The following is a 114,851-nucleotide window of genomic DNA, read 5'->3' as shown; positions in this document are numbered from 1 at the left end:
GACTGGGCGAGGCCGCACAGCAGCGACCCCAGGGTGAACCCGGCCGCGCCGATGACGAACATCCGCCTGCGGCCGAAGATGTCACCGAGTCTGCCGCCGGTGATCAGGCCGACCGCCATCGAGAGGGTGTAGGCGGCGCCGAGCCACTGGATGACGGAGGCCGAACCACCGAGCTCGTTCCTGATGGTCGGCCCGGCGATGTTGGTGACCATGGCGTCGAGGAGGTCCATCACCTCGCCGAGCAGGATGACGGCGAGCGCGACCCAGCGCCACCGGTGGAGGGGCGGCTCGGCCGCCTTCCGAAGTGGTTCTGACACGTCTGTGGTCATGGGGGGACTCCCAGCGGTTGGAGGGATTGAGATGAACAGCGTTCACCATACACGAGCATCGTTCTCTTAAAGAACGGCGTTCGCCGCTCAGTGCGGTGTTCTTAAGATATGTCGCATCGATGCCGAAGACAAGATATGTCGTGAAAACGAGCGGCGTTCGATGTGATGAGCAGTGTTCACCCTGGCGTTACACTGGCGTCATGAGTGACGAGCTGCCCGCACTGCCGTGGGATCGGGCACGCAGAAGGACGGGTCCGGCCCGCATCCCGCTCACCCGTGACCGGATCATCGAGGCCGCCTACACGGTGATCGACCGCGTGGGCTACGAGAAGCTCAGCATGCGCCAGGTCGCGGCCGAGCTGAACGTCGCGGTCTCCGCCCTCTACGCCCACGTCAGCGGCAAGGACGAGCTGCTCGAACTGATGTACCTGCGGATGTTCCGCGACTGGGAGCTGCCCGCCCCCGACCCGGAGAACTGGCAGGAGCAGATCAGGCAGTACGCTCGCACCGGGCGGACCAAGCTGCACGAGCACCGCGACATGGCCAGGATCGCCATGACCGGCTTCCCCTTCAGCGCCGAGGCGCTCCCCCACCTTGAGCAGCTCCTGGCCGTCTTCCGCGCGGGCGGCCTCCCCGACCACCTCGCGGGCGCGGCGGGCGACATGATCTCCACCTTCATGAACGGCTTCGCCTTCGAGGAGAGCGTCTGGGACGACCGGCGCCAGGAGGCCGAGGAGGACGGGGAACGGCCGGCGGTCGAGAGGTCCTGGGCGGAGATCAGGCAGACGCTCGAACGCTACTTCAGGGAGCTGCCGCCCGACCGCTTCCCGAACATGGTCGAGCTCGCCGACGTCATGCTCCAGCGGACGAACGACGAACGGTTCGACCTCGGCATAGAGATCATCATCCGGGGGCTGGCGTCCTACGCCGCCGACCACCCGCGTCCCTCCGGGTGACCGGGTTACCATGACCGGGTGCAGGCGACGGTACGGATCTTCGACACGACGACCAGGTCGGGCTCTGTCTACTCCGACGACGGGACGGAGATCCCGTTCGACACCGCGGCCTTCGACGCCGGACCGCTGCGGCTTCTACGGGCGGGACAACGGGTGAACGTCGTCCTCGACGGCGACCGGATCACCTACGTCACACTGTCCACGTTCCCGGTTCCTCCCACCGCCCCCATGTGACGGGCCCATGCGACGGGACCGTACGGCCGTCGCGTGAAAGGCGGGGCGCCGGGCCCCCGCGACGGGAGTCCCGGCGCCCGGGCGAGTCCTACCTTTTCTTCGCGGCCTTCTTTCCCTCCACGTTGACGAGCTCCTTGAAGTCGGAGCCCGGCCGGAACTTGGGACCCCAGCTCTCGGCGACCTTGATCTCCGCGCCGGTCGAAGGGTTCCTCGCGGAACGGGCGGGCTTGTGCACCATCTCGAAGGCGCCGAATCCGGTGATGGAGACCTTGTCGCCGCTGGCGACGGCCCGCTGAATGGTGTCGAGCACCGCGTTGACGGCCTCGGTCGCGGTCTTTCTGTCACCGACGCGATCCGCGATCGCCTCGACGAGTTCCTTCTTGTTCATAAAGGTTGCTCCCCCTGCTACCGATGTCTGGGAGTGGGTCGTGGGGCAGGTAGCCCGTCTCACCCGGTTGTCACGGCCCGAGGTCTCAACAGAGCGAGAAACCCCTTGCCCGCTTGAAATTAGGGGACGGAGCCCTACGACTCAATCACCTTCCGCAATGTTTCCAGCACTTGGCGTATCTGAAACCAGAGCATCAAGGTCGAGAAGGAATAAATCAAGACGCCCCGCTGCACGGTGGAGATCGTGCTTTGCGAGGTCACAGATCGACAGCAGGCGTCTGGCGAGACGCTCCCGCCGCTCCGGAGAAAGGGTCAACAAACGAACCCGGCGGTGCGCGTCGCGCAGCCGCCGGGCCAGGTCGTCTTCTGAACGTGTCAGACGGTCGTCGGCAGCCATGGCTGCCGACCATTCTCGTATGTCGCGATGTCGTCGGCGTTGCGCAGGGTCAGCCCGATGTCGTCGAGCCCCTCCATCAGACGCCAGCGGGTGTAGTCGTCGATCTCGAAACCGGCCGTCTCCCCCGCCCAGCGCACCTGGCGTTCGGCCAGGTCGACGGTGACCTCAAGGGTCGGGTCCGCCTCGGCCGCCGCCTGCAGGGCCTCGACCTCCGCGGCCGAGAGCACCACCGGGAGCAGCCCCATCTTGGTGGAGTTATTACGGAAGATGTCGGCGAAACGCGGTGCGATCACCGCGCGGAAGCCGTACTGCTGCAGGGCCCAGACGGCGTGCTCACGTGAGGAGCCGGTGCCGAAGTCGGGACCGGCGACGAGGACCGAGGCCCCCTGGTAGGCCGGGTCGTTCAGGACGAATCCGGGGTCCTCACGCCAGGCGGAGAACAGGCCCTTCTCGAACCCGGTCCTGCTGACCTGCTTGAGCCAGACCGCGGGGATGATCTGGTCGGTGTCGACGTTGCTGCGGCGCAGCGGTACGGCCCGGCCGGTGTGGACGGTGAAGGCTTCCATTGCGAGTTTCTCCTAGACCAGGTCGGCGGGCGCGGTCAGTTTTCCGGTGACGGCGGTCGCGGCGGCGACCTGCGGGGAGACCAGGTGGGTACGGCCACCCTTGCCCTGACGCCCCTCGAAGTTGCGGTTGGAGGTCGAGGCGCTGCGCTCGCCGGGGGCGAGGGTGTCGGGGTTCATGCCCAGGCACATCGAGCAGCCCGCCTCGCGCCACTCGGCGCCCGCGGCCTTGAACACCTCGTGCAGCCCCTCCTGCTCGGCCTGGAGCTTGACCAGCATCGAGCCGGGGACGATCAGCGTGCGGGTGACGACCTGGCGCCCGCGCAGCACCTCGGCCGCGGCGCGCAGGTCCTCGATCCGGCCGTTGGTGCAGGAGCCGACGAAGACCGTGTCCACCGCGACCTCGCGCAGCGGGGTCCCCGCGGTCAGGCCCATGTACTCGAGCGCGCGGGCGGCCGCGCCCGGGTCGCCGGTGTCCTCGGGAGCCGGGATCGCGCTGCCCAGCGGAGCGCCCTGGCCCGGGTTCGTGCCCCAGGTGACGAACGGGGTCAGCGTCGAGGCGTCGATCTCGACGACCGTGTCGAATACGGCGTCCTCGTCGGTCGACAGCGACCGCCAGTACTCGACGGCGGCGTCCCAGTTCTCGCCGGTGGGGGCGTGGGGCCTGCCCTTGAGGTACTCGAAGGTCGTCTCGTCGGGGGCGATCATGCCCGCCCTGGCGCCCGCCTCGATCGACATGTTGCAGACGGTCATCCGGCCCTCCATGGAGAGCTTGCGGATGGCCTCGCCCCGGTACTCGACGATGTAGCCCTGGCCGCCGCCGGTACCGATCTTGGCGATGATCGCCAGGATCAGGTCCTTGGCGGTGACCCCGACGGGCAGTTCGCCCGAGACCTCGATGGCCATCGTCTTCGGCCGGTAGGCGGGCAGCGTCTGGGTGGCCAGCACGTGCTCGACCTCGGAGGTGCCGATGCCGAAGGCGATGCCGCCGAAGGCGCCGTGGGTCGAGGTGTGAGAATCACCACAGACGATGGTCATGCCCGGCTGGGTCAGGCCGAACTGCGGGCCGATGATGTGCACGACACCCTGACCCGCGTCGCCCATCGGGTGCAGCCTGACGCCGAACTCCGCGCAGTTCTTGCGCAGCGTCTCGACCTGGGTGCGCGAGACGGGGTCGGCGATCGGGCCGAGCACCGTCGGGACGTTGTGGTCCTCGGTGGCGATCGTGAGCTCCGGCCTCCGCACGGGACGCCCCGCCATGCGCAGGCCGTCGAACGCCTGCGGGCTGGTCACCTCGTGAATGAGGTGCAGGTCGATATAGAGCAGGTCGGGTTCTCCCTCCGCACGTCGCACCACGTGCTGCTCCCAGACCTTCTCCGCCAGCGTGCGCCCCATGTCGCCTCCTTGCGATCGCTTTCCGCACCCCACTTGCTTTCTCATATGTCGAGACGGCAGTATCGGTGTATGGACAACTCTAGCGGAGTCGGCGTACTCGACAAGGCCGTTCTCGTGCTCAACGCCCTTGAAGCCGGCCCGGCGTCCCTCGCGCAGCTCGTCCAGGCCACCGGCCTGGCCCGGCCCACGGCCCACCGGCTCGCCGTCGCCCTCGAACACCACCGCATCGTCTCCCGTGACACACAGGGGCGTTTCGTCCTCGGCCCCCGGCTGTCCGAGTTGTCCACCGCGGCCGGTGAGGACAGGCTGCTGGCGGTCGCCGTACCGGTGCTGACCCAGCTGCGTGACCTGACGGGCGAGAGCGCCCAGCTGTACCGGCGCCAGGGTGACGAGCGGGTGTGCGTCGCCGCCGCCGAGCGCGCCAGCGGGCTGCGCGACACCGTCCCCGTCGGCTCCGCCCTGCCGATGCTCGCCGGATCCGCCGCGCAGATCCTGCTCGCCTGGGAGGAGCCCGACCGCCTGCACCGCGGCCTGCGCGGGGCCAAGTTCACCGCGGCGACCCTGGCCAGCGTCCGCCGCAGGGGCTGGGCGCACAGCGTCGGCGAGCGCGAGCAGGGAGTGGCCAGCGTCTCGGCGCCGATCAGGGGCACGGGAGGCAAGGTCATCGCCGCGGTCTCCGTCTCCGGCCCGATAGAGCGGCTGACCCGCACCCCCGGACGGCTGCACGCCGCCCCCGTGGTCTCCGCCGCCGAGCGGATCACCGAGTCGATGCGACGGGCCAACTGAGCCGTACGATATGAGGAGGCGAGCACCCTTCCGGCCCCCTAGGCTGGGTAGGTGACAGATCGCATTGAGGCAGCCGCCGCTGAACTGCGTCCCCTGCTCCAAGACTTCATCCTCTGGGCGCGTGAGAACGCGCCCGGCAGCGATTCCAACTTGGTGGGCTCCGTCGCCCTCTGGCACCGGCTGATCGCCTCGACGGACGTCGGCCGGTGGAAGCGGGCCGACCTGCGCGCCGTTCTGCTGGACCGGATGCCCCAGGTCGTCGAGGACCCGGACGCGGCCGCCGACGGCATGGTGCCCGCGGTCCGCGCCTACCTGACCTTCCTGTCCGAGACCGGGAAGCTGAGCGCGGGATCCTCCTCGCTCAAGGAACTGCTCGCCGAACTCGACCGCATCGAGGACGACTTCGTCGACGCGATGGAGGACCTCGCCGCCGAACAGGACGACGAGTACGACGACGAGGACGAAGAGGACGAGATCGACGGACTTGGAGACTTCGAGCCGTTCGCGGACGAGCTCGCGGAGCTGGACACGATCCGGCTCCGTCCCGACAGCGAGCTGGCCTCGGCCGCCCGGGAGGTCAGGCTGATCGTCAAGGCCCGCGATCTGGCGGTGTGGGTCGGTTCCGAACGCCAGGTCGGCGAGACGAGCCTGCTCACCGACGCGGAGATCGTCGAGGCCCTCGGCGCCCTCGGCCTTCCCGTCCCCGAGACGGACGGCGCCTCACTGGCCGACTCGGTGCCCGCGCTCTGGAACATCTGGAACCTCGCGATCGACCTCGACTTCCTCCAGCCGGAGGGCGAGGACACCGTCAGCGCCGACCCCGACACCGCCGAATGGCCGTTCGAGGAGGACGACGACGTCCTGGACGCCTGGCTGGCCGGTCTGCACTCGATCGACTACGGCGACCCCGAGCTCGACGACGAGGACGCCACGATCGCCCTGTCCGGCCTGACCAGGGCGCTGCTGGTCAGGGTGCTGCTGGCGACCGGCTCAAAGGGCCTGGCCGAACTGCGTGCCGAGCTTGAGGAGGCCGTCGCCGAGTACGACGACCAGGGCGCGCAGGCCTGGGCCGCGGCGGTCGCGCAGTACGGCGACCCGCTCGCCCCCGTGCTCGACTGGCTCGCCGGCTACGGCATGGTCGAGGTCGAGCACGACCAGGTACGGCTGACGCCGCTCGGCATGGAGGGCGTCGTCCACCTGGCCGACGACGCCGACATCGAACTGGACGCCCGCCCCGCCATCGACGCGATGACGGCCCTCGACCTGCTGTCCTTCAGCGCGGAGCTGCCCGAGGAGGAGGCCGACGCCGAGTTCGCCGCCTGGATGGAGCTCCGCGAGCCCGGCAAGGCCGCCAGGGAGCTGCTGGAGGCCGCCGCGGAGGACGACGCGGACGCCCTCGTCAGGGTCCAGGCGGCCAGCATGGTCGGCTCGCTGGGCGAGATCGCGGTGCCCGCCTGGCAGGAGGCCCTCGACGAACCCTCCCTGCGCCCCTACGCGGCCACCCACCTGGCGCAGCTCGGCGTCGAGGACGCCCCGCCGCCCACCCAGGCCGACACCCACTGGCTCATCCTCGACATGCTGACCATCTCGGCGGGCCTCGGCCGCCCCGAGTTCGTCAGCAGCCTCGACGACATCGGCAACGTGCCGAACCTCGTCAACCTGCTCGACGTGATCTGGAAGGTGCCGCACCCCCATCTGGAGGAGCTCCTGGAGGCGATCGGCAAGGCCCACCCCGACCGCCAGGTCGGCAAGGCGGCCAAACGGGCCCTGTTCAAGGCCCGTTCAAGCCACAACTGACGCCCTCGCGGTGCGCCCCGTCTCGGGGCCCACCGCGGTCTTTTTTCCACGCGAAGACGATTCTCCCGGTGGGAACGATCACCCGTGGACGCGTATTTCCGCGGACCGCTTTTCCTGAAAAGCAGAAAACCCCCGGAAGCCTGCGCTTCCGAGGGTTCACCTGGGTAGCCCCGACCGGATTCGAACCGGCGCTACCGCCTTGAGAGGGCGGCGTCCTAGGCCACTAGACGACGGAGCCTTGCGATGCTGACAGTGGTAGTCCCGACCGGATTCGAACCGGCGTTACCGCCTTGAGAGGGCGGCGTCCTAGGCCACTAGACGACGGGACCGTGACACTGTCGTCGGATCCCATTGAGACGGAATCCGCGGCGTCTCCTGAAGGGAGACGCAGCTGGGGTACCAGGACTCGAACCTAGAATAACTGAACCAGAATCAGTCGTGTTGCCAATTACACCATACCCCACCGCCCTTGACCCCCTTGCGGGGCTCGCTGGCGACTCCGAAAGAATAGCCCAGGTTGGGGGTCAAGGCCAAAACGATTGGCCGCCCCGGTCGCGGGAGGCCTCCCCGGTGCCTGCGCTGTCCCCGGGCAGGGGGCTGTGCGACGCTGCTGCAGACGATCCGATCCGGTCCGATCCGGTCTCACGTGAGGAGCCCTTACCTTGGCTGAGAACCCCTTCTTCGCTCCCAGCGCGCTGCCGTACCGGCTGCCGGACTTCGCGCGGATCCGGGAGGAGCACTACCTGCCCGCCTTCGAGCACGGCATGGCGGAGCAGCTCCGGGAGGTCGAGGCGATCACCGCCAACCCCGAGCCCGCCACGTTCGCCAACACCGTCGAGGCCCTCGAACGCTCCGGGCAGATCCTGTACAGGACGACGATCGTCTTCTCCAGCGTCGCCGCCTCGGACGCCACCGACCGCATCCGGGAGATCGAGACCGAGATCTTCCCCAAGCTGACCAAGCACGACGACGCCATCCGGCTGAACCGCGCCCTCTACGCGCGGATCAAGCAGGTCACCACCGACGACCCCCAGGAGGCGTGGCTGCTGGAGAAGTACCGGGTGGACTTCGTCAGGGCGGGCGCAGACCTGTCCGAGCCCGAGCAGCTGCGGCTGCGTGAGCTCAACGAGGAACTGACCCGGCTCGCCACCTCCTTCTCCCAGAACCTGCTCAAGGCCTCGACCGCCTCCGCCCTCGTCGTCGGCGACCCCGCCGAACTCGACGGGCTCTCCGAGAGCGCGATCAAGGCGATCGAGAAGGACGGCGAGTACGTCCTGCCGCTGCTCAACTTCACCAACCAGCCCGCCCTGGCCGAACTGACCGACCGGAACACCCGCAGAAGGCTCTACGAGCTCTCGGTGAACCGGGCGCCGGAGAACTTCGGCCTGGCCGTACGGCTGGCCACCCTGCGCGCGGAACGCGCCGCCCTGCTCGGCTACTCCGACCACGCCGCCTACTCCGTGGCCGACCAGACGGCCAAGACCACCGAGGCCGTCGAGGAGATGCTCGGCAAGCTCGTCGGCCCCGCGGTGGCCAACGCCCGCCGGGAGGCCGAGGCGCTGGCGCAGGAGGCCGGATTCCCCATCGAGCCGTGGGACTGGTCGTTCTACGCGGAGAAGGTACGCAAGTCGCGCTACGACTTCGACGGCGCCGAACTGCGCCCCTACTTCGAACTGGACCGGGTGCTTCGCGACGGCGTCTTCCACGCCGCCGGCGAGCTGTACGGGATCACCTTCACCGAGCGGGACGACCTCGCCGGATACCACCCGGACGTGCGGACCTTCGAGGTGTTCGACACCGACGGCTCACCGCTCGGCCTGTTCCTCTTCGACCCGTACGCGCGGCCGACCAAGCGGGGCGGCGCGTGGATGAACAACCTCGTCGACCAGTCGCACCTGTTCGGCCACCTGCCGGTGGTGATGAACAACCTCAACATCACCAAGCCGACGCAGGGCCCGACGCTGCTGACCTTCGACGAGGTCACCACCGCCTTCCACGAGTTCGGCCACGCCCTGCACGGACTGTTCTCCGACGTCCGCTTCCCCCGGGTCTCCGGCACCGAGGTGCCCAGGGACTTCGTCGAGTACCCCTCCCAGGTGAACGAGATGTGGGCGACCTGGCCCTCCGTCCTCGCCAACTTCGCCAGGCACCACGAGACCGGCGAACCGGTGCCCGCCGAACTGCTGGAGAAGATGAAGGCCGCGGAGAGGTTCAACCAGGGCTTCGCGACCGTGGAGTATCTCGCCGCCGCGCTGCTCGACTGGGCCTGGCACAAGCTGGCGCCCGGCCAGACCGTCGAGGACCCCGAGGCCTTCGAGGCGCATGCCCTGCAAAGCGCTGGAATCGCCTTCGAGCTCGTCCGCCCCCGCTACCGGACCAACTACTTCGCGCACATCTTCTCCAGCGGTGTGGGCGGCTACAGCGCCGGCTACTACTCCTACATCTGGAGCGAGGTGCTGGACGCCGAGAGCGTCGAGTGGTTCAAGGAGAACGACGGCCTCAGGCGCGAGAACGGCGACCACTTCAGGACGGCCCTGCTGTCCGTCGGCGGCTCCATGGACGTCATGGACGCCTTCCGGGCCTTCCGGGGACACGACCCACGGATCGAGCCGCTGCTGGAGCGTCGCGGACTGCGTTAACCTTTGCGCCGCCTGCGGCGGCGCGGGTTGTGTCTCTTTGCGACGCCTTCGGCGCCGCGGGCTTGGGCGCTTTCGAGTCGGTGTCTTCCCTCGTCACTCATCCGCTTCGCTCCTTCGCTCCTCAGTCCAAGCACCGACGCGCCCAAGCCATATCTCTTTGCTCCGCCTGCGGCGGCGCGGGCTTGGGCGCCTCGGGTCGGTGCTTTCCCTCGTCACTCATCCGCTTCGCTCCTTCGCTCCTCAGTCCAAGCACCGACGCGCCCAAGCCGGACACTCCTCACACGCGGCACCGGGGAAGCACAAGACGAACCCCTCACATGCGACGTGGGGGGTTGGATCGAGTCTGGGCCGGGTCTCTCGATCCGGCTCGGACGGGCGCCTCTGCCGCGTGTGGCTTCGGGGTACGGGGTCAGCCCCTTCTTCCCCATCACCGTTCCGGACCGCACGCCCCGCTGACCGACCGGACGTCAGGGCCGCTCCAGGCCCGCCAGGGTCTCTCTCAGCCACTGTCGTTCGGCGGCGGAGGTGGCCCTGGCGACCAGCAGCATGCCCCGCCTGAAGGGGTCGGCGACCTCCTCGGCGCGTAGGGGCCTACCGTCCCGGTAGAAGAACCCGGCCGGGGTCTCCAGGAAGTCGAGACGGCGGCGCAACACCCTCGCCTGGGCTGCGGGGTCGGGGAGCTGGGCCAGGAAGGCCAGCAGCCCGAAGAAGCGGGTCTGGTCGCTGATGTCGAGATCGGCGGGCTCGGCGAGCCTGCGCCACAGCTCCGCCCGGCCCTCCTCGGTCAGGGTGAGGACCTGCCTGCGGGCCGCCGCCGTCCCCTCCTCCTCGTGTCGTGCCACGAGCCCGGCCCTCTCCAGGCGGGCGATCGCCGGATAGAGGGCTCCGTCGCTGACGGGCCGCAGGTGACCGCTCATCTCCAGGATGCGGCCCTTGAGCTCGTAGCCGTGCATCGGCCCCTCCCCCAGGAGGCCGAGGATCGACAGGGACAGATCACCGTTTGCCATGGGTGCATCGTATCGCTATACCTCTAAACGATATAGCTCGAAAAGAGGTAAAGTGATGTCATTGATCCGTCTGGCCCTGCCCGTCTACGTGGAGTTGCTGACCGCCGTGGTCGCGGTCGGCCTGATCGACCTGTTCTGGGTCTCGGGCCTCGGCGGCCCGGCCGTGGCCGCGGTGACGATCGCGACCACCGTGGAGCACCTCGCCCTGGGCGTCGTCCTGGCGGTCGGGACCGGGACGACCATCGTGGTCGGCAGGCGCGACGGCGACGAGCCGCTCACACCGGCGATCCGTACGGCGTGGCTGCTGTGGGCGGTCGTCAGCCTGGCGGTCACGGTGCCCGGGGTCCTGGCGCGGGAGCCGCTGGCGGCGCTCTTCACCGACGATCCGGCGACGGCCGCGCTGACCGCCGAATTCTTCCTGGTCTCGCTGGCCGGGATTCCCGTCTTCTACGCCCAGTCGCTCACAGACGGAATCTTCAAGGGGCGGGGCGACACGACCACCCCCATGCGTGTCGCGTTGCTGTGCAACGTTCTGGTGATCGCCCTCGACCCGCTGTTCATCTACTCGTTCGGCCTGGGTGTCCAGGGGGCCGCCTGGGCGACGGTGCTGGCCCGCGCGGTGACGCTCGCGCTCTCCCTGACCCTCCTCCTACGACGCACGCCCCGCGACGCGCGGCAGGGCCCGAACCGCCGCGACGCCGTCGAGATCCTCCGGGCCGGGCTTCCCCTGTCGGGGGACTTCCTGGCCAGGTCACTCGTCGGCATGACCATGGTCGGGGTGGTCGGCGGCTTCGGGGTGGCCGTTCTGGCGGGCTACGGCATCGGCCTGAAGATCATGTTGGCCGGGGTGATGGCGTTCTACGCGCTCCGCCAGGCGAGCACCATCCAGACGGCCCGCTCGGGCGAGGCGGGCCCCGCCCTGCCGTACGGACTGCTGACGGGTCTGGTCGTCGGCGTCGTGCTGGCTCTCTCCGCGCGGGGTGTGACCGGTCTGTTCACCGATGATCCCGACGTTACCGACGCGGCCATCGGCTTCCTGCGCTGGATGCCGCTGTATCTCGTCCCGTTCGGCGGCCTGATCGCCGTCGGCGGGGCGTTCCAGGCGAGCGGGCGAGGCGGCAGGCTGCTGGCCGCGACCCTCACGGGTTTCGCGGCCCAGCTCTCCTGCGCCTACTTCCTGGGGCCCCTGCTGGGGGTGACCGGGGTCTGGCTGGCGATGGCGGCGGGTGCCGCCATCGCCCTCACGCTCGTCCTCGTCCCGGTCTCCTCTTCGAGCCTCAGGCTTCGAGCCTGGCGAGCGCGGCGCGGATCCGGGCCGCGGACCGCTCCCGGCCGAGGGCCTCGATCGACTCGAACAACGGCAGTCCGACGGTCCTGCCGGTGATCGCCACCCGGACCGGGGCCTGGGCCTTGCCCAGCTTGAGGCCGTGCTCCGTGCCGACCTCCTCAAGCGCGGTCTTGAGCGAGTCGGGGTCCATCGCGACCGTCTCCAGGCGGGCGAGGTAGCCGGTGAGGATCTCCTTGGCGGAGGTCTTCATGGCCTTGTCCCACGAGGCCTGGTCGAAGACGGGCTCGTCCAGGAAGAGGAAGTCGACGTTGTCCCTGATCTCCGACAGGACCGAGATGCGGGTCTGGGCCAGTTCGGCGATCTTGGCGAAGGTCTCGCGGTCCCAGCCGGGTTCGAGCCACGGCTCGCAGCGGGCGACGAACTCCTCAGGGGACAGCGCCCTGATGTACTCGCCGTTGAAGGCCCGCAGCTTCTTCTCGTCGAAGAAGGCCGAGGACGGGTTGACGTCCTCCAGCCTGAACCTCGGCACCATCTCCGACCAGGGCATGATCTCCCGGTCCTCGCCGGTCCCCCAGCCGAGCAGCATCAGGTAGTTGACCATCGCCTCCGGCAGGTAGCCCTCGTCGCGGTAGGACTCCAGGGCCACCTTGTCGCGGCGCTTGGACAGCTTCTGGCGCTTCTCGTTGACGATGACCGGCACGTGCGCCCACACGGGCGGGGTGAGGCCGAGCGCCTGCCAGAGCAGCTGCTGCTTGGGGGTGTTGGACAGGTGCTCCTCGGCGCGGACCACGTGACTGATGCGCATCTCGACGTCGTCGACCACGTTGGCCAGGACGAACAGCGGAGAGCCGTCACCGCGCGCGATGACGAAGTCCTCCATCGCGTTGTTGGGGAACTCGACCGTGCCGCGGACGAGGTCCTCGACCACGGTGACGCCCTCGTCGGGGGTGCGGAACCGTACGGCGCCCTCGGTCAGGCCGCGGTCGCGGCAGAAGCCGTCGTAGCCCTGGTGCTCGGAGCCGGTGCGGGCCTTGACGTCCTCGCGGGTGCAGGTGCAGTAGTAGGCGCGGCCGTCGGCGGCCAGCTTGGCCACGGCCTCCTTGTGCTGCTCGGCGTAGGACGACTGGAAGTAGGGCCCCTCGAAGAGGGGACTCTCCTCGTTGATGCCGATCCAGGCCAGCGCGGAGATGATGCCCTCGGTCCACTCGGGGCGGTTGCGGGCCGCGTCGGTGTCCTCGATGCGCAGCACGAACCTGCCGCCCGACTGCTCGGCCAGCGCCCAGTTGAACAGCGCGGAACGCGCGCCGCCGACGTGGAACATGCCGGTGGGGGACGGGGCGAAACGAACCCTAATCACGGGAGACCACCCGGTTGGTGAGAGTGCCGATTCCTTCGATGGCGACGCTGACCTCGTCGCCGACGTCGAGCGGGCCGACCCCTTCCGGTGTCCCGGTCAGGATCACGTCGCCGGGGATGAGGGTCATGACCGCGCTGACGTGGGCGATCAGCGTGGGGATGTCATAGATGAGCTTGGAGGTGCGAGAGCTCTGCCTGACCTGGCCGTTCACCGTCGTCGTGATGCCGACGTCGGTCACGTCGAGTTCGGTCTGGATCCACGGGCCGAGCGGGCAGAAGGTGTCGAACCCCTTGGCCCGGGTGAACTGCACGTCCTTCTTCTGCAGGTCACGGGCGGTGACGTCGTTGGCGCACGTGTAGCCGAAGATCACCTCATGGGCGCGCTCCGCGGGGACCTCACGGCAGAGCCTGCCGATGACCACCGCGAGCTCGCCCTCGTAGTCGACCCTGCTGCTCAGCCCGGTCGGGTAGGAGATGGACTCTCCCGGCCCGATCACCGAGGTCGAGGGCTTGAGGAAGACCAGCGGCTCGTCGGGGACCTCGCCACCCATCTCCTTGGCGTGGTCGGCGTAGTTCTTGCCGATCGCGACGACCTTGCTGGGCAGCATCGGCGCGACCAGCCTGACCCGCGAGAGCGAGTGACGCTCACCGGTGAACTGGATCGGGCCGAACGGGTGCCCGGAGATCGCGGAGATGAACTCCTCGCCTGGCCCGCCCTCGACCACGCCGAACCCGACACCCTCACCTGTGGAGAACCTCGCTATACGCACACGACAAGGCTAGTCGGACCCCGCGTCCCGCCGGACCGTCCGTACCTCTCTTCACCTCCATCACTCCCCCAAAGCACGCATAAAGCACTCGATTCCAAAAAGATCAACAAAAACCCTAAATGCTCATATAAAGGATTTTTCTAAGAAGAAGTATGTGCTGGTTAGTGCCCATGTGGGGGGTATGAGAGGCATAGGTAACTTCCGGGGAAGCCGAGCGTCTTCCCCTCGGGGGAGGGAATCGACGTGACCGAAGCCAACACGGTGAACAGGCCGAGGGGCGAGGGCAACCCCGCGCCGCAGGCTCGGACCGACGTCGCCGCGAGCCAGGGAGGCCTGGTGACCCCCAAGGGGACCACCAGCATCGACAGCGGGGTCGTCGCGAAGATCGCGGGCCTGTCGGCCAGAGAGGTGAACGGCGTCTACAACATGGGCGCCGGAACGGCACGGGCGCTGGGCGCCGTACGCGGCATCGTCGGCGGTGACAAGAGCACCGCCACCCAGGGTGTGTCCGTCGAGGTGGGCGAACGGCAGGCGGCGGTCGATCTCGACCTGGTCGTCGAGTACGGCGTGGCCATCCCCGACCTGGCGGCCTCCGTGCGCCGCAACGTGATCACCGGCGTCGAACGCATGACCGGGCTTGAGGTGACCGAGGTCAACATCAAGGTCGACGACGTCCACCTGCCCGGCGACAAGGACGGGGAGAAGGCCGACCAGCCCGATCAGGAACCCCGCGTCCAGTGACCGAACTCGCGCGTGAGATAGCCGACGCCGTACGGCACTGCCCCGACGTGGCGGACCTGTCCGGCGGCCCCTTCGGGACCGTGGCGACCTACCTGCCGGGGGAGCGCGTCTCCGGCGTCGCCCTTCGTGAGGACGAGGTCGAGGTCTCCATAGTCGCCCGGACGACACGGCCGCTGCCGGAGATCGCCGACGAGGTACGGCTCGCGCTCGCGCCCCTGGTCGGCGACCGCGCCGTGAACGTGCATATCGGAGGTGTTCAATGAACCAGTTCCCAATCTGGTCGGTGGCCGGGCTGACCACCGGCATCGCCCTGGGTTTCGCGGCGGCGTTCGGCGGCCTCGGCGCCTTCCTGCTCGTGCTCGTGCTCGGCGCCGTCGGATTCCTCATCGGCCGCATCGTCGAGGGCGGCGAGATCGACGTGTCCCGGCTGTCGGCGAGACGGCGATGACCGCTCCGGCCGCCGCACAGCCCGCCGCACGGCCCGCCGTACCGGCGGAGCTGCGCGGCAGGACGGAGATCCCGGAGCGGGTCGTCACCCGCATCGCGGTCTGCGCGGCCAAGGAGGTGGAACGGGTGCGGGAGGTTCGCGAGCGGGGGCCGCTGACCTTCGGGAGACACACCCACTCCACCGTCGACGGAGGGCTCGCCCTGCTGGAGCTTGAGGTCTCCGTCGACTATCCGGCCCCGCTGCTGGAGACGGCCGAGGAGATCCGGCGGCACGTCGGCGAACGCGTCCACACGCTGACCGGGCTGTCCGTCGGCCAGATCGACCTCGACGTGACCGGGGTGGTCCCCTCTCCCGAGGAGCAGGGCCCGCCCCGGCAGACCGTGTGGGAGGAGGAAGGATGACCGTCCCTCCCTCGGACCCTTCGTCGGGCTCCTCCTGGAGTCCCTCCCGGGAGGCGGAGGACGACACCGTCCCCATTCCCGGGTCACAGGTCCCCACCTCGGGGGAAAGGCCCGTCCCGGTTCCTGTCCCCGGGACGGGTCCCGCCCCCGGGGCATCCACCGCACCCGGCGCGGAGGTCACGGAGGAGACCGCTCCGCCCGCGCGGGTTCCGAGGAACCACGCCGCGGACAGGGCGGCCGTCAGGGCCTTCCGTCCGCGCCGGGTGGTCCCCGCCGTCATCACCGCCGTGCTGATGACGGCGCTGGGCGTCGTCGTGGCCGCGGAGGTGATCTCCGCGTTGCTCGGCCGCCCGCTGCGCTGGACACCGTACGACCGGATGCTCTCCTGGGCGTCCACGACCAGGTGGGACGACTCCAGGGTGCTGTTCGGCGCCGGGGTGGTCGCCCTGCTCGGCCTGCTGCTGGTGCTGCTGGCCCTCATACCGGGACGGCCCAGGCTCATCCCGGTCAGGACGGGCGACCCCGAACTGATCATCGGCATGCAGCCAAGGGGTTTCACCCGCGCGCTGACCCACGCCGCGGAACAGGTGCCCGGGATCGACCGTGCCCGCGTCAGGCTGCGGGGCAGGACCGCCGAGGTGACGGCCCACAGCCCGCTGCGCGAGCCTGCCGGGCTCGCCGAGGCCGTACAGCGGGCCGTGACCACACGGATCGCCGCCCTCGGCCCGCTGAAGGACTACCCGGTGCGTGTACGCCTACGAGGAGAGTGAGCGTCGTGAACAGGAAGACCGGGCGGGGCAACAGGGTCGGCCTGTTGATCATGGGGGTGCTGCTGTTGCTTCTCGGTGGCTACACGCTGGCCCGGGGCGCGCACACCTTGCCCAGGGCGGTGGCGCCCGGGGACGAACCGCTGGTCAACGACCCGGTACGGGCCACCTTCGCCACGCACTCACCGTGGCTGTGGTGGGTGATCGCCCTGGCGGCGGTCGTGCTGGCCCTGTTCGGGCTGCGCTGGCTCCTCGTGCAGGGACGGCGTGACCGGCTGGGCGACTTCCGCCTGCAGAGCGGTTCCGGCGGGACCACCGACGTGCGCGGCTCGACCGTCGCCGACGCGGTCGCCGACGAGGTCGGCGCCCACCCGGCGGTCCTGAGCGCCAGCGCCGCGATGGTCGGCACGAAGGCCCATCCCGCCGTACGGCTGCGCGTCGTCGCCGACGAGGACGCGCCGATGAGCGCGCTGCGCGAGCAGCTCGGCCGCCGCGCCATCCCCCACATGCGCCAGGCTCTGGAACTGGCGCACGTACCGGCCGTCACCAGGGTGAACCTGGAGAGGCGCTAGTCGCACGAACCGGCGTTGACCTCGTGGGGCAGGATGGGTTCATGAGCGTTGTGAAGATCAATGTGCTGACCGTTCCCGCCGAGCGGCGCGAGGAGCTGGAACAGCGTTTCTCCGGACGGGCCGGGATGGTCGAGTCCTCCGACGGCTTCGAGTGGTTCGAGCTGCTCCGCCCGCTGGAGGGCACCGACCAGTACCTCGTCTACACCCGCTGGAGGTCCGAGGAGGACTTCGAACGCTGGACGCAGAGCCAGGCCTTCCAGCGAGGCCACGCCCAGGCCTCGGCCGAGGCCGCGGCACAGGGTCAGCAGGGTCACGGCCATGCGGCGGCCCCCCATCAGGGACCCGGCCAGGGACCCGGCCAGGGACACGGTCATGGCCACGGCGGGCCCGCCGCGACCGGTTCCACCCTGTGGTCCTTCGAGGTCGTCCAGAGCACCGGCCCCAGGAACGGTTCCTGACCGCCGCCTCGTGAGCGCGGCGGAGCACGGCCCTTCGCGGGCACCGTGGGCGCCGCCGCGCGTCAGCGGTCCAGGACGTTCGACGCGACCCGGGCGGCGAAGCCGTTGCGGACGAAGTGGCCGGCCAGGCTGGTGGGTTTGCGCTTCGCCTGGTCCTCGAAGCACGCGGCGAACTCCCCGGCGATCCCGAGGCGGGGGTGACGTTCGAGGATCTCGGCCCTCAGCTCCTCGGGGAAGGCCTCCGACCGTCTTCCCGAGATGTCCAGGCCGGTGGACAGTTCGAGCAGGTGGCCCTCCGGGTCCTTCTCGACGTCCACCTCGGCCCACATGTGGCGCACGATCACCTCGCAGGCGCGCACCCGCCGTTCCACCGGCCATCCGGCCGCCGCGCAGAAGACCCACGCGAGGTGACCCCCCGCCTCCTCGAACGGCACCGTGTGGCTGTCGAACTCCCTGACCAGCCCGATGTCGTGGAGCATCGAGGAGACGTAGAGCAGTTCGGCGTCGAAGGCGATGTCGTTCATCGCGGCGTACGCCGCGGCCCACAGGTAGGCCCGCACGGAGTGGTTCAGCAGCGCGGGCGAACAGTAGGCGGTCGCCACCTCGATGGCCGCGCGGGTGGCCGGGGTCTCGGGGACCACGATTTCGGCGTATTTCATGCGATTCAGCCTGCCCTGACCGCCGATGACCTGCGAGTGGCCGGAGAGACAACCATCGATAGGATTCCGCCATGGGGTTCAGGACGATCGCCGTGGTGATGTTCGACGAGATCCCGCTCTTCGAGGCCTCCGTGCCCATCGCGGTCTTCGGCGAACGACGTACCGGCTCACCGGAGTTCGACGTGCGGGCGGTCTCCGCCGAGGGCGGCCCGGTGCGGACGGACGCGGGCATCGCGTTGTCGGCTCCGTACGGCTTGGACGCCGTGGACGAGGCCGACCTGGTGATCGTGCCGACCTGGCGGCACCCGCTCGACCGGCCGCCCGCCGCCGAGTCCCTTGAGGCGCTGCGTACGGCCCACCGCAGGGGCGCGACCGTCGTCGGACTGTGCCTGGGCACGTTCGTGCTGGCCGCGGCCGGCCTGCTGGACGGACGGCCCGCCGCGACCCACTGGCGTTACGCCCCGCTGCTCGCCTCCAGGTATCCGAGCATCGAGGTCAAGCCCGACGTGCTGTACGTGGACGAGGGTGACCTGCTGACCTCGGCGGGAAGCGCGGGCGGCATCGACCTGTGTCTCCATCTCGTCCGCAGGGCCTACGGTCACCAGGTGGCCAACGACATCGCCAGGTCCATGGTGATGCCGCCGCACAGGGCCGGTGGGCAGGCGCAGTACATCGACCATCCCGTTCCGGTTCCCGAGACCGGCGACCCGCTGGGCGAGACCCTGGAGTGGGCTCTGCGCAACCTCGACCAGGAGCTGACCGTGGACGCCCTGTCCTCCCGGGCCATGATGAGCCGCCGCACCTTCGACCGGCGCTTCCGCCAGGCCACCGGAACCACCCCCACCCAGTGGCTGCTCCACCAGCGGGTCCTGCACGCGCAACGCCTGCTCGAAACCACCGGCGAACCGGTCGAACGGGTGGCCCGCAGATCCGGCTTCGCCTCCGCGGTGGCCCTACGCCCCCACTTCCGCCGCCAGGTAGGCGTCTCCCCCACCACCTACCGCCAAGCCTTCGGCCCCCCAGCCTGACCCAAGGACTCCCCTTGAGGCCCCTGGCTTGGGCCTTACCGGCGCCGTCCGTGAGGGTATGGCTTTTGTGCCTTACCGGTGCCGTGCATGAAGAGTGTCCGGCTTGGGCGCGTCGGTGCTTGGACTGAGGAGCGAAGGAGCGAAGCGGATGAGCGACGAGGGAAAGCACCGACTCGGAGGCGCCCAAGCCCCGCGCCGCCGCCAGGCGGCGCAAAAAGGCACTACCCGCGCCGCCGCCAGGCGGAGCAAAGAGACCCGGCTTGGGCGCGCCGACGCTTGGACTGAGGAGCGAAGGAGCGAAGCGGATGAGCGACGAGGGAAAGCGTTGGCTCGAAGCGCCCAAGCCTGCGGCGCCGCAGGCGCCGCGAATAGGCAGGGCCGGATTTTTGTGGTCGATGGCTGAGAGAACTATCACGCGGCCACCGTCCGCCCCGTCAAGCTGGAGTCATGAAGCGAGCACTAGTCGTCATCGACGTCCAGAACGAGTACTTCACCGGCAATCTACCGATCGCCTTCCCCCCTCGGCAGGAGAGTCTCGCCAACATCGTGGCCACCATGGACGTGGCGCGCGAGCACGGTGTCCCCGTGGTGATCGTCAGGCACACCGCTCCGGCCGAGTCCCCGCTGTTCGCGAAGGGCAGCCCCTCCTGGGAGCTGCGCGAGGAGGTCGGGAGCAGGCCGTACGACCACCTGGTGGACAAGACGCTGGCGTCGTCCTTCGCCGGGACGGATCTGGCCGGGTGGCTGGCCGCTCAGGAGATCGACACGGTGACCATCACCGGCTACATGACCCAGAACTGCGACGAGTCGACCGCCCGGGACGCCGCCCACCTGGGCCTGAAGGTGGAGTTCCTGTCCGACGCGACCGGCGCCCTCCCGCTGTCCAACAACGCGGGCACCGCGACGGCCGAGGAGCTGCACAACCACGTGCTGGTGGTGATGGCCTCCAACTTCGCCGCCGTGGCGACCACTGCGGAGTGGATCGACGCGGTCAGGGCCGGTGAGCCCCTCCCCCACTCGAACATCTGGGTGAGCACCGAGATCGCCCGCGCCACCCCCTGACCGGCACGAGAACGGCTCCGCCGGGGGCGCCTCAGGCGCCCCTCACCCCCAAAAGGTCACAGAAGCCACAAAGAAACCAGAGGGCCCGCTTTTCCCCGATGACTCACCGCTAAACTGACCCGACCTGGACACCCCCGCGGACAGAGCCGTCCAGCGCCCCCTTCTCTGGTGAACGGCGTGGCCTGGGCGCCGTCCGTGCTTGGAGTGAGGAGCCGACCTTGGCCCCCTCATCGCCGGGGTCGAGAGTTCTGGTTCGAGCGCCGTCGGTTAGGGGTGAGGGTTTTGGTTTGGGCGCCGTCGGTGCTTGGACTGAGGAACGCGGGAGCACGACGACGGAGAGATGAGGAAAAGCTCCGGCTCGAAGGCTCCCGAACCTCGCGACGCCGCCGGACGGCGCAGAGGAGCACAGCGCTGGCCGTCTCGTTCGTCCTGGCCCTGGCCTGCGGCGTGACGAACGGTACGGCGCAGGCCGCCGAAACGGTCAAGCGGACGGCCGAGTGCCAGGGAGACTGGCTGCCGGCGACGCCGACCTCGGCGGACATCATGGCGGGCAAGGTCGAGTTCGTCGGGCTGCCGCCGGTGAAGGTGGGCAAGGACGTCAACTGGCGTACCGACCCGTACCGCAACCGGTCCTGGAGCATGGTCTTCCACTCGCTGCGCTGGATGGGCCGCCTGGTCGCCGACTACGAGACGACCGGGGAGAAGGCCTATCTGGCCCGGGCCACCGAGATCGCCAAGGACTGGGTGGCGGACAACCCCAGGGGCGGGGGGCCGAAGGCCAGCCCGTACGCCTGGCAGGAGCACCCGATCGCCCTGCGCGCCCCGGCCCTGACGTGCCTCAGCAGGCACGTCAACGAGTCCTGGCTGTCGAAGAGCCTGGCCGAGCACGCCAAGATGCTCTCCAACCCGGCCCTGTACGAGAAGGGGCACAACCATGGGATGGACCAGGACATCGCGCTGTTCGGCATCGGCTGCCGCTTCAAGAACACGACGTGGTCGAACCTGGCGCTCAGGCGGCTGACCACGACCGTCAAGCTCGACATCGACTCCCAGGGGGTGCTGCGTGAGCAGGCCCCCCGGTACGCGATCTACGTCTACGACCGGCTCAAGCTCGCGATGGAGCGCATCGAGGAGTGCGGCAGGAAGGTTCCCGGCGAGATCCGCTCCCGGTGGGAGTCTCTTGAGGACTTCATCGCCCACTCGACGCAGCCGAACGGGTTCATGGTCCCGATCGGCGACGGTGGCGCAGACGTACAGCCCTCGGGTTACGACCACCCCAAGAAGACGGTCCGGGTCTTCGGCAACGGCTATGTCTACGGGCGCACCGCCTGGGGCAAGCCGGAGTCGGCGTTCTACTCGATCCGGTTCGGCCCGGCCCTGAGGTTCCACGGCCATGAGGACCACCTGGGTGTGACCTACTACGCGCAGGGCCGTGACGTCCTGGTCGACGTGGGCTTCGACTCCTACGAGAAGACCCCCTACCGGCGTTGGACGATGTCGCCGGAGGCGCACAACACCCCCGCCGTGGTCGGTGCCCGGTTCCGTCCCAAGACGGCCAGCGCCCTGAGCAAGTCCTCGGTCGGGCAGGACAGGCAGAGTTACCGGCTGACCGACAGGGCCTACGGCGTGCCGAGGACCCGGTCGGTGCTGGTCAACCACGGCGATGACGTGATGGCGGTGCTGGACACCGTGCCCCGGGGCTCCAAGGTGAGCAACGTCTGGCACTTCGCCCGTGAAATGTCCCTGGTCTCCAACGGCGGCGGCCGGGTCGTGGTCAAGGACAAGTCCGGCTGGAAGGCGACGCTGGTCCAGCTGTCCATGCCCTCCTGCAAGCCGGTCGGCGGGCAGCGGGTGGTCTCCGGCCAGCAGAACCCCTTCCAGGGCTGGGTCTCTCCCACCTATCTGAACAAGCAGGCCGCTCCCGCGGTCCTGTCCCCCGCCACGGAGGGCGCGCTGCTCACCGTCGTGGTGCCGGGAACCGCCTCCCCCGAGGTCTCCTGCTCGGCCGGCAGGGTGCGGCTGCAGACCTCCGAGGGTCGGGTCAGCTTCAAGGTCTCGGGCGCCAACCTGTCCTGACCTCGCTCTCCGCCCGTCCGGCGAGGGGTACGGCCCAGGCCGTACCCCTCGGTTGTGAGGTCAGTCGGCGATGTGGCCCGCCCTGAGCAGGCCGTAGGTGACCGCCTGCTCAAGGGCCTGCCAGGAGGCCTCGATGATGTTCTCGTCGACGCCGACGGTCGCCCACTCACCGGTCTCGTCGCTCGACGTGATGAGGACCCTGGTCACGGCGTCCGTGCCGTGGGTGCCCTCAAGGATGCGCACCTTGAAGTCGATCAGCTCGACGGCCGCGAGCTCGGGGTAGAGCTTCTCCAGGCCGAGCCGTACGGCCTTGTCCAGGGCGTTGACCGGGCCGTTGCCCTCACCGGTCGAGACGATCCGCTCGCCCTTGGCGTGCAGCTTGACCGTGGCCTCGCTGACCAGTTCGCCGTCGCGGGTCCGCTCGACGATCACCCGCCACGACTCGACCTCGAAGTGGCGCCGCTTGCGGTCACCGGCGACGGTGTCGCGCAGCAGCAGCTCGAAGGAGGCGTCGGCCGCCTCGAAGGTGTAGCCCTTCGACTCAAGCTCCTTGACCCGTTCGACGAGGACGCGCGAGGTGTCCGGCGACAGGTCGTAGCCGAGTTCGCGCCCCTTGAGCTCGACGGAGGCGCGGCCCGCCATGTCGGAGACGAGCATGCGCATGTCGTTGCCGACCAGGGAGGGGTCGATGTGCTGGTAGAGGTTGGGGTCGACCTTGATGGCGCTGGCGTGCAGCCCGGCCTTGTGAGCGAAGGCGGAGACACCCACGTAGGGGGCGTGGGAGTTCGGGGTGACGTTGGTGACCTCGGTGATGGCGTGCGCGACGCGGGTCATGTCGGCCAGCGCCTCCTTCGGGACGAGGTCGAAGCCCCGCTTGAGCTGGAGGTTGGCGACCACGGTGAACAGGTTGGCGTTGCCCGAGCGCTCACCGTAGCCGTTGGCGCAGCCCTGTACGTGGGTGGCGCCCGCCTTCACCGCGGCCAGGGTGTTGGCCACCGCGCAGCCGGTGTCGTCGTGGCAGTGGATGCCGATCCTGGCCGTGGTCGCGACGGCGGCGGCGACGACCTCGGCGAGTTCGTCGGGGAGCATGCCGCCGTTGGTGTCGCACAGGGCGATGACCGAGGCCCCCGCCTCGGCGGCGGTGCGCAGGACTTCGAGCGCGTAGGCTGGGTTGGACTTGTAGCCGTCGAAGAAGTGCTCGGCGTCGAGGAAGACTCGCTGGCCCTCCGCACGAAGGTGAGAGACCGTGTCGCGGATCATCGCGAGGTTCTCCTGGAGAGTCGTGCGAAGGGCCAGCTCCACGTGCCGGTCGTGACTCTTGGCGACAAGGGTCACGACCGGCGCGCCGGATTCGCGCAGCGCGGCGACCAACGGGTCGTCGGCGGCCTTGACACCTGCTCGGCGGGTCGCGCCGAACGCGGCTAGCTGCGCGTGCTTCAGATCGAGCTCTGTTCGAGCCCGTCTGAAGAACTCTGTGTCCTTGGGGTTGGCTCCCGGCCAACCGCCTTCGATGAAGCCGACGCCCAGGCTGTCCAGGTGGCGGGCGATGGCCAGCTTGTCCACGACCGTGAGGTTGAGGCCCTCCTGCTGGGCACCGTCACGGAGTGTCGTGTCGTACACGTGGAAGCGGTCGTCGGCCATATCAGTCTCCTTCGCGGGGTTTCGATGTGATTCGCCGCGCGCTCTCTCGGCTCCGAGAAACAAAAAAACCCCTCACGGACGTGAGAGGTCTGCGCGCTGGCGGTGTCCTTTTTCAGCCAGCGCGCCTGCCGATAATGAGCAGACCGTAGAACATGGTGTCTTGGAGTCTGCCACACCCAACCACCACTTGACACATTGATCTCAGGATCTGGAACGCCCGTCCCGCCGGCGCGCCCGGAAACCGTTCGCGGAGACAGCTCTGACCAGCGGGAACGGCCACCCGAAGGCGACTTTCCCGGATCCGGCCGTGGGGCGGTGCCCACGCGCGCACGCCACATGGCCCGACGGCGCGCCCGCGGGCGCGGCCGGGGGAGTTCATGGGTTCAGGCCGCCGGCGGCCGGGTGGCGTCGCTGACGCTCCCGGTCGCCGGCGGCCTCGGGTCCGCGAGATCAGCAGATCTTGTGCACCCAGCCGTGGGTGTCGGGGCGGGAGCCGTACTGGATGCCGACCAGGGCTTCGCGGACCTTGGCGGTGACCGGGCCCTGGGTGCCGTCGCCGACGGTCCAGGCGCGGTCGGCGCCCTTGACCGAGCCGACCGGGCTCACCACGGCGGCGGTGCCGCAGGCGAAGACCTCGGTGAGGTCGCCGGACTCGCAGCCCGCCTGCCACTCCTCGATCGACAGGCGGCCCTCCTCGGCGGTCAGGCCGAGTTCGGCGGCCAGGGAGAGGATCGAGTCACGGGTGATGCCGGGCAGGAGGGTGCCGGTCAGGGCGGGGGTGAGCAGCCGGTCGCCGTAGACGAAGAACAGGTTCATCCCGCCCATCTCCTCGACGTAGCGGTGCTCGTTGGCGTCGAGCCAGACGACCTGGTCACAGCCCTGCTCGACGGCCTGGCGCTGCGCGACGAAGGCCGCGGCGTAGTTGCCGCCGCACTTGGCGAAGCCGGTGCCGCCGGGGGCCGCGCGGGTGTACTCGGTGGACAGCCAGACCGAGACGGCCTTGGCCGCGCCGAAGTAGGCCGCCGCGGGAGAGGCGATCACCATGTAGCGGTAGGTCCGCGAGGGGTAGTTGACGCCGAGCGCGGGCTGGGTGGCGATCATGAAGGGGCGCAGGTAGAGGCTGTGGCCCTGGGTGGTCGGCACCCATTCGCGGTCGGTCTGCACGAGCAGTTCGATCGACTCGACGAAGGCCTCCTGCGGCAGTTCGGGCATGGCCATGCGCAGCGCCGACTGGTTGAAGCGGGCGGCGTTGGCGTACGGCCTGAAGCAGGCGATCGAGCCGTTCTCCTGCCGGTAGGCCTTCAGCCCCTCGAAGAGCTCCTGGGCGTAGTGGAAGACCGACGTCGCCGGGTCGAGGCTGAGCGGGCCGTACGGCGTGAGCCGCGCGTCGTGCCAGCCCTCCCCCTCGGTGTAGTCGATGGAGATCATGTGGTCGGTGAAGGTCTGACCGAATCCGGGATTCGCCAGTACCTGCTCGCGCTCGGCCGTGGAACGAGCGTGGTCGGAGAGCTGCACGTCGAAGGTCAGCTTCTGAGCGGTGGTCATGGCGGCGGTCCTTCTCTTCGTGGCGGAGTGCACCTACGGTCCATTCTGGGACGGAGCAGGCACCGGAAAACTACTGCATATATGCCAAAATCCGGCAGCCTGCTCGGTGAGACGAACAAAAAAGACGCGCCCGGCGGCTCTGCTGAGCCACCGGGCGCGTCTGGGGTCGTGCGGGCGGCTTGTCAGCCGGCTACTCGGGCGGTGATGTCGTCGCCGATCTCGTGGGTGGTACGGCTCGCCCACCCGGTCTGGCGCTCGACCAGGTCCTCGGCCACGGCCTGCTCGACCTTGGCCGCCTCCTCGGTCAGGCCGAGGTGGTCCAGGAGCATGGCGACCGACAGGATCGTGGCGGTCGGGTCGGCCTTGCCCTGGCCCGCGATGTCCGGGGCGCTGCCGTGGACCGGCTCGAACATGCTGGGCGCGGTGCGGTCGGGGTTGACATTCCCGCTGGCCGCGAGGCCGATGCCACCGGCGACGGCGGCGCCGAGGTCGGTGATGATGTCGCCGAAGAGGTTGTCGGTGACGATCACGTCGAACCGCTCCGGCTGGGTGACGAAGAACATCGAGGCCGCGTCGACGTGGTAGTAGTCGGTGGCGACGTCGGGGTACTCAAGGCTGACCCGGTCGACGGTGCGGGACCACAGGTCACCGGCGAAGGTGAGGACGTTGGTCTTGTGGATCAGCGACAGCTTCTTGCGCGGCCTGCTGAGCGCCTTCTCGAAGGCGTAGCGGACGACGCGCTCGACACCGTAGGCGGTGTTCAGCGACTCCTGCGTGGCGATCTCGTACGGCGTGCCGCGGCGCAGCACACCACCGGCGCCCGCGTAGAGGCCCTCGGTGCCCTCGCGGATGACGACCATGTCGATGTCCTCGGGGCGGGAGCCGCCCAGCGGGGTCGCGACGCCGGGGAAGAGCTTGACCGGACGCAGGTTGACGTAGTGGTCGAGCTCGAAGCGGAGCTTGAGCAGCAACTCGCGCTCCAGGATGCCCGGCGGCACACTGGGGTCGCCGACCGCGCCGAGCAGGATCGCGTCGTAGCCGCGCAGTTCGTCGAGGACCGCCTCGGGAAGGACCTCACCGGTTCTGTGGTACCGGCCGGCACCCAGGTCGTAGGTGGTGGTCTCCACCTTCGTTCCGACGGCTTCGAGGACCTTCAGGCCCTCGGTGACGACCTCGGTCCCGATCCCGTCTCCAGGGATGACGGCCAGACGAACATTGCGCGAATCCATAACGGGCACCCTATCTGCTCTGTCTCGACAATCGAACCACCGATCTCACCCCTCGGACACTTCTCGCCCCGGAAGGCCCTGAAAAGTTTGTCCTGTTTGCGATCTTTTGACCGTTTCGTTAAGGTCCTGGCCATTCGTATCGTCGCCTAATTCGCGCAGGCCATCCCCCTCTTTCGGTCCGCGCGGAGCCGGGGAACCACTTCCGGGGTCCACGGGGCGTCCGAGCCGCACTCCGTCTGGCGGAGCACGTTTCCGGCGTTTTCCACGAGGCCCCTCGGGGCGAGTCGGCGCCACCACGCGCCGTAGGGCGACCTCCACGCCCGAGCCCGACAGCTCACCCGGCCGGCCCTATGGAAGGAACGGTCCTGAACGGCAAGACCTACCCCCGTGTCCTGACCCTGATCGTCACCGGCTCGACCATCCTCGCGACACCCGCCGTCGCACTGGCGGACTCCTCCCTCACCACCTCCTCCCCCACTCCTCTCCTCGCGCTCGCCGCCGCCGGATTCGCCCTCGCGCACCCGGCCCCCACCGCGGAGAGCTCCCGGACCCCGCTCACCGCTCCCGCCGTCGAACCCGCCCCGGCCGGCTTCTCCGGGACCGCGCGGAAGGTCCCGGCCTGGAAGAAGGCGCTGAACTGGGCGATGTCCAAGCGCGGCACACCGTACGTCTGGGGCGGCACGGGCAGGGGCGGCTTCGACTGCTCGGGCCTGATGCTCCGCGCGTACGGCGCCGCGGGCATCCGGCTGCCCCGCACGACGACCCAGCAGTACTCCGCGTTCGCCAGGAAGATCTCCTGGAAGAACCTCAAACCCGGTGACCTGGTCTTCTTCCACAACCTCGGTCACGTCGGCATGATCACCAAGCCCGGTTACATGGTCCACGCCCCGCGCAGCGGCGACGTGGTCAAGGTGGAGAAGCTGCAGGCCTGGCGCCGCGCCAGCTTCGCGGGAGCCGTACGGCCGGACCCCAAGGGGGTCGAACTCGCCGACGAGCGGGCCGAGCTGGACACGGCGATCAGGCAGTCGACCCAGGCCGGTACGGCCCTCGCCCGCTGACCCACGCCTCTCCCGGTCCCGGGCGCCGCACCGCCCGTGGCCTCGGAGGGACCCGGCTCAGGAGGAGTGCGGGGGCACTCCGCCGTTGTCGCGGCGGTCCAGCGCGGTCTGCAGGGCCTGGGCGGCCTCGTTCTCGTTGTCCTCGGGACGGTTCCAGGGATACATGTCGTACATGACGCTTCTCGTCTCGTTCGCACGGAGCTGGCTGAAGGAGGAAGGGGAGCCTGGACCCTGGTCACGGGCCCTCATCGGATCGCGGATCCGGATCACGGATCGACGGGAAACCGGGGCCGACGAACGCCATCACACCGCGGCGAGTTGCCGGCCCGCCCCTGTGTCAGGCCTCGCCGCGGCAGGTAATAAGTACGAGAACCTGGCGCATTACCAGCCATAATAACCGGCCCTCCGCAATCTGTCTCACCCCTCGTGCAGGCTTCTCATATATTGAGACGAGGCTCGGCCGGAAAAGCAGACGGCCGCCGCCCCGCGAACGGGGACGGCGGCCGTGGGAGCCGTGCTCCGGGATCAGTCGGCCAGGTCGACCGAGCGGCCGCTGTCGGCGCCGATCTCGCCGCCGATCTGGTCGATCACCTCGGCCGGGATGGCGGAGTCGACGGTCAGCGCGATGAGGGCCTTGCCGCCCTTGGCGTCCCTGGCGACCTGCATGGAGGCGATGTTGATGCCGTGGTCGCCGAGGATGCGGCCGACGACGCCGACGACGCCGGGGCGGTCGTCGTAGGTGAAGAACGACAGGTGGTCGGTCGGCTCGATCTCCATCTGGTAGCCGTTGACCTCGACGATCTTCGTGACCTGCCGCGGGCCGGAGAGCGTGCCGGAGACCGAGACGGCGCGGCCGTCGGCCAGGACACCGCGGACGGTCACCACGTTGCGCCAGTCGGGGCTCTCCGCGCTGGTCACCAGCTCGACGGTGACGCCGCGGTCCTTGGCCAGGAGCGGGGCGTTGACGTAGGTGACGGAGTCCTCGATCACGTCGGTGAAGACGCCCTTGAGGGCGGCCAGCTCCAGCACGCGGACGTCCTGGGAGGCGATCTCACCGCGCACCTCGACGTCGAGCCTGGTGGCGACCTCACCGGCGAGGGCGGTGAAGACGCGGCCGAGCTTCTCCGCCAGTGGCAGACCCGGCTTGACGTCCTCGGCGACGGCGCCGCCCTGGACGTTGACGGCGTCCGGCACGAACTCGCCGGCCAGGGCCAGCTTCACGCTGCGCGCGACCTGGGTGCCGGCCTTCTCCTGGGCCTCGTGGGTCGAGGCGCCCAGGTGCGGGGTGACGACGACCTGGTCCAGCTCGAACAGCGGGCTGTCGGTGACGGGCTCCTTGGGGAACACGTCGATGCCCGCGCCCGCGACGCGGCCTTCCTTGATCGCGGAGTAGAGGGCGCCCTCGTCGATGATGCCGCCACGCGCGACGTTGATCAGGCGAACCGACGGCTTGACCTGGTGCAGCTCACGGTCACCGATGAGCCCGACGGTCTCCTTGGACTTGGGCAGGTGCACGGTGATGAAGTCGGACTCGCGCAGGACCTCTTCGAGGGAGGCCAGCCTGACGCCCATCTGCGCGGCGCGGGCGGGCTGCAGGTAGGGGTCGTAGGCGATCAGCTCGACGCCGAACGGCTGCAGGCGCTGGGCGACCAGCTGGCCGATCTTGCCGAGACCGAGGATGCCGACGACCTTCTCGTCCAGCTCGACGCCGGTGTACTTCGAACGCTTCCACTCGCCGCCCTTGAGCGCGGCGTGGGCCTGGGCGACGTTGCGGGCCGAGGCGAGGATCAGCGCGACGGTGTGCTCGGCGGCGCTGGTGATGTTGGAGGTGGGGGCGTTGACGACCATGACGCCTGCCTTGGTCGCGGCCTCAACGTCGACGTTGTCGAGTCCGACGCCCGCGCGGGCGACGACGCGGAGCTTGGGCGCGGCGGCGATCGCCTCCGCGTCCACCTGGGTGGCGCTGCGCACGATGAGCGCGTCCACGTCGGCGAGGGCGGGCAGGAACTTGGCGCGGTCGGCGCCGTCGGTGTGGCGGACCTCGAAGTCGGCTCCCAGGACGGCGAGACCTGCCTCGGAGAGTTCCTCTGCGACCAGTACGACGGGCTTGTTCACGGGCTGGATCCTTTGGAGACGTGGAGGCTGCGGACGGACCTCACGTAGTCTATCGAGGCTTGTGAACGCGTTCACGAGTGTCCCGCGATCCGAGACGGTTACCCACTTCGTACACCTTCTATGCCTACAAAATTCATCTTGGTCTTGATCTAGATAAAACTTCGCGATTACCCTGATAAGCCGTGGTTCTCTACCTAAGGTTCCGTGTATGAGCATCGGGAACCCCGCTCTCGGCGACGTACTCTCGCAACACGGCAGCCCGCACCGGCTGCTGACGGCGCTGGCCGAATACGGGCTCCTCGTGGCCGTGCGCCCTGATCGCTCCGTCGTGCTCGGCACGACCCAGACCGGCGAACGGGTCCTGCTCGGCTACACCTCGCAGAGCACCTACGCGCGCCACCGCGGCAACCACGCCCTGTCGGCGTGCGACGCCGACACCATCCTCGACATCCAGCGTGCCACCGGCGTGCGCGAGATCGTGATCGACGCCGCCGGTCCGGCGGCGGCGGCCGTACCGATCGAGGATCTCCAGCGCCACCTGCTCTCCACCCGCACCGGCCCGACGCCCGCGCTGTCGAGCACGGCCCCGACGGCCTACGCGACCGGAGCGATGGCCACGGTCCCGCGTGCCTCCGTGCCTCCGGTCGTCCCCGTGGCTCCGGCGACCCCGGTGGCTCCCACAGTCGCTCCCGCAGTGACTCCCTCGGCGGGCCGGCGCACCGGCCCGGCCCCCGTGCCGCCCGCGCCCGCCGCCCAGCCGTGGATCCCCGCGCCGCGTCCCCACCTGTCGGGCCCGATGCAGATGGTCGATCCCGGCTACGGGCGCTGCACGCACCCGATCCTGCCCGCGCTGCGCTTCGCGATCTCCTACGTGCTCGCCGACTACCCGCTCGTGCACCACGTGTGGATCTCCGAGGCCAAGACCTCCTCGGGGGCCCCCGGGATCATGCTGCACGTCAAGGTGCACATGTCGGCGGCCGAGGACGTGGTCAGGGACATCCACCGCGGGGTGCGCGCCCGGCTGCCGCAGCTGGCCGCCAGCGAGGCGCCGATCCTGATGGCCAGGGTCGCCGACGCCCGCAGCGAGCAGCGGATGATCGAGATCGGCGCCCACGTGGTCTGCGCGGGCACCACCGACTGAACCGGACAGGTGGCGGCCCGTTCAGGGGCGGGCCGCCACCTGTCCGCCTGACTAACCCAGCCGCCGGGTCAGCGTGACCCCGGTCCTGGCGAAGGCCAGGGCGATCAGTCCCGCCAGCAGCGGCAGCCCGACCCCGACGGCGACGAGGGAAGGCCACGGAACGCTGAGGACCATCTCAAGCTTGGGGTAGGCGACCCCGTTGAACCCGACCTCCCGGTAGTCGTTGCGCTGCACGACCGACTGGCTCGCCATGGCGAACCCGGGCAGCAGGCCGACCAGCAGACCGAGGGGCACCCCGAGGCCCGCGACGAACACCGCCTGCCCCGCCGCGACCGCCCGGCGGGTGCGGGGCCGGGCCCCGACCGCCGAGAGCATGTCCAGGTCGGGCCGTGCGTCGGCGGCGGCGAGGCCCGAGGCGGCGAGCGTACCGCCGAGCACCACGAGCGAGGCCAGCGCCCCCATGACCCACAGGGTGGGATCGATCCTGCCGGAGTCCACGCTCCCCGCCGTCGTGACCGTGACGTCGGGGGTGATCACGCGTATCGCCTCGCTGAGCCGCCGCTCCCGCTCCGGGTCGGGACGGCCGCCCTCCGGGCGAACGATGAACCCGATGAGGCCGGGGACGTAGCCCGCCCTGGTCACCGCCGCCTCCGGCGCCACCCCGAGCACCAGCGCGGGCCCCTGGACGGTGGCGCCGACCGCAGGCATGGTGACCGCGGGCTTCTCGCCCCCCACCGGGAGCCTCCGGACGGCCAACCGGACCTCCCCGTTCCTGACCACGGCCGGATCGAAGATCACCACCTTGCCCTCGGCCAGCGCGACCTCCGCCGCCCGGTCGGTACGGCCCAGCAGGAGGCGCAGCAGGTCTGGGCCGCCCACTGGCAGAGTGCCCAGCGGCCCCCACAAGGTGAAGCATTTCCGACAGGAACGGCGCTCCAGCGCGAAGTCCAGCGCCCCGCCCTCCCCGTCGAGTGCCTGGTACGTCGCGAGCGGCGTCGTCCTCGGGAACACCTCGGCGACGAGCGGCCTGATCCGCTCCCAGGTCTCCTTGGGGACGTCGTCCCCGTAGATAACGGTCGTGCCCTGGGGGTAGCCGGTCCGGTAGTGCCGTTCCCCCGTCGCGACGCTGCTGGTGGCGCCGACGGCGACCGTGCTGAACGCCGCGGCGGCGGCCAGCACCGCCACCACGGCGGGAGCCGTACGGCCCCGGTTGCGGGAGGCGTCCCTGACGGCCAGCCGAAGGGGAAGCGGGAGCCCTCCGGCCAGCCCGCCGATCCACCTGACCAGCCAGGGCGTCACCATGACCAGGCCGAGCAGGCCCAGCGCCCCACCGAGATAGATCCACGCCTCGATGCTCACCGTCCCGTAGAGCATCGCCGCGGTTCCCGCCGTGAGCAGGACCAGGCCGGCCAGTGGACGGCCCGCCCGGTCACGCGCCGTGGGACGCCTGCCCGCGAGCACCGTGACCGCGTCCGTCCTGGCCGCCTGCACCGCGGGCACCACAGCCGCCGCGACCCCGCTGACCAGGCCGAGCACGGCGACCGGCACGATCTGCCCGACAGGCACCTCGAACGGCCCCAGCTCACCGGCGGGCCAGATCCCCATGACGACCGCGATCACCCTGGCGGCGCCGACGCCGAGGACCGGGCCGAGCACGGCGGCGACCAGTCCCAGGGTCAGCCCGTCGGCCAGCACGACCAGTTTGAGGTGCCGGGCCGAGGCGCCCTGGGCGGACAGGAGCGCGAGTTCCCTGCGGCGACGGCGGATGCCCACCGCGAAGGCGGGGCCCGCGAGCAGCACGACCTCGATCACGGCCAGCACGATCCCCGAGACGGCCGAGACCATCCCCGAGGTGGTCCATGCCGTTCCTCCCCAATGGAAGGCGAGGGCCTGTCCCGGGCCCTTCCCCACCGAGGGCGGGTCGGCGAGCACCGCCGACGACATCGCGGCGATCCCGGCCTGGTTGAGGCGGAGCGTCCCCGCCCAGGTGAGCGGGGCGGGCAGGTCGGCCAGCCAGGCGTCGTCCGTGCCGGACCCGCCGGACGAGGCCGGCAACAGCGAGCCGGGGAGTCCGATGAGCGAGCCGCCGTACTCGGTCCGCTGTTCGACCACCCTGCCCACCACGTGTTTCGTCACGCCGCGGCGGGTGTAGCGGATCGTCGCCCCGACGGGGACATTCCTGGAGGCGGTGGCCACGACCTCGTCGGCGCTCCGCGGGTAGCGTCCCTGGATCAGGGGGAACATGCCCTTCGTCATCGGGTCCCGCAGGTCCAGCTCGACGACGCCGATGGGGGTGTACCTGCCGCCCGTCGAGTACTCCTCGTCGGCCGAACGTACCGGGATGACTCGCGCCCCCTGGCCGAGCAGGGCCTGGATCCGCTCCTGGGATCTCGGCTCCGCCCGCCGCTCGCCGTACGGTTCCCAGCTTTCGCCGAGCACATCCTGCCGGATCGGTCGGCTCTCCCCCGTGTCGACCAGCCGGGCGTCGGCCGCGCCGAGGAGCATGGGGACCTGCTCCTCGGGCGTCAGCTCACGGGTGGCGAAGATGGTGAGGGCCGCGGTGACGGCCAGGACCGGGAGGCCGATCATGACCACGATGAGCGCGCTGCGCGCCTTGGCGCGCCAGATGTCCCTGCGGGAGATCCGCAGCGCGGCGAACAGGGCGCTCATCGGGCGCTCTCCATGGGGGCGGAGGTCATGTCGGCGATCTCCCCGTCGCGCAGGAAGACCACCCGGTCGGCCCAGGCCGCGTAGCGGGGCTCGTGGGTGACGAGGAGGACCGCCGCTCCCGCGTCGCAGCGGGTGCGCAGGAGCTGGAGGACCTCGTCGCCGGTCGGGGTGTCTAGGGCGCCGGTCGGCTCGTCGGCCAGGATCAGCCTCCGTTGGCCGGCCAGCGCGCGGGCGATGGCGACCCGCTGGCGCTGGCCGCCGGAGATCTCGTCGGGGAAGCGGTCGGCGACGTCGGCGAGGCCGACCTCGGCCAGTACCTCCCTCGCCTCCCGCCGGGCCTGGGCCGCCCTGACGCCGTCCAGCTCACGCGGGAGCATGACGTTCTCCACGGCGGTCAGCGAGGGGATCAGGTTCAGGTCCTGGAAGACGTAGCCGACGTGGCGGCGGCGGAGCCCGGCGAGGTCCGCGGCCCGCATGCCCGTCAGCGACGTGCCCTCGACGGCCACCTCGCCCGAGGTCGGGGTGTCGAGGCCGCCCGCGAGGTTGAGCAGCGTGGACTTGCCCGACCCCGAATTATCGCACTTCTTTTTCGTAGAATGAAGAGGAAAGGCAGGCCGGAGAGGAAGGGAACGATATAGCGATGGCGACCAAGACCAAGGCCCCCACCAAAGCCAAGGTTGAGCAACAAGCGCGTATTACCGTTATCAAAGAGGCGATGCTGAACGGTGGCCCCATGTCGATTGACGGGGTTGACGGGCATTGGAACGCCGCAGGTGACGTGTGGACCGCTAATGACCCCACGGTGGGTAAGACCCTGATTTTGGTGCGGATCTCCGACGCCGAGGAAGAGGAGATCAACGGTGTAGCGCGTCAGATCGAGGACACGTGCAACCTGACCGCCCGCCGTGGCTCAAAGGTCGGCATGATCCTTGTTGAGAATGACACCAGCGCATTCAAGCGACGCAAGATCAAGCTTCCCAACGGGGAAAGCCAGCTCCGGACCGTTCGCCCCAAATTCAGGTTCGCCCTCAGGATCCTTAGCGAGGGCAGATACCGCCGCTTCACGACCTACCACCTTGACCGCACCGTGCGTGACCCAAGGGACCTAGAAGACCTCATTGACGTAGTCGAGGCTTCACGCCCGCGCATCATCGCCGACTCATTCACCGGCAGTCTCAGACTGGCTAACGACAGCGACATCACCTCAGCGCGAATTCACTGTGCCATCGCCAACGGGGCATCCCGCGACACCGTGCGCAGGGTAAGCCGTGCCCGCAAGGAGCAGGCCCAAGAGGGACGATTCGGCGGAGGCCGACGCCGCTACGGGTTCGAGCCCGATGGGATCACGCACCGCAAGCACGAAGCCGACGCCATCGCCAAGTATCACGACATCGCGCTCACAGGCATCGCCGTCAAAGAGCTTGCACGCGACATGAACGCAGCCGGTTTGCGGACGACCACAGGAAAGCCGTGGAGCGCACCACTAGCGCGCGAAATGCTGCTACGCCCCTGCAACGCAGGACTTTGTGTGTTTCGGCCAGTAACTCCCTTGAACCCGTTCCAAGGAGCAGAAGACGAAGAGGACTACGACGAGGAGATTCCCGACCTGCCAACGCATTACACGCCTGATGAGGTTGTGGGGACTCTGCCGGGTGATCCGATCGTCAAGCCGGAGAACTATTGGCGCCTGGTGAACATGTGGACTGACCCTGACCGCCGCACCAGCCCAGGAAACACACCCGTATCACTTGGCTCATGCATCTACCTGTGTCCGTGTGGGGAGGTGATGACCCCACAGAACAAGAAGTGGAAGCGCAAGGACCGCAAGACCGGCGAGGTCATCCGCATTGATGAAGAGAAGACATACCGCTGCCAGGGGCTCGGGAAAGGACACGCCGGTCAGAGGCCCAGGAAAGGACACGTCGTGTGTCAGCGTGAGGAACTTGACGCATTGGTGGTCGCCACGCTCAAAGAGCTGATCCGCATCTCCGACCCCGCCGACATCATCGGCCACCCCGCCACCCCAGCAGCCGATATCCCCACTCTCCGCGCGGAAATGGCAACACACCAGGCGCGGCTACGGGAGATCAGCGCCGACCGCGAAGCCGACCTCATCAGCCGGGCGCAGATGCTTGAGATGACCGCCAAGCGCCGCAAGAAGATGGAAACGACGAAGGCCAGGCTTGACCAGGCGCTTGCCGATGTCCACCCCGCCTCGAAGCTCATCGGCGCAGAGGATATCGATGGCGCATGGGAAGACCTCGATCTCGGTGAACAGCGCGAGATCTGCCGTCGCATGCTGGTAGTGACCGTTCTGCCTGTCGGGCGGGGAAAGCGATTGCCCATCCGAGAGCGAGTCACCATCACCAAGCGTCCCCGCGACGTGCAAGACGCCGCCTAACCCGGAAATGACTACTGCCCCGGTCAATCCCGACCGGGGCAGTAGTCACTTGAACTAGCGATGATTCTTGAAGACCAGCGCGAGATAATCCCGATCTTCGTCGGCCAGTGGCCCTAGCTCTGCCACTGTCCGCCTAACCCACTCTTGATCATCATCCGTCAGCCGATAGCCAGACGATGATCCACTGACTACCTGCGCCCCCGAGCCGCCCCCGACAACTTCACGGGCGCCAGCCGATCGACGCGACCGCTTGCCCGCCCCACGTTCCGCCCCACGATCACCAACTGAGAGCAACCCCTCAGCGCCCGTCCCGCTCCCCTTCCCAGCCGCCTACACAACGTAACAATTACCGCCCCCGTGACCACGCACAGTAGCCACGGGGCTTCCGTGCTGCCCCCCGCCCGTACCCCACCCACCCGCCCAACCCCGCGACCGCCACCCGCCGCGCGCCCCTTCCCCTCACCCCAAACGCCGAATGGTGCTTCGCACGCCCTTCTCAACCAGCGCCACCCCGCACCGCACCCACGCCGATCACCTCACGGCCTGTCCTTCTCCCACTTGTCATCCTCACGCCGAGACAAGCCCCGCACTATGGCCAGCACGATCATCACGAAGACCGCAATCCCGCCGAACAGCAGCGCGATCTTCACCAGCATCCCGATAAAGATCGCGATCACGAACCACCACTCAGGAGCCATGACGCCCACCCTCTCGACCGTTACCGCCACCGTCTCGGCGCTTGGCCACCACCGCCAGCACCACCGCCACACCCACCGCGTTCACCACCGCCGCCATGACCACCATGGTCTTCACCAACCCCACCCCCGCCGTCACCACCACCCCCAACCCCAACGCCAGCACCATCACCAGCACCCCCAACCTCGAATCCACCTCAGACACCCGACCCGTCCTGTTCCGCCGGACACCGGCGCCGCGACACCTCCACCAACGCCCCGCGCCGCCACAACCAACACGTCTCGTGCGCCGTGAACCGCCGCAACACGGCCACCTCCGCACCCCTCACCTGCGACCGGGCAGCACACCACGCCGACACCTGCGACCACCGCCCCACGTGCGTCTGATTCTCCAACCCCGAACTCTCGATGATCGTCACCCAGTACGCCCCTCCGGGTTCCTCTGCTCTCTCCGTTTCCTCCTGCACCCGCACCCGCCTACGCTCAGCAGCCGCCGCATCACCCCGGCCACCTCGCCTACGCCACCACCACATCCCACTACCTCCTCTTATCCGTCGCACCAGCCGGGCCGTAGTCGTAGCGCGCCTTGCGCTTGACCCGCAGCCCCCGTTCCCACACCGAGTGAACGGCCTGCCCCTCCCAGTCCCGCACCGTCATGAAGACCCGCACCCCAGGCGTTGACGCCTTGCGCGCCCACCGTTCGGCCTCATCCGCCGACCCCATCGCCCGGATCTCCACGTCCCAGGCGCGCCCCCGATCCACCCCCAGCAACACCCCCGCACCCTTGGCCTCACGCCGTTCGATCTTGCGCCACGCCCCCAACCCGCGCGGCTTGCGCAGCTTGCGCACCCCCTGTGCCACCAGCACCACACCACCCGCCAGCAACGCCACCGCCAGCGCCAACCACTCCGAACCATCCACGCCTACTCCCTTCACTTCCTGCGCTCTACCGCCACCGTCACCACTGCGACTCCCGACCCCGCACCCACACCCGGGTCTCAGCCACCTGACCATCCGAGGTCACGAGCGTCACATACGCCTTACGACCCATGGACTCCGCAGCAGCCCAGGCATGCGCCTCCGCAGCACTAAGACGCGTCCGCTGAATGACCCCGCGCCCCATCTCCACCGTCCCGACCATGAACAACGGCCCAGCACCCCGAAACCCCCCCGCCGCCGCCCGCTTCGCCGCCGCATCCCACGCCCGTCTCTGAAACCACCCGAAAGCCCAGTACACCGACAGCATCAGCACGAACAACCCGATCGCCCACGGGGGAACCAACCAGCCCCGAGCCGTAATGAACCCATCCACCACTGATCTCTCCTCTCCCGCCGCCCTGCCGACCCGACTACTCCCACGACCCCCGACGCACCCCCCGAACCCGGTTCGGGCCATCAGCCCACCCCCGAACCCCATCCGCCGCTTCCTCACGCCGAGCACTCAGCCCCCGCTGCCGAAGAAACACCTCCGTCGAGCGCCGCTCCCGACGAGCCTTCGTCTCCATCACCAGCGCCGTCACCAGCACCGCCACCACAATCGCCACCAACATCCCCATCACGATCACGAACCTCTCTCCACTGACCGAACCGACCTGACCCCGTACGGACCGCGCCGTCACGCGCGCTTGTCCCACCCCACGTCATCCAGCGGACGCACCACCCCCGCCGAGAGATCGCCCCGACGAGCCCGCGTGACCTTGCGGACCTGCCGCCCGTCCTCCCAGATCCACGCCACCCGACCCCGCAGGACATACACCTCGCTCACCTCCTCAGACTGCGAGCGCGCCACCGCCCATTCCTCCACTTGCGGCCATGTGCTCTTGACCTTCCGGATCTCCACCTCACCCCCGACCGCCGCACCGAGCGTGTACCGCTGCACCGGCCACGGCCCAGCCGGACGCGGAGGAACCCCCCGAACCGGCACCGTCCACACCAACGCCCCGAGCGCCACCAGCGCCACCAGCACCACCGCCGCCACGAACCCAACCACCGCCGTCACGCTCACGCCCTCCCCGTCGAGTCCACCGAGGTCACCGGGGTTCGCTGGGTCAGTTGGCGCACCTGACGACCATGAACCCACGTCGTGACGGTCTGCTCACGCCCCTGATGACGCACCAGATCCACCCGCACCACCCCCGTCTTCTCCGAGACCCGCCGCGCCTGAGCAGCAACGTGAGTCCACGGCCCCGTCACCCGCTGAACACTGACCGTCCGCCCGCCGCCCGACGCCCCCGCCGTCACCGTCTTCATCCGGTACCGCAACACCGGCTCACCCGCCGACCGGCGCTGATGAGCACGCCCCACCATCCACCCGACCCGGAACACCACCACCAGCACCAACGCCAGCACCGCCACCGCAGGAGTAACCATCAGTCCGCCCTTTCTCCGTGTTCCTGCCTGCCGTCCTGCCTTGCCTGCCAAGCCGCACCCCACCACCTACGCCGTAACCACCTCCTCAGCCGTGCCATCCCCCCGTGACCGCGACGCCGCCTCAGCCAGCGCAGCCCGCCCCCGCTGACGACGCGCCACCTCCCGCAGCAAACGCAGCACCCGAGAACCCGCCACCGGATCACCCGCCGCCACCGGCACCCACACGAACCGGCCCGGCTCCTCACCCCCGCCGTCGTCGCCCAAGCCCAGCGCCTCCATCACCCAGGCCCGCCGATCCCGCAGGTGATCACCCCGCGTCCGGCCCGACCAACGCCGCGACACCAGCACCCGCCGCCCCGCGTAACCCAGATGACTCGGCTTGTGCGCCTTGCCCCGGCACCGGCCAGGCACCAACCCCGCCCTGGCACCCTTCGGCTGCACCCCGAACCTCAGCCAGTTCGCGCACGTCGGCGCACATGGCTCATACCGCAGCGCTTCCACCAGGCGCCCCACATGCGCCCACCGCGCCGCATCCCCACCCTCAACCGCATCCCCGACCGGATCACCCAGCGACTTCGTGAGGTACTTCGTCAGGTACCTCACCCGCTGGTCAGCGTCCTGACTGCCCGACAGCACCCCTTGCGCGTCGAACTGAACCCCGAACCGCGTCACGTGCAAAGGTTCGGCGTCCTCGTCAGCGCCGAGCCGGTCAAGCGCCTCATCCCACGTCGGCAACGCCTCACCGGTCGCCGGATCGACGTACCCGCCAGCCGACCAGACCGGCAACCGATCCCCGTCGAACACGACGCGATCCGTGGACGGCCACCACACTTGGTGATACGTCGCGGCGATGATCTGCCGCAGCTCCGAACGAGGGACCGTCCCGCGGATCGCTATATGAAGGTGCGGCGCCAACCGTTTCTGCGGTTCGACCGTGGCGAAGTACTGCACATCGAACCCCGCCACACGGCGAAGGTTCTGCACGAACCTGTCAACCAGCTTCGAGAAGTGCACGGCATCCCGCGCCGCCCGCCCGTAGTCGTAAGCCGCAGGGTTCACCGGCACCCCACCCCGCACCCGCCCGTACGACGGCAGAGTGAGGGTCACGAACATCGAGGGCCGGAACGTCTTCCCGTCCGGCGCCCGGAACACCCGCCCGATCGTCGTCTGACGCATCACCCGCCGAGGCAGATCCGGCGCATCCTGACGCCGACGCGTCGAACGCGACCGCCCGCCGCCCGACCGGCCCGACACACCCCCAACCATCCCCGATGCCTGAATCTCCCGATCCACCGCGTCAATCGCCAGATCCAGATCCCGCAGCGCATCGGCATCAACGCCAGCGTGTACGGCCTCCTCACGCTGGAGCGTCAGATGCGCCCGCGCCACCACCAAATCCCGCTGATCGTCGGTGGCCTCAGCCGGAACCGGCTCAGACTCCCGGTGCCAGCCCTCCCGGCATTGCGCCCGCCGCACCTGCCGAGCCCGACGCGCGCACGGCGGACACTTGGCTTCCATCGTCGAACCGCACGGGACGCCGACCACTTCGGCAAGCCCCGTGCGCACATCAACCCGCCTGTAGGGGATGGGACGGATGCACACGCCCGCCGCGATGGCGACCTCTTCGGCCACCTCCCGCGTCACGGCCCGCAGCATCCGCCCCGCCTCACCCACGATCAACCAACCCCCCCGTCACCGTCGAACCCGTCACCGTCGAACCCGTCATCGAAGTCGAACCGGTCGTCACTGAACCGGTCGTCGTCGAACCCGTCGCCCTCTTCACCGAACTCCCCGCCCGCGACGGCCCGCGCCCCGCAGGAACGGCACTCGACCAAGCCCCTCATCACGTCTTGCCACAGGTCTTCGGCCTCACAGACCGCGCAGGACAGGCCATCCAAAGGCACCGAAAGGATCAACGCACCTCACTACCCGAGTCCTTGCCGCCGCCCGCCGCGACGGTCGCGTACTGCCGTTCCATCTCTTTGATGTCGTCGTCGGAGACGTAGGCCGCCCGCACCCGCACAGGGTCAGGGGAGTCCTCCCGCCGCACGTACGCCACACCCGCACCTACACGCCTGTCAGTCGGATGCCTAGGGATCTTGTCGGCCAGGGCGCCCCGGTCCCGCGCGCCGTCGCCCAGAACCATGTCCACCTGACTCGGCTCATCCAGGCGCAGGGCGATCTTGTCGGGGAACAGGTGCCGGATACTGAGCACGTCCTTACGCGGGTCCTGAAGTGCAGCGATCACCCCGATACCCACCGCCCGACCCTGCGTGGTCAACGTCGCCAACGCCGCCCCGATCCGCAGCTTCAAGCCCTTGTCCGGCTGGTAGGCCGTCAGGAACGCGATCTCATCCACGATCACCGCCACGAACGGATCCCGCTCGGACGGGATGTGCGACCTCTGTACTCCCGCGTACCGGTCCGCCCGCTCATGCATCATCGCCACCGCCGCTTCCAGCAGGTCAGCACACGTCTCAGGGTCAGCCCCGTACCGGTCAAACAGCTTGCGCCCGAAACTCAGCTCCATCCTTTTCGGGTCCAGACCCCACAGCTTCACCAGGCCCACCGCCCGCGCAGGCAGCAACCCACGCACGATCGACCACAACCACGACCCCTTACCGGCGCCCGTAGCACCCGCGATCAGGATGTGCGTGCCGTGCACCTGAAGCCGGTACGGCCCGCCGTCTTCGGCGAGACCCACGTCCACCGTCGTCACCACCGGCGCATCCGGATACGGACGAGCCGTCACCACCCGAGCCAGCGAATCCCGACGCGGAAAGACGAGTTCCACCCAGCCCGCCCGAGGCGAGGACACCCGGCACGACACCGCCCCGAACCCATGCGCCAACCCCATCAGGGCATCGGCGTACTGCTCATCCGACTGACCGGACAACATCCTCACCAGCACCCGGTCACGATGCTGATCACACCGCACCCGCACCAGGTCAGGCCCGTACTCCCGACCGCCGATGGACACAGCCAGCCCCGTCGTAGCGCACACCGCACGCCACCGACGCCGGTAGACCCACACCCAGCGGACGAACGCCAGCGCAGGCCACGCCAGCAACCGCCGCGCACCCGCAGGCCACAACGCCGACCCCGACAGCAGCACTCCACCGACGCCGACCCACCCGATCAGCGTGAGCCGCCACCCCACCAGGACCCACCCAGTCCCGGACACCGCCACGACCCCGCACGCCACCGGGTGACGCCACACCATCACCGCCAGCCCCGCCAGCGCACGCCACAACCACACCAGCAGCGTCACCACCGCAGGCGTCTTGACCACCGTCGGACTGAACACGATCGACGTGTCCGGACGGGTAGCCACAACGTTCTGTACCTCTGTGCCGGGCATTCTGCGCAGCACCAAAGAAAGCGCCTCCCCAGTTCCCCGAGTTTCCCCGTGACAACCGAACGCGTACACGCGCACGGCAAACCAAACACACCGCTAAAGGAAGAAGACAGCCACCGAAGCGGGGGCTACCGGAAACCCGGCAGCCGCACCCGCCACGGCCCGTCCACAGGAACGCCGCCCCTCAGGCCAGCCAGCACACGCCCCACGCGCGTACCCGGCAGCAGCAATTCCCGGTGAACTTACCTACGTACCCGTAACTTACTTAACCGTATGTTCATTCGCCGCTATCGAACGGCATTCTGCCCTTTCCCGTCTTGCTTTCCGCGCTTTCCGTCGCCGAGCCCGCCGCGCGCAGGCCCGACGCCCTGTAGGAGTACGCCAGTCGTGCCCTGGAACCGTCACCGTTGACCCACGGCGTCACCGCCAGGTCGATGAAGGTGATCGGGACCAAGTTCACCCCGAGCGCCTCCAGAGCAGGTGGGACCGGGGGAACGACCGGTTCCTCATCGGAAATGATCTTCACGGCCACCGACTTAGCCGACACCTTCACGGACGGGTCAGCGTCCATGACCGGCACCTGCCACACCGGAAGTCCCGTCGCCTTGTCCCGCGCCGGAACCTGGCGTTCCGCCGTGCTCGCCTCGAAATCCATAACCCTTGCCACTTCCCCCGTGACGTAGCAGCCATGGGGGAACACCACCTCATGAGCCACAGGGATCGGACCCTGTAGAGCCACTTGACCTCCAGTCGTTTCGGGTTGTTGATGATACTTGGTAAACGAACCAATAGCCAGAGAAGTTCCCGTCGAAATCAAAAAGACGGCACCTTTCCGCCTTTCATGACTTCTCTATAGAACCCCCGCACTTTATGTCGCCCTTAACATAGTGGCAATATCTCCGACGCTTTTTACTCTCCGTAATCATGGGTGGGGAAGCGTCCACCGCAGCGCACTGCCGAATTGTTCTTATAGGTATCAAGAGCGGCGGCGCTCCACGCCGCCGCCCGGCGCGGCGCGCCCGCCCGTCCGGGCCGACATCGGCCGGGCATGCGGCCTAGCGGCCGGTCCCGCCGCGCCGTCCCAGCCGGACGGGCAGACCCCGCCGTCCACCGACCCGCCAACCGCCGCGACCTACCAAACCCGCCGCACCGGGAACGCACCGCCGCCCCCGCCCCCGACCCCAGACACGACGAAGCCCCGCCACCTCCTCAGGCAGCAGGGCTCAGTTGCCGAAAGAATCAGGGCATCAACGGATCAGGATCGGGATCAGGCTCAGGGGGAGCGGTACCGGTCTCCCAGATACATTCGTCCAGCTCCCCAACCACATGCACCTTCCGGATGCCCGGAGGGGCGAAGTACTCGACCAACAAGCGGTATCGGCTATCGGGGATAGGCCAGACCTCAACCGCGTCGAAGCCCTCACCTGAGAGCTTCATCCACGGCGCCACCCTTGCCCCAGGCTGCGTTCCCCAGAACGCGACCACGGCATCCAGATAGGCACGGCCTTCCCGCTCAGAAACCGGATCCGTCCAAAACTCCCGTCCCGGGTTGATCTGCCCAGTAGCCGGACCGTCGATCGGGTACACACACGAGCCCCCGAAATCACCCTGGGCTGTCCTCGTGAAGACCGGCCCACGCACCGCCTTGAACATCCGCCCCATATAGCCATCTACCACGGCCATTGCCTGTGCCTTCGTGATGGTCGGGCCAGGGGTGCCGCACCCGGAGAGCACCAGCAGCAGCACCACGCCCGTCAACCACTTCCGCACCGTTCACCTTCCGCCGCGTTCAGGGCCTTCTATCTTGACGCCGAAGGCATGCTCTCGCGCAGAAGCAGTTGCACGACCCACCCGGACACCCTTTCCGCCGTGTCGGCGAAGGCCGTACCGCCATGGTCCGGTACACAGCGCGAGTCACAGAGCCACAGTTCGTCAGATGCCAAGCTCACCCAGTCAGTCAGACCGGCCCGCACCGCCCAACCCGACACCACCGGCCCCGCCACTCGTCACCGGCGAAGGCCGTACCGCCATGGTCCAGTACCCAGCACGACCATTCGGAGCCACAGTTCGTCAGATGCCAAGCTCACCCGCCGCCCCGACCCCGGACACGACGAAGCCCCGCCACCTCCTCAGGCAGCAGGGCTCAGTTGCCGAAAGAACCTCAAGACGCCATGGGAACCCGCCCACGAGTTTGTACGGCTACCGCCAGGTTCGGATCAACTCGGGTAGGTGGGCGATGGTCGGGATGGGTTTGGCACCAAGGGGAAGCGGGGGATGGTCGGCGTCGGGAGTGATCAGCACAGCCCGCATGCCGTGTTCGAGAGGGCCAAGGACGTCTTTAGCCATGCTGTTGCCGACGAACAGGACCCGCGAAGGGGCAACGTCGGCAGCGGCGAGCACGAACCTATAGAACAACGGGTCAGGCTTGGCAACGCCGAGCGTCGCGGACTGCAACGTTGCCGTGAACCGCTCCAACACTCCCGCACGACGCAGCGACTCGCGCCGATCCTGACCGTGCCGCGTGTTGGAGGCCAACACCAGGTTCATCCCCGCCTGATAAAGCCCGTGGATCACCTCAACAGCAGCCGGGGTGATGCGCCGCATGGAGAGTTCGAGGTCAACCGGTGATCCCGGACGCGTGAGCGTCGAACCGTAGTCCAGCACGACGCAGGAGAACCGGCCCATCACGTCGTCACCGGTTCGGGGGCATGAGGTCGAAGTCGCCGATCGCGGGCAGATGATCGGACGCCCAGTCGCCGGTTCCGACTTGGAAGGACGTCGGAGTGAGACCCTTGAAATAGATCCGATCACACGGGTAGGGCAGCGGCTTCGTGACGGTCGGGGCAGTGACACCCATGGCAACCGCCGCGTCGCGTAGGCCCACCTCGCTCAGGGCGAAGGCGGCTTGGTGGTCGAGCTTTCGGCGATCTCCGGAGGTTCCGGCGTAGGTGGTCGGGACGGCGTTCCAGTCACCCATCATGACGATGGGTTCGCCCTTACGGACCTTCAGCGCCAAGGATTCGGCCTCTATCTCGCGCAAGCGTGGCGTCGAGGGAGCCAAGTGGACGTTGACGAACGACGTCACCATGCCGTCCACCAGAGCGCGCAGGTGACCCACCGCGTGCCAGTACGGTGCACCTACCGTGTGCTTCTCCTGAACCACCCGCACGCGACCGGTCCGCACGAAGAACGCCAGGTGACAGCCGTCATGTTCGGACGGCACGAGAAAGCCGTCCATACCAAGGACCCCCTTGGCCAGATGGAAGGGCCGACCACCGTGGAAAAGGCGAGTGTTGGGCTCAGCCCAGTACTTAGCCTCCTGTAGGGCAACCACGTCAGCGTCAAGCCCAGCCAACCGGTCAAGCTGCCTGCGGAGACGCGCGTCGTCGCCGTTGTCGATTCCGCCGTTACACAGGTTGAACGTAACAACTCGCACGAGATTGCACCCTCCGGGAATCGGACATGGAGAACTCGGCGGGGGCAGATCGGCGAAGATGCAGCAGTTGACAACCGCTGCACCTCACGGTCTAGCCCCCGCCAGGGGCTTGGCGCTTGTTCTCTGGGAGCAGAACAACCATCAGTGCAGCCAGCGCCAGACCATCACTCGGCGACAGCGAAGGCCCGTACCATCTGGCATCTCGCCTTCACGCCAGAGATTCCTAACCTCATGGTGATATGTACCTAACCTAATTGCGTACTGTTCGACAATCTTTGCAGCCGCAATCAGATTTTGTGTAGGCGATATGACTCCCATGCTTAACTTTAGGGTCGCGCACAATTTCTAGTACATCGGTTAGCGCCATTAGCCACGCGGGGTCACGTAATTCACGACCCCATATCTGGCGTAGAGTGACACCATTTGAAAGAGCGATTGCCCGAAGATGCTTACGCGTCCAAGCCCTTTGTTTGAGAATTTCGGCAAGTATCATGACGCGCCGGGCAGGGTCGTCCAAGGGGGTCTTCTCGCGAGCAGCCTCTCTACAAGGACCTTCCTTGCAGTCAAAAACTACATATGCACGAGATGACCCGCATTGATTCCCCGGACATTTCAGAGGGGGTGTGGATTTAGGCTTTTTCCTCCCCTTGGAGTATGCCGCTATTATCTCTTTCTCAAAATCCGGGTCGCGGGCTCTCTCTGCGTACAGCATATTCATGTTCAAGCCGAGCACCTTGCATACCGAGCGCAGGGAGTAGCCGACCTTTAGAAGATATATTAAATTGTTGCGCAGCCTTTCAGACTCTAGCTTCCGTGTCATCCCTTTTCAGACTTCCAGGCACGGCAGTCTCCGCAGCGACATAGGGCCGTCATGTATCCGCCCCTCTGTCCGTGAGGAACTTTCGGATCGCGGACTTGAGCTAGTGTCCCATCAAGGCAAATCCGCCATTCTTGATCCCATATCCCTCGCTTCCATAGAAGTCGGAGATCTGGGATTCCCTCCCGCTCGGTGAGCTGAGCCAAGTCATCGCGGGACCATGCCTTTTCCTTGAGGATCGCGGCAATGATCCGCTCTCGGCATTCGAGGTCATCGAGGGGTGACGGCTTTCTGATTGTCGCTGCGCATTGATCTTTCCGGCAAATGTACTTGAAGTAGCCTTTAGAGGTTCCGCAGTATTCGCCGGGGCAATCCGCGCGCTTCACTGGCCGCAGCCGTCCTCCTGACGCTTCGACCACCTGAGCATCAAAGGCGGCATCGCCGATGCGCTCATGCAATATCATTCCGGTGGAGACGTGTAGTTGGCGTGCGACTTCTGTGAGAAGTCCACCCTTTGCTATCAGGTCCAAGACCTGCCGTCGCGCCTCCACGCCTTGTAGCGTTCTCATTGCTCTTTCGTTGATCCCCTCTCTGTCTCCTGCACGGCTTTGAGAATCGCTGAGATGTGCAGTGTCAGCGCATCTGTTGCATGCCTTTGGGCTTCCGCGCGAGATCTATACGTCTGCCGGACCCGATCGCCACGCACAGCGGGTACAGGGATTTGTGGGTCGAGGTTCCATACTCTCTTGCAGTAGAAATCCAATTCGCTTGAGAGCGAAAAGCAGCGCATCCCGCCCCAGTAGCCGTATTCAAGGCCCACGCCCACGGTGGCGCTTCGCCATTCGATTACCGGAACGAACATCCGTCTTCCTCTCCATCTTTCATCGGAGAGATACACATCCATACGGAAGTGCGCCCTTGTTCCACGCTCGCACCCCAAGAATCGGATAGAGCCTCTACCAGCCATAGACCGCGTCCGCCTAGCCCTAGATCGTCGGGCGCGCGTGGCATGGGTACTTCGTTAGATCCGTCATCTATTACTTCGACGTATATCTTGTTTCCGTCGAGAGCGATTTTGACGGTGACTTTCCCTCCTGGATCTGAAGATGCGGTATGCACCACTGCATTAGTGACAACTTCACTCACGAGAAGCACCACATCTTGCATATGTGCAGCCGTGTAACCCGCGCGTGTAAGCAGAGCTGTCACGTACTGTCGCGCGACCCCCACCGACTTCTCCAAGCCGGGAAGGGTGATGGTCCCCAGCTTGATCCCACTCACTGCGCCGCCTGCTTAATGCGGTGCGCTACCCATACATCCAAGGCGGGTCCCCAGCAGTCCCGCCCACGTCCCCAGGTGAACACCCAAACCTGACGTCGCATCGTTGCGCTAACCCGTAGTGGCTCTATAGCCCGCCGCCGTACTACGAGACGCGGTTCCTGAGCCGGGAAGCACTCAAGCGCTACGGCTATGCCCAGCATCCGTAAATCCCAGGCCAGCCGCACTAGGTGAATGAACTGCTCTTGATCTGCGACTCCCGCGCCATGTCCTGTTCCTTGTCCTGCGGGCAAGCGCGTAAGGTGACGCACTGATCGCACCTCCTAATGTCGTGTGCGGTCGATCAGGGCCCGTCACAGTCGCCACTGTGGCGGGTCCATTTTGTGTGTCCGATTTGTAGGTTTTGTTCTGCGAGGAATGCGTCAGGGGTAAAGCGGGCCCCTGTGCGTGATCTAGCCTCTAGGATCGGGACCGACGAATACGTGGTCACCGTTGCGGTGTTGCGGCAATCTGGTTGCGGCAACCTCCGCAACTTCACGTGTGAGGAAGGGACTGGTGTGACGACGGGCCGAGAACTTCGGGCACTGAGGGAATCCCAAAAGATAAGTCTCGATGTCATAGCAAAGGCGGCAAACGCCTCAAAGGGGCACATCAGCAGGGTTGAAAGGGGCGAACGAGAGGTCACCCCTGCGCTGATCGCCACCTATGAAAGAACCCTCGGGGTTCCCGTTGCCGCAACGTCGCACCTGGAAGCCAACGGGATCGCCCCAGGTACCGTCGATGATGTGAGACGCCGAACTCTTCTCAGTACCATCGCGGCAGCATCCCTGGGAGCGGCTGCGCTGGAGCCTCTAAACCGCCTCTTCTCTGAGTCCTCAGCCGGTCTGCCAACTCACGACGCCATAGGAATCACCGAAGTCGAAGCGATCGAGAACGCGACGTCCCTCTATATGGGGATGGACCTCGCCCGTCACGGGGATGTTGCCTCAGCCATGGCGCGCGGGGTGCTCATGACAGGTTCGACTTTCCTCGATCGGAAGATGTCAGGAAGTACGAGAGAGCGTCTCCACTCTGCGCTCGGACTACTCGCTGACCGTCTGGGGTGGGCCGAGTACGACGGGGGCGCTCCCGTGCGGGCTGTCAGCCTTCTCACCATTGCCCTTGATCACGCTTCCAGAGGCCCTGACCGAGACCTACGGGCTCATACCATGTTGGACCTATCTACAGTCCTAGCGGATACCGGACGGGCAAGAGAAGGAGTTGAAGTCCTGAGGTTAGCGCTGGGTGATGACCGCATGAGTTCCGCAGAGAGGGCGAACCTTCACGCCGTAGCAGGAAGACATTGCGCCACTGCCGGAGACCGCGCAGCCGGGCTACGGCACGTTGCGCAATCGGAAGAGGCAGCAACGCTCCACCTCCCCGCTCAGGCTCCGGAGTGGGCACGGCGGATCGTCTTATCTCAAGGTCATCATGACAGTGCGCTAGGACTGGCCCTCTACGCGCTGGGTGAAGATGCCAAGGCCCACCAACGCTTGACCTCCGCTGTAGAGCGTCTGGACTCTGGACGCACGCGCACGGGCCTACGGTGCCTTACCAGGCTGGCCATACTTGATCTTCGTGCTGGGAACACTCAGCAAGGCGAAGCGAAGGCACTTCGTGCGGCTAAGGAGGCTGTCACCCTTCGCTCTACTCGCATCACCGCCGATATGCGCATGATGGTTGAAGCAGCGCGCCAGTACACACCCAATCTCGCGTCAGACTTGACAGCCACTTTGAGCGCTTAGGGGTCTAAGTTGGGCGTTGTTCCGCATAGCCTGCGTTCCATCGCCGATGAGGTCGGCGTACCTCTGTCAGACCTTCGCATCGTTGCTGACGTCGAACTCGGCGGCTTGTTCGACGCCGACCAAGAGACGGTTTCAGACGAAGGCCGACGTTTCCTTGTCTCGCACTTCTACGGGGGAACCGATCCCATCCCCGAGCCTTAACCGTCAGCCTCAGGAGCCCTCGCTATGGCGGGGGCTCTCTCCCGTCTCACCTGTTCGCTTACGCGGTGCGGGTGGGAGTCCCCCGCCGCCCGAGTGTACGGGGCTCGGTCGCCCTATCAAGGGCGGCCCCTGACGGTAGGGCAACCAGCGTGCGAGGAAGGCCAGTGGTTGCTGTACACGCAAGGCCGCCCTTGACAGGACTCCCTCGGCAGTCCCGTAGTCGGCAGCTATGGGGGATGGGGGAGGTAGGGGAAGTAGATGGGTGGTGAGGACGTGTTCCAAAGGAGCGTCCCGAGGACGTCGAAGCGCGCAAGGCGCACAGGCGCGAGCAATCAGCGCAGCTTAGGGCTAGGGGGAACTACCTGAAGACCTGTCGAAAGAAGTGTAACAATCCCATACCGGGCTTGCCGGAGCCGGAGGGCCCCATCACCGCGATCAGCTCCCCCGCCGCCACGTCCAGGCTCACCTCCCGTAACGCCCGTACGGCCTGCGGCCCCTCGCCGTGGACGCGGGTCACGTCCGCGAGCCGTAGGACCGGTTCTGTGCTCATCGATGTCTCTCCTGCGTCTGGATGGAGGCCGTGAGCACGGCCTCGCAGTGGTCGAGCCAGCGCTGTTCGGCCTCCGCCTGGAAGATCATCGAGTCGATGACCAGCCGTTGCGCCGGACTCTCCGCGTTCACCCGTTTCGCCCGGGTCAGTTCCTGCAGCGTGCTCATGGTCGCCACCCGCTGGGCCTGGATGACAGGCCGTACGTCGGCGCCGGCGGCGACCGCCATGGCGAGCTTGATGACGAGTTCGTCCCGAGGCCGGTCCGACTGGGCGACGGGGGTGCTGAACCATCGCGCCATCTCGGTCAGACCGGCCTCGGTGATCGTGTAGACGACCCGGCCCTGCTCGTCCTGCTCGCCGGGTGTCACCAGGCCGTCACGCTCCAGGCGGGAGAGCGTCGTGTAGACCTGGCCGATGTTGAGCGGCCAGGTCGCCCCCGTCGACGCCTCGAACTCGGCCCGCAACTGATAGCCGTAGCGGGGTCCCCGGCTCAGCAGAGCGAGGAGTCCTTGCTTGATCGCCATGAATACCGAGTATGCATACCGAGTATGGTTGTCGCAAGAGATCCGCATATTCTGGACAGGTTCCACCGTTGGGGCGGATACTCGGGGGATGAGCTCGACGCATCCCCCGGCCCGCGCCTCCGACGGGGACCGCGATCGTGCGATCAACGAGCTTCGTGACCGCGCCGTCGAGGGTCACCTCTCGCACGACACGTTCCTCGGCCGGGTGGACATGGCCCTGCGCGCCCAGAGTCAGGGCGAGCTGGAGAACCTGGTCGCCGATCTGCCGCAACGCGGCCGCTTCCGCCGGATGGTCACCGAGATCGTCGCCTCGGCCTCCGACTTCACCAAACGGGTGGAGTCCGCCTGGCGGCGCCCGAGGCTGCCCAGGCTCGCGCTGCCCGGGGACAACCGCACCCGCTACGTGGTCGGCCGGGGTTCCGCCTGCGACCTGGTCCTGGCCGACCTGACCGTCTCCCGGATCCACGCCGAACTGCGCCGCGACGGGGAGGGCTGGATCGTCGTCGACCTCGGCTCGCTCAACGGCACCCGGCTCAACGACTGGCGGCTGGTCGGCCCGGCGAAGGTCCGTCCCGGAGACGTCGTGTCCTTCGGCGACTGCGTCTTCCTGGTGATCACTCCCCAGCTGGGGTGACCCCTCCTGCCGCGAGCGTCCGCGCGGTCAGGGGGTAGCGCCTGGCCAGCAGCAGGCTGATCCCGGCGAAGAGGGCGGGCAGCAGGGTCCCGCCGTACAGGGTGACCGCGACCGCGGCCTCCGGCTGCGCGACCGGGTTCGCCGGGCCCGACTCGACGAAGCCCGCCGCGCCGAGCAGCCAGCCGAGCACGAGCGCGCCCAGCGCGAAGACCACGGTCTCGCACGCCGCCCAGAGTCCGGTGAACGACCCGGCGCGGCGCCCGCCGGTCACCATCGTGTCGTGGGCCACGACGTCGGCCAGCATCGAGACCTGCAGCAGCTGCAGCCCGGCGTAGCCGACACCGACGACGAGCAGGCACAGATGCGCGTAGACGGGCCCCAGGCTTCCCGAGAGGGCCGTTCCCGCCGCGCCCGCCGCGAACAGCGCCGACCCCAGGGCCATCGCACCCCGTTTGTCGTAGCGCCGGGACAGCCGCACCCACAGCGGCATCGTGACCAGCAACGGCCCGACGACGCACATGAAGAGCGTGGTGACGGCCCCCGGATCGCCCAGGATGTAGGTGGCGAAGTACGGCGCGCCCGCGAGCAGCACCCCCGCGGCGAACATCTGCGCGCAGCCCAGCGCGAGCAGCGGCATGAACGCCCCGCTCGACCTGGCCTCGGCGAACTGGGCCCTGATCGACGGTCCCGCTCCGCGCACCCCAGGGATCCTGGGAGCCCGGGGGGCCTCGGGGGCGGGAACGCGGGCCGTACCGAAGAAGGAGGCGAGCATGGAGGCCAGCAGCACGGCCGCGACGAGCAGGCCCATCAGCCGGTAGCCGGAGACCTCGTCGCCCGCGACCGCCGGAGCGACGGAGCCCGACAGCAGGATCGCTCCCCCGACGAAGACCATCTTCCACTGCAGCAGCGCGGAACGCTCGTGGTAGTCGTCGGTCATCTCCGCGGCCATCGCCTTGTAGGGCACCTCGTAGAAGGCGTAGGCGGTCGCGGTGGCCAGATAGCAGACCGCGACGTACAGCGCGGCGGGCAGACCGGTGAGCGGCGGCCCGGCGAACATCAGCGCGAACGTCACCGGAAGGGTGAGCGCGCCCAGCAGCATCCAGGGACGGCGCGCGCCGAACCTGGAGACCGTGTGGTCGGAGCGGCGCCCCACCCAGGGGTCGAGGACCATGTCCCACAGCTTGGGCAGGAAGACCACGAGCCCGGCGGCCCACGCGGGAACCGCCAGCACGTTGGTCATGTAGAACAGCAGCAGCAGACCGGGGACCGTGGAGAACGTTCCAGTGCAGACCGAGCCGACACCGTAGCCGACGCGCACCGCACGGGGAACGATCAGGGGTGCGGGGACGGGTGCCGGCGTGACCATGGCCACATTCAAGCGCACGGTCTCCCGGGTGACGCTCCCGGAGGGCGGAAACGTTTCCGGATCGTCGCGCGGGCCGGAGACCGTGATCGTCGGCCGCGACGTGGTGACACGGACGGCACGCCCCCGGCAGAATGCGGAACCCATCCAGCGCCCAACGATCTGGAGGAACCACCATGCGCAGACCTCTGGGGATACTCGCCTGTGCCGGGGGCCTGGTGGCGCTCGGCGCACCGAGCGCCACCGCCCAGAGTGCCGAGGCCGTGACGGCGCCGCAGGTACGGCAGGCCGAGTGCCGTGTCTACGCCGCCGCCCCGGCCGTGTCCTCCGCGGGGAAGATCCAGGCCTCCGCCATCCGGGTCGGCTGCACCGGCAGCGCCCTGGTCCGCATCCGGATCCTGCAGGAGAGGACCGGCACCGACCCCACCGTCAGGAGCGCCTCCCTGCGGGGCGTCAACGGACGGGTCACCGTGACGGCGCCGTGCGTCTCCGGTGTCTACTACGCCGTCGTCACCGACGACCAGGGCAACACCGGCCGTTCGAAGAACGCCACCCTGTCGTGTGGTGTCCCCAAGGCCGTCCAGGAGGTGCTCCGGCTGACCAACGCCGAACGACGGGCTGGAGGCTGCCCGGCCCTCAGGGACGACTCCCGGCTGCGTTCGGCCGCCCAGGGGCATTCCGCCGACATGGCGGCCAACAACTACTTCAACCACACGTCCAAGGACGGCAGGACCATGACCGACCGGATCAAGGCGTCCGGGTTCAGCCCGCTGTCGGCGTGGGCGGAGAACATGGCCTGGGGCCAGCGGACCCCGGCCGAGGTGGTCAAGGCCTGGATGAACAGCCCGGGTCACCGGCGCAACATCATGACCTGCTCCTACACCCACATCGGGATCGGCATGGCCACCAGCCCGCGCGGCCGTGTCTACTGGACACAGGACTTCGCCAGGCACTGACCCCCGCGGGAGACGCGTACGGCCCGCGCCCCCGTGACGTGAACCGTCGCGGGGACGCGGGCCGTACGGCGACCGCTCTGACGGGCCCCGCTACTTGAGCCAGCTCATCATCGGACGCAGCTTGGCGCCGGTCTTCTCGATCGGGTGCTCGGCCAGTTCCTCGCGGTAGGCGGTGAACTTCTTCTGGCCGCTGTCGAACTCCTCGACGAGCTCCTTGGCGAACTCGCCCGACTGGATCTCGGCGAGGATGCGGCGCATCTCCTCCTTGGTCTCCTTGGTGACCACGCGCGGGCCACGGGAGTAGCCGCCGTACTCGGCGGTGTCGGAGACCGACCAGTACATCTTGTGGATGCCGCCCTCGTACATGAGGTCGACGATCAGCTTCATCTCGTGCAGGCACTCGAAGTAGGCGACCTCGGGCTGGTAGCCGGCCTCGATCAGGGTCTCGAACCCGGCCTTGATCAGCTCGGAGACGCCACCGCACAGGACGGCCTGCTCACCGAACAGGTCGGTCTCGGTCTCCTCGGTGAAGGTCGTCTTCAGCGCGCCCGCGCGGGTGCCGCCGATGCCCTTGGCGTAGGACAGGGCCAGGTCCCAGGCGTTGCCGCTGGCGTCCTTCTCGACGGCGACGAGGCAGGGCACACCGCGCCCGGCGGTGTACTGGCGGCGGACGAGGTGACCCGGGCCCTTGGGGGCGACCATGGCCACGTCGACGCCCTCCGGCGCCTCGATGAGGCCGTAGCGGATGTTCAGGCCGTGGCCGAAGAACAGCGCGTCGCCCTCGACGAGGTTCGGGGCCACGTGCTCGGCGTAGAGGTGGCGCTGGATGTGGTCCGGCGCGAGGATCATGGTCAGGTCGGCCTCTTCGACGGCCTCCGAGGGCGACACGACGCGCAGGCCGTCGGCCTCGGCCTTCTCGCGGCTCTTGGAGCCCTCGGGCAGGCCGACCCGGACGTCCACGCCGGAGTCGCGCAGGGAGAGCGCGTGGGCGTGGCCCTGGCTGCCGTAGCCCAGGACGGCCACGTGCCGGCCCTGGATGATCGACAGGTCGGCCTGGTCGTCGTAGAAGATCTCAGTCACTCTCTTAACCTTTCGGGTTTTCCCGTACGGCTCGTACGGTCTACGCGCTCCGGTCCAGGGCCCGGAGAGAACGGTCGGTGATGGAACGGGCACCGCGGCCGATGGCCACCATGCCCGACTGGACAAGCTCCTTGATGCCGTACGGCTCCAGCAGCTTGATGAAGGCCTGCAGCTTGTCCGGAGTGCCGGTGACCTCGATCGTCACGGCGTCCGGAGCCACGTCCACGCAGCGCGCCCGGAAGAGGTTGACCAACTCAAGCACGCTCGAACGGTTCTCGGCGTCGGCCCGCACCTTGATCAGGGTGAGTTCACGGTGCACGGCCTGAGCCGGGTCGAGCTCCACGATCTTGAGCACGTTGATCAGCTTGTTGAGCTGCTTGGTGACCTGCTCAAGCGGGAGGTCTTCGACGTTGACCACGATGGTCATCCGGGAGATGTCCTCGTGCTCGGTCGGCCCGACCGCCAGCGAGTCTATGTTGAAACCGCGACGGCTGAACAACGCCGCGACGCGCGCGAGCACGCCCGGCTTGTTCTCGACCAGCACGGAGAGCGTGTGCCTGCTCATGCCATTCCCTTCGCCCGGCCGTCCGCCGGAACACCGCTGTGCCTGTCGGTCCGCTCGCCCACCGCTAGTCCTCGCTGTCCCAGACGGGCGCCATGTCACGGGCGAACTTGATGTCGTCGTTGCTGGTCCCGGCCGCGACCATCGGCCAGACCATGGCGTCCTCGTGGACGACGAAGTCGATCACGACGGGCACGTCGTTGATCTCCATGGCCTTCTTGATGACCTCGTCCACGTCCTCCGGGCGCTCACAGCGCAGGCCGACGCAGCCGTAGGCCTCGGCGAGCTTCACGAAGTCGGGGATGCGGCGGACCGTCTGCAGGTTGGTGTTGGAGTAGCGCTGGTTGTAGAAGAGCGTCTGCCACTGCCTGACCATGCCGAGGTTGCCGTTGTTGATGATCGCGACCTTGATCGGCACGCCCTCGATGGCGCAGGTGGCCAGTTCCTGGTTGGTCATCTGGAAGCAGCCGTCGCCGTCGATGGCCCACACCGTGGTGTCCGGCCTGCCCATCTTCGCCCCCATCGCGGCGGGGACCGCGAAGCCCATCGTGCCCGCGCCGCCGGAGTTGATGAAGGAGCCGGGGTTCTCGTAGCCGATGAACTGGGAGGCCCACATCTGGTGCTGGCCGACGCCCGCGGTGTAGATCGCGTCGGGGCCGACGACCGCGCTCAGCCGCTGCATGACGTACTGCGGGGCGATGGAGCCGTCCTCGAACTCGGTGTAGCCCAGCGGGTAGGTCTCCCGGTAGGCGTCGAGCTGGCTCCACCACTCGCTGTAGTCGCCCTTGCGGCTCTCGTTGCGCACCGCGTTGATCAGCTCGGTGATGACCTCCTTGCAGTCGCCGACGATCGGGACGTCGGCGTGCCGGTTCTTGGAGATCTCCGCCGGGTCGATGTCGGCGTGGACGATCTTGGCGTACGGCGCGAAGCTGTCCAGGTTGCCGGTGACGCGGTCGTCGAAGCGGACGCCGAGCCCGATGAGCAGGTCGGCCCGCTGCAGCGCGCCGACGGCGGGCACCGAGCCGTGCATGCCGGGCATGCCCAGGTGCTGGCGGTGACTGTCGGGGAAGGTGCCGCGCGCCATCAGCGTGGTGACCACGGGGATGCCGGTCAGCTCCGCGAACTCCAGCAGTTCCCCGGCCGCCCCTGCCTTGTGCACGCCGCCGCCCACGTACAGGACAGGGCGCTTGGACTCGGCGATCAGCTTGGCCGCCTCGCGGATCTGCTTGGAGTGCGGCCTGGTCACCGGGCGGTAGCCGGGGAGCTGCATCACCGGGGGCCACTGGAAGACGGTCTTGTTGGTCAGCGCGTCCTTGGAGATGTCCACGAGCACCGGCCCGGGACGGCCCGTCCCCGCGATGTGGAAGGCCTCGACGATCGTCCTGGCGATGTCGGCCGGGTCGGTCACCAGGAAGTTGTGCTTGGTGATCGGCATGGTGATGCCGGAGATGTCGGCTTCCTGGAAGGCGTCGGTGCCGATGGCCGCGCTGGTCACCTGGCCGGTGATGGCGACGATCGGGACCGAGTCCATGTAGGCGTCGGCGATCGGCGTGACCAGGTTGGTCGCTCCCGGGCCGCTGGTCGCCATGCAGACCCCGACCTTGCCCGTGGCCTGGGCGTAGCCCTGGGCGGCGTGTCCGGCGCCCTGCTCGTGCCGTACGAGCACGTGCCGGACCTTGACAGAGTCGTATAGGGGATCGTAGGCGGGAAGAATCGCGCCGCCCGGAATCCCGAACACAGTGTCGACTCCGACGTTCTCCAGTGCCCTCACGAGGGCCTGGGCTCCTGTCATCTGTTCGGTCATCGGCTCGTTCCTTGTGTGGCTGAGCATGTTTGATGGGGTCGATCTCTACAACGGCATAAAAAATGCCCCATCCCGCCGGGGATGGCGGATCTGGGGCGGCGCGCAGGACGAGGTGCTTCGCTATCGGCCCGCGCGCCGGCGAAGTACTACGAGAATCCCACGGTGATGCATGGGTCCACCATGGCCGACGTACCGGGCCCACGTCAAATTCATGGGACGGTGATCTCACGATACGAGACGGAAAAATACGGGAACCTGGACGGCGCCTTTCCCATTCCAGGTCGCTGACCAGGTAAAACGACCTTCAAGGGCTGGCCGGTCCGTCAGACGCCACTCGGCATGCTCGGCATGTCCGTGTGCATGAGCGAGTCGACCCCGCGCGCCGCCATCGGCCGCGCGACCAGGAAGCCCTGCCCCCTGGTGCACCCCATCTCACGCAGCAGTTCGAGCTGTTCCTGACGCTCGATGCCCTCGGCGACCACGATCAGGCCGAGATCGTGGCCGAGCCGTACGATCGTGCGGGTCAGCAGGGTCAGCGTCTCGTCGCGTCCGAGACCCGAGACGAACGACGGGTCGATCTTGATCATGTCGACCGGGAGCTGCCGCAGCAGGGCGAGCGAGGCGTAACCGGTGCCGAAGTCGTCGATGGCCAGCCGTACGCCCAGCTCACGCAGCTCGGAGAGCCGGTTGACGGTCTCCTCGGCGTCCTCGACCAGCATCTCCTCGATGACCTCCAGGGTCAGCGCGCTGGGCGGCAGGCCGCTCTCCGACAGGGCCGACTCGACGCTCTCCACGAAGCGCGGCGCCATGATCTGGCGGGCCGACAGGTTCAGCGACAGGCCGATCTTCCACGAGGAGGCGTGCCAGGAGGCGACCTCCCGGCAGGCCTCACGCAGGATCCACTCACTCAACGGCACGATCAGGCCGGTGTCCTCCGCCGGGCCGAGGAAGAGCTCGGGCGGCACGAAGGCGCTCCCCCGCCACCAGCGCACCAGAGCCTCGACCGCGGTGACCCGTGAGGTGGCCAGGTCGACGACCGGCTGGTACTCGATGGCGAACTGGTTCTCCAGCAGCGCCCGCTGCAGGTCGGCGGCCAGTTCGAGGCGCCTGACCACATCGGTGTGCATGTGCGCGGCGAACACCTCGACCCGGCGCCCGCCCAGCTCCTTCGCGCGGGCCATCGCCACGTCCGCGTTACGGATCAGATCGGCCGAGGAGACGTCCTCGTCGGCGAAGGCGACCCCCACGCTCGCGGTCAGCGCGACGTCGCGGTCCGCCACCCGGAACGGCTCCGAGGAGACCGTGCGGACCAGGCGCTCGGCCAGGTCGACCGCCGTCTGGGCGTCCGTCGCCCCTTCGAGCAGCACCGCGAACTCGTCCCCGCCCCACCGCGCCAGCGTGTCGTCGGCCCGTACGGCCGCGCGCAGCCTGCGGGCCGCCTGGCCGAGCAGGTAGTCGCCGCTGGCGTGGCCGACCGAGTCGTTGACCGCGGTGAAACCGTCCAGATCGAGGAAGACCACGGCCGCGGCGCCCGCACCGGGACGGGCCAGCACCTCCCGGGTCCGCTCCTCGAAGTAGGCCCGGTTCGGCAGCCCGGTGACACCGTCGTGGAAGGTCAGATGGGCGACCTGGTTGCGCAGGGCCTCCTGGTCGCTGACGTCCCTGGTGGTCACCAGCAGCAGTTCCTCACCGCGGACCCGGCGGGTCGCGACCGACTCCGTCGGCCGCCAGGTGCCGTCCGACGCCCTGACCCGGCAGGCGACCATGCAGGTCCCCGCGTTCTCGGCGGGCTCCTCGTCCAGGCTCATCGCGCGCATCGCCACCTGGATGGCGGGCACGTCCTCCGGGTGGATGTAGTCGAAGATCCTCCTGCCCACGATGTCCTCGGGGCGGTAGCCGTACGTGGTCTCGACGCCCTCGCCGATCTCACGCACCACGCCTTCGTAGTCGCACACCAGGACCACGTCCCCGGTGCTCTCCGCCAGGTCGTGCAGCTGCCGTTCCCCGAGATCGACCAGGCGCCGCATCCGGCCGGTCTCCATCAGCACGACGAACAGCCGCAGCACCAGGACGACGACGACCGAGACCGAGACCAGCGCCAGGACCGGCACCGGCCCCTGGACGCCACCGCCGAGCACCCGCAGGAGCACGACCACGGCGGCGGCCACGACCAGGACCAGCGGCGCGGCGGACAGCAGCGAGGAGGCCGTCTGCCCGACCAGTTCCTCCGTCTCGCCCTCCGCCGCAGAGGACTCGGTCTCCTGCTGCTCCCCCGGCTCCGCCACGGCCTCCGCCATGGCGTCGCCTGCCGCCTCGTCCCGGTCCTCGCCGGAGATGTCAGGGCGGGCCGTACGGTCACTCCACGCGACCGCGGCGAGCAGCAGGAAGGCCGCGGGCGCCAGCCACACCTGGCCCAGCGGCGGCTCGTCACCGGTCAGTCTGGCCAGCGCGGTGACGGTCTCGGAGGCGGTGACCGCCGCGAGTACGGCCAGCGCCGCGAGCCCGACCGGCCAGGCCGAACGCCTGGCGGGCACGACGGCCGGGCCGACCGCGCAGGCCAGGACCAGGCAGAGCAACGGTGAGGCGAGGGTGACCGCGAAAGTTCCCGCGTCACCCGCGTCGCGGTAGGCGGGGCCGAACAACGACACCCAGCCGATGACGAAGAGCGAGGCCGCGCAGACATAGGCGTCGGCCAGGTCCCGTAACAGCGCCTGACCACGCGCCTGTCTGACCGCGCACAGACCGGTGCCGACGGCGAGCATCGCGGTGCCCGCGAGCAGGACCAGATCGGCGAACGTCACCACGAAGGGCGTCCCGTCGGCCAGCGGCCGTACGGCGATGCCGACCAGCCAGGTGGCGCTGCCCGCGGCGAGCCAGCGCCAGGCCAGCGCACTGGCCCGGTCGGACGGACGGCGCGCGGCGGCGAACAGCGAGAACGCGGCGAACGCCGCGGCCGTAACGCCCGCGACCGCGCCGACGATCACAACGGCAGCACCACTGAGAAAGGCGGCAACCAGCCCCGCCACGCCGGTCAAGGCCGCGGCGGTCAGCGCTACCCGGGGGTCACGCCAGCGGATCAATGTCGTCTGCCCATCGGTTTCGGTTCGTCTCGCGTGCGCGGCGGTCTCCGTTTGCCGTGCCCGCGTTGCCGTCGAGAACGCGTCGTCCTTCGTCCTCCGCGTCCCACGACGGCACACGATCAGTGTGTGCTCTCCGGCTGACGCGGATGGTGACAACGCCGGAGTCGTCACCGATCCGATAACCGCGCGAGCGATCGGACTCGCAGTAATTCACCGTACGCACCCCAGGTCACGAGGCAGCCACGGTCGGGAATCCTTTCCCGGTCAGTACGAACCGGTGATCACGTTTTTAAGCTGCTCTCCGGCGAGGTGTCTCAGCAGCTGCGAGCGCAGCAACCTCAGCAGACGCCGCCCCGAGGCGGGGGTGCTTCCCGCGACGTGCGGGGTGATGAAGACCCCGGGTGCCGACCACAGCGGGTGACCGGCGGGAAGCGGCTCCGGGTCGGTCACGTCGAGTGCGGCGACCAGCCTGCCCCGTTCGAGCTCGGCCACGAGCGCGTCGGTGTCGACGACCCCGCCCCTGGCCGCGTTCACCAGCAGGGCGCCGTCCCGCATCGACGCCAGGAAGGCCGCGTCGACCAGCCCCGTGGTCGCGGGGGTCGCGGGTACCAGCAGCACGACCACATCCGCCTTCGGCAGCAGCTCGGGCAGCTCGTCCTGCCCGTGAACGCCCTCCCGCGCCGTCCGCGCGACCCGCACGACGTCCACCTCGAAGCCTTCGAGCCGCCGTTCGAGCGCCTGGCCGATCGAGCCGTACCCGACGACCAGCACGGTCGAGTCGGCCAGCACCCCGGTGTGGTGGTAGGTCCACTCCCCCCGCCCCTGGGCCGCGGCGAACCCCGGGAACTCCCGCAGCACCGCGATCATGGCCCCGACCACCCACTCCGCGGTACCCGCGTCGTGCACCCCCCGCGCGTTGCACAGCACCACGCCCTCGGGCAGGTGGGGCCGGTAGGCGTCGACCCCGGCGGTGACCGTCTGCAGCAACCGCAGCCCGTGCATCCGACCGAGCAGTTCGGGAACCAGCGAGGGCGGGATCAACGGCGGAACCCAGACCTCCACCTCCCCGATCCCCTCGGGCGTCGGCCCGGTCCCGTCGTAGACGACGCACTCCACATCGGGGAGATCACGAAGAACATCAGCCGCGGCCTGCGAGGGGACCCAGATTCTCATGGCCCCGATTATTGCGCTGTGCCTCTTTGCGGCGCCTTCGGCGCCGCAAATCACTCCGTCTGGGGTGTTCCGCCCGCCACGCACTTCAGGTTTAGTTCGGGGCGGTAGACGGTGGTCTGCTTGACGCGTTTGATCTCTTCGCCGTCTTGTTTGAAGATCCGCCAGACGTCGATCGTGAAGCCCTGCTGGCCTTCCATGGGGATGCAGCCCGGGCCGCTCTCGGTCACGCTCTTGAACGGCGTGAGATTGTAACGTTCCGAGGAGATCGACTCGATGTCGTAGCGCTTGGTGCTCCAGAAGGCGACCGTGACGCCGCTCGCGGTGTAGGAGGTCTTCACCAGCACGCCGTACTTGGAGTCGTTCCGCCAGCGGAAGTCGGGCTCCGGCCAGGAGACCGTGGACTCACGGCCCGCCGGGTAGCGCGAGATGTAGAACTCGTGTGGCACGTGCTGGACGTCTTCGAGGCCGCCGAAGAACACCGCGTTGTACATGGTCGTGACGAACTGGGAGATGCCCCCGCCGACCGAGTCGATCAGCCTGCCCCCCTGGATCATCGGCGCCGGGACGAACCCCCGGGCCGTGTCGCGTTCGCCGATGACGCCGTTGAGGGAGAAGGTCTCGCCGGGTTTGACGATGTAGCCGTCCATGATCTTGGCCAGGGTCCTGATGTTGGTCACCCTGGGCGGACAGCAGACGTACGGGGTGGTGAACTCGCTGATCTTCTCCTTGATGCCGAGGGCACGCGCCTGAGCCTCGGAGAGTCTCGGTTCGACGGTCGTGAGCGTGACCTGGACGCTCCGTTCGCCGCCCTTGGCGAGCATGGCGGCCATGTCGTCGGCGAGCTTTCCGGTGTCGACACCCTGCCCCTTGTGCCCGGGGACCAGCTTCGGCTTGTCGCCGACGATCTCGAAGGTGGGCTCCCTGGGGGCCAGTCCGGGGTCGACGAGACCGTTCTCCAGGTCGGCGACGGCGCCCTTGGCGTCGAAGACGGGACGCATCTCACCTTCCGGCCCAGGCTCGTAGGACAGGTGGGCGGCGAGGGTCTCGACCGTCATTCGCACCTGTTTGTCCCCGCGGACCAGGGCCACCGGGCCGGAGAGCGCCTTGGTCGCCGCGGTCTTGGCCTGTTCGACCGCCTCGGGGGTGGCCTTCGGCTTGATCACCGAGACGGGCAGGTCGACGGCTCCGGGCGAGCCGAGGAAGGCCTTGGCGATGACGTCCGCCGCCGCCTCCTGTTCCAGCTTGCGGCCGTCCCTGGGGGCCACGGCCACGGGCCGGGTGCCCTTGAAGGTGACCTCGCCGTCCCTGACCTTGAGGTCGATCCTTCTCGCCAGTCCCTTGACGGCGTTCTTCATGAGTTCGGGGTCGACGGAGATCTTGGGGTTCAGGTCGTTGGTCCCGGTGAGGGCCCGCCAGACCTCTCCCGGCGAGGGGAAGTCGCTCGGCGCCTGGTCGATCGTCGCGACGACGTCGAACTCCAGCCCGGCCTCCTCGGGGTCGAGGGTGTACTCCTTGCCCGCGGCCCGCAGGGTCATCGCGCTGGTGGCGGGGGCGGCGAGTTTGTCCCTGAGCCGTTCGGCGGCCTCGGTGGCGGTCAGCCCGCCGATGTCGACGCCCCTGACGTTGGTGCCGGGCAGCATCTTGCCCGCCATGACGATCGCGGGGATGCCGTAGGCGAGGCAGCCGAGCACCAGCAGGAGCAGCAGGGTCAGCAGCAGCCCGCGTCCGCCACGGCGTGCGGGTGTCCCCTCGGTGCGGGGTGACCCTCCCCGGGGAGGTCCCGCGTCACCGGGTGCGGACTCCTGACGCGACGGGGCGGCCTTGTCCTGGGGGGTCGCCATCCGCCAGGGCTCCGGTTTGGGGGCGGGCGGTGGCAGGCCGGGCGAACCGGGGGATCCCGGTGCGCCGGGGTTCATGGGGCCCTGCTGTCCGCCGGCGCCGCGCGGGCCGGGAGAACCGGTAGGACCGAGCAGACCGGGCGAACCGGTGGGGCCGAAGATGTCGGGGGAGACGCCGGGGGGCAGCTTCGAACGCCCCTTGGGCCTGTTTCCCGGCGGCTGGGCGGGGTCACGGGCGCCCGGGGGAACGGGATGCGAGGGCAGGGGCACCGCCGCGAACGGGTCGGTCGGCGGATCTGTCGACGCTCCGTTCCGCACTTCCTCAGGCTCCTCCTGCTTCGTGACCTCTGCTTCCGGCAACCCTAAACCACAACCGTCCGCGGGCACCCTTGGTGAGCGGTAACAAATCACCTCGGCATGGCGGGTTTGCGGCATGGTTCGTGCTTCGCAAGGGCCCTTTCCCGCCTTTTCCGGCACCGTCGGAGTGGTTTTCCGCACCCCGAGCCGCGCCCGCCGTACGGGGCCTGGAGATGAGTCCGTACGGCGGGCCCGGCCCCTGTCAGGCGCCGAGCGCGTCGACGGCCGTCTGCGAGAAACGCACTCCGTCCTCGGTGGCGAAGTATGAGCAGGAGGCCCATCCGACGGTTCCCGCGGGTAGTCCCGAGGCCGACCTTCCGCCGAGTCTGAACTGGCACCAGGTGCCCGAACTGACGCTGAGGATCTGTCCGTAATCCCCGTAGTAGAGGTAGCCGACCACCCAGCTTCCGCCGGGGGTCGATCTCAGCCGGACGCCGTTGGCGATCACCATGGCGTCGATCGCCCGGGCGCTCGTAACGGCGGAAACGGCGGCCTGCGCCGGGGTGACGACGGCCGACGTCCCGCAGACAGCGGCCGAGAGCACGGCGAGGAGCGCCAGTTGTCTCTTCATGGAATTCTCCGATCTCGGGCTGTGCGGCACCAGAGAGAAGGGGGAGATTAATGTGATTACTGTGCAAGAAGTTAACAACCCCAGTCAATGCACATTTAGTGGGAGAAAGTGATTTCCAGATAACAAAAAGGCCCCACCAAATCGGTGGGGCCTTTCGTCGGCCGAAGCCGGCCGAAACCTGACTGCCTCCGGCAGGGACTACTCGGAGACGCCGAGCTTCTCCAGCAGGAGTTCACGGGCGCGGGCCGCGTCCGCCTTGCCCCTGCTGGCCTTCATGACGCCGCCGACCAGGGCGCCGACCGCGGCGATCTTGCCGGAGCGGACCTTCTCCGCGGCGGCGGCGTTGTCCGCCAGCACCTGGTCGATGATCGCCGAAAGCTCACCCTCGTCGTTGACGATCTGCAGGCCGCGCGCGGCGACCACCTCGTCGGGGGAACCCTCGCCGTTCAGCACGCCTTCGAGCACCTGGCGGGCCAGCTTGTCGTTCAGCGCTCCCCCGGCGACCATCGCGCACACCCTGGCGATCTGGTCGGGGGTGATCGCCAGCTCACCGAGCGGGACTCCCGCCTCGTTGGCCCTGCGGGCCAGCTCGCCCATCCACCACTTGCGGGCGTCGGCGGGCGGGGCCCCGGCGGCGACGGTCGCCTCGACCAGGTCGATGGCGTCGATGTTGTGCATGGACTCCATGTCCAGGTCGGACACGCCCCACTCCCGCTGGAGCCGCAGGCGCCGTACGCGCGGCAGCTCGGGCAGCGCGGCCTTCAGCTCGGCGACCCACGCGGGGTTCGGCGCGATCGGCACCAGGTCGGGCTCGGGGAAGTAGCGGTAGTCCTGCGCCTCCTCCTTCGAACGCCCCGAGGTGGTGGTGCCGGTGTCCTCGTGGAAGTGCCGGGTCTCCTGGATGATCACGCCGCCGTCGGCCAGGATCGCGGCCTGACGGGAGATCTCACCGCGGACCGAACGCTCGACGCTGCGCAGCGAGTTGACGTTCTTGGTCTCGGTACGGGTGCCCCACTCGGTCGCGCCACGCGGCATGAGGGAGACGTTCACGTCGCACCGCATGGAGCCCTCCTCCATGCGCACGTCGGAGACGCCGAGCGCGCGCATGACCTCGCGCAGTTCGGTGGCGTAGGCGCGGGCGACCTCGGGGGCGAGCCGGTCGGTGCCCGGGATCGGCTTGGTGACGATCTCGACCAGCGGGATGCCCGCGCGGTTGTAGTCGACGATCGAGTAGTCGGCGCCGTGGATGCGCCCGGTGGCGCCGCCCACGTGGGTGGACTTGCCGGTGTCCTCCTCCAGGTGGACCCGCTCGATCTCGATCCGCACGGTCTTGCCGTCCACCTCGACGTCGAGGTAGCCGTCGAAGCAGAGCGGCTCGTCGTACTGGCTGATCTGGTAGTTCTTCGGCATGTCCGGATAGAAGTAGTTCTTCCGGGCGAAGCGGCACCACTCGGCGATGGAGCAGTTGAGCGCAAGGCCGATGCGGATCGTCGACTCGATCGCGGCGGCGTTGGCCGTCGGCAGCGCCCCGGGCAGCGCCAGGCAGACCGGGCACACCTGGGTGTTGGGCGGGGCGCCGAACGTGGTCGGGCAACCGCAGAACATCTTCGAGGCCGTGCCCAGCTCGACGTGCGTCTCCAGGCCCAGCACCGGTTCGAAGCGCTCAAGCGCCTCGTCGTACGGCATCAGCGTTTCCGTGCTCATCGGTTGTTCACCAATCCTCGTTGACTGGGCGGGAGACTCGCACCTCGCGCGCCGCTCCGCCCGCTGCGTCGGGCTCTCGCGCGCTCATCGGTCGATCACCCTCCTCGTTCACTCCGCGGAGCGCCCGCGTCCTGCGCGCCGCTCCGCCCGCTGTGCCGGGACTCCTCCCGCTCACAGGTAACCAAGTCCTTTCAGTGCGTTCCTCGTCTCGGCGACCCAGTCGGCGTATCCGGGGACCTGGGCCAGCACGGCGAGGTCCATGTTGCGCCCCGCGTACTGGAGGTAGTCGCCGATCGGCTTGCCCCGCTGAGGAACGGTCGCGGCCAGCACGGCCTCCGGGTCGGTGATCCTGTCCGCGTCACGGGGACGGGCGGGGAGCAGGCCGAGGTCGCTGCCCTCAAGCCGGGCCCACATCGCCCGGTCGGCCAGCAGCCACCGCTCCGTCTCCCCCAGGCCGATGACGGGCACCAGGTAGTGCGAGTGGTAGCGGACGCCGTCGCCCTTGCCGCGCTCACGCTCACTCTCGTGGGTGAACAGCAGGTGGCAGTCGGCGGCGAGCTCCTCAAGCGCCGTGACCACGCCCTCCCTGCCGGAGGAGACGACCTCCGTGGCCCCGACGTCCACCGTGTGCGGGGACATCCAGGTCAGCTCGCGCAGCTGGCGGGAGATCACGATGCCGAGGAAGCCCTCCTCGACCTCTCCCCTGGCGATCAGGCCGGGTACCAGCGGACGGCTCATGCCGCCGTCCCGAGGTATTTGCCGACCTGCCGTGGCGAGACGAACGTGCCCGGCTCGCCGTCCGGCTGGACGGACTTGGCCACGGTCACCCGGGAGACCCGGTCCCTGTCGGGATCGACGCGGACCGCGGTGTCCAGGAAGGTCAGCGCGTCCGAGTCGGCCCGGTAGGTCTCGGCGACCACCACCGGCGATTGGGTGGTGAGGATCACCTGCCGGTGCGGCTCCACGCCCCCCGGCCGGGTGATCCGCTGCCTGACCCGCCGCAGCAGCTCGCCGAGCCGCGTCGGGTGCACGCCGTTCTCGATCTCCTCGACCAGCAGGGTGCCCGGGTGGTCGGGGTCGTGCAGGGCGGCCAGCAGGCCCAGGACGCGCAGGGTCCCGTCGGACAGCAGGGGCGTCGGGACGCTTCCCTGGCCGTCGACGACCAGTTCGAAGGAGCACTCCTCCCGCTCGGTCCTGGGCACCAGCGCGACCACGTCGGGCACGATTCCCGCGAGGTCGGCCGTCAGGTCGGCGAGCGCCGCCGTACCGGCCATCCGCCCGAGCACCGCCGCGAGGTTGCGGCCGTCCGCGGCCAGCGGCCCGCGGTCCTCGGCGGACCAGCGCCCGCGCATGACCCGCGGTTCCGGCACGTAACGCCGCCATGCGGTGACCGTACGGCGGGGCGTCTCCTCGGGCTCGGGGTCCTCGACCATGAGCTCCAGGAGTTCCTCCGGCAGGTCGCTGGCCACGTGGCTGACGACGACCCCGCTCGACCTCGGGATCTTCAGGACCATCTCCGCGCCCGCGTCGAACCTGACCGGCAGCAGGGCTCCTGGCTCGGGGGTGACCAGGGTCTCGACGGAGACGACGAACCCCGGCACGGGCGTCCCCCGCGCGACCCGGTGGAACTGCTCGGCGGGCAGGCCCCTGGAGGCGCCCAGCAGACCGCCCTGGCCGGTGACCTCGGCGGCCACGAAGTCCAGGGCGTCGAACAGGTTCGACTTGCCACTGGAGTTCGGGCCGACCAGCACCAGGAAGGGCGGCACGTCGAGGACGAAGTTCAAGAATGACTTGAACCCGTCTATCTCGATCCGAGTGATCATGCCGCCTTTCCCCCTGTTTTCCTTTCTCGCCTTACCCGTGCCCTAGAGCACCGGGGCCTTGGACAGCAGGCTGCCGCCCCAACGGCCCTCCAGCGCCCTCTCCACCGCGGCGCCGACCCGGTAGCAGCGGTCGTCGCCGAGCACCGGGGCCATGATCTGCAGGCCGACGGGCAGCCCGTCCTCGTCCGCCAGGCCGCACGGCACCGAGATGGCCGCGTTGCCCGCCAGGTTGGTCGGGATGGTGCACAGGTCGGCGAGGTACATCGCCATGGGGTCGTCCGCGCGCTCGCCGATCGGGAACGCCGTGGTCGGCGTGGTCGGCGAGACCAGCACGTCCACCTGGTTGAAGGCCGCCTCGAAGTCGCGGGCGATCAGCGTGCGGACCTTCTGCGCCTGGCCGTAGTAGGCGTCGTAGTAGCCGCTGGACAGGGCGTAGGTGCCCAGGATGATGCGCCGCTTGACCTCGGGACCGAACCCGGCGGCCCTGGTCAGCGCCATGACCTCCTCGGCGCTGCGCGTGCCGTCGTCACCGACGCGCAGGCCGTACCGCATGGCGTCGAAGCGGGCCAGGTTGGAGGAGGCCTCGGACGGCGCGATCAGGTAGTAGGCCGGCAGCGCCGTGGTGAACGACGGGCAGGAGACCTCGACGACCTTGGCGCCGAGTGATTCGAGCAGCTCGACGCTCTCGTGGAAGCGGGCGAGCACCCCGGGCTGGTAGCCGTCGCCGCCGAACTCCCTGACCACGCCGATGCGCAGCCCCGCGACGTCGCCGTTGCGCGCCGCCTCGACGACGGAGGGCACCGGAGCGTCCACGGAGGTGGAGTCCATCGGGTCGTGCCCGGAGAAGGCCTCGTGCAGCAGCGCGGCGTCCAGCACGTTACGGGCGAAGGGGCCGGGAGTGTCCAGGGAGCTGGCGAAGGCGATCAGCCCGTAACGGGACGAGCCACCGTAGGTCGGCTTCATGCCGACGATGCCGGTGACGGCCGCGGGCTGGCGGATCGAGCCACCGGTGTCGGTGCCGGTGGACAGCGGGGCCTCGTAGGCGGCGACCGCGGCCGAGGAACCACCCGAGGAACCACCCGGGATGCGCGACAGGTCCCACGGGTTACGGGTCGGCCCGTAGGCCGAGTTCTCCGTGGAGGAGCCCATCGCGAACTCGTCGAGGTTGGTCTTGCCGAGGATCACCAGGCCCGCCTCACGCAGCCGCCTGGTCACGGTCGCGTCGTACGGCGGGCGGTACCCCTCAAGGATCTTGGAACCGGCCGTGGTCGGCATGTCCGTGGTCGTGAAGACGTCCTTGTGCGCGATCGGCACACCCGCGAGCGGGCCGAGCCGCTCCCCGGCGGCCCGGCGGGCGTCGACGGCGCGGGCCTGCGCGAGCGTCGTCTCCGCGTCGACGTGCAGGAAGGCGTTGACCTTCGGCTCCACCTCGGCGATCCGGTCGAGGTGGGCCTGGGCGACCTCGACGGCCGAGACCTCGCCGCCGGCGACCAGCGCGCCGAGTTCGGCGGCTGAGGTGTGGACGAGGCTCATGCTTCCTCCCCGAGGATGCGCGGAACACGGAAGCGGTCGTCCTCGACGGCCGGGGCGGCGGCCAGCGCCTCCTGCGGCGTCAGGCCGGGCCGTACCTCGTCTGGGCGGTAGACGTTGGTGAGCGGAAGCGCGTGCGAGGACGGCGGGATGTCGTCGGCCGCCACCTCGGCGACGCGGGCGACCGCACCGATGATCACATCGAGCTGCGCGGCGAAGTGGTCGAGTTCCTCGTCGGCCAGCGCCAGCCGGGACAGCCTGGCGAGGTGAGCGACCTCGTCGCGGGTTATGGCGGACATGAGTCGTTGAACCCGTTTCGTGAATGGCAATTGGACACTGTCATCCTAGGGCTCGTGACCTGACGTACCTGACCCAATAACCCGCGCCCTCCCTTCCGGCGTCTTCACGGGCCCCCGCGTCACCGGGCGGCCGTCACCGAACCGCCCGGGAGCGCGCGTGCCGGCCTTCGCCGGGGATCAGGCCGTCTGGGGGTCGAGAACCTCGCTTCCGCGCAGGAATCCGAGGTCGGGCACGGCCCTGTCCCGGTGCTCGCTCAGCCAGACGGTCGCGTCGGCGGCGGACATGGGCTCGGTGAAGAGCCGTCCCTGGGCCAGTTCGCAGCCCATTTCGGCCAGGCGGGCGGCCACCTCGTCCGACTCGACGCCCTCGGCGACCGAGCGCAGCCCCAGCGAGCGGACCAGGTCGATGATGGAGCGGACGATCCGCTCGTCGTCCACGGACTCGCCGAGCCTCCTGACGAACGAGGCGTCGATCTTGACCTCGGAGACCGGCAGGCGCTGCAGGCGCACCAGTGAGGAGTAGCCGGTGCCGAAGTCGTCCAGCGCGAGCTGCACCCCGAGCGCGTTCAGGGCGCGGACGGCGTCGGCGGTGTAGGCCTGGTCGGTCATCAGGACGCGCTCGGTCACCTCCAGCTGGATCGCCTCCGGCGGCAGGTGGTACTGCGCGAGCCCGGCCCCCAGCAGGTCGGGAAGGGTCGAGTCGAGCAGGTCACGGGCGGAGACGTTGACGGAGATCTGCTCGTTGAGCCCGATCCGCCACCAGTGCGCGGCCTGTTCGAGCGCCTCGTCGATGACGTACTGGGTGAGGTGCCGGATGAGGTAGGACTGCTCCGCCATCGGCACGAACTCCCCCGGCGAGATCATCCCGCGCTCGGGGTGGCGCCACCGCAGCAGCGCCTCGACCCCGCGCACCTGGCCGCTGGCCAGCTCCAGCTTGGGCTGGTAGTGAAGACGCAGCTCACGGCGGTCGATGGCCCTGCGCAGGTCGCCCATGAGGTTGAGCCGCTCGGGGCTGTTGCGGTCCTTCTCCGCGACGTAGACCTCGACGCCGGTGCGCGCCTCCTTCGCGAGGTACATCGCCACGTCGGAACGCTGCATCAGCATCTCGAAGTCGGGGGCGTGGTCGGGGTAGAGGGCGATGCCGACCGAGGCGTCCAGGTCGAAGGTCATGCCCTCCAGCCTGACCGGTTCGGTGAGGGCGACCCGCAGCCGCGCGGCCACCTCCCTGGCCGCCGCCGCGTCCCTGATCGAGGGCAGCAGCACCGCGAACTCGTCGCCGCCGAGCCTGGTCACCACGTCGCCCGGCCGTACGCTGTGGGTGAGCCGGTGCGCCACGATCTGCAGCAGCCGGTCGCCGACGGGGTGGCCGAGGGTGTCGTTGACCTCCTTGAACCGGTCGAGGTCCAGCAGGAAGAGCCCGACCTTCTCCCCGGCCCTCGCCTCGGCGATGGCCTCCTCGCTGCGGCCGACGAGCATCTTGCGGTTGGGCAGGCCGGTCAGCCCGTCGTGGGTGGCCTGGTGGTCGCGCCGTACGGAAAGGGTCGCGGTGAAGTAGACGGCGGCCATCGGCGCGAGGAAGAGCGGCACCAGCGCCGGGGAGTCGTTCATCACGACCACGACCAGCGGGGACAGGCCGAGCAGGCCCGCGTAGACCAGGCTCTGGTGGCCGATCGTTGTCTTGATCACCCGGTGCAGGGAGCGCCGTTCGTGCAGCGCGACCGCGCCGGAGACCAACAGCGCCCTGACCGAGAAGTAGGCGAGCCCGGCCAGGGCGATCGCGAGCAGGTCACGCCCGTCGGGCACCCAGGAGATCGCCGGGGCCGAGTGGCGGCAGAGCACGGCGAGCACGGCCCCCGCGGCCGTGAGGGCCAGTGTCGTCTGGGCGATGTTGAACATGACCCGGTGCCACGCCTTACGGGTGACGGCGCTGTTGACGACGATGGCGACCGCCTGCGTCAGCACCGCCACCGGCAGCCCGTAGTGGAGCAGGGCCGCGAAGGTGAACATCGTCGACGGGTAGGTGCCCCCGACCGTCATCGACGACGACAGCATCACCGGCCGCAGCTCGCCCAGGACGACCAGGACGGCCAGCATCCAGAACATCGGGCTGCGCGCGAGCCCCGCCAGTTGCGCGGGGCCGGTCAGCCACTGGGCCAGCAGGAGAGCCGTGAACCCGAGCGTGATGACGGTGGTGAGATAGGCCCACAGCGGTGAGCCCGCACGCGGACCTGTGTCGCGTGTGTCATTTGGGTCGGCCATGAGTAACAAAACCCCCATTAGTTCACTATGGGAGAGTACGGCCTCTGGGCCACTTCGCGGAACCAATTGCGCACGTTCCGTCACCGGCCATTCGAAGCACCTGTCACGGAACGGCCCCCCGCTCGTCGTTTCCCCTGGTCGGCCTCTCGCCCCCGTGGTCACTCCTCCGGCGTCACCGCCACCGCGGCAGCCGCCTCCGGCCCCTCCTCCAGCAGGACCCGCAAGCCATCCTCGTCGAGAATCGGCACTTTGAGCTTGACGGCCTTGTCATATTTGGAGCCTGCGTTCTCCCCAACGACCACGAAAGAGGTCTTTTTAGACACCGAACCGGACACCTTTCCGCCCCTGGCTGAAAGGGCCGCGCCCGCCTCGTCACGGGTGAAGGTCGCCAGCGTCCCGGTCACCACGAACGTCAGGCCTTCGAGCGTCCGCGGAAGCAGGTCGGCGGGAGGCTCGTCCTCCATGCGGACCCCGGCCTGCCTCCAGCGGGTCACGATCTCCTTGTGCCAGTCGACCTGGAACCAGTCGTGGATCGCCGCCGCCACCCGGGGGCCGACCCCCTCGACGGCGGCCAGCTCCTCCTCGGTCGCCCGCTCGATCGCGTCGATCGAACGGAACTCGGCGGCGACGGCCTGCGCGGTGGGCGGGCCGACGTGCCGGATCGAGAGCGCGACCAGCACCCGCCAGACGGGCTGGTCCTTCGCCCGCTCCAGCTCCTCCAGCATCTTCTCGGCGTTCTTGCTCGGCTCGCCGCTCTGGTTGGCGAAGAAGGTGACGACCCTGGGCTCACCGGTCTCCGGGTCGGTCTTGGGAAGGCCGGTGTCGGGATCGCGGACGACGGACCTGATCGGCAGCAGCCGCTCGACGGTCAGGTCGAACAGGTCGGCCTCGGTGCGCACCGGCGGCTCCTGGGGCGGCAGCGGCTGGGTCAGCGCGGTCGCCGCGACGTAGCCGAGCCCCTCGATGTCGAAGGCCCTGCGCCCGGCGGCGAAGAAGATGCGCTCACGCAGCTGGGCCGGGCACGCCCTGGTGTTGGGGCAGCGCAGGTCGGCGTCGCCCTCCTTCTCGTAGGCCAGCTCCGTGCCGCACTCCGGGCAGTGCGTCGGCATCGTGAACTCGCGTTCGGTGCCGTCGCGCAGGTCGGCGACGGGGCCGACGATCTCCGGGATGACGTCGCCCGCCTTGCGCAGCACCACGGTGTCGCCGACGCGCACGCCCTTGCGCGCGACCTCGGAGCCGTTGTGCAGGGTCGCCCGCTCGACCGTCGAGCCCGCGACCACGATCGGCTCCATGACGCCGTACGGCGTGACCCGGCCCGTGCGGCCGACCCCGACCTGGATGTCCAGGAGCTTGGTGTTGACCTCCTCCGGGGGGTATTTGTAGGCGATGGCCCAGCGGGGCGCCCTGCTGGTCGAGCCCAGGTTGCGCTGGATCTCGATGCGGTCGATCTTCACCACGACGCCGTCGATCTCGTAGACCGGGTCGTGGCGGTGCTCGCGGTAGAACTCGATGAAGGCGTTGATGCCGTCGAGGTCGTCCACGACCTTGTAGAGGTCGCTGACCGGCAGGCCCAGCGCCCTGAGCCGCTCGTAGACCGCCGACTGGGTCGGAGGCAGGGGCTCGCCCTCCCATTTGCCGACACCGTGGACGATCATGTGCAGTGGTCGCTGCGCGGTGATCCTGGGGTCCTTCTGCCGCAGCGAGCCCGCCGCGGAGTTGCGGGGGTTGGCGAAGGGGGGCTTGCCCGCCTCGACCAACTGCTCGTTGAGCTTCCTGAAGCCCTCGACGGGCATGTAGACCTCGCCCCTGACCTCGACGAGGTCGGGCACGTCCGGGCCGGTGAGCCGCTGGGGGACGTCGGCGATCGTGCGCACGTTCGCCGTGACGTCGTCGCCGACGCGGCCGTCGCCCCTGGTCGCGGCCCGCACCAGGCGGCCCTTCTCGTAGACCAGCGCGATGGCCAGGCCGTCGATCTTCAGCTCGCACAGGTAGGGCGCGGTCTCGCGCTCGGCGAGCCGTTCCGCCCTGACCTGCCAGGAGAGCAGGTCGTCGGCGTTGAAGGCGTTGTCCAGGCTCTCCATCCGCTGCAGGTGGGCGACCGCCGTGAAGTCGCTGGAGATCGGCGCGCCGACCTTCTGCGTCGGGGAGTCCGGCGTGCGCAGGGCCGGATGCTCCTCCTCAAGGGCGCGCAGCTCGCGCATCCACGCGTCGTACTGGGCGTCGCTCGCGGTCGGTGAGTCGAGCACGTAGTAACGCCAGTTGGCCTCGTCGGCCAGCTCGGCCAGCTCCGCGTGCCGTTCAAGCGCCGCAACCGGCACACCCTCGACCTCAGCGCCCATCGCAGGCTCTCCCCTCGTCAACCGGAAACGAGGAGAACGCTATCGCCGACCACCGACAGTGCGCGGCGCCGTTACCCGCCCATGGACAAGCTCCGCGGACGAGCCCGCCCTGGTCACGCGACCGCCGTACGGCCCCGCGGCCGGGGAGGTCACTCGCCCGGGTCCTCCCGCAGCACGCGGGCCGCCCGCGCGCAGGTGGCCAGGGCGGTCCTGGCGTAGGCGGGTGAGGCCCCGGCCAGCCCGCACGCGGGGGTGAGCACGACCTGCGAGGCCAGCGTCGAGGCGGGGAAGCCGAGCCTGCTCCACAGCTCCGCGGCGGGCCTGGCGATCACCCCGATGTCGGGCAGCGGCGCGTCCGTGCCGGGCACGACGCCGAGGAAGAGCGCGATCCCCGCCTCGATCGTCTCGCCGATCGCGTCCTCGTCGCGTCGCCTGAGCAGGGAGGCGTCCAGCGAGAGACCGCGAAGGCCCGCCTCACGCAGGACGCCGAAGGGCACCCTGGGCGCGCAGCAGTGGGCGATCGGGAAGACTCCCCCGGGCAGCACGGAGCCGAGCAGCTCGGTGGCGTCGTGGGCCTCGACGGCGGGCAGCCGCCCGAAGCCGGACGCGGTCGGGACCGTACCCGCCAGCACTCCCGGCAGGCCGGGCTCGTCGAGCTGCAGCACGATCTCCGTGGCGCCCGGCACCCTCTTGCGCACGTCGGCGACGTGCGCGGCGAGCCCCTCGGCGAAGGAGGCGGCCAGGTCGCGCACCGCCCCCGGGTCGGCGAGCGTCCTGTCGCCGTGGCGCAGCTCGACGGTCGCCGCCAGCGTCCACGGCCCGGCCACCTGGATCTTGAACGGCCCCCGGTACCCCTGGGCCGCCTCCTCAAGGGCGTCGAGGTCGCGCAGCAGGTGGTCACGGGCCCGCCTGGCGTCGCGTCCCGGCCGGTCGGCGAAGCGCCATCCCGAGGGCTGGACCTCGACGGCCAGCTCGACCAGCAGCGAGGCGGACCGCCCGATCATGTCGGCGCCGACGCCTCGTCCGGGCAGCTCGGGGAGGTACGGCAGAGCGGAAAGCTCCCCGAAGACGACCCTGATCGCCTCCTCGTGGTCCTGCCCCGGGTGCGACCCGACGCCCGTCGCCGTCGCCTCGCCCCACGCGTATCCGGCCGCGGTCCCGGCCGTGTGTTCTCCCATGTCCGCTCCCCGCCCTCTCACCGAACCCCGGGCACCCGCCCGCCTCGCCCGGTCACGGCAGTCAGCTTAGGACCGCCGGACACCGTGACGGCGCTTGATCGGGTTCAGTAGGGTTCTGCCCGGTATCACCGGTCTTGGGGGACAGAAGGTGAACGGATTCACGCGAAGGCTGACGGCCGCGGCCATCGCGATCGTGACCGCGGGGGCCGTAACCGCCGCTCCCGCCGTGGCCGCGCCCACCAGGTGCGCGCCGAAGCGCGGCACGACGAGCATCGCGGAGCCGTGGGGGCAGCGGCGGCTCAACCTGCCGCAGGCGTGGCGGCTGTCCAGGGGCGCCAAGGTGACCGTGGCGATCGTCGACAGCGGCGTGGACGTCACGCATCCCCAGCTGACCCGGGTGACCGCGTTCGACCTCACAGAAACCGGCAAGGCCGACTGCGTCGGTCACGGCACCGCGGTCGCGGGCATCATCGGCGGGGCCAGGCTCAAGGGGGTGCCCTTCGCGGGGGTCGCGCCCGAGGCCAGGCTGATCTCCATCAAGCAGCCCCTGGGCGACGAGGGCGACCTGGGCAGGCTGGCCCTGGGCATCGTCAAGGCGGCCCAGCTCGGCGCCGACGTGATCAACGTCTCCATCCAGGCGAGCGACCAGCCCGACCTGCGCAACGCGGTCGCGTACGCGCTGGCCAAGGACGCGGTCGTGGTCGCCGCGGCGGGCAACGTGAACAAGGAGGACGGCACTCCGGCCCCCGCCTATCCGGCCGCCTATCCCGGGGTCATCTCGGTCGGCGCGGCCAACTCCGACGGGAGCGTCGCCGACTACTCGAACTCCATGACCCCCGTCACCGTGCTGGCCCCCGGCAGTGACATCACCAGCACCTGGCCGGGGCGCTCCTACGTCGAGAAGGAGAACGGCACCAGTTTCGCGGCGGCCTACGTGTCGGGCGTCGCGGCTCTGGTGCGCTCCCGCTACCCGGAGCTGAACAAGGACCAGGTGCGCTGGCGCATCGCGCGGACCGCCGACGGCGCCTCGGGGACGGGCAGCGGCGCCGGGATGGTCAACCCGCTGCTGGCCGTCTCGACGATCATGGCCTCGGACGAGGTGGCCCTGGCGCCGCAGGAGCCCGCCCCGCTGCCCGCCGACGCGATCCGGCGCACGCCTCCCGAGGACGCCCTGAGCGTCTCGATCACGCTGTGGGTCGCCCTGCTCTGTCTCGCCGGAGTCCTGCTGGCCGTGGTGTTCAGGTTCGCCGTGCCGCGAGGCCGGCGCCGGGGATGGCGGCCAGGGCATCCGGGAGAACAGACATGAAAGAGCTGTGAAACATGTGAACTTCACTGATCAGATTTGCTTTGATAGCCCTAGATATACCTATAGCAGTCTTTATCGATAGTTGAGTTGGAAGGATGGCCGATGGGGGATTTCAACCCATTGACACCTGAAGATCCGGAACGGATTGGTGTCTACCTCCTCACCGGACGTCTCGGCGACGCCTCCGGTCAGACCGTCTACCTGGGGCGTCTTCCCGATCAGGAGACCACCCGGGTCATCCGCCTGCTGCCCGCGCTTCCCGGTGCCGACCCCCAGACGCGGGAGCGGATCACCAACCGGCTGCACGCCGCCAAGCGGATCTCCGGCGCGCACACCGCCAAGCTTGTCGAGGTCGGCTGGTTCGACGACTCCCCCTACGTCGTCCACGAGCACGTCGAGGGCCGCTCCCTGCGCGAGACGGTCACCGCGGACGGACCGCTCGACCCCGACGCCCTGGAGCGGCTGGCCTCCGGCACCCTCGCCGCCCTGACCGCCATCCACCTGGCGGGCCTCGCCCACGGCGGGCTGAACCCCGACACCGTGGTGCTGAGCGCGGAGGGTCCGCGGGTGCGCGACACCGCCCTCGGCGTCACCGGGCCCGAGCCCGACTACCACGCCCCCGAGCTGGTCCACGCCAACCTCACCGGCGGTCCGGCACCGGCGCCCGGCAGGCCCGCGGACCTGTTCGCCTGGGCCGCGACCATCGCCTACGCCGCGACCGGCCGCGCCCCCTTCGGCGGGGACCCGCAGGCCGTGCTCAACGGCTCCCCCGACCTCACCGGGCTCGCGCCCGCGCTGACCGCCCTCCTGATCTCCTGCCTCGACAAGCAGCCGCAGCAGCGTCCCGACACCAAGGCCGCCATGCTGCAACTGCTCGGCGACCGGCCCGCCCTCACCGGCACGGCCGTCACGGGGGGCGCCGTCACCGGAGGCGCCGTCACGGGGAGCGCAGTCACCGGGGACGCCGTCGCACCGGCCGTGCCCCAGCAGCAGGACGCCGCCGCCTCGCAGCCTGCGGCGTCCGCGGGATGGAGCGCGCCGCCGCTGCCCAAGGACACCTCGGCCTCGACGCAGCCGCCCATCGTGCTGCAGGTCGCGGCCACGACCACGGGGAGCAAGAAGCCCGGCGGGCTTCTGCTGGCCGCCTGCGTCGGCACGGTCGCCGTGCTGGCCGGAGCGGGCATCTGGGCCGCGGGGAACTACACCTCGCTCAACAACGTCGAGCGCGCCTCCGCCGACGGGAAGGTCGCGAACCCCCTCGAACTGGTCGACCAGGGCAAGGGGCGGCAGCCGTACCCGACGAACGGCACGGGGGGTCAGGGACAGCAGGGCACCGACGACCCCTCGGACCGGGTGACCGTGCCGTGGGGCACGACGCCCGACCCGAACGTCCCGGACGTCGCCCCGCTCCAGCTGACCACGGAGGAGCCGACGGGTGAGCCCCCGGTGCCGACGCTGACCTCGTTCACCACCCCGCCGCCCGCCGTACCGACCACGCCCCCGATTCCGCCGACCAACGTCCCCGCGCCCCCGAGCACGGCGCCGACCGCGGAAACCTCGGCGAAGCCGACCGGGAAGCCGACGGGCAAGCCGAGCCAGACGGCCGAGCCGACGCAGGCCCACACGCCGACGCCGACCGTCACCGTGACCGTGACTCCCACCGTCCCGCCCAGCGGGCCCGCGACCGCGTCCCCCAGCGGATCTCCCACGGCCTCTCCCAGCGGGACCTCCACGGCGTCCCCGTCGCCGAACGGCAGCCCCGAGCCGAGCCAGACGGCCTCCCCCTCACCGGCTCCGACGGCCGCCCCGACGCCCGCGGCGAGCGCGAGCGCACAGCCGACCCACGCCGCGAGGCCGACGCCGTCGCCGACGCCGACCCGGACGGCACGCACCCCCGAGGAGACCAAGACCGTACGGTCGACTCCGACCAGGACCGCGAAGCCCGAGACGAAGCCCGAGACGGAGCGTCCTTCGGAGAAGCCCATCGAGCCCGGCAACGTCAGGCCGCCGCTCCAGCCGACCGCCGAGCCCTCGACGGCCAAGCCCCCGGCCGAGGAGTCCCGGCCGCAGACCAACCCCTACACGCCGCAGCAGGCCTGCGGGGCGGGCTACTACGTGCAGCGGTCCGTGCCCTTCACCGGCGGAGCCGTCTACCAGCTCTACAACTCCTCGACCGGCTCGAACTGCGTGGTCACCATGAAGACCACCGACATCGGGAAGGCGACCTCCGTCTGGGCCACCCTTCAGGTGAAGGACGGCGGGAGCAAGACCGAGCGCGGGGAGTTCAAGTACTACGCGGGCCCGGTGATCCTGCCCGCGAAGGGCAAGTGCGTGAGCATCAGCGGTGGCAACTCGGCGGACAGCGCCAGCGCCCCGCCGGCCAACTGCGGATGACGCGCCTCTGAGTGCCTCGCAACGACGACGTCGGCCCCCGCCGGGTTCGCCCCGGCGGGGGCCGACGCCTTCCAGGCTTCCTCAGCGCCGTTCGAACCGCCCGTCCTCGGCGCCGACGGAGTGGGCGAAGAACTCGTAGGCGGCCTCCATCCGCTCACGCGCGTCGTCGAGGCCCAGGGGGGTGGCCGGGAGCCCCGCGTCTTCGAGGATCTCCTTCGTCCTGCGCTCCCTGTCGTCCTGCGCGACCCCGATCGCCCGCATGAGCTCCTCCGCCAGGACGTGGCTGTCCAGGCGCATGACGCGAGGGTTGAGGTCGATCCTCTCGACCCTGCCCGAGGGGTCGACGGTCACGCCGATCAGCCCGTCCGCCCCGGTTCCCGTGCCGCGTACCTCGTCCAGTTCGCCTTCGATCTCGGCCAGGCGCGCCGTCTGACGTTCGGCGTCTCTGCTGATGCGTTCCAGGTCTTCCAGCCCGAAGTTGGTGGGATCGAACACCACGCGCCTCCTCCTGACGATGAGTGACAACAGATAACCGAAATCACTCCTGACACCAGAAAAGCCACACGGTACCGTAAAGATCACTTAAACACCGCTGTTCACACGCGAAACCACCAGATGTCCAAAAGCTGAACTACACGGGGGTACGTCGGCGGATGAGTCAGAACATTCACGTCACCTCGACCTGCATCGCGAACATCCAGCGCAACCTCAACGAACGGGTGGTACCGGCGTTCGAGGACCTCAAGACGAAGATCGACGAGACCAACGTCGACAGCCCCGGGTTCGGCCTGCTCGGTCTCGCCTTCGGCGGCGCGTACGAGAGCACGCAGCGCGACGTCAAGAAGTCCGTCGAGGACGCCACCGCCGCGATCAACGCCTGGGTCGGTGCCCTGGAGACCATCAAGCAGAACTGGAGGGACGCCGAGGACGCGAGCAAGGTCACCTACTCATGACGGCTCCGCCGGAAGGCGCCGGCTCCTCCATCCGGGAAATCCGGGAAGTCCGGGAAGTCCGGGAAGAACGACGGCAGCGACAGCAAAGGCGGCGGAGAAGGTGACGGGACCGAAGGTCGACCTCACCCACCATGGTCGGGCGGCGACGGCGGCGCGCAGGGAGCTCACGGCTTTCGCGGACGAGGCCCTCAAGGCGCTCAGGGCGAACGCCAGGCCGGTTCCGGCCCTGGCCACCGCGGTGGCCATCGTGAGCACGGCCGTGGCGAACACCCCGGGGATGAACGACGCCAAGGCCAACTGGAACGCCCTGGCCAAGGCCCTTGAGGTCGCCTACCCCTCTCTCATCGGCAACGCGGTCTTCCTGTCCCGTGCCGACTGGCAGGCCGACGACCGCGAGGAGTTCCTGAACGCGACCGCCCTGTTCAGCGGCGAGCTGCAGAAGCTCAGCGGCGTCTGCTACACCCTGGAGGGCAAGGTGGACGCGGTCCACCAGGCGTACTACGACTACTGGAAGGGAATCCTCGTCCTTTCCTCCGCGGTGACCCTCTACATAACGGCCATCCGGCTCGCGAGCAGGGGAAATCCGGCCACGGCCGCCGCCGCGCAGGTGGCGCTCCAGCGAATCGGCCCCATCGTCAACAGCCTCGCGGCCAAGATGACCGCGCTTCTGGGCGGCTACCTCGCCCTGATAGGCACCACCCTGCTTCCCCTCACGCAGCGGATGCTCGACCTGAACAACATCATGCCGACCGGCGCCATGAAGATCGACTTCAAGAAGGCCGTCATCTCCACGGAGCCGCCCTCGGCCTGGGTCGCCCCCAAGCGTGAGGTGGGGGAGCCCGCCTCGAACAAGCCCGACCCCAAGGTCGACGCGACACTCGACAAGATCAACGGCAGATAGCGCCGGGTCAGAAACCCGAGGACAGGTCCCGCAGGGTGCGGGCCAGGTCCTCGCCGATCTCCTCAAGCTGGCGGCGGGCCGCGGCCATGTCCAGTGTGATCGGCTCGCCGCCCGTCGCCTCGCTGATCAGTTCCTCGCTACGGCGCCGCGCGTCGTCCTGCGCCGCGCGGACCGCCTCGGTGACCGCCTCGGCGATCGTGGCGGTGTCCAGGCGCGCGATCCTGGGGTCGAGGGTGACGCGCTCCAGGCGTCCCGTCGAGTCGACCACGGCCCGCGCCATGCCGTCGGCCGCCTCGCCCTCTCCGGTGATCGCGCCGAGCTCGTACTGGACGCCGCCGAGCCTGTTCAGCATCTCGTCGCTGCGCCGTACGAACTCGTCGAGACCTTCCGGGGTGTCCAGGCGCAGGTCGTCGAAGTCGCGGTTCATCTGTGTCATGGCGCCGGAAGCTCTCTCTTGGGGGCCAGCCACTGGAAACCCGCCGAGGGCGGGAGCCGGGTCGGCTGCCCGGGTTGCGAGGGGGGCGGTTTCTGGAAGGAGGGCAGGTTCCCCGTCACGATCATCGCCTGGGTGAAGTCGATCTTCGCGGCGCCGGTCGGCGAGAGGTTGAACATCTGCCAGAACGCCTTGCCCGAGAAGAACAGCGAGACACTGCTCGCCCCCGCGGCGATGATCTTCACCAGCGCGGCGGTCGAGGCGCCGATGATGCTGCTGGCCAGGGTGCCGAGCATTCTCAGGTTGAGCATGGCCGACCCGGCGAACGGTGTCGTCAGCATGGCCGCGGCGATCAGCAGCAGGGAGATCAGCCGGGCGGCCAGCGCGGCGAGCGCGGCCCAGTAGGCGCGGTAGGCGTCGCCCAGTTCGTCCACGATCCCCGCGACGGCCTTGACGTAGGCGCGCAGGCTCTCCACCGCCTCCTGGTACTGCTGGACCGCGTGGTTGAACGCCTCACGGTCCTTGGCGATCCACCCGTCCTTCTCCTTGTCCCGCAGGGAGGCCAGGAAGCTCTTGTTGAGGGTGTCCAGGCGCGAGTGGATCGACTCCCAGTTGTTGTAGGCGTCGGCCATCCCCGGCACGTTGGCGACCGCCGTCCCCGCGATCGCCACGCCCGCCCACAGGGTCGGCGCGAGCCGCGCGCCCTTCTCCAGGCTGCTGATGATCTTCGAGGAGTTGACGACGACGCCCTTGGCGCTGCGTGTCGCGGTCCTCCACTGGGGCCTGTTCGAGGCGGTCATCGGCGGACGACGACGCCGCTGGCCGCTTCCGCGGTCCTCCAGTTGCCCTCGGCCGTCAGCAGCCCCTCCTGCCAGGAGGCCAGGACGTCGAGGGCCTCGGTGAACCTCTCCTCCATCTGGCGCTGGATCTGGCGGTACCTGATCCCGATCGCCACCTCACCGGCCGCCCCCCAGCCGGGAAAGGACACGTGGGTGCTCGCCACCATGTCCCGCAGTTCCCTGACCTTGGGGATGGTGGTGTCCGTCACCTCGGTGTGGAGTGCTCGAATCGCGTCGGACGTGACGTGAATGTCCAGCGCCATGTGCCCCTCCTTGATCAACGGTCGTTCCTGTATCTCCTATCACCGCCCGGCCCGCCGTCCCGGCTTTCCCGGACCTTGTTCAGCGGGCTTTCGATGATCGGAAACGCTCTGGACGACAACCGTTTACATCCACCACAAAAAGGACCATTTTCAAGATCGTCCTTCTATGCTTGCGGTAACGCATCCAGCGATACGGGGGTTGGGATGCAGACCCGGCGTGACCTCTACCAGGCGTACAGGCTGATGACGCAGCGCCTGGGCACCGCCCTGCTCCAGGGCGAACCAGACCTGCCCGAGTCGCCCATGCGCAGACACAACGTGGCGATGTTCGGCGGCGTACTGGTCGCCGTGCTGGTCGCGGCCGTCTTCGGCGTGATCGGCCTGCTGCGGCCGGGCAACGCGACCGCGCTCACCGACCCGGGAACCGTGATCGTCGAGGAGGAGACGGGCGCCACGTTCGTCTACAGCGCCCCCCAGGGCACGATGATCCCGGTCGTCAACATGGCCTCCGCGCGGCTGCTGGTCGGCCAGGAGAACGTGAAGGTGCGTGTGGTCAGCTCCGCCTCGCTGTCCGGCTACCCCCGCGGCACGCTGGTCGGCATCCCCGGCGCCCCGGAGTCGCTGCCCGCCCGTGACCGCCTGGTCCGCTCCCCCTGGTCGGCCTGCGTGGTCGAGGGGGCGGACGCCAACGGCGAGCGCAGGCCGTACACCACCCTGGTCGGGGGGTTCGCCGTCGGCGGCGAACCGATCGGGCAGGACAAGGCCATGCTCGTCGAACAGGACGGGCAGGCCTGGCTGCTCTGGTCGAACCAGCGGATGCGCGTCTCCACCGAGGGGGCACGGGCGCTGACCGAGGAGCGGCCCCGACAGGTCCCGCTGGCCTGGCTCAACGCGTTGCCCGCCGGGCCCGACTTCCGCTCTCCCTCCGTCCCCGGCCTCGGCCGCCAGACGCGTGGCCCCGACGGCGGCGCGTCGATCGTCGGCAGGGTGTTCACCGTTGCGCCGGTCGCCGGCGGAGGCGCCAAGTGGTACGTCCAGCTGGCCGACGGCCTGGCGCCCCTCACGCCGGCCCAGGCCGCCCTGCTGCTGCAGGACCCCGGCAGCAAGAAGGCGTACGGCCGGGCCCCGGTCAAGGCGATCGAGCTTGACCCGGCGACCGCGACCGGCGCCAGGCGTTCGGCGACCTCGATGGGCGGCGGCGACCTCCCGCGGACCATGCCCGCGGTCATCACCCCGCCGTCGACCAGCCCGGTCTGCGCCGTCTACGCCGACACCGAGCGCGGCTCGGCCAAGGCGCTGCTGACGGTCGGCAGCACGGTCGCGGTCCCCACGCCGCCGAAGGGCTGGTTCAACCAGGACGTGGTCGACCAGGTGGTCCTGCCGTACGGCGGAGGCGCCCTGGCCGGGCTGCTGCCCGGGGACGGCAGGCTGGACGCGATCCAGTCGCTCTACCTGGTCGACGACCAGGGACGGCGGCACGCCGTCACCTCACCGCAGGCGCTGACCGCCCTCGGCTACACGACGCAGGACATCGCCCCGCTGCCCGCGCACCTGGTGCACCTGATCCCCGAGGGACCGGCGCTCGACATCCCGGCGGCCAGGAAACCGGTGCAGGCCGACCGGCCCCGGACCACCGGGCCGCAGCAGCGACAGTGACCGGTCAGAAGACGCCGGGAATGATTCCGCCCTTCGGCTTGGGAGGCTTCAACGCGGAGGTGTCCGGCTTCACCGTGAGTCCGGTGCTCTTCTCGTACTGCAGGTTGACCTGGGTGAAGTCCGTCTCCAGCTCCGGCATCGACTGCATGCCGTAGAACAGCCGTCCGTGCTCCTTCGCCATGTCGTTGACGATCATCAGGATCACCGAGACCGCCCCGATCGCCAGCAGCTTCTTCTTGAGCACGGCTCTGACGACGGCGTCGAGTCCCTTGAGAAAAGTGTTGATCTGCAGCATGAGACCCGCCCGCAGCGGCGGGAAGGCCCACAGGGCGAGGGAGGCGGCCGCCGCGACGGTCATGGCGCCGATCACGAGCGTGGCGAACTGGAAGGTCCTGTGGTACAGGGACGCGGTCTGGTCGAGGGTGTCGGCCGTTCCCGCGCGGAAACTCTTGACGCCGTCCAGCTGGGTGACGAATTCGTCGATGGTGGCGGCGAAGAGCTTCTGCGCGTCCCCCTCCCACTTGCCCTCCTTCTCGGCCCTCCCCTTCAGGTCGATCAGTTGTTGTTTGAGCGTGTCGATGTCGACCCCGCCCGCCCCCTTCGGGTCACGCCACTCACCGGCCGCCTTCGCCATGTCGCCGGGGTTGGAGACCATCGTCCCGATGGCCGCGACGATGAGGTAGGCCCCCGGATGCATGAGGACGGCCGCGGCGGCGAGCCCCGTCGGGATCAACGACATGTATCCCCATCGATCACTCTCGTAGGCCACGGCTCGTCTCCTTCTCCGGCATCCGGTTCCCGCTCATACGCCTCAGCGTTCCGTCTCCCTCGGGCCGCGGCCCGAGGGGGTCAGTTATTCCTGGCCGATCACCGGTGGGGCGATGTCCTCGTCGCCGCCCCAGACGCTCTCGTCCTCCGAGGTCCAGGTGGTCTTCTCGCGTTCCTTGCCCTGCTCGCCGCCCGCGCCACCGGGTGCCATCGGCATCATCGGCATGCCGCCCATGCCACCCGCGCCGCCCGTGCCCGTGCCGGACAGGCCGCCCGGGAGGGCCCCGTTGCCGCCGACCCCGGAGAACCCGCCGCCCCGGCCGGACGAGCCCGGCCCCAGCGTGTCTCCCGTCCAGGTGGTACCGCCCGGCAGTCCCGAATTCCCGGTCGGCACGTTACCCAGATTGCCCAGGTTGCCCACGTTGGGAGGGTTGTAGGACGACAGGGCGGTCTTCGTGGGGTCGTCCAGCCCGAGGCCGGGCTTGTTGAGGTCGCCCCCGACGCCGTTCGGATCGGGGAGCTTGGCCCCGGGCAGATTGGAGTCCGGCAGGTTTTGGTTCGTCCCGTTCTGGCCGGGGAAATTGGTGTTGTCAGGGAACTTGACGTCGTCAGGCTTGGTGCCTTCGAGGGATCTGGTGTCGTCGGGGAACTTGCGGTCCAGCAGGTCCTTGTCCAACGGATCCGTCCCCGACCCGGGGAACTTCATATCGTCACCGGCCCCACCGTCGAGGCCACCGCCCATCTTGGGGAGACCGGCACCTCCCAGCTTGCCGGGGCCTCCCAGATTGCCGGGACCCCCCAGACCGCCGGGGCCTGGCTTCTCCTCGGTCGTGCTCGCCTTCTCCGCGGCCGCGTAGTTCTCGGACGCGGCCTTGAGAGCCGCGTTCCACGAGTCGATCGCCGCCTTGCCCGCCTTGAGGGCGTTGACGGCGCCGTCGCGGGCGGTGTCGTGGGCGGTGTTCAGCCCTATCCCGAGCACGCCGAAGGCGGGCGGGGCGATGCCGATCGAACCGGTGCCGTGGATGAGACCGTCGACGTCCTTGGCCCGGCTGCCGAACTCGGTGCCGAGGTTCTTCAGCTGGTCATCGGTGAACGAGACGACCTTGGCGGGACCACCGACCCCGAGCGAGATCCCGTCCAGTGGCGAATCGCCCATTTCCTCTCCTCACGACATCCTCACGACAGACCATCACATCAGACGATCACGGGGGGAGTGGTGTCGCCACCGTTGCCCCAGACCTCGTCGTCCTCCAGGAGCCAGGTGCTGCTCTCCCGGTCCTGGTTCTCCTCCGAACCCGCGCCGCCGCCGGGAGCCATCGGCATCATCGGCATCCCCGGGGTTCCCGCGCCCCGAAGCCCCCCGGCCCCCGCACCGAGGCCTCCGGCGCCACCGAGGCCCCCGGTGCCGCCCGGCAGGCCGACCCCCACCCCGACGCCGGTTCCCGTTCCCGTGCCGGCGTTCGTACCGGTGCCGATCAGGCCGTTGGCGTTGCCGAAGGTGCCCGCTCCCTGGCCGTTGGGCAGACCGAGCGTGCCGTTGCCCAGGTCGTTGGGGTTCAGGCCGGCGAGGGAGGTCGAGCCGGTACCGAACCGGTCGTTCGGATCGGTGCCGGGGAGGGAGCCGTTCACGGTTCCCGGGTTCGTGAGGTTCGGGTCGGAGCCGTCGGCGCCGGAGCCCGGACCGCCCGTCCCCGAACCGGGCGGGAAGCCGTCCACCGATCCGGGCCCCTGCCCGGGGAGGTCCTTGCCGCCCTGTCCTGAACCGTCCAGGCCGCCCAGGTCACCCTGGCCGTAGGGGTCCGAGCCGTTCAGACCCAGACGGTTGGTGGGGTCGTCGACGGACAGCCGGGTGGGCGTGCCGTTGTAGTCGCCCCCGCCCGGCCCCGTGACCCTTCCCCCGGGGCCCGTGGGCAGGTTGACGCCGCCGTAGTCGGGCACGGGGAGCTGCATCGGGGTCGGCAGCGAGTGCTGCACGTCCTCGGGCAGTTCCCTGTAGTGCTGGATGATCTTCTCGTTGATCTCGTTGAACCGGTCCCTCGCCCTGTCCTCGGCGCGGTACGCGCCGTAGAACGGGATCTGGTCCGCCCAGTCGGTGTCGTGGTCGGAGCGCGAGTCCTCGCCCCGCTTGGTGACGATGTTGCGCTGGGCCCAGTTGAGCGTCTCGGAGTAGCCGCGCAGCGTGGTGCCGACCTGCCGCATCTTGCCCGCCAGCTCGCGGATGCTCCCGTGCAGTCGCTGGAGTTCCTTCTGGGCCTCGACGCTCTCGGCTCCCTTATAGGTTCCGGCCAGATCGGTCGCCCGCTGCTTGAGGGTGGCCGCGGCCTCTTGGAGCAGGTCGTGCGCGGCGACGTAGTAGTCACCCGCGCGCTTCACCGAGTTCGGCTGGGTGGCGTCCACCCACTCCCTGACCTGGTCCTTGATGCTGTCGAAGAGCGTGACCGACAGGTGCGTCTCCTGCGGCTCGATGCCGTACTTGAGCCGGTTGGAGCCTGTTTCCGCCATGATGGCCTCCCTATCAGGCGCCCGTCTTGGGAGCCGTGCCCTCGTTCGCCACCTCAGCGCCGTCGTAGGCCTTGGCGATCTCGTAGAGCGTGTCGATGACGGCCTTGTACTGCTCGATCGTCGAGGAGTACAGGCCGCCGCCCTTCTGGCCCCGCTCTCCGACGAGAACCGAGTAGGACGTGTTGATCGCCATGGTGAACTGCTGGGCGGTCAGCCACTTGCCGAGGTGTTCGTCACTGAGCGCGCACTGCAGTTGCAGGTCGGGAAGCGACCCGCCCCCCGGGGGAGGCCCCGGCAGTTCGGCGCGCTCTCCCCTGGCCGTCGCCACCGCGGTCGCGGGGGGCGGCGTGGGGGTCGTCAGCTTCTGCAGCGCCTTCTCCAGCAGCCCGGCGATCTCCTTGATCGTGGCGCGGTTCAGGTCGGGACCGCCCTTGCCGCTGCTGTCGCTCTTGACGGTCAGACCGGGCCAGTCGGGATCGAGCTCGATCGCCATGCCGCACCTTTCGGAAAGTTCGGAAAAGTCAGGTGATGACCGGGGGGATCACGTCTCCACGGGAGTTCCAGACGTCCTGATCCTCGGACAGCCAGGTCGTGCGCTCCTGGCCTTGCTCCTCGGCCCCGCCGCCCGCGCCTCCGCCCGGCGACATGAACGGCATCATCGGGGAGCCGCCCCTGCTCGCCGGGGACGACGCCCCGGGTACGGCTCCCGCCCCGCCTGTCCCGAGGCCGGGACCGCCGAATCCGGGGCCGCCGATCACCGTGGGGGCGAGGGGCGGGCCGGACGTCGTGACCGGGGACACGGGCAGGACCGTGTGCTGCTGGATCGTGGGCGGCGCGACCAGGTTGGTCGGGGCGAAGCTCGCGACCTCGGTCCTTCCCGAGCCGTGGGTGGCGCCGGTGCCGTCGGACGTGGTCTCGTGCCCGCCGATCACGGCCGGGGCCGTGCCGTCCCCGCCCGAACCCGGGCCTGCCGTCTGGCCGCCGGGGCCGGTCGGTCCCGGCTCTCCCGGGGAGCCCTGGCCGCCGGTACCCGAACCGGGGCCGGTCGTGCCCGAACCGCCGGTGCCGCCGGGGTGACCGGGGGTGCCGGCGCCCTGGGAGCCGTCGTCCGTGCCGTCCGGGCCGCCCGTGCCGCTGTGTCCGCCGTTCGTGCCGCCGGTGCCGTACGGACCGTCGGCCGGTGAGCCGCTTCCCCGCCAGGGGCCGGTGTCCGTCCGCGAGGTGCTCCCGTTGCCCCGCGAACCGGTCGGCCGTCCCACCGAGGAGTAGTCCGTGGTCGTGTAACCGCCGGTCCCCGCGGGTTCCGCGGCGGCCGGAAGCGTGTAGGTGAACTCCTCGGGGATCTTCGCGTAGAGCTCGACGATCTGCCCGTTGAGCTTCTTCAGGAGGTTGCGGGCGTCGACCGTCCCGTCCGCCTCGGGGGGCTGCGGGCCCACCTGAAGCGCCTTCGCCCGCTTCGTGCGCAGGCCTTCCATCTCCTGGCGCGCCGCGGGCAGGTTAACGCCCCCGTACGTCCGCAGGACGGTGCCGACCTCCTTCATCACCGCGGCCAGCTCGGTGCCCGTCGTGTGCAGCATGCGTATGGCCTTGTGCGTCTCGACGGCGGCCGGGCCGCCCCAGACCTGGGCCAGCCTGGCCGCGTTGCCCTCCAGGGCACCGGTGACGAGTTCGATGACGGCGGCCCCGTTGGTGAACCCGAAGCCGGCGTTCTCGATCTCGGCCGGCGAGGTGCCCTTGAGCCAGTCGTCGATCGCCGTGAAGGAGTCGCCGACCTCCCCCTGGACCGGTGCGGCGGCCGAACGGACCCGCACGGTCCGTTTCTGGGTGTCCACTGCTCCCCCTGTCACCCGTTCCCGGCGCCGTTGGCGGTGTTGGCGCCGTCGTACTCTTTCGCGCTGTCCCTGATCGTCTTGATGACCTGGGCGTACTGCGCGACGAACTCCGCGTAGACCTGGGCGAGGACCGCGATCCTGCCGTCCGTGGAGGCTCCCCCGGCGACCGTCTGCCCGAACGTCCGGGCGGCGGGCCACTCGCCGACCTCCTGGCCGCTCAGGTTTCCGCTGGTCTCGACGCTGGCCGCGGAACCCGTCGTGTAGCCCTCGAAGAACGCGGGGCCCGCGAACCCCGCGGCGTACTCCTCAAGCTCCTGCGCGACCTTTCTCATCTGGAAGGTGTCGAACTCGGTGATGTTCGCCACGTCGTCCAGACTCGGCCACTCCGATGCGCTCATGCCTCTCCTCGGCGCGCCCGGCGCCACCCCGGCCGCCGCGTACGGCGGCGGCCGGAGAGCACCAGCTCACACGGCGACCATGTCAGTGGTTGCTCCAGATGGCCTTGTTCCGCGCCTCGGCGGCCTTGTAGTTCTCGCTGGCGATGCCCAGGGCCTTGGCGGCCTCGTTGAGCTGACGCCCCATCTCCTGCTCCGCGGCGTCCCAGACCTTCCTGTGCTCCTCGAAGAAGTTGGCCGCGTCACCAGCCCAGTGTTCCCCGAGCACCTGCTGGAGCTTGGTGATGAGGTCGTCGGTCGCCTTGTCCATGGCGGTGACGACCTGGAGGAGGCCCAGCTCGGCCTTCTCCATCTCCACGAAGTTGACCTTCGTATAGTCGGACACTCTGTTCTCCGTCCTCGACTGCGGGATGGGGCCGTACTACCTGGCGCCGGTGTTGATGAGCGCGTCAACCCGGTTCATACCGGACTGCACGTCCTGGTCGGCCGCGTCGTAGGTGACGGAGCTGTCGCCCAGGTTCTGGGCGATCTTCTCCAGGTCACTCCGTACGATCGTCATCTGCCGGTCCCACTCGCGCATGGCGCCCAGGAACTTGGCCGAAGCAGTGCCCAGCCAGCCCGAGGCCGTCAGCTCCTGCGTGGTCGTCTCGACGCCCTTGCGCAGGCCCTCGACGTACTGCGCGGTGTCCACGACGAGCTCGGACGCCTTCTTGATCTGTGCGGGGCTCGCACCGAAAAACTCCGCCACCGGTCACACCTCCGTGACATAAGGCCTGCTTGTCCGTGGTGGTGTCACGCCCCCGTGCGGACCGTACGGCCCACGCGATGCCACCCGGATGGCCAGAGAAGCCACACGAGCGGACAGAAAGGACTACCCCGACGAACATCATCAGACGGCATGCTAGCCATCAGGGATCACATAGCTAACATGCATTCATATTACGGAAAAGTAAACATTTAGCGTCTTATCTATAAACGAGCAGGCCAGACGAGTGCGTGACTCCTCCATCACGGAAAGAAGTCGGCGAAAAAACGGCGACGTTCCGTGATCTGGAAAGCCGTCTACGTGAACTCACAGTTCGAGACGACGCCGGATGCGGTCGAGTTCCCCCATCACGTCCTGGAAGGCACGGTCGTAGGCGACCCCCGCCTCCTGGACCTGCTCCAGCGGCCCGTCCGGACCGCCGAACGTCCTCAGCGGATTGTCCCCCTCGCCGAACGCCTGATCCGCGGCCTCGGCGAGCTGTCTCTGCAGGTCCCTGGACGCCTCGGCGAAGACCTCCTTGATCCGCTCAGCCAGTTCGCCCGAACTGAGCCGCATGGCCTTGGGGTGCAGTTCGAGCCCCCGCAGCCCCTCCGCGGCGTACTCGACCGCGACCAGGCCGTCCTCGTCCTGGGCACGACCGACGAGCGTGGTGATCGTCCTCTGCAGCTCCTCCATTTTCGCGAATTGCGAACTGTTTCCAGAGAGCAGCTTTTCCACGTCTATGTTGGCGAACTCACCGAATTCCATCTCGCTCCTTGATATGGCGCTGCCTGCGGCAGCGCGGGTTCGGGCGCTCCGAGCCGACGCTTTCCCTCGTCGCTCATCCGCTTCGCTCCTTCGCTCCTCAGTCCAAGCGCCGGCGCGCCCGAACCGGAAACTCCTCACGCACGGCACCGGTAAGGCATAAAAAGCCAAACCCCTCACACCTGGCACCGGGGAGAATCGCAGGTCAGCCGGCTAGGCCTCGGATCCAGGTGTAAAGGTCCAGGACACCAAGGGCCAGGGGGAAGAGGGCGACTATGAGGACGATCTCCAGGATGTCGGCCGCCCTGCCCCAGAAGGGGGAGGGTTTGCCCGACTGCAGCCACAGGCCCATGCCCGCGGGTACGAGCGCGACGCACAGCAGGCCCATCGCCACGGCCAGGGCGACGCCGCCGCCGACCAGGGCTCTGGAGAACGCCAGTACGGCCAGCCCGAAGACGCCGGAAAGCAGCAGCCACAGTCGCTGCCCGGTTCCCTGGAAGACACGGGCCCGCATGAGGAGCGTCAGTGACAGCGTGGCCGAGGTGGCCAGGGCGACCCAGCCGGGGTCGAAGGCCAGGTAGACCTGCGCCACCACCGAGGTCAGGCCGATTCCGGCGACGAAGCCGGTGGCGTAGCGCTGTGCCTGGGCGGTGCGCTCCATGATGGCCGGGCCGTCGATCCGCTGGTTGTCCAGGCGCAGTTCCTCGGCGTTGGTCGGCATCGAGGGCATCGGCAGACCGGCGAACCTGAAGGACAGCATCGGGAACAGCGGGCCGCACGCCAGCAGGACCGAGGCGGCGATCGCCCCCACCCCTGCCGGGGGTGCCTGGGCGAACATCACCACGGCCGCGCAGACGGCCCCCGTCGCCGAGGCGATGGACACACCGAGGAAGGCCTGCACGCCGTCCGCGACGGCCAGTGTGCCGATGGTCGCGACCAGGCCCGTCGTCGCGAACGCGGCCAGCATGTGCGCCGAGCCGAGCCCGGCCAGCCCCGTGTCCCCGGCGGGCGCCAGCAGTCCGGCGAGGAAGGCGTACGGCAGCGCCGCGCAGCCGATCATCGCACCCGCCGGCGCGTCGCCGACCGCCCTGGACAGCAGGCCGCCCGCGACGGTCAGCAACAGCGCGAAGGCTCCGGCGAAGACCGCCGAGACCCGCCAGGGTGGTCCGGAGAACAGCAGGACGAGGGCCCCGACCACCAGGAGGGCGGTCGCGGCGCCGACCCCGACGAAGCGGGTGTGCCTGACGCCCCAGCCTCCCGGCGCCTCCCTGAAGCCGGTGGCGACGACGTCGGCCACGTCGTCGAACATCGCGGGCGGCAGCACGGCCTCGCGGGGCCGCAGGTAGAGCACCTCCCCGTCGAGCACCCCGAGGGCGCCCAGGCTCTGGCCGATGTCGAGGGGGGAGCCGCCCGGCCGTTGCAGCACCCATCCGGGGGCGGCCGCGGATTCACCCCCGACCTCGCCCATCGCGCGTAACAGGCCCGGCAGGACGTGCGGGAGCGGGATGTCCGCGGGCAGCGCCAGATCGGCCTTCCTGCGGGGGGCGACGATCGTGATGTGGCACATGGGAGGCAACGGAGCGGCGCTCTGAACTGGGAGACCCGGTGTGACGGCCCCCTGGGGGGCCTGAGCCAGCGACCTCACGGTCGTCCTCCCTCTTGGTTGCAAGCATCGTGGAGCATCACGGAAACCACCGATATGCCGGATACGGTAGCGGGGAGAGTAGGGATCACGCGCGACATCCGTCGGCAATCGCTTTCGCCACAGATGTGCACAAACCGACCAGGAAGGCACCTCCAGGGTGAGCATCGTCGTCGTACGGCGCCCAGAGCGCCGTCCCCCGCCCAAGCCCCCGCGAGGTGAGATCCTCCTGGAGTCTCCCCCGGAGATCCCCGAGGTGCAGCCGCAGGGACTGACCGGTCTGCTCACCTACCTGCCGATGGCCGCGGGCGCCGCCGGAATGGGCCTGATGTTCACCGCGGGCGGCACCGGAAGCCCGATCATGTACGTGGCCAGCGGCCTGTTCGCCGTCTCCATGATGGGCATGACCGCCGGTCAGCTCGGCCGCCAGTCGGGCGAGCGCAAGAACCGGCTGAACGGCCTGCGCAGGGACTACTTCCGCTACCTCGCCCAGGTCCGCAAGAAGGTACGGCGCGCCGCCAAGCAGCAGCGCGAGGCCCTCGAATGGAGCAGTCCCTCCCCCGACTCCCTGTGGTGGGTGGCCCTGGGTCCCCGGCTGTGGGAACGGCGCCCCCGCGACGACGACTTCGGCACCGTACGGCTCGGCACCGGGGTGCAGAAGCTCGCCATCCAGCTCATCCCGCCGGACTCCAAACCGGTCGAGGACCTGGACGCCCTGTCGGCGGGCGCGCTGCGCAGGTTCGTCAGGGCCCACTCGACGGTCTCCGAACTGCCGGTCGCCGTCGCCCTGCACTCCTTCGCGCGGATCAACCTGACCGGCGACCCGGTGGCCGTGCGCGAACTGGTCCGCGCGATGGTCGCCCAGACGGCCGTCTTCCACTCCCCCGACGACATGCGGATCATGGTGTGCGCGGGCGAGGAGTGGATGGCCCAGTGGGAGTGGATCAAGTGGCTGCCCCACGCGCTGCACCCCGAGGAGACCGACGCGGCGGGCCAGGTGCGGCTGATGACCGACAACCTGGCCGAGCTGGACCGGCTGCTCGGCGGGACGCTGAAGGAGCGGGCGCGGTTCAGGCCAGGCGCCTCGCCGGACGCGCTGCCGTACCACGTGCTGATCCTCGACGGCGGGCACGTACCGCACGACTCGCAGCTCGGCACGGACGCCATCCAGGGCGTCACCGTGATCGACCTGTCCGGCTCCGCGGGGCCGATCGAGGAGAAGAACACGCTGCGCATCGACGTGCGGCCGGAGGGCTTCTTCATGGTCAAGATCGACCACGCGGGCAAGCGCAGCTCGACCCGTCTGGGCGACCCGGACCGGCTGGACTTCCTGCGCGTGGAGGGCCTGGCCAGGCAGCTCGCCCCGTTGCGCGCCTCGACCGTCAAGGGCGGGGAGACCCAGGACGCGCTGTCGGTGAACACCTCGCTGACCGACCTGCTCGGGGTCGGTGAGCCGACCCTGCTGGACCCGGCGGTGACCTGGCGGCCGAGGGCGGGACGCAACCGGCTGCGGGTGCCGATCGGCCTGGGGGTCGACGGGCGCCTGGTCGAGCTGGACATCAAGGAGTCCGCCCAGGGCGGCATGGGACCGCACGGCCTGGTCATCGGCGCGACCGGTTCCGGCAAGAGCGAGCTGCTGCGCACGCTTGTGCTCGGCCTGGCCATCACCCACTCGTCGGAGATCCTGAACTTCGTCCTCGTCGACTTCAAGGGTGGCGCGACCTTCCTCGGCCTGGACACCCTCTCCCACGTCTCGGCGGTCATCACCAACCTTGAGGACGAGCTTCCCCTGGTCGACCGCATGTACGACGCGTTGCACGGCGAGATGGTCCGCCGCCAGGAGCTGCTGCGCGCCGCGGGCAACTACGCCTCCCTGCGCGACTACGAGCGGGCCCGCGAGCAGGGCGCCGACCTGGCGCCGATGCCGACGTTGTTCGTCGTCATCGACGAGTTCAGCGAGTTGCTGACCGCCAAACCCGAGTTCATCGAGCTGTTCGTGATGATCGGACGGCTCGGCCGTTCGCTCGGCGTGCACCTGATGCTGGCCTCCCAGCGCCTTGAGGAGGGACGGCTGCGCGGCCTGGACACCCACCTGTCCTACCGGATCGGCCTGCGGACCTTCTCGGCCATGGAGAGCCGGGTCGTGCTCGGTGTCGCCGACGCCTACGAGCTGCCGTCGGCGCCGGGCAACGGCTACCTGAAGTTCGAGACGACCGGGATGACCCGGTTCAAGGCCGCCTATGTCTCCGGTTCCTACCAGCCCGACCCGCTGTCCTCCGTGGCGCGGGGCGGGGCGGCGGGCCTGCACCAGGTCGTCGAGTACGGTCCCGGCTTCGCCCCGGTCCCCGTCATCGAGGAGCCGCCCAAGGAGCTGACGACGGGGGAGATCCCCGTCGAGCGCGCCGCCGCCAGCCTGCTCGACCTGGTGGTCGGCAGGCTGGCCGGGCAGGGACCCCCCGCGCACCCGATCTGGCTGCCGCCGCTCGGCGACCCGCCGACCCTGGCCCACCTGCTTCCGCAGATCTCGGTCACCCCGCAGCTCGGGCTGAGCACGCCGAGCTGGGCGGGCCGGGGCAGGCTGCACGCCGTCATCGGCGTCATCGACAAGCCCTTCGAGCAGCGCAGCGACCCGTTCTGGCTGGACCTGTCGGGAGCCGCGGGTCATGTCGGCGTCGTCGGCGGCACGCAGAGCGGCAAGAGCACGGTCCTGCGCACCCTGATCACCGGCATGGCGCTCACCCACACCCCACGTGAGGCGCAGTTCTACTGCCTGGACTTCGGCGGTGGCTCGCTGGCCGCGCTTGAGGCGCTGCCGCACGTGGGCGGGGTGGCCAGCCGCCTGGACGGTGACCGGGTGCGCCGTACGGTCGCCGAGATCTCCGCGCTGCTCCAGCGGCGGGAACGTGACTTCGCCGAGCAGGGCATCGACTCGATCACCGCCTACCGGCAGCGGCTCGCGGAGGGGGCGGAGGGCGACGGCTACGGCGACGTGTTCCTCGTCGTCGACGGCTGGCTCACGGTCCGGCAGGACTTCGAGTCGCTCGAACCGGTCATCACCGACCTCGCCGCCCGCGGTCTCGGGTACGGCATCCACGTGGTGGCCGCGACCAACAAGTGGTCGGAGTTCCGGCCGGGCATCCGCGACCTGTTCGGCACCCGGGTCGAGCTGAAGCTCGGCGACGCCTACGAGTCGGAGATCAACCGCAAGTCGGCGCTGGCCGTGCCCGAGGGGGTTCCCGGGCGGGGACTCACCAAGGAGGGCCTGCACTTCCTGTCGGCGCTGCCGAGGATCGACGGTGTGCGCAAGGCCGACGACCTGTCGACGGGTGTGCGCGCGCTGGTCCACGCGATCAGGGACGCCTGGCAGGGGCCGCCCGCCCCGCCGGTCCGGCTGCTGCCCGCCGTACTGCCCGTCGGGACGCTGCCCGGCGTCGAGCAGACCGGGCGCGCCCGCATCCCGCTCGGCATCGACGAGGCGGCCCTGTCGCCGGTGTTGCTCGACTTCGAGGCCGACCCGCACTTCATCGTGGTCGGCGACACCGAGAGCGGCAAGTCGAACCTGCTGCGGGTCATCACCGAGGGACTGGTCGCCAGGCAGACGCCGCAGGAGGCCATGATGATCGTGATCGACTACCGGCGGTCGCTGCTGGACTCGGCGGCGACCGAGCACCGCATCGGCTACGCCGCGTCGAGCGCCGCCGCGACCGACCTGATCAACGACGTCCGCGGCGCGCTGCTCAAGCGGCTGCCCCCGGCCGACCTCACCCCGGAACAGCTGCGGGACAGGAGCTGGTGGCAGGGCTGCGACCTGTACATCGTGGTGGACGACTACGACCTGGTCGCGACCTCCTCCAACCCGCTGCTGCCGCTGGCCGACCTGCTGCCGCAGGCCCGTGACATCGGTCTGCACCTGGTGATGTCCCGCGCGATGGGCGGTGTGGGCAGGGCGATGTTCGACCCGATCATCCAGCGGGTCAAGGACATGGCCAGCCCCGCGGTGATCCTGTCCGGCAACAAGGACGAGGGCTTCCTGTTCGGCAATGTCCGCGCCCATCCGCTGCCGCCGGGACGGGGTTACTACGTCGACCGCCGGTACGGCTCCCGCCTGACCCAGACGGCCTTCTTCCCGCCTTCCGAGGAGACCTGATCGAACCCCGGTAATTGTCCTAATAAGGACACACTTATAGGTCAACCTGCGGATATATGAGGCGCGTCTCCTCGGTGTTCACCGTTCATCCCCACACGCTGGGAGCGCTCCTTGCTCAGACGTCTCGTGGTCTCCGCGGCCCTGACCGCCTCCGTGCTCGTGCCCACCACCGCCTCGGCCCTGGTGGCCGCCGCCGCGCCCGCGGGCGCGACGGTCTCGTGCACCTACCAGCGCTCGGGCAACCACTGGAACTGCGTCACCCCCGGCGCCTACTGCCCCGCCGCCGCCCACGGCAGGTACGGCTACGCCAAGGCCACCGGCCGTAAGTACACGTGCACGCGCTACCCCAACGGGCGGTGGCGCTGGAAGCGCGCCTGACCGAGGCACGGCGCCCCGCCCCACCGGCGGGGCGCCCGTCACACCGTCAACGGGAAACGGATTTATTTACAGAGAGTAACCACCGGCGTCCGAACCATATCTTTCACATATAAGATTTGGTTAATACCCGTGACGCAACCGCTCCCCCGTGGATCACATTTCCGTTACGTAACATCAGAATCCAGCCCATTTTCTTAGACTTTTTTCACACGGCGCCCCTAATGTTCGTGCGCATGGAAGAAACCAGCGCACCGAAACCGAACCGCCGACAGCTCCTCATCGCGGGCGGGGTCAGCATCGCCGCCGCCGGTCTGGGCACCGGCTACCTGGCCTCGACCGCGTCCGCGAGCACGACGGCCGGTGCCGCGCACACCCCCACCCCCACCGTCCCCACTCCCACGAGCAAGCTCTGCCTGCCGCTCTCCAAGGAGACCATCGAGGGGCCCTACTACCTGGACTACGACAAGTACCGTTCGAACATCACCGAGCACAAGCCCGGCGTCCCGCTGCTGCTGCGCATCCGGATCGTCGACTCGGAGAACTGCAGGCCGCTGCGCAACAAGGCCGTCGACATCTGGCACTGTGACGCGCTGGGCATCTACTCCAGCTACGAGAAGGCCTCCTCGGGTGACGGCCCCGGCTTCCCGACCGCGTTCCCCACCGCCTTCCCGACGGACATGCCCACCGGCGCCCCCGGCGGCGGCATGCACGCCGAGCCCGACAGCGACACCACCTACTTCCGCGGTTTCCAGATGACCGACAGGAACGGCTGGGTCACCTTCAGGAGCGCCTTCCCCGGCTGGTACATCGGCCGCGCGATCCACATCCACGTCAAGGTCCACGTCAACGGTGTCTTCCGGCACGGCGCCTACCTGGGCGGCAACGACTGCCACACCGGCCAGCTCTACTTCCCCGAGAAGCTGATCGAGGCCGTCTCCGTGCTGAGGCCGTACTCGACCAACACCAAGACCCGCACCACCAACGAGCAGGACATGCTCTACACCGGCGACACCACCGCCGACGGCATGCTCGACGTGCGCTACGACCCCAGGCACGTGGCCAGGGGCATCAGCGCCTCGATCACCCTCGGTGTCGACCCCGACGCCGTCCACGACGGTCAGGACTGGCCCGGCGGACCCTTCCCGCCGTTCCCCACCACGCCTCCCGGGACCCCGGCCCCCTCTCCGGCCCCCTGATCCCGCGCGGGTCGATCTTCACCCCCGGCACGCCGTACTTCCATCGGCGTGCTGGAGACCTCCCGGCCTCCTCGTGACCACACCGAGGGCCCGAACGTCTCCATTCCTGTCCGATCGGTCAGATCTGACCGATCGGACAGTTATCATTGGGGCATGGCACGTCCCCCTTCCGCTCTGCGTGAGCACATCCTGCGCTCGGCGCTGCGGTTGTTCTCCGACAGCGGTTACAAGGGCACCTCACTGCACGACATCGCCCAGGTCGCGGGCTGTTCGAAGGCGGCGTTGCTCTACCACTTCGCGAGCAAGGACGCGATCCTCACCGAACTGCTGACCCCGGCGGGCGAGGGCCTGGCCGCGCTGCGGACCCGGCTCGTCGGACTGGACGGTGAGCAGGCCGCGCGGGCGGCCGTCACCGGCTTCGTCGACCTGGCCCTGCGGTTCCGGCTGGAAGTCCGGATCCTGTTCCAGGACATCCCCACGATGACCGTCCACCCGGCGCTCGGCGCCGTCCCCGCCACCATCAGGCGGTTACTCACGGCACTGGCCGGGGGCTCGACCGCGCCCTCGGACACGATCGCCGCCTACATGGTCCTGGGCGCCGTCTCCGTCACCGCCGCCGACGATCTCGGCGTGCCCGAGGAGGTCCTGCGCGCCGAGATGATCCGCGGCGCGCTGCGCACCCTGGGCCGCGAGCCCGACCACCCCTGAACCACCCCGGACCGGCCCGGCCTCCGCCGGACGCCGGACCTCGCCTGAACGGACCCCTCCCCCTCCATGGCTGCTGTGCTGTACCGGCTCGGCCGGTTCTCCTTCCGCAGGCGCGGGCGCGTACTCGCCGCCTGGCTCATCCTGCTCGCCCTGCTCGGCGGGGCCGCCGCCGCGTTCTCCGGGCCGACGACCGACAACTTCACCATGCCCGGCACCGAGTCCCAGCGTGCGCTGGACTCCCTGCGGCGGCAGTTCCCCCAGGCCGGCGGCACGACCGGCACCATCGTCGTCGCCGCGCCAGAGGGCGGCAAACTGGACCCGGCCGCCCTCGCGCCGATCGTGCGTGAGGCGGCGGCCGTACCCGGGGTGCTGGCCGCGATGGACCCCTTCCAGGTCGGCGCCGTCTCCCCCGACGGCCGCCACGCGCTGGTCCAGGTCCAGTTCGACAGCCCTCTCGACAAGATCACCGACGCCCAGCGCGCGGCCTACGAACGGGCCGGGGCCACCACCCCCGGCCTGCGGGTCGAGCACGGCGGCGAGATCATGAAGGCCGAGGTCGAGATCGGCTCGACCGAGGCGTTCGGCGTCCTGATCGCCGCCGTCGTCCTCGTCGTCACCTTCGGCTCCCTGGTCGCGGCGGGCATGACGCTGCTCAACGCCCTGATCGGCGTCGGCGCCGGGATGGCGGGCCTGTTCTCCCTGTCCGGCGTGGTCGAGCTGAGCAACGTCGCCCCCGTCCTGGCGCTGATGCTCGGTCTGGCCGTCGGGATCGACTACTCGCTGTTCATCACCTCCCGCTACCGCCAGTACCTGGCCGAGGGCATGGAGGCCGAGGAGGCCGCAGGACGGGCGACCGGCACCGCCGGATCGGCCGTCGTCTTCGCCGGGGCCACGGTCATCATCGCCCTGGCGGGCCTGGCCGTGGTCGGCATCCCGTTCCTGAGCGTCATGGGTCTGGCCGCGGCGGCGACGGTGGCTCTGGCCGTACTCGTCGCGCTGACCCTGCTGCCCGCCATCCTCGGCTTCGCCGGCGCGCGGGTGCTGCCCCGCAGGCAGCGCGCGGGTGCGGACACGGGCACCGGCGACGACCGCGAGGCCATGGGTTTCCGCTGGGGACGGCTCGTCACCCGTCTGCGCGTCCCGGTGCTGGTCGTCGCCGTCGTCGTGCTCGGCGCGCTGGCCCTGCCCGCCAGGGACATGCGCCTGGCGCTGCCCGACGCGGGCACCGCCGCCGAGGGCTCGACGGCCCGCGAGGCGTACGACCTGATCAGTGAGGGGTTCGGCCCCGGCTTCAACGGCCGTCTGATCGCCGTCGTCACCGGTGACGACGCCCAGGCGACCGCGAACGCCGCCAAGCAGGCCGCGGGCGCCATCCAGACCACCCCGGGAGTGCTCGCCGTCACCCCGCCGCAGGCCAACGCCCAGGGCACGACCGCGCTGCTGACCGTCATCCCCAAGACGGGTCCCGCCGACGCCGCGACCGAGCAGACCGTGCACGCCATCCGCGAGCGGATGAACGACATCCAGGGCGCCCGCGTCGCGCTCTCCGGCGTGACCGCGATCGGCATCGACATCTCGGCCAAGCTCGCCGACGCGATGCCCGTCTACCTGCTGCTCGTGGTCGGGCTGTCCATCCTGCTGCTCCTGCTGGTCTTCCGGTCGATCCTGGTCCCGCTGAAGGCCGCGCTCGGCTTCCTGCTCACGATCGGCGCCACGTTCGGCATCACCGTGGCCATCTTCCAGCAGGGGCACCTGGCGGACCTGCTCGGCGTCGGCAGGCCGGGGCCGCTGGTCAGCTTCCTGCCGATCCTGCTCATCGGCATCCTGTTCGGCCTGGCCATGGACTACGAGGTCTTCCTGGTCTCACGCATGCGGGAGGACTTCGTCCACGGTGACACCGCCCGGCGGGCGACCGTGAACGGCCTGGGCCACAACGCCCGCGTCGTCACCGCCGCCGCGCTCATCATGACCTCCGTCTTCGGCGGCTTCGTCTTCATGCACGACCCGATCATCAAGTCCATGGGCTTCGCCCTGGCCGTCGGCGTGCTCATCGACGCCTTCGTCGTCCGCATGACGCTGGTTCCCGCCGTGATGTCCCTGCTCGGCCGCGCCGCCTGGTGGCTGCCCCGCCCCCTGGCCCGCGTGCTGCCCAACCTCGACATCGAGGGCGAGAGCCTCTCCCGGCGGCCGGAGGAGCCCGCACCGGCGGTGATCGGGGCCGGCTGAGCGGGATTCACCTGGAACGGACGGGAGGCCAGGCCGTGCGGCCGCTTGAGCTCGTCGCGCTCGCGACCACGACATTGTCGTTCCTCACCCTGGCGCTGCCACGGCTGCGCGGGATGAGGCCGGTGAACCACGTGCCGCCCGTCGCGCTCCTGGCCGCCGTGGCGCAGGTCGTCGTCGAGGGCGCGCGCTGGCAGCTGTTCCCCGCCTACGCGCTGGCCCTCTCGTTCTTCCTGGTGTGGTTGTGGGGACGGCGGCTCAGGGGCCTCCTCGGTGTGAGTCCCGGTGTCCTGGGACTCCTCGTCGCCCTCCCGCCACCCGTCGTCCTGCCGGTCTTCACCTTCCCCGAGCCCACGGGCCCGTACGGCGTCGGCACCGTGACGTACCACTGGACGGACACCTCCCGCCAGGAGACCTTCAGCGCCGACCCCGCCGCCCGCCGTGAGCTCATGACCCAGGTCTGGTACCCGGCCGCGCGTTCCTCCGGCGGGGAGCGCGCGGTCTACGCCGAGGGCGTCGAGGCGCTCGCTCCGGCGCTGGCCAGGATGATCGACCTGCCGTCGTTCACGTTCGACCACCTGCGGTACGTGACGACGAACGCGAGGGAGTCGGTGCCGGTGTCCGCCGGCGTCCATCCGGTCCTCGTGTTCCTTGAGGGCTTCAACGGCTTCCGCCAGATGAACACCTTCCAGGTGGAGGAGCTCGTCTCCCACGGATACGTCGTGGTCGCCGTGGACCACCCCTACATCGCGGCCTCGGTGACCTTCCCCGACGGCCGGCATGTCACCGGTTTCCGGAAGAACGAACTGAACGCCCTGGTACAGCAGAGCGTCAGCCCGTCGAGGACCGCCCCGACGTTCCAGGGCAGGTCCTATCCGGAGGGCATCGTTCCCTATCTCGTGCGGGACGTCTCCTTCGTCCTCGACCGGCTGACGGCGTTGAACGCCTCCGACCCCGAGCGCCTGCTGACCGGGAAACTGGACATGCGGCGGGTGGGCGCGTTCGGCGTGTCCCTCGGCGGCATCGTGGCCGGTGAGGCGTGCCGTACCGAGACACGGTTCGGCGCCTGCCTCGTCATGGACGCCCCGATGCCCGACGACGTCGTGTCCCCCGGGCTCGGGCGACCGGTGCTGTGGATCACGCGGGACGCGCGGACGATGCGGCAGGAGAAGTGGAACAAGGTGGACATCGTCCAGCACCAGACCTCCATGCGGACCGCGTTCGGCAACCTGAAGGGCGACGGCTACTTCGTCCAGGTGCCGGACATGTTCCATGTGAACCTGACGGACGTCCCCTCCTGGTCACCGCTGTTCCCGTACCTGGGGGTCACCGGCCCCGCCGACCCCGGGCGGGTGCACGAGATCGTGAACGCCTACTCGACGGCGTTCTTCGACAGGCATCTGCGCGGTTCTCGGGAACCCCTCCTCGATGGGCCGTCGGACCGCTACCCGGAGGTCGTCCTCCACCGTCGGCGACCCTAGGCACAGGTGGCCTGGTAGGGGTAGCCGGGGAAGTGCGTCGCCCATTCGGCCAGGTCGAGACCGTGACCCGCTCTCCGGCAGACCGTCCGCGCCGCGACTTCCAGATCGAGGTCGTATCGCCGCAGGGGAACGTGCTCACCCGCCACGTACAGGGTGTCACCGTCGATCGTCATCCCGGCGACGAATCCGACCGGGGTGGAGATGGGCGCACCGATCGGCTGCCAGGTGGCGGTGTCCCACAGCTGTACCGTGCCGTTCGCCATCCCGGCGGCGAGAACGCTCCCGTCGGCGGAGAAGGCCAGGGAGCTGACCCAGTCCGAGGCGTACGGCGAGGCGGGGATCAACGTGCCCAGCTGGCGCCGTACGGTGCCGTCCCACAGAGTGGTCTGTCCCGTCTGGTCACCGACGGCCAGGAATCTGCCGTCGGCGCTGAAGGTCAGCACGCTGGCCGGATGGAAACCGTTCGCGCGCACGACGGCGCGGTCGGAGACGAGATCGGTGACCTGCCCTCCGGAGGTGACCAGCAGACGCCCGTCGGGGGCCAGGGCGATCTCGCCGCTGACGCCGGGGACGGTGGCGGTGGCGGCGCCCCGTTTCAGGTCCCACAGGGTGAGCGAGCCGTTCATGGGCGGCTCGCTGATCAGCAGGGTGCCCGAGTCCCAGGTGTAGGCGAGAGACCCGGCACTGGCGAAGGGCCCGAACCTGCCGACGACGCGCTGACCGGCGAGGTCCCACACCTGGACGCTGAAGGGTTTGACATAGGTGTCGCCGTACGCCAGGCCCTTTCCATCGGGCCGGAACGCCGCCGTCATATGGCATTCCGGCATGTCGGAGTTCAGTGCCTTGCAGGGGACCGGAGAGGGGCCGGGAAGCCGTCGTCCGGTCCTGGTGTCACGGAGCTCGACCCGGTTCGCGTAGACGGTGGCGAGTGTGTTCCCGTCAGGGCTGAAGAACGCCGACAGGGCGCTCGCGTTCTGCCATCCGGCGTCGACGACGGAGTTCAGCTTCAGCGTCCTGACGGTCGCGGGCCATGAGCCCGCGTTGGGCGAACCGGCGAGATAACGCACCCAGTCGGCGGCCGGATCGACTCTGATGTCGAAGGCGTGCTCGCCGGCCAGCGGGTGACGGAACAACGCGGTGTCCAGCGTGCCGGCCCTCCACACGAGGAGTTCGTCGGAGTTGGCCGTCGCGAAGAATGCGCCGTCCTCGCTGAAACCGATCTCGCTCACGCCCGGTTCCCTGACGGCGGGGAGTTCCCTGCCCGACGGCAGCTCCCAGAGCCGGACCTCCGCGTCTGCGGCCATCAGCAGCCGTCGCCCGTCGGGCGACAGGTACAGGCGCTCCTCGCCGCACTGCTTGGCGGAGAGCGTGGGCATATGGGGAACGTCCAGCTCGCGGCCGGTCCTGAGGTCCCACACCCGCACCGGCCCGCCGGGAACGCAGAGCGCCATCGTGGTGTCGTCGGCGCTGAGTGTGGCGTCCGGGACACCCACCTCGGCCATGGAGCGTCCGTCCCTCGCCGCCCTCATCGCCATCAGGATGGACGGCCGCTCGCGTATCCGCTGGGCGGTCCTTCCCTTCCTGGGGGTTCGCACCTGCGCGATCAACCGCCCGACGGCGGCGTCCCAGACGCGGACGCGATAGTGGGAGCCGTCCGCGTGGTAGGTGATGAGACGCTGTCCGCTCGGGGCCAGCTCGACGCCCTGGTTGGCGCCGTCGAGAGACTTCGGGTCGCGCCGACCGGTTGTCACGTCCCACAGCCTCACCCCGCTCACCTTGGAGGAGACGTCGGAGAGGAGGGGCAGCCAGCGAGGGCTTTCCCGATCCTCCTTCGTGACGGGCGAAACCGGTGTGGTCGTGATGGCCCGATGGGTTTCCACGTCCCAGCGGACGGCCCGGTCCGCACCCAGGCTGTACAGGGAGCGGCCGTCGGGGCTGAGCCTGCGCATGGTCTCCGCCCCGGTGTCCGGATCGGTGAACACCTCCTGCTGAGCCTGGAGGCTGGCCGTACGGAGGTTCGCCCGCGTCTCGGGAAGGTCGGCCAGGCGCCAGGCGGCCAGGCTGAGCCGCATGGACAGCTGCGGGTCGGTCTGACGCAGGCCCGCGGCGATCCCGGCGGCCCGGCGGGCCTGCGCCTCGCGCTCCTGCCGGTCGCGGATGAGGTTCTGCTGCCAGGCCAGCAAGCCTGTGATCATCACGACGGTCGTCAGCACACCGATGAGGGAATTGCGCAGCCTGCTCCTGCGGCGTTCGCCGCGGCGCCCCGCCGTACTGGCGGCGAGGAAGTCCCGCTCCAGCGGGGTGAGCTCCTCGGCCCGCTCGGCGAGGTGCCTGCGCGCCAGCGACAGGCGCAGCCCCCGGTAGAGGCCTCCGGGGTCGCGGGCGTGCGCCTGCCAGGCGTCGGCCGCCTCGGTGAGGCGGCGGTGCATGCGCAGGCGTTCCCGGTCCTCCTCGACCCAGGAGCGCAGCCGGGGCCAGGCGGTCAGCAGCGCCTCGTGCGCCAGGTCGGCCGTTTCGTCGTCGAGGGTGATCAGACGGGCACACGCCAGCCGTTCCAGCAGCAGTGGGCTGGGATCGTTCCGGCATCCGGTGACCAGTTCGGCGCACGCGGCCGGGCGCCGGGTGTCCTGGGCGCCCGCCTCTCCCGGGGTGACCAGGCGCAGCAGCAGGTGGCGCAGCCGTTCCCGCTGCTCGGGGGTGAGTTCCTCGTAGAGTTCCTCCGAGGTGCGGGCGACGGCGCCGCTGATGCCCCCCGCCGCCTCGTACGCCTCGACGGTCAGGGCCTTGCCGTGGTGACGCCGCCAGGTCTCCAGCAGGGCGTGCGACATCAGCGGCAGCCCGCCGGGCTGCCCGGCGACCTCGTCGAGGATCCGGTTGGTCAGTTCGCGTTGCACGATCAGGCCCGCCGCCGCGGCGGGTTTGACGATCGCCTCACGCAGTTCGGCCGGGCTCATCGGGCCGACCGGGACGGTGGCGTCCCTGACGGCCTCGACCAGGTCCGAATGGTGGGTGAACTGGCCGAAGAAGTCGGCGCGTACGGCCAGCACCACCCGGGTGCGCCGGTCGTCGCCTCCCGCGGCCACCAGCGCGTCGATGAAACTCCGGCGCTCGGCCGGGTCCTCGCACAGGGTGAAGGTCTCCTCGAACTGGTCGATCACGAGTACGTCGGCGGCGTCACCGGGCAGTCGCGGGTGCGCACCCGGTGTCAGGACCCGTACGGCGCGCCCGCGCAGGGCCGGCACCAGCCCCGCGCGCAGAAGAGAGGACTTGCCGCTTCCCGAAGGGCCGACGACCAGCACGAACCGGTGGGCCTCCAGCAGCGTGACCAGCCGTTCGACCAGCGCCGACCGGCCGAAGAAGTAGGCCTGGTCCTCGGTCTCGAACCTCGCCAGCCCCCGGTACGGCGCCCGCGCGGTCTCGCCGTTCCTGGCCGCGTGTTCCCGCTGGGCGGCGCGGGCCTCCTCCCACCTGGCCCGCCACTCCTGAGTGTCCCCGTCGCACGCCTCGACGTAGGCCAGCGCGACCGGCAGGGTCGGCATTCTGTCCCCGGCCGCGGCCTGGGCCAGCGTGGCGGCCGAGAAATGCGCGCGCGCCGCCATGGCGCGGTAGGTCGGGCCGCCCGCCTCCTCCCGTAATTTGCGTAACTCCACGGCGAATGCGGCCGCCGGACCATCGGTGGGATCGACCGGCCGTTCCCGGCGCCCTGCGCGTTCCCCCAACTTACTCTCCCCGAATGTGACCAATTCCCATCAGACACACCAAACCAGCACAAAATACATAGCCAAACCAGGGCAATCAAGCTTGTTCAGAGTGACGCACGAGGGTTCCAGACAATTCCCGATCCGCCAAGACTTGCAGTCGTAAGCCCCCCGGCCTGCGACAACGTCACGACCGGGATATCCGATGTGCTTCGCCCGGCGCGCCATTCGTTTTCGAACACACCCGCGCCCCAGAAGCAATGCGACGAAAGAAACACACATGCAAAAGAAGATCATGATCGGCCTGGTGGCGCTCGCCGGCGCCGCCGCACTGATCGCGGGGCCCGCCGCCGGCGCGGCCACAACGGCGAGCGGCACGGCCGGCAGCACGGCGGCCTGCAACGTCCAGCACGAGCCGTGGTACACCATCGGCGGATACCGTCACGTCCGCCTCCAGAACGAGTGCAACTCGAAGAAGACGGTGTGCATCGCCATTCCCGACCGGCCCGCCTGGTTCCCCATCCCCCGCTACACCCTCAACGCCTATGAGTGGCGTGACGTCGCCTACGCCCCCACCTCGATCAACCAGGGCAGCAGCGTCTATTACTGCTAGGCCGTGTCACCGCTCCTCACCAGCACACATTTCAGTGAAGGGGAAAACATGATGGCAAGAACCAGGATCGCCGCCGCGGCCGTTATCGCGGCGCTCGCGTTCACCGGCACCGGAATGACGGCCGGCGCGGCCTCCGCCTCCTCAACCGGCGCGGCGGCCTGTGGCGTCCAGCACGGGGAGTGGTACTCCTCGGGCACCACCCACAAGGTGGACGTCTACAACGAGTGCAGCACCGGAAAGTACGTGTGCGTCGAGATCCCCTATTGGGCGGACTACGGCCCCAAGTACATACCTGGCCGGACCACCGTCACGCTGCTCTACGCTCCCATCGTCGCGCCTGAGGGAAGGTCCATCTACTACGCCGCGTCCTCCAGCAGCTGTTAGAACGCCGACCCGCGCGAGGCGTCCGACCTCGCGCGGGAACCGGTACCGGAAGGGGTGGCCGAGCGCACGGGCGAGGACGGCTCACCGCCGCCCGGGGTGCCGGTGGCCGAGGTCATGGCGGGCCGCAACAGGGGCCGGACCCGCCAGACCCCCGGGCCGCGGCACCGGCGGCCGCCCCGGCGCGATGAGAACGGCCCCGCGTGAGTGGCCGATCGACATGCGCGGCGACGGACAGATTCGGCGAGGCGGGCCCGCCTCCCCCATGAAATTGACGGGCTTTGTCAGAAAGACCAGGAAACAGGCGATTGATTTACGGTTCTTTCCGTTCTCGTTGCCGCCGAACGAAGGCCTGAACCGGTGGCCACCAAGAAGATCAAATTGTGCGCCTCAAAGGGCACAGGGGAACCACCGAGGACAACGCGAGGAAACCTGATCCATGAATGTCAAACGCCTCATGTTCACCGCCGCCGTCGCCGCCGCCTCACTGCTGGGCGGTCTACCGGCCTCGGGCGCGCAGGCGGACGACGCCCTGCTGACGACGACCCCGTCGGTCGTCTCCCCCACCGCCGGTGGCGACGTCGCCTTCGCCGTCGAGGGCCGGTCCTTCCCCTCCCTGATCAAGGTCGCCGTCAACAGCACGTCGCTGAACTCCTCGTGTGAGGACACCAACCTCAGGCGGGTCGTCCTGCGGGCCGACCGCAACGGCTACTTCAACCTCGTCGGGGCGGCCCGTGGGTGCGTCAGCGGCGTCTACCGGGTCGAGGCCACCGAGCTTGAGTCGCCCTACCGCACCTACTCCGCCAGAGTGACCATCGGCCATCCGCTGCCCGGCACCGGTGCCCCCGCGCTCAGGACCACCCCGGCGACCGCCGACGCCGACGGCGACATCGCCTTCGTCGTCAACGGCTACGGCTTCGCCGAGAAAGGCTACGTCCGGTTCACCAGCAACGGCCTGAACGAGGCCTGCATCGCCACCAGTCTCAGGGACGGCACCCGGCTCAGGGCGGACAACAACGGCCGCTTCGCGCTGCCCGTGCTGGGCAGGGGGTGCGTCCCCGGCCGCTACCAGATCGAGGCCACCGAACTGGTGACGCCGTACAGGACCTACACCACCACGGTCGCGATCACCCCGGCCAAGTAGCCCACCTCGGGCGGCCCTCACCCGGTGCCGGGAGGGCCGCCCCGACACATTGAGCGATCTGCCCCTTATGATCGATTAGCCGGTCTCGCATAGGGGGTAGAAGTGGCGGGGATCGACTACAGCTACGACGCGCTTGAGCAGTGCCGTACGACCGTGCACGAACTGATGAAGAACTTCGGCGAACTGGGTGGTCCGTATCCGGCCAAGACGACCGACTCCACCATCTTCGGCAGGCTGACCGACTCATCCGCCCTGGCCGAGTTCCTCGACGGGATCGAGAAGACGGTCGACGGGGAGCTGACGAACGTCACCGGCAAGCTCAAGGACGTCGAGCGCGCCCTGAACGACATCGAGGACAACGTCCGTACGGCCAACCGCGCGGGCGGGGAGCGGTGACCGCGGACACGACCGAGGCGATCTCCGGTCTCCCCGGCGGCGGTACGCTCTCCGACCTCCTGAACAAGGTGAACGCCGACGCCGACGCCGTCAGCGCCGTCGCGACCCGCTGGCGTGGTACGGCGGGCAAACTCAACGAGCACGCCGGGCGGCTCGGCACCGTCGTCAACGCGGTCAACGACGCCTGGCAGGGCGAGTCCGCGGACGCCTTCGACACCTACATGCGCAAGTACGGCCGCGCCGCGGAGGCCCTGCACGACGCGCTGGCGGGCTGCGCCAACACTCTCGACACGGCGGCCGGGGTGCTGCGTGGCGCGGAGGCGAAGGTCCGCTCCATCTGCTCGACCCTCCTCGACGACGTGTCCGCCTACCGCACGGCCAACCCGAAGGCCGAGGAGAAGGACCTGCAGCCGCACATCACCTCGCTGGTGAACGGCGCCGTCACCGGAGCCCGCCCCCACATGGAGGCCGCCGACAAGGCCGTCACCCAGGCGCTGGCCGCCGTCAAGAAGCACATGGCCGAAAGGAAGATCTCCTTCGCCGACATCCCGGCCCCCCTCGACCAGACGTTCGTACCGGGCGCCGGCCGTACGGTCGTGTGGGAGAGGACGGTCGGCTACCGGCCGCACCTCGCGCCGCACGGCGACACCGGGACACCGAACCCGGTCGCCTCAGGAGGTTACGGGCCGAGCGGCGCGCCCCCGCCCGGTGGCGGCCCCGCGCCGACCGGGAAGCTCAAGGAGTGGATCGACCAGGCGCTGGAGATCCTCAGGTCCCACGGCTACCCGCCGGAGAAGATGAACCCCGCCGACATCGCCATGATCATCCAGCACGAGTCGGGTGGCAACCCGCACGCGATCAACCTCTGGGACTCCAACGCCGCCGCGGGCACCCCGTCCAAGGGGCTGATGCAGACCATCGACCCGACCTTCGGCAGCTACAAGCTGAGCGGGTACGACGACATCTACAACCCGGTCGACAACATCATCGCCGGGGTCCGCTACGCGATCAGCCGTTACGGCTCGGTCTCGAACGTGCCCGGCGTCGTCGGCGCCAAGACCGGCACCGGCTACGTCGGCTACTGAGCGGCCTGCCTAGGCTGGGACGATGAAGCTGACGAAGTTCACGCACGCGTGTGTCCGCCTTGAGAAGAACGGCTCGGCCCTGGTGATCGACCCCGGGGCCTTCAGCGAGGAGTCAGCCCTCCAGGGGGCGCGGTCCGTGCTCATCACCCACGAGCACTTCGACCACGTGGAGGTGGAACGGCTGCGCGGGGCGGCCGAGGCCGAGCCGTCACTGGAGATCTGGACCAACGAGGCCGTGGCGGCCGACCTGACCGACGTCCCGGCCAAGATCCACGTCGTACGGCACGGCGACACCTTCGACACGGCGGGCTTCGCCGTACGGGTCGTCGGAGAGTGGCACGCCCCCAACCACCCGGACGCGCCGATCGTGAGCAACGTCGGTTTCCTGGTGGACGAGGAGGTCTTCTACCCCGGCGACGCGTTCACCCCGCCGGAGACCGAGGTCCCCACCCTGCTCGTGCCGACCAACGCGCCATGGCTGAAGCTCTCCGAGACGGTGGACTACCTCCGCCAGGTCCGCCCGGCCAGGGCCTTCTCCACCCATGACGGCCTGCTCAACGACGTCGGCCTCGGCCTCGTCGACAGGTGGCTGGCGATGGAGGCCGACAAGCAGGGGGCGGAGATCCGCCGCCTCGCGCCGGGTGAGTCCGTCACCCTGTCCTAGCCGGGGGTCCGGCCCTACCGTGGGAGGCGACGTGATCTCCCCGGCGAGAGGAAGGGCGGCATGGACCCCAAGGAGCTCCGGCGGCGGTTCGAGACTCTGACCACCGCGCATCTGACGGACGGCTGCCTGCGCGCCGGGGTTGCGGTGCGCTGCGCCCCGGCGGGCACCCGCTCCGCGGTGCCCGGTGGCCGTCTGGCCGGACGGGTGTGCCCGGCCAGGCACGCGGGCAGCGTCGACGTCTTCCTTGAGGCGTGCGAGCTGTCCGCGCCCGGTGACGTGCTCGTCGCCGACAACGGAGGACGGCTCGACGAGAGCTGCATCGGTGACCTCGTGGTCCTTGAGGCCCGGGCCGCCGGGCTCGCGGGGGTCGTGATCTGGGGGCTGCACCGCGACACGGCCGACATCCGGGCGATCGGGCTGCCGGTCTTCAGCCTGGGTTCGATCCCGACCGGCCCCCTGAGCCTGAACGAGCGTCCTGAGGGCGCGCTGGAGTTCGCCGCCGTCGGGGAGTGGACGGTCGGCCCCGACGACCTGGTCCTCGGCGACGACGACGGCGTGATCTTCATCCCGGCCGGACGCGCCGAGGAGGTGTTCACCCGCGCCGAGGCGATCCGCGACGTCGAACGGCGTCAGGCCGACCGCATCCACGCGGGCACCTCACTGCGCGAGCAGGTGGCCTTCGGCGCCTACCTGGCAGGACGCGCCGAAGACCCCTCCCTGACCTTCCGCGCCCATCTGCGCGCGGTCGGCGGAGCCATCGAGGAGTGACCTTCGCCTCCCGCGAAGGTCACACGGCCCTGGCGATCGTGGCGGACCCGATCACGGTGTCCTCCAGGTAGAACACGGCGGCCTGGCCCGCCGCGACCCCGGTCGCGGGGGTGTCCAGGGCGACGTGGACCTCCTCGCCGGACACCTGGATGCGGCAGCCGTACACCTCACCGTGGGCCCGGAGCTGGACCGTGCAGGCCAGCGGCTCGTACGGCTCGGCGACGGGCCCGTTCCACACCGGGCGCACGGTCTCGACGGAGGTGACCTCAAGGGCCGAGCGCGGCCCGACGGTGACCGTGTTGGAGACCGGCTCGATGGACAGCACGTAGCGCGGGCGCCCGTCGGGGGCGGGCCGGTCGATGTGCAGGCCCTTGCGCTGGCCGACCGTGAAGCCGTAGGCGCCCTCGTGGCTGCCGACCACCTCGCCCGAGGCGTCCACGATCGGCCCGGGGGCCGTGCCGAGACGCCTTTCGAGGAAGCCCCGGGTGTCGCCGTCGGCGATGAAGCAGATGTCGTGGCTGTCGGGTTTGTCGGCCACCATGAGCCCGCGCCTGGCGGCCTCCTCACGCACCTGGGCCTTCGTCGAGTCGCCCAGCGGGAACATCGCGTGGCCAAGTTGTTCCCTGGTGAGCACGCCGAGCACGTAGGACTGGTCCTTGCCCTCGTCGGGGCTGCGGCTGAGCGCGCCGTCCACGAGCCGGGCGTGGTGGCCGGTGGCCACGGCGTCGAAGCCGAGCGCGAGGGCCCGGTCGAGGACCGCCTCGAACTTGATCTTCTCGTTGCAGCGCAGGCACGGGTTGGGCGTACGGCCCGCGGCGTACTCGCTGACGAAGTCCTCGACCACGTCGCGTTGGAACCGTTCGGCCATGTCCCAGATGTAGAAGGGGATGCCGATCACGTCGGCGGCCCTGCGGGCGTCCCGGGAGTCCTCGATCGTGCAGCACCCTCTGGCGCCGGTGCGATGCGACTGCGGGTTCGCGGACAGGGCGAGGTGGACGCCGGTGACATCGTGACCGGCCTCGGCGGCGCGGGCCGCCGCCACCGCTGAGTCGACGCCGCCGGACATGGCGGCAAGCACGCGAAGTCTCATAACACCCTTGAGCGTACCCGCGTGGGAGCCCTCTCCGCCGGGCCGGGCGGCGCCGTCAGATCAGGCCCGCCCGGCGGGCGCGCTCGACGACGCCCGCGATGACGCCGGTGACCCTGTCCACATCGGACGGCGTCGAGGTGTGCCCGAGGGTGAAACGCAGTGAACCCCGTGCCCTGACCGCGTCGGCGCCCATGGCGAGCAGGACGTGGGAGGGCTGGGCGACGCCCGCCGAGCACGCCGAGCCCGTCGAGCACTCGACCCCCTTGGCGTCCAGGAGCATGAGCAGCGCGTCGCCCTCGCAGCCGGGGAAGGAGAAGTGCGCGTTGCCGGGGAGCCGGTTGGCCGGATCTCCGTTGAGGATCACATCGGGTACGGCCTGGCGGATCCTGGCGACCAGGTCGTCGCGGAGCGCGGTCAGCCGGGCGGCGGTCTCGGCCTGCCGGGCGACCGCGAGCCGTACCGCGGTGGCCATGCCCGCGACCGAGGGGGCGTCGAGGGTGCCGGAGCGCACGTCGCGCTCCTGCCCGCCGCCGTGCAGCACGGGGACCGGGTCGATCCCCCTGGCCAGCAGCAGCGCGCCGGTGCCCATCGGGCCGCCGACCTTGTGCCCGGAGAGCGTGAGGGCGTCGACCCCCGAGTCGGCGAAGACGACGGGAAGCTGCCCGATGGCCTGGACGGCGTCGGTGTGGAAGGGGATGCCGTGGTCGCGGGCGATCGCGGCGAGCACCCTGACGGGCTGTATGGTGCCGACCTCGTTGTTGGCCCACATGACGCTGACCAGGGCGACGCTGCCGGGGTCGCGCTCGATGGCGGCGCGCAGGGTGTGCGGGTGCACCCTGCCGTACTCGTCCACCTCAAGGGACTCCACGACGGCGCCCTGGTGGTCGCCGAGCCAGTGGGCCGGGTCGAGCGCGGCGTGGTGCTCGACGGCGCTGATCAGGATGCGGTTGGCGCCCTTGGCCCTGCGCGACCAGTAGAGGCCCTTGATGGCGAGGTTGTCGGCCTCGGTACCGCCCGAGGTGAACACGACCTCGCTGGGCCGGGCGCCGAGCGCCTCGGCGATGCTCTCGCGGGCCTCCTCGACGACCTGGCGCGTACGGCGGCCCGCGGTGTGCAGTGACGACGCGTTGCCGACCCGCCCCAGCTGAGCCGTCATCGCCTCTACCGCTTCGGGAAGCATCGGCGTGGTCGCCGCGTGATCGAGATAGGCGGACTCCACTGCCGCACTTCCCTTCCCCAGATCGTTTGTCCCTTCCAAGGGTATCCGTGCCCGGCGGGAAGCCCATCCTCGGTTTGACCACTGTACCGTCCGGACGGTACAGTCCTCTGCATGAGGCGGGAGGAGTTGCTGGACGCGGCGGAGAGTCTGCTGTGCGACCAGGGCTCCCAGGCGCTCACCCTGGCGGCCGTCGCCGAGCGCGCGGGCTGCAGCAAGGGCGGGCTGCTCTACCACTTCGCCACCAAGGAAGCCCTGATCAAAGGCATGGTCGAGCGGCTGATCGAAGACTTCGACCAGCTCGTCGCCACCCAGGGCCACGACACCTACACAAAGAACTATCTGCACGCCACCTTCGCCGCCGTGCGCAGTGGCAGGCTGCGACGCTGGGCCGTGGTCACCGGCGCCTCGGGCAACCCCTATCTGCTCGCCCCCCTGCGTGAGGCGATGGCCCGCTGGCACCGTGAGGGGCTCGACACCGAGCCCGACCCCACGACCGCCCAGATCGTGCGGCTCGCCTGTGAGGGGCTGTGGGACGTGGCCACCCACGACCCCGCCCTCTACGACGACGAGCGCCACGCCGAGCTGAAGCGGCGTCTGCTGGCCCTGCTGCCCGCCTGACGGCCGGGCCTCCCGCGCCGCCCACGGCGCTCGTGCTCCCCCAAGAACACTGGCGGTCGCTTCCGCGTGCGGAAGCGACCGACTCGTGTGTCCCCGTTCGTTTTAACGTGTAAAAAACAAGTTTTTATGGGTTGAGTTTTTTAAACCGCCCAAAGGGAAGACCCCAACC

Annotated in this window: 103 protein-coding genes, 3 tRNA genes, 1 pseudogene and 1 riboswitch (1 of these 108 running past the window's edge); of the genes and pseudogenes, 41 read left to right on the top strand and 66 right to left on the bottom strand. The window is 69.3% G+C overall.

Going from position 1 to position 114,851, the window contains the following annotated elements; genetic code table 11:
- Nucleotides 1–329 carry the 5' portion of an MFS transporter gene (locus tag ABT340_RS09675; protein WP_352010273.1) on the bottom strand. 1,129 nt of this gene lie to the left of the window's left edge, so 329 of the gene's 1,458 nt are visible here — the first part of the coding sequence; it begins with the start codon at nucleotides 327–329; the stop codon falls past the left edge of the window.
- 200 nt (nucleotides 330–529) lie between these two features.
- Here ABT340_RS09675 and ABT340_RS09670 point away from each other — a divergent pair, with 200 nt between their 5' ends.
- On the top strand, nucleotides 530–1,285 hold the full coding sequence (locus ABT340_RS09670; protein ID WP_352010272.1) for a TetR/AcrR family transcriptional regulator: 756 nt from the start codon (nucleotides 530–532) through the stop codon (nucleotides 1,283–1,285).
- 18 nt (nucleotides 1,286–1,303) lie between these two features.
- Nucleotides 1,304–1,519: a hypothetical protein gene (locus ABT340_RS09665; protein WP_352010271.1), complete on the top strand. Its 216-nt coding sequence runs from the start codon at nucleotides 1,304–1,306 to the stop codon at nucleotides 1,517–1,519.
- An 88-nt stretch (nucleotides 1,520–1,607) separates the two neighbouring features.
- Here the strand turns inward: ABT340_RS09665 and ABT340_RS09660 are convergent, their stop codons facing one another.
- The 4 genes from ABT340_RS09660 to leuC form a co-directional block, all read right to left on the bottom strand.
- Nucleotides 1,608–1,907, bottom strand: coding sequence for an HU family DNA-binding protein (locus ABT340_RS09660; protein ID WP_352010270.1), 300 nt, complete (start codon nucleotides 1,905–1,907; stop codon nucleotides 1,608–1,610).
- Nucleotides 1,908–2,048: 141 nt separating this feature from the next.
- Nucleotides 2,049–2,303, bottom strand: coding sequence for an SCO5555 family protein (locus ABT340_RS09655; protein WP_352010269.1), 255 nt, complete (start codon nucleotides 2,301–2,303; stop codon nucleotides 2,049–2,051).
- A complete protein-coding gene (gene leuD, locus ABT340_RS09650) occupies nucleotides 2,282–2,869 on the bottom strand; it encodes a 3-isopropylmalate dehydratase small subunit (RefSeq protein ID WP_352010268.1) in 588 nt (195 codons plus the stop codon). Before leuD ends, ABT340_RS09655 begins: the two co-directional genes overlap by 22 nt.
- 12 nt (nucleotides 2,870–2,881) lie before the next feature.
- Nucleotides 2,882–4,261 (bottom strand): 3-isopropylmalate dehydratase large subunit, encoded by a 1,380-nt coding sequence (gene leuC, locus ABT340_RS09645; RefSeq protein WP_352010267.1) that lies wholly within the window; start codon nucleotides 4,259–4,261, stop codon nucleotides 2,882–2,884.
- A 69-nt stretch (nucleotides 4,262–4,330) separates the two neighbouring features.
- On the opposite strand from leuC, the gene ABT340_RS09640 reads away from it, so the two are divergent.
- Nucleotides 4,331–5,047, top strand: coding sequence for an IclR family transcriptional regulator (locus tag ABT340_RS09640; protein WP_352010266.1), 717 nt, complete (start codon nucleotides 4,331–4,333; stop codon nucleotides 5,045–5,047).
- Nucleotides 5,048–5,098: 51 nt separating this feature from the next.
- Entirely contained in the window at nucleotides 5,099–6,844 is a 1,746-nt protein-coding gene (locus ABT340_RS09635) for a hypothetical protein (protein WP_352010265.1), read from the top strand.
- A 165-nt stretch (nucleotides 6,845–7,009) separates the two neighbouring features.
- On the opposite strand, the gene ABT340_RS09630 is transcribed toward ABT340_RS09635, so the two are convergent.
- The 3 genes from ABT340_RS09630 to ABT340_RS09620 form a co-directional block, all read right to left on the bottom strand.
- Nucleotides 7,010–7,082: transfer RNA gene (locus ABT340_RS09630), tRNA-Glu, on the bottom strand.
- A 15-nt stretch (nucleotides 7,083–7,097) separates the two neighbouring features.
- Nucleotides 7,098–7,173, bottom strand: a tRNA-Glu gene (locus ABT340_RS09625).
- A 62-nt stretch (nucleotides 7,174–7,235) separates the two neighbouring features.
- Nucleotides 7,236–7,307, bottom strand: a tRNA-Gln gene (locus tag ABT340_RS09620).
- A 199-nt stretch (nucleotides 7,308–7,506) separates the two neighbouring features.
- Between ABT340_RS09620 and ABT340_RS09615 the strand changes: the two genes are divergently transcribed.
- Nucleotides 7,507–9,483: a M3 family metallopeptidase gene (locus ABT340_RS09615; RefSeq protein WP_352010264.1), complete on the top strand. Its 1,977-nt coding sequence runs from the start codon at nucleotides 7,507–7,509 to the stop codon at nucleotides 9,481–9,483.
- 467 nt (nucleotides 9,484–9,950) lie between these two features.
- Here ABT340_RS09615 and ABT340_RS09610 read toward each other — a convergent pair whose 3' ends face one another.
- Nucleotides 9,951–10,490: a PadR family transcriptional regulator gene (locus ABT340_RS09610; RefSeq protein ID WP_352010263.1), complete on the bottom strand. Its 540-nt coding sequence runs from the start codon at nucleotides 10,488–10,490 to the stop codon at nucleotides 9,951–9,953.
- A gap of 55 nt (nucleotides 10,491–10,545) precedes the next feature.
- On the opposite strand from ABT340_RS09610, the gene ABT340_RS09605 reads away from it, so the two are divergent.
- Entirely contained in the window at nucleotides 10,546–11,874 is a 1,329-nt protein-coding gene (locus ABT340_RS09605; RefSeq protein ID WP_352010262.1) for an MATE family efflux transporter, read from the top strand.
- Here the strand turns inward: ABT340_RS09605 and gltX are convergent.
- Both gltX and ABT340_RS09595 read right to left on the bottom strand, forming a co-directional pair.
- Complete coding sequence (gltX, locus tag ABT340_RS09600; RefSeq protein ID WP_352010730.1) at nucleotides 11,768–13,099, bottom strand: glutamate--tRNA ligase; 1,332 nt, start codon at nucleotides 13,097–13,099, stop codon at nucleotides 11,768–11,770. The two genes, ABT340_RS09605 and gltX, sit on opposite strands and share 107 nt — an antisense overlap.
- A 28-nt stretch (nucleotides 13,100–13,127) precedes the next feature.
- Nucleotides 13,128–13,904, bottom strand: coding sequence for a fumarylacetoacetate hydrolase family protein (locus ABT340_RS09595; RefSeq protein WP_352010261.1), 777 nt, complete (start codon nucleotides 13,902–13,904; stop codon nucleotides 13,128–13,130).
- Nucleotides 13,905–14,147: 243 nt separating this feature from the next.
- On the opposite strand from ABT340_RS09595, the gene ABT340_RS09590 reads away from it, so the two are divergent.
- The 7 genes from ABT340_RS09590 to ABT340_RS09560 are packed head-to-tail and all read left to right on the top strand — an operon-like array spanning nucleotide 14,148 to nucleotide 17,291.
- Complete coding sequence (locus ABT340_RS09590; protein WP_386187315.1) at nucleotides 14,148–14,645, top strand: Asp23/Gls24 family envelope stress response protein; 498 nt, start codon at nucleotides 14,148–14,150, stop codon at nucleotides 14,643–14,645.
- A complete protein-coding gene (locus ABT340_RS09585) occupies nucleotides 14,642–14,908 on the top strand; it encodes an Asp23/Gls24 family envelope stress response protein (RefSeq protein WP_352010260.1) in 267 nt (88 codons plus the stop codon). The genes ABT340_RS09590 and ABT340_RS09585 overlap by 4 nt, the downstream gene beginning before the upstream one ends.
- Nucleotides 14,905–15,093, top strand: a complete 189-nt coding sequence (locus ABT340_RS09580) for a hypothetical protein (protein ID WP_352010259.1) — start codon at nucleotides 14,905–14,907, stop codon at nucleotides 15,091–15,093. Before ABT340_RS09585 ends, ABT340_RS09580 begins: the two co-directional genes overlap by 4 nt.
- Nucleotides 15,090–15,494, top strand: a complete 405-nt coding sequence (locus ABT340_RS09575) for an Asp23/Gls24 family envelope stress response protein (RefSeq protein WP_352010258.1) — start codon at nucleotides 15,090–15,092, stop codon at nucleotides 15,492–15,494. The genes ABT340_RS09580 and ABT340_RS09575 overlap by 4 nt, the downstream gene beginning before the upstream one ends.
- Nucleotides 15,491–16,264 (top strand): DUF6286 domain-containing protein, encoded by a 774-nt coding sequence (locus tag ABT340_RS09570; RefSeq protein WP_352010257.1) that lies wholly within the window; start codon nucleotides 15,491–15,493, stop codon nucleotides 16,262–16,264. The genes ABT340_RS09575 and ABT340_RS09570 overlap by 4 nt, the downstream gene beginning before the upstream one ends.
- A 5-nt stretch (nucleotides 16,265–16,269) precedes the next feature.
- Entirely contained in the window at nucleotides 16,270–16,833 is a 564-nt protein-coding gene (locus tag ABT340_RS09565) for an Asp23/Gls24 family envelope stress response protein (protein ID WP_352010256.1), read from the top strand.
- A gap of 41 nt (nucleotides 16,834–16,874) precedes the next feature.
- Nucleotides 16,875–17,291, top strand: a complete 417-nt coding sequence (locus tag ABT340_RS09560; RefSeq protein ID WP_352010255.1) for an antibiotic biosynthesis monooxygenase family protein — start codon at nucleotides 16,875–16,877, stop codon at nucleotides 17,289–17,291.
- Between the two features lie 62 nt (nucleotides 17,292–17,353).
- Here the strand turns inward: ABT340_RS09560 and ABT340_RS09555 are convergent, their stop codons facing one another.
- The gene (locus tag ABT340_RS09555) at nucleotides 17,354–17,950 is read right to left on the bottom strand and encodes an HD domain-containing protein (protein WP_352010254.1); all 597 of its coding nucleotides are present in this window, start codon (nucleotides 17,948–17,950) and stop codon (nucleotides 17,354–17,356) included.
- 71 nt (nucleotides 17,951–18,021) lie between these two features.
- On the opposite strand from ABT340_RS09555, the gene ABT340_RS09550 reads away from it, so the two are divergent.
- From ABT340_RS09550 to ABT340_RS09540, 3 genes are all read left to right on the top strand, one after another.
- Complete coding sequence (locus ABT340_RS09550) at nucleotides 18,022–18,978, top strand: GlxA family transcriptional regulator (protein ID WP_352010253.1); 957 nt, start codon at nucleotides 18,022–18,024, stop codon at nucleotides 18,976–18,978.
- A 447-nt stretch (nucleotides 18,979–19,425) separates the two neighbouring features.
- Nucleotides 19,426–20,040, top strand: coding sequence for a cysteine hydrolase family protein (locus ABT340_RS09545; protein WP_352010252.1), 615 nt, complete (start codon nucleotides 19,426–19,428; stop codon nucleotides 20,038–20,040).
- A 447-nt stretch (nucleotides 20,041–20,487) separates the two neighbouring features.
- Entirely contained in the window at nucleotides 20,488–22,116 is a 1,629-nt protein-coding gene (locus ABT340_RS09540; protein ID WP_352010251.1) for a heparinase II/III family protein, read from the top strand.
- Between the two features lie 60 nt (nucleotides 22,117–22,176).
- Here ABT340_RS09540 and cimA read toward each other — a convergent pair whose 3' ends face one another.
- The 3 genes from cimA to ABT340_RS09525 form a co-directional block, all read right to left on the bottom strand.
- Complete coding sequence (gene cimA / locus ABT340_RS09535; RefSeq protein ID WP_352010250.1) at nucleotides 22,177–23,757, bottom strand: citramalate synthase; 1,581 nt, start codon at nucleotides 23,755–23,757, stop codon at nucleotides 22,177–22,179.
- 450 nt (nucleotides 23,758–24,207) lie between these two features.
- Nucleotides 24,208–25,302 carry a branched-chain amino acid aminotransferase gene (locus ABT340_RS09530; RefSeq protein ID WP_352010249.1) on the bottom strand — a complete coding sequence of 365 codons (1,095 nt, stop codon included), beginning with the start codon at nucleotides 25,300–25,302 and terminating at the stop codon, nucleotides 24,208–24,210.
- 182 nt (nucleotides 25,303–25,484) lie between these two features.
- Nucleotides 25,485–26,531 carry a 3-isopropylmalate dehydrogenase gene (locus ABT340_RS09525; protein ID WP_352010248.1) on the bottom strand — a complete coding sequence of 349 codons (1,047 nt, stop codon included), beginning with the start codon at nucleotides 26,529–26,531 and terminating at the stop codon, nucleotides 25,485–25,487.
- A gap of 148 nt (nucleotides 26,532–26,679) precedes the next feature.
- Nucleotides 26,680–26,894: riboswitch (cyclic di-AMP (ydaO/yuaA leader) on the top strand.
- On the opposite strand from ABT340_RS09525, the gene ABT340_RS09520 reads away from it, so the two are divergent.
- Nucleotides 26,882–27,589: a C40 family peptidase gene (locus ABT340_RS09520; RefSeq protein ID WP_352010247.1), complete on the top strand. Its 708-nt coding sequence runs from the start codon at nucleotides 26,882–26,884 to the stop codon at nucleotides 27,587–27,589. It overlaps the preceding riboswitch by 13 nt.
- A 525-nt stretch (nucleotides 27,590–28,114) precedes the next feature.
- Here the strand turns inward: ABT340_RS09520 and serA are convergent.
- Entirely contained in the window at nucleotides 28,115–29,704 is a 1,590-nt protein-coding gene (gene serA, locus ABT340_RS09515; protein WP_352010246.1) for a phosphoglycerate dehydrogenase, read from the bottom strand.
- A 208-nt stretch (nucleotides 29,705–29,912) separates the two neighbouring features.
- Between serA and ABT340_RS09510 the strand changes: the two genes are divergently transcribed.
- Entirely contained in the window at nucleotides 29,913–30,845 is a 933-nt protein-coding gene (locus tag ABT340_RS09510; RefSeq protein WP_352010245.1) for a hypothetical protein, read from the top strand.
- A 51-nt stretch (nucleotides 30,846–30,896) separates the two neighbouring features.
- On the opposite strand, the gene ABT340_RS09505 is transcribed toward ABT340_RS09510, so the two are convergent.
- Nucleotides 30,897–33,515 carry an FtsX-like permease family protein gene (locus ABT340_RS09505; RefSeq protein WP_352010244.1) on the bottom strand — a complete coding sequence of 873 codons (2,619 nt, stop codon included), beginning with the start codon at nucleotides 33,513–33,515 and terminating at the stop codon, nucleotides 30,897–30,899.
- Nucleotides 33,512–34,087: pseudogene (locus ABT340_RS09500) on the bottom strand (ABC transporter ATP-binding protein); the annotation flags it as partial. The pseudogene ABT340_RS09500 and the gene ABT340_RS09505, both read right to left, overlap by 4 nt.
- A 68-nt stretch (nucleotides 34,088–34,155) precedes the next feature.
- Here ABT340_RS09500 and ABT340_RS09495 point away from each other — a divergent pair.
- Entirely contained in the window at nucleotides 34,156–35,916 is a 1,761-nt protein-coding gene (locus ABT340_RS09495; RefSeq protein ID WP_352010243.1) for a recombinase family protein, read from the top strand.
- Nucleotides 35,917–36,452: 536 nt separating this feature from the next.
- On the opposite strand, the gene ABT340_RS09490 is transcribed toward ABT340_RS09495, so the two are convergent.
- From ABT340_RS09490 to ABT340_RS09430, 13 genes are all read right to left on the bottom strand, one after another.
- The gene (locus ABT340_RS09490; protein ID WP_352010242.1) at nucleotides 36,453–36,614 is read right to left on the bottom strand and encodes a hypothetical protein; all 162 of its coding nucleotides are present in this window, start codon (nucleotides 36,612–36,614) and stop codon (nucleotides 36,453–36,455) included.
- Nucleotides 36,604–36,816, bottom strand: coding sequence for a hypothetical protein (locus ABT340_RS09485; protein ID WP_352010241.1), 213 nt, complete (start codon nucleotides 36,814–36,816; stop codon nucleotides 36,604–36,606). Before ABT340_RS09485 ends, ABT340_RS09490 begins: the two co-directional genes overlap by 11 nt.
- A gap of 332 nt (nucleotides 36,817–37,148) precedes the next feature.
- Nucleotides 37,149–37,532 (bottom strand): hypothetical protein, encoded by a 384-nt coding sequence (locus tag ABT340_RS09480; protein ID WP_352010240.1) that lies wholly within the window; start codon nucleotides 37,530–37,532, stop codon nucleotides 37,149–37,151.
- 694 nt (nucleotides 37,533–38,226) lie between these two features.
- Nucleotides 38,227–38,616, bottom strand: coding sequence for a hypothetical protein (locus ABT340_RS09475; RefSeq protein WP_352010239.1), 390 nt, complete (start codon nucleotides 38,614–38,616; stop codon nucleotides 38,227–38,229).
- Nucleotides 38,613–38,966, bottom strand: coding sequence for a hypothetical protein (locus ABT340_RS09470; RefSeq protein WP_352010238.1), 354 nt, complete (start codon nucleotides 38,964–38,966; stop codon nucleotides 38,613–38,615). Before ABT340_RS09470 ends, ABT340_RS09475 begins: the two co-directional genes overlap by 4 nt.
- A gap of 81 nt (nucleotides 38,967–39,047) precedes the next feature.
- Entirely contained in the window at nucleotides 39,048–40,637 is a 1,590-nt protein-coding gene (locus ABT340_RS09465; protein WP_352010237.1) for a replication initiator, read from the bottom strand.
- Between the two features lie 20 nt (nucleotides 40,638–40,657).
- Nucleotides 40,658–40,825, bottom strand: a complete 168-nt coding sequence (locus ABT340_RS09460) for a hypothetical protein (protein WP_352010236.1) — start codon at nucleotides 40,823–40,825, stop codon at nucleotides 40,658–40,660.
- A gap of 68 nt (nucleotides 40,826–40,893) precedes the next feature.
- A complete protein-coding gene (locus ABT340_RS09455) occupies nucleotides 40,894–42,354 on the bottom strand; it encodes an FtsK/SpoIIIE domain-containing protein (protein ID WP_352010235.1) in 1,461 nt (486 codons plus the stop codon).
- A 262-nt stretch (nucleotides 42,355–42,616) separates the two neighbouring features.
- On the bottom strand, nucleotides 42,617–42,994 hold the full coding sequence (locus tag ABT340_RS09450) for a plasmid replication, integration and excision activator (protein WP_352010234.1): 378 nt from the start codon (nucleotides 42,992–42,994) through the stop codon (nucleotides 42,617–42,619).
- 584 nt (nucleotides 42,995–43,578) lie between these two features.
- On the bottom strand, nucleotides 43,579–44,088 hold the full coding sequence (locus ABT340_RS09445) for a hypothetical protein (RefSeq protein ID WP_352010233.1): 510 nt from the start codon (nucleotides 44,086–44,088) through the stop codon (nucleotides 43,579–43,581).
- Nucleotides 44,089–44,538: 450 nt separating this feature from the next.
- Nucleotides 44,539–45,024: an HAD family hydrolase gene (locus tag ABT340_RS09440; RefSeq protein ID WP_352010727.1), complete on the bottom strand. Its 486-nt coding sequence runs from the start codon at nucleotides 45,022–45,024 to the stop codon at nucleotides 44,539–44,541.
- Nucleotides 45,025–45,031: 7 nt separating this feature from the next.
- Nucleotides 45,032–45,775 (bottom strand): endonuclease/exonuclease/phosphatase family protein, encoded by a 744-nt coding sequence (locus tag ABT340_RS09435; protein ID WP_352010232.1) that lies wholly within the window; start codon nucleotides 45,773–45,775, stop codon nucleotides 45,032–45,034.
- A gap of 1,663 nt (nucleotides 45,776–47,438) precedes the next feature.
- Nucleotides 47,439–47,822, bottom strand: coding sequence for an ATP-binding protein (locus ABT340_RS09430; RefSeq protein ID WP_352010726.1), 384 nt, complete (start codon nucleotides 47,820–47,822; stop codon nucleotides 47,439–47,441).
- 374 nt (nucleotides 47,823–48,196) lie between these two features.
- Between ABT340_RS09430 and ABT340_RS09425 the strand changes: the two genes are divergently transcribed.
- A complete protein-coding gene (locus ABT340_RS09425; protein WP_352010231.1) occupies nucleotides 48,197–49,654 on the top strand; it encodes a helix-turn-helix domain-containing protein in 1,458 nt (485 codons plus the stop codon).
- Nucleotides 49,655–50,213: 559 nt separating this feature from the next.
- Here ABT340_RS09425 and ABT340_RS09420 read toward each other — a convergent pair.
- Together ABT340_RS09420 and ABT340_RS09415 are read right to left on the bottom strand one after the other, a co-directional pair.
- Nucleotides 50,214–50,405 (bottom strand): hypothetical protein, encoded by a 192-nt coding sequence (locus tag ABT340_RS09420; RefSeq protein ID WP_502992461.1) that lies wholly within the window; start codon nucleotides 50,403–50,405, stop codon nucleotides 50,214–50,216.
- Entirely contained in the window at nucleotides 50,402–50,929 is a 528-nt protein-coding gene (locus ABT340_RS09415) for a PadR family transcriptional regulator (RefSeq protein ID WP_352010230.1), read from the bottom strand. The genes ABT340_RS09420 and ABT340_RS09415 overlap by 4 nt, the downstream gene beginning before the upstream one ends.
- An 88-nt stretch (nucleotides 50,930–51,017) precedes the next feature.
- Here ABT340_RS09415 and ABT340_RS09410 point away from each other — a divergent pair, with 88 nt between their 5' ends.
- On the top strand, nucleotides 51,018–51,563 hold the full coding sequence (locus ABT340_RS09410) for an FHA domain-containing protein (RefSeq protein WP_352010229.1): 546 nt from the start codon (nucleotides 51,018–51,020) through the stop codon (nucleotides 51,561–51,563).
- Here the strand turns inward: ABT340_RS09410 and ABT340_RS09405 are convergent.
- The gene (locus tag ABT340_RS09405; protein WP_352010228.1) at nucleotides 51,544–52,929 is read right to left on the bottom strand and encodes an MFS transporter; all 1,386 of its coding nucleotides are present in this window, start codon (nucleotides 52,927–52,929) and stop codon (nucleotides 51,544–51,546) included. The two genes, ABT340_RS09410 and ABT340_RS09405, sit on opposite strands and share 20 nt — an antisense overlap.
- 173 nt (nucleotides 52,930–53,102) lie before the next feature.
- On the opposite strand from ABT340_RS09405, the gene ABT340_RS09400 reads away from it, so the two are divergent.
- Complete coding sequence (locus ABT340_RS09400; protein WP_352010227.1) at nucleotides 53,103–53,882, top strand: CAP domain-containing protein; 780 nt, start codon at nucleotides 53,103–53,105, stop codon at nucleotides 53,880–53,882.
- Nucleotides 53,883–53,972: 90 nt separating this feature from the next.
- Here ABT340_RS09400 and ilvC read toward each other — a convergent pair whose 3' ends face one another.
- The 15 genes from ilvC to ABT340_RS09325 form a co-directional block, all read right to left on the bottom strand.
- Complete coding sequence (gene ilvC, locus ABT340_RS09395) at nucleotides 53,973–54,953, bottom strand: ketol-acid reductoisomerase (RefSeq protein WP_352010725.1); 981 nt, start codon at nucleotides 54,951–54,953, stop codon at nucleotides 53,973–53,975.
- 49 nt (nucleotides 54,954–55,002) lie between these two features.
- Complete coding sequence (ilvN, locus tag ABT340_RS09390; RefSeq protein ID WP_184720112.1) at nucleotides 55,003–55,527, bottom strand: acetolactate synthase small subunit; 525 nt, start codon at nucleotides 55,525–55,527, stop codon at nucleotides 55,003–55,005.
- A 64-nt stretch (nucleotides 55,528–55,591) separates the two neighbouring features.
- The gene (locus tag ABT340_RS09385) at nucleotides 55,592–57,355 is read right to left on the bottom strand and encodes an acetolactate synthase large subunit (protein WP_352010226.1); all 1,764 of its coding nucleotides are present in this window, start codon (nucleotides 57,353–57,355) and stop codon (nucleotides 55,592–55,594) included.
- Between the two features lie 296 nt (nucleotides 57,356–57,651).
- A complete protein-coding gene (locus ABT340_RS09380; RefSeq protein WP_352010225.1) occupies nucleotides 57,652–60,312 on the bottom strand; it encodes a putative bifunctional diguanylate cyclase/phosphodiesterase in 2,661 nt (886 codons plus the stop codon).
- Nucleotides 60,313–60,672: 360 nt separating this feature from the next.
- Nucleotides 60,673–61,581, bottom strand: a complete 909-nt coding sequence (locus tag ABT340_RS09375) for a 2-hydroxyacid dehydrogenase (protein WP_352010224.1) — start codon at nucleotides 61,579–61,581, stop codon at nucleotides 60,673–60,675.
- A gap of 50 nt (nucleotides 61,582–61,631) precedes the next feature.
- Nucleotides 61,632–63,737 carry a VanW family protein gene (locus tag ABT340_RS09370; protein WP_352010223.1) on the bottom strand — a complete coding sequence of 702 codons (2,106 nt, stop codon included), beginning with the start codon at nucleotides 63,735–63,737 and terminating at the stop codon, nucleotides 61,632–61,634.
- Between the two features lie 241 nt (nucleotides 63,738–63,978).
- Nucleotides 63,979–64,347: an SH3 domain-containing protein gene (locus ABT340_RS09365; protein WP_352010222.1), complete on the bottom strand. Its 369-nt coding sequence runs from the start codon at nucleotides 64,345–64,347 to the stop codon at nucleotides 63,979–63,981.
- A 198-nt stretch (nucleotides 64,348–64,545) separates the two neighbouring features.
- Complete coding sequence (gatB, locus tag ABT340_RS09360) at nucleotides 64,546–66,051, bottom strand: Asp-tRNA(Asn)/Glu-tRNA(Gln) amidotransferase subunit GatB (protein ID WP_352010221.1); 1,506 nt, start codon at nucleotides 66,049–66,051, stop codon at nucleotides 64,546–64,548.
- Nucleotides 66,052–66,222: 171 nt separating this feature from the next.
- Nucleotides 66,223–66,789: a hypothetical protein gene (locus ABT340_RS09355; RefSeq protein WP_352010220.1), complete on the bottom strand. Its 567-nt coding sequence runs from the start codon at nucleotides 66,787–66,789 to the stop codon at nucleotides 66,223–66,225.
- A complete protein-coding gene (locus tag ABT340_RS09350; protein WP_352010219.1) occupies nucleotides 66,786–67,874 on the bottom strand; it encodes an AAA family ATPase in 1,089 nt (362 codons plus the stop codon). The genes ABT340_RS09355 and ABT340_RS09350 overlap by 4 nt, the downstream gene beginning before the upstream one ends.
- 42 nt (nucleotides 67,875–67,916) lie before the next feature.
- A complete protein-coding gene (gene gatA, locus ABT340_RS09345; protein WP_352010218.1) occupies nucleotides 67,917–69,407 on the bottom strand; it encodes an Asp-tRNA(Asn)/Glu-tRNA(Gln) amidotransferase subunit GatA in 1,491 nt (496 codons plus the stop codon).
- Nucleotides 69,404–69,703 (bottom strand): Asp-tRNA(Asn)/Glu-tRNA(Gln) amidotransferase subunit GatC, encoded by a 300-nt coding sequence (gene gatC, locus ABT340_RS09340; protein WP_352010217.1) that lies wholly within the window; start codon nucleotides 69,701–69,703, stop codon nucleotides 69,404–69,406. Before gatC ends, gatA begins: the two co-directional genes overlap by 4 nt.
- Nucleotides 69,704–69,880: 177 nt before the next feature.
- Nucleotides 69,881–71,962 (bottom strand): putative bifunctional diguanylate cyclase/phosphodiesterase, encoded by a 2,082-nt coding sequence (locus tag ABT340_RS09335; RefSeq protein WP_352010216.1) that lies wholly within the window; start codon nucleotides 71,960–71,962, stop codon nucleotides 69,881–69,883.
- A gap of 158 nt (nucleotides 71,963–72,120) precedes the next feature.
- Nucleotides 72,121–74,301 carry an NAD-dependent DNA ligase LigA gene (ligA, locus tag ABT340_RS09330; RefSeq protein ID WP_352010215.1) on the bottom strand — a complete coding sequence of 727 codons (2,181 nt, stop codon included), beginning with the start codon at nucleotides 74,299–74,301 and terminating at the stop codon, nucleotides 72,121–72,123.
- 149 nt (nucleotides 74,302–74,450) lie between these two features.
- On the bottom strand, nucleotides 74,451–75,479 hold the full coding sequence (locus ABT340_RS09325) for a methionine synthase (RefSeq protein WP_352010214.1): 1,029 nt from the start codon (nucleotides 75,477–75,479) through the stop codon (nucleotides 74,451–74,453).
- 148 nt (nucleotides 75,480–75,627) lie between these two features.
- Between ABT340_RS09325 and mycP the strand changes: the two genes are divergently transcribed.
- Nucleotides 75,628–76,785: a type VII secretion-associated serine protease mycosin gene (mycP, locus tag ABT340_RS09320; RefSeq protein ID WP_352010213.1), complete on the top strand. Its 1,158-nt coding sequence runs from the start codon at nucleotides 75,628–75,630 to the stop codon at nucleotides 76,783–76,785.
- Nucleotides 76,786–76,905: 120 nt separating this feature from the next.
- Nucleotides 76,906–79,179 carry a serine/threonine protein kinase gene (locus ABT340_RS09315; RefSeq protein ID WP_352010212.1) on the top strand — a complete coding sequence of 758 codons (2,274 nt, stop codon included), beginning with the start codon at nucleotides 76,906–76,908 and terminating at the stop codon, nucleotides 79,177–79,179.
- 81 nt (nucleotides 79,180–79,260) lie between these two features.
- Here ABT340_RS09315 and ABT340_RS09310 read toward each other — a convergent pair whose 3' ends face one another.
- Nucleotides 79,261–79,677, bottom strand: coding sequence for a YbaB/EbfC family nucleoid-associated protein (locus tag ABT340_RS09310; protein ID WP_352010211.1), 417 nt, complete (start codon nucleotides 79,675–79,677; stop codon nucleotides 79,261–79,263).
- A gap of 155 nt (nucleotides 79,678–79,832) precedes the next feature.
- Here ABT340_RS09310 and ABT340_RS09305 point away from each other — a divergent pair, with 155 nt between their 5' ends.
- Nucleotides 79,833–80,132, top strand: a complete 300-nt coding sequence (locus ABT340_RS09305; RefSeq protein ID WP_352010210.1) for a hypothetical protein — start codon at nucleotides 79,833–79,835, stop codon at nucleotides 80,130–80,132.
- Nucleotides 80,133–80,232: 100 nt separating this feature from the next.
- On the top strand, nucleotides 80,233–81,033 hold the full coding sequence (locus ABT340_RS09300; protein ID WP_352010209.1) for a hypothetical protein: 801 nt from the start codon (nucleotides 80,233–80,235) through the stop codon (nucleotides 81,031–81,033).
- Between the two features lie 7 nt (nucleotides 81,034–81,040).
- On the opposite strand, the gene ABT340_RS09295 is transcribed toward ABT340_RS09300, so the two are convergent.
- Genes ABT340_RS09295 through ABT340_RS09285 form a run of 3 tightly spaced genes read right to left on the bottom strand, consistent with a single transcriptional unit; the run spans nucleotide 81,041 to nucleotide 82,568 of the window.
- Nucleotides 81,041–81,469 (bottom strand): YbaB/EbfC family nucleoid-associated protein, encoded by a 429-nt coding sequence (locus tag ABT340_RS09295; RefSeq protein WP_352010208.1) that lies wholly within the window; start codon nucleotides 81,467–81,469, stop codon nucleotides 81,041–81,043.
- Nucleotides 81,466–82,266: a hypothetical protein gene (locus tag ABT340_RS09290; protein WP_352010207.1), complete on the bottom strand. Its 801-nt coding sequence runs from the start codon at nucleotides 82,264–82,266 to the stop codon at nucleotides 81,466–81,468. The genes ABT340_RS09295 and ABT340_RS09290 overlap by 4 nt, the downstream gene beginning before the upstream one ends.
- Nucleotides 82,263–82,568 (bottom strand): hypothetical protein, encoded by a 306-nt coding sequence (locus tag ABT340_RS09285; protein WP_352010206.1) that lies wholly within the window; start codon nucleotides 82,566–82,568, stop codon nucleotides 82,263–82,265. Before ABT340_RS09285 ends, ABT340_RS09290 begins: the two co-directional genes overlap by 4 nt.
- A 204-nt stretch (nucleotides 82,569–82,772) precedes the next feature.
- Between ABT340_RS09285 and eccB the strand changes: the two genes are divergently transcribed.
- Nucleotides 82,773–84,224 (top strand): type VII secretion protein EccB, encoded by a 1,452-nt coding sequence (eccB, locus tag ABT340_RS09280; RefSeq protein ID WP_352010205.1) that lies wholly within the window; start codon nucleotides 82,773–82,775, stop codon nucleotides 84,222–84,224.
- A gap of 4 nt (nucleotides 84,225–84,228) precedes the next feature.
- Here the strand turns inward: eccB and ABT340_RS09275 are convergent, their stop codons facing one another.
- The 10 genes from ABT340_RS09275 to eccD all read right to left on the bottom strand — a co-directional run bounded on the left by ABT340_RS09275 (nucleotide 84,229) and on the right by eccD (nucleotide 92,798).
- Complete coding sequence (locus ABT340_RS09275) at nucleotides 84,229–84,993, bottom strand: WXG100 family type VII secretion target (RefSeq protein WP_352010204.1); 765 nt, start codon at nucleotides 84,991–84,993, stop codon at nucleotides 84,229–84,231.
- A gap of 84 nt (nucleotides 84,994–85,077) precedes the next feature.
- On the bottom strand, nucleotides 85,078–86,148 hold the full coding sequence (locus ABT340_RS09270) for a hypothetical protein (protein WP_352010203.1): 1,071 nt from the start codon (nucleotides 86,146–86,148) through the stop codon (nucleotides 85,078–85,080).
- 38 nt (nucleotides 86,149–86,186) lie between these two features.
- A complete protein-coding gene (locus tag ABT340_RS09265; RefSeq protein WP_352010202.1) occupies nucleotides 86,187–87,494 on the bottom strand; it encodes a WXG100 family type VII secretion target in 1,308 nt (435 codons plus the stop codon).
- A 13-nt stretch (nucleotides 87,495–87,507) separates the two neighbouring features.
- Nucleotides 87,508–87,987 carry a hypothetical protein gene (locus ABT340_RS09260; protein ID WP_352010201.1) on the bottom strand — a complete coding sequence of 160 codons (480 nt, stop codon included), beginning with the start codon at nucleotides 87,985–87,987 and terminating at the stop codon, nucleotides 87,508–87,510.
- A gap of 28 nt (nucleotides 87,988–88,015) precedes the next feature.
- On the bottom strand, nucleotides 88,016–89,326 hold the full coding sequence (locus ABT340_RS09255) for a WXG100 family type VII secretion target (protein WP_352010200.1): 1,311 nt from the start codon (nucleotides 89,324–89,326) through the stop codon (nucleotides 88,016–88,018).
- An 11-nt stretch (nucleotides 89,327–89,337) separates the two neighbouring features.
- On the bottom strand, nucleotides 89,338–89,724 hold the full coding sequence (locus ABT340_RS09250; RefSeq protein WP_352010199.1) for a hypothetical protein: 387 nt from the start codon (nucleotides 89,722–89,724) through the stop codon (nucleotides 89,338–89,340).
- A gap of 82 nt (nucleotides 89,725–89,806) precedes the next feature.
- Complete coding sequence (locus tag ABT340_RS09245) at nucleotides 89,807–90,106, bottom strand: WXG100 family type VII secretion target (protein ID WP_352010198.1); 300 nt, start codon at nucleotides 90,104–90,106, stop codon at nucleotides 89,807–89,809.
- A gap of 36 nt (nucleotides 90,107–90,142) precedes the next feature.
- Nucleotides 90,143–90,469, bottom strand: coding sequence for a WXG100 family type VII secretion target (locus ABT340_RS09240; protein WP_352010197.1), 327 nt, complete (start codon nucleotides 90,467–90,469; stop codon nucleotides 90,143–90,145).
- Nucleotides 90,470–90,793: 324 nt separating this feature from the next.
- Nucleotides 90,794–91,162, bottom strand: a complete 369-nt coding sequence (locus ABT340_RS09235) for a YbaB/EbfC family nucleoid-associated protein (RefSeq protein ID WP_352010196.1) — start codon at nucleotides 91,160–91,162, stop codon at nucleotides 90,794–90,796.
- 274 nt (nucleotides 91,163–91,436) lie between these two features.
- The gene (eccD, locus tag ABT340_RS09230) at nucleotides 91,437–92,798 is read right to left on the bottom strand and encodes a type VII secretion integral membrane protein EccD (RefSeq protein WP_352010195.1); all 1,362 of its coding nucleotides are present in this window, start codon (nucleotides 92,796–92,798) and stop codon (nucleotides 91,437–91,439) included.
- 235 nt (nucleotides 92,799–93,033) lie between these two features.
- Here eccD and eccCa point away from each other — a divergent pair, with 235 nt between their 5' ends.
- The 6 genes from eccCa (at nucleotide 93,034) to ABT340_RS09200 (ending at nucleotide 103,006) form a co-directional block, all read left to right on the top strand.
- A complete protein-coding gene (eccCa, locus tag ABT340_RS09225) occupies nucleotides 93,034–97,020 on the top strand; it encodes a type VII secretion protein EccCa (protein WP_352010194.1) in 3,987 nt (1,328 codons plus the stop codon).
- 111 nt (nucleotides 97,021–97,131) lie between these two features.
- Nucleotides 97,132–97,398 (top strand): hypothetical protein, encoded by a 267-nt coding sequence (locus ABT340_RS09220; protein WP_352010193.1) that lies wholly within the window; start codon nucleotides 97,132–97,134, stop codon nucleotides 97,396–97,398.
- Nucleotides 97,399–97,631: 233 nt separating this feature from the next.
- The gene (locus tag ABT340_RS09215) at nucleotides 97,632–98,594 is read left to right on the top strand and encodes an intradiol ring-cleavage dioxygenase (protein WP_352010192.1); all 963 of its coding nucleotides are present in this window, start codon (nucleotides 97,632–97,634) and stop codon (nucleotides 98,592–98,594) included.
- Nucleotides 98,595–98,747: 153 nt separating this feature from the next.
- A complete protein-coding gene (locus ABT340_RS09210; RefSeq protein ID WP_352010191.1) occupies nucleotides 98,748–99,302 on the top strand; it encodes a TetR/AcrR family transcriptional regulator in 555 nt (184 codons plus the stop codon).
- Nucleotides 99,303–99,368: 66 nt separating this feature from the next.
- Nucleotides 99,369–101,528, top strand: coding sequence for an MMPL family transporter (locus ABT340_RS09205; RefSeq protein ID WP_352010190.1), 2,160 nt, complete (start codon nucleotides 99,369–99,371; stop codon nucleotides 101,526–101,528).
- 35 nt (nucleotides 101,529–101,563) lie between these two features.
- Nucleotides 101,564–103,006 (top strand): alpha/beta hydrolase family protein, encoded by a 1,443-nt coding sequence (locus ABT340_RS09200; RefSeq protein WP_352010189.1) that lies wholly within the window; start codon nucleotides 101,564–101,566, stop codon nucleotides 103,004–103,006.
- Here the strand turns inward: ABT340_RS09200 and ABT340_RS09195 are convergent.
- The gene (locus ABT340_RS09195; protein ID WP_352010188.1) at nucleotides 103,003–106,725 is read right to left on the bottom strand and encodes an nSTAND1 domain-containing NTPase; all 3,723 of its coding nucleotides are present in this window, start codon (nucleotides 106,723–106,725) and stop codon (nucleotides 103,003–103,005) included. The genes ABT340_RS09200 and ABT340_RS09195 overlap by 4 nt on opposite strands.
- A 259-nt stretch (nucleotides 106,726–106,984) precedes the next feature.
- On the opposite strand from ABT340_RS09195, the gene ABT340_RS09190 reads away from it, so the two are divergent.
- From ABT340_RS09190 to ABT340_RS09160, 7 genes are all read left to right on the top strand, one after another.
- Entirely contained in the window at nucleotides 106,985–107,317 is a 333-nt protein-coding gene (locus ABT340_RS09190) for a hypothetical protein (protein ID WP_352010187.1), read from the top strand.
- A 48-nt stretch (nucleotides 107,318–107,365) separates the two neighbouring features.
- Nucleotides 107,366–107,701, top strand: coding sequence for a hypothetical protein (locus ABT340_RS09185; RefSeq protein WP_352010186.1), 336 nt, complete (start codon nucleotides 107,366–107,368; stop codon nucleotides 107,699–107,701).
- A gap of 436 nt (nucleotides 107,702–108,137) precedes the next feature.
- Nucleotides 108,138–108,842 carry a hypothetical protein gene (locus tag ABT340_RS09180; protein WP_352010185.1) on the top strand — a complete coding sequence of 235 codons (705 nt, stop codon included), beginning with the start codon at nucleotides 108,138–108,140 and terminating at the stop codon, nucleotides 108,840–108,842.
- Between the two features lie 102 nt (nucleotides 108,843–108,944).
- The gene (locus ABT340_RS09175; RefSeq protein WP_352010184.1) at nucleotides 108,945–109,238 is read left to right on the top strand and encodes a hypothetical protein; all 294 of its coding nucleotides are present in this window, start codon (nucleotides 108,945–108,947) and stop codon (nucleotides 109,236–109,238) included.
- A complete protein-coding gene (locus ABT340_RS09170; protein WP_352010183.1) occupies nucleotides 109,235–110,323 on the top strand; it encodes a WXG100 family type VII secretion target in 1,089 nt (362 codons plus the stop codon). The genes ABT340_RS09175 and ABT340_RS09170 overlap by 4 nt, the downstream gene beginning before the upstream one ends.
- A gap of 22 nt (nucleotides 110,324–110,345) precedes the next feature.
- Nucleotides 110,346–110,987, top strand: coding sequence for an MBL fold metallo-hydrolase (locus tag ABT340_RS09165; protein WP_352010182.1), 642 nt, complete (start codon nucleotides 110,346–110,348; stop codon nucleotides 110,985–110,987).
- A 60-nt stretch (nucleotides 110,988–111,047) separates the two neighbouring features.
- Entirely contained in the window at nucleotides 111,048–111,755 is a 708-nt protein-coding gene (locus ABT340_RS09160) for an RraA family protein (RefSeq protein WP_352010181.1), read from the top strand.
- 19 nt (nucleotides 111,756–111,774) lie between these two features.
- Here the strand turns inward: ABT340_RS09160 and mnmA are convergent, their stop codons facing one another.
- Together mnmA and ABT340_RS09150 are read right to left on the bottom strand one after the other, a co-directional pair.
- Entirely contained in the window at nucleotides 111,775–112,845 is a 1,071-nt protein-coding gene (mnmA, locus tag ABT340_RS09155) for a tRNA 2-thiouridine(34) synthase MnmA (RefSeq protein WP_352010180.1), read from the bottom strand.
- Nucleotides 112,846–112,900: 55 nt separating this feature from the next.
- A complete protein-coding gene (locus tag ABT340_RS09150; protein ID WP_352010179.1) occupies nucleotides 112,901–114,064 on the bottom strand; it encodes a cysteine desulfurase family protein in 1,164 nt (387 codons plus the stop codon).
- Nucleotides 114,065–114,175: 111 nt separating this feature from the next.
- On the opposite strand from ABT340_RS09150, the gene ABT340_RS09145 reads away from it, so the two are divergent.
- A complete protein-coding gene (locus tag ABT340_RS09145) occupies nucleotides 114,176–114,682 on the top strand; it encodes a TetR/AcrR family transcriptional regulator (protein ID WP_352010178.1) in 507 nt (168 codons plus the stop codon).
- The last annotated feature ends 169 nt before the right edge of the window (nucleotides 114,683–114,851 follow it).

Origin of the sequence: Streptosporangium sp. NPDC000239, assembly GCF_040300765.1 — a bacterium.
Taxonomy (GTDB): Bacteria; Actinomycetota; Actinomycetes; order Streptosporangiales; family Streptosporangiaceae; genus Streptosporangium.
The sequence above is the reverse complement of the archived record's forward strand: the minus strand, read 5'-3'. Positions and strand labels throughout refer to the sequence as shown.

Bases quoted from the DNA above. Each gene is read 5' to 3' on its own strand.
- gltX (WP_352010730.1), bottom strand. From the start codon at position 13,099: ATGTTCCACGTCGGCGGCGCGCGTTCCGCGCTGTTCAACTGGGCGCTG.
- ABT340_RS09605 (WP_352010262.1), top strand. From the start codon at position 10,546: ATGTCATTGATCCGTCTGGCCCTGCCCGTCTACGTGGAGTTGCTGACC.
- leuD (WP_352010268.1), bottom strand. From the start codon at position 2,869: ATGGAAGCCTTCACCGTCCACACCGGCCGGGCCGTACCGCTGCGCCGC.
- ligA (WP_352010215.1), bottom strand. From the start codon at position 74,301: ATGGGCGCTGAGGTCGAGGGTGTGCCGGTTGCGGCGCTTGAACGGCAC.
- ABT340_RS09290 (WP_352010207.1), bottom strand. From the start codon at position 82,266: ATGACCGCCTCGAACAGGCCCCAGTGGAGGACCGCGACACGCAGCGCC.
- ABT340_RS09425 (WP_352010231.1), top strand. From the start codon at position 48,197: ATGTCGTGTGCGGTCGATCAGGGCCCGTCACAGTCGCCACTGTGGCGG.
- ABT340_RS09385 (WP_352010226.1), bottom strand. From the start codon at position 57,355: ATGCTCAGCCACACAAGGAACGAGCCGATGACCGAACAGATGACAGGA.
- ABT340_RS09560 (WP_352010255.1), top strand. From the start codon at position 16,875: ATGAGCGTTGTGAAGATCAATGTGCTGACCGTTCCCGCCGAGCGGCGC.
- eccB (WP_352010205.1), top strand. From the start codon at position 82,773: ATGCAGACCCGGCGTGACCTCTACCAGGCGTACAGGCTGATGACGCAG.
- leuC (WP_352010267.1), bottom strand. From the start codon at position 4,261: ATGGGGCGCACGCTGGCGGAGAAGGTCTGGGAGCAGCACGTGGTGCGA.
- ABT340_RS09190 (WP_352010187.1), top strand. From the start codon at position 106,985: ATGCAAAAGAAGATCATGATCGGCCTGGTGGCGCTCGCCGGCGCCGCC.
- ABT340_RS09305 (WP_352010210.1), top strand. From the start codon at position 79,833: ATGAGTCAGAACATTCACGTCACCTCGACCTGCATCGCGAACATCCAG.
- ABT340_RS09325 (WP_352010214.1), bottom strand. From the start codon at position 75,479: ATGGGAGAACACACGGCCGGGACCGCGGCCGGATACGCGTGGGGCGAG.
- ABT340_RS09165 (WP_352010182.1), top strand. From the start codon at position 110,346: ATGAAGCTGACGAAGTTCACGCACGCGTGTGTCCGCCTTGAGAAGAAC.
- ABT340_RS09265 (WP_352010202.1), bottom strand. From the start codon at position 87,494: ATGGCGGAAACAGGCTCCAACCGGCTCAAGTACGGCATCGAGCCGCAG.
- ABT340_RS09465 (WP_352010237.1), bottom strand. From the start codon at position 40,637: ATGCTGCGGGCCGTGACGCGGGAGGTGGCCGAAGAGGTCGCCATCGCG.
- ABT340_RS09260 (WP_352010201.1), bottom strand. From the start codon at position 87,987: ATGGCGATCGAGCTCGATCCCGACTGGCCCGGTCTGACCGTCAAGAGC.
- ABT340_RS09660 (WP_352010270.1), bottom strand. From the start codon at position 1,907: ATGAACAAGAAGGAACTCGTCGAGGCGATCGCGGATCGCGTCGGTGAC.
- ABT340_RS09550 (WP_352010253.1), top strand. From the start codon at position 18,022: ATGGGGTTCAGGACGATCGCCGTGGTGATGTTCGACGAGATCCCGCTC.
- ABT340_RS09215 (WP_352010192.1), top strand. From the start codon at position 97,632: ATGGAAGAAACCAGCGCACCGAAACCGAACCGCCGACAGCTCCTCATC.
- ABT340_RS09530 (WP_352010249.1), bottom strand. From the start codon at position 25,302: ATGACCACCGCTCAGAAGCTGACCTTCGACGTGCAGCTCTCCGACCAC.
- ABT340_RS09575 (WP_352010258.1), top strand. From the start codon at position 15,090: ATGACCGCTCCGGCCGCCGCACAGCCCGCCGCACGGCCCGCCGTACCG.
- ABT340_RS09610 (WP_352010263.1), bottom strand. From the start codon at position 10,490: ATGGCAAACGGTGATCTGTCCCTGTCGATCCTCGGCCTCCTGGGGGAG.
- ABT340_RS09285 (WP_352010206.1), bottom strand. From the start codon at position 82,568: ATGGCGCTGGACATTCACGTCACGTCCGACGCGATTCGAGCACTCCAC.
- ABT340_RS09490 (WP_352010242.1), bottom strand. From the start codon at position 36,614: ATGGCTCCTGAGTGGTGGTTCGTGATCGCGATCTTTATCGGGATGCTG.
- ABT340_RS09555 (WP_352010254.1), bottom strand. From the start codon at position 17,950: ATGAAATACGCCGAAATCGTGGTCCCCGAGACCCCGGCCACCCGCGCG.
- ABT340_RS09185 (WP_352010186.1), top strand. From the start codon at position 107,366: ATGATGGCAAGAACCAGGATCGCCGCCGCGGCCGTTATCGCGGCGCTC.
- ABT340_RS09450 (WP_352010234.1), bottom strand. From the start codon at position 42,994: ATGGATTTCGAGGCGAGCACGGCGGAACGCCAGGTTCCGGCGCGGGAC.
- ABT340_RS09505 (WP_352010244.1), bottom strand. From the start codon at position 33,515: ATGAGCGCCCTGTTCGCCGCGCTGCGGATCTCCCGCAGGGACATCTGG.
- ABT340_RS09180 (WP_352010185.1), top strand. From the start codon at position 108,138: ATGAATGTCAAACGCCTCATGTTCACCGCCGCCGTCGCCGCCGCCTCA.
- ABT340_RS09640 (WP_352010266.1), top strand. From the start codon at position 4,331: ATGGACAACTCTAGCGGAGTCGGCGTACTCGACAAGGCCGTTCTCGTG.
- ABT340_RS09525 (WP_352010248.1), bottom strand. From the start codon at position 26,531: ATGGATTCGCGCAATGTTCGTCTGGCCGTCATCCCTGGAGACGGGATC.
- ABT340_RS09410 (WP_352010229.1), top strand. From the start codon at position 51,018: ATGAGCTCGACGCATCCCCCGGCCCGCGCCTCCGACGGGGACCGCGAT.
- ilvN (WP_184720112.1), bottom strand. From the start codon at position 55,527: ATGAGCAGGCACACGCTCTCCGTGCTGGTCGAGAACAAGCCGGGCGTG.
- ABT340_RS09520 (WP_352010247.1), top strand. From the start codon at position 26,882: ATGGAAGGAACGGTCCTGAACGGCAAGACCTACCCCCGTGTCCTGACC.
- ABT340_RS09250 (WP_352010199.1), bottom strand. From the start codon at position 89,724: ATGAGCGCATCGGAGTGGCCGAGTCTGGACGACGTGGCGAACATCACC.
- ABT340_RS09160 (WP_352010181.1), top strand. From the start codon at position 111,048: ATGGACCCCAAGGAGCTCCGGCGGCGGTTCGAGACTCTGACCACCGCG.
- ABT340_RS09460 (WP_352010236.1), bottom strand. From the start codon at position 40,825: ATGAGGGGCTTGGTCGAGTGCCGTTCCTGCGGGGCGCGGGCCGTCGCG.
- ABT340_RS09210 (WP_352010191.1), top strand. From the start codon at position 98,748: ATGGCACGTCCCCCTTCCGCTCTGCGTGAGCACATCCTGCGCTCGGCG.
- ABT340_RS09415 (WP_352010230.1), bottom strand. From the start codon at position 50,929: ATGGCGATCAAGCAAGGACTCCTCGCTCTGCTGAGCCGGGGACCCCGC.
- ABT340_RS09655 (WP_352010269.1), bottom strand. From the start codon at position 2,303: ATGGCTGCCGACGACCGTCTGACACGTTCAGAAGACGACCTGGCCCGG.
- ABT340_RS09545 (WP_352010252.1), top strand. From the start codon at position 19,426: ATGAAGCGAGCACTAGTCGTCATCGACGTCCAGAACGAGTACTTCACC.
- ABT340_RS09400 (WP_352010227.1), top strand. From the start codon at position 53,103: ATGCGCAGACCTCTGGGGATACTCGCCTGTGCCGGGGGCCTGGTGGCG.
- ABT340_RS09405 (WP_352010228.1), bottom strand. From the start codon at position 52,929: ATGGTCACGCCGGCACCCGTCCCCGCACCCCTGATCGTTCCCCGTGCG.
- ABT340_RS09335 (WP_352010216.1), bottom strand. From the start codon at position 71,962: ATGGCCGACCCAAATGACACACGCGACACAGGTCCGCGTGCGGGCTCA.
- gatB (WP_352010221.1), bottom strand. From the start codon at position 66,051: ATGAGCACGGAAACGCTGATGCCGTACGACGAGGCGCTTGAGCGCTTC.
- ABT340_RS09350 (WP_352010219.1), bottom strand. From the start codon at position 67,874: ATGATCACTCGGATCGAGATAGACGGGTTCAAGTCATTCTTGAACTTC.
- ABT340_RS09570 (WP_352010257.1), top strand. From the start codon at position 15,491: ATGACCGTCCCTCCCTCGGACCCTTCGTCGGGCTCCTCCTGGAGTCCC.
- ABT340_RS09205 (WP_352010190.1), top strand. From the start codon at position 99,369: ATGGCTGCTGTGCTGTACCGGCTCGGCCGGTTCTCCTTCCGCAGGCGC.
- ABT340_RS09295 (WP_352010208.1), bottom strand. From the start codon at position 81,469: ATGACACAGATGAACCGCGACTTCGACGACCTGCGCCTGGACACCCCG.
- ABT340_RS09420 (WP_502992461.1), bottom strand. From the start codon at position 50,405: ATGAGCACAGAACCGGTCCTACGGCTCGCGGACGTGACCCGCGTCCAC.
- ABT340_RS09495 (WP_352010243.1), top strand. From the start codon at position 34,156: ATGGCGACCAAGACCAAGGCCCCCACCAAAGCCAAGGTTGAGCAACAA.
- gatC (WP_352010217.1), bottom strand. From the start codon at position 69,703: ATGTCCGCCATAACCCGCGACGAGGTCGCTCACCTCGCCAGGCTGTCC.
- ABT340_RS09670 (WP_352010272.1), top strand. From the start codon at position 530: ATGAGTGACGAGCTGCCCGCACTGCCGTGGGATCGGGCACGCAGAAGG.
- ABT340_RS09270 (WP_352010203.1), bottom strand. From the start codon at position 86,148: ATGGGCGATTCGCCACTGGACGGGATCTCGCTCGGGGTCGGTGGTCCC.
- ABT340_RS09580 (WP_352010259.1), top strand. From the start codon at position 14,905: ATGAACCAGTTCCCAATCTGGTCGGTGGCCGGGCTGACCACCGGCATC.
- eccD (WP_352010195.1), bottom strand. From the start codon at position 92,798: ATGTGCCACATCACGATCGTCGCCCCCCGCAGGAAGGCCGATCTGGCG.
- gatA (WP_352010218.1), bottom strand. From the start codon at position 69,407: ATGAGCCTCGTCCACACCTCAGCCGCCGAACTCGGCGCGCTGGTCGCC.
- cimA (WP_352010250.1), bottom strand. From the start codon at position 23,757: ATGGCCGACGACCGCTTCCACGTGTACGACACGACACTCCGTGACGGT.
- ABT340_RS09440 (WP_352010727.1), bottom strand. From the start codon at position 45,024: ATGGGCCGGTTCTCCTGCGTCGTGCTGGACTACGGTTCGACGCTCACG.
- ABT340_RS09365 (WP_352010222.1), bottom strand. From the start codon at position 64,347: ATGAAGAGACAACTGGCGCTCCTCGCCGTGCTCTCGGCCGCTGTCTGC.
- ABT340_RS09145 (WP_352010178.1), top strand. From the start codon at position 114,176: ATGAGGCGGGAGGAGTTGCTGGACGCGGCGGAGAGTCTGCTGTGCGAC.
- ABT340_RS09375 (WP_352010224.1), bottom strand. From the start codon at position 61,581: ATGAGAATCTGGGTCCCCTCGCAGGCCGCGGCTGATGTTCTTCGTGAT.
- ABT340_RS09235 (WP_352010196.1), bottom strand. From the start codon at position 91,162: ATGGAGGAGCTGCAGAGGACGATCACCACGCTCGTCGGTCGTGCCCAG.
- ABT340_RS09510 (WP_352010245.1), top strand. From the start codon at position 29,913: ATGAGCATCGGGAACCCCGCTCTCGGCGACGTACTCTCGCAACACGGC.
- mnmA (WP_352010180.1), bottom strand. From the start codon at position 112,845: ATGAGACTTCGCGTGCTTGCCGCCATGTCCGGCGGCGTCGACTCAGCG.
- ABT340_RS09355 (WP_352010220.1), bottom strand. From the start codon at position 66,789: ATGAGCCGTCCGCTGGTACCCGGCCTGATCGCCAGGGGAGAGGTCGAG.